The following is a 113,894-nucleotide window of genomic DNA, read 5'->3' on the forward strand; positions in this document are numbered from 1 at the left end:
GCCGTCCTATCAACCCTTTGACATCGTTTAGAGTTGCGTTTCGCATTCCATCAACGACCGTTTCGTCAGCAAAAACTGAAACCGTAAACACTGCAAAACAGACGACGCCGACAAAGCTTTTTTTCAAACTGTTGAGCATTAAGCGCTCCTGTAACAAATAGTTTTGCCCTGCTCTGGGCGGAAAGCTGTATTCATTTAGGCTAAAGTTTATAATGATAGTCTGGCAAGGAAATTCGTTGCCTTATTCTTCACGGAAATGAAATCATTGTGATTTCTATTGGCAGAAGGAGGGACCACAGGGTCCTCTTTTGATGATCTCATTGAACTGGTGAGTGTTTCACAGCTTGGTCACGACGCAAATTCTGCGCCCAATGCTTAAGCGTTTGTGCTTTTTTCCGCACTCATTGCAGTCAGTCTCTCGGATCGAAGCATCAGAAATAGTATGCTCAGTACCGTCCAACAGCGCATGAGAGACGGATATCTGCTTTGAAATGGCGAACAGTGGAGCCGTCCGCTGATGTCGCTCAGATGTCTATTATCTATGCGCTCAGCGAAGCTCAGGACATCTTCGAGTTCTAGGCGCATGGACGCATCCGGGCCGATAGATCGGTTGCTTCTACTTTGTTTAGACTGGCCAATCCGGTAAGCAGGCGTTGGCGCATCCGCAGCGAAATCGCCCTTTGTCCGCGTCTCGTGAATTGCTAAAGAAATTCTTGCTGCGCTGTTCACGAACGGCTGGTTTTCCCGCCGAGCGGCAGCGTCACTCAGGGCGTAATAGCAGCAAACTATGTGCTGCGAGCGCACGCAGCGAGAAAAGACAACTGCTGGACCGGGCTCTTTGCCGACATCCGACGGTTTCGGTCAGTTGACCGCTCCCAGCCCATACCAGACATTGGATCTGATCGGCTGGGTGACCGGGCCGCAGGCAATGCGGACTTGTGAACAGACAGTTATTGCTGACGCAGCATTCAGTTGCTCTTGCGGCGCGACCATCGCTGCGTTGTAGCCCACGTTGCCAGATCGGTCATTGAAGACTGGCCGAGTTCTAGGGGGAAGGACACAGGGTCAGCCGCAACTAAGAGGTACATTTATTTGTCTGCGACTAAGTAGCCCGGATCCAATCAAGTGGAAGAGCATTACACCGTACCATGGCGGAAGTTTCTATACTTCCATGGTTTTAGTTGATCCTCTATGACCTGCTCCCCTGAAAAGTCCGGTGTTCTGAGTTAGCCTGTTCTCCAACAAGGAGACAGACGATGAAGAGAAGCCGTTTCAGCGAAGAACAGATTATTGGGATATTGAAGGAGCATCAGGCAGGCGCGACGGCGGCTGATCTGTGTCGCAAGCATGGTGTCAGCGATGCGACCTTTTACAAATGGCGATCCAAATATGGCGGCATGGAAGTGTCTGATGCAAAGAAGCTGAAGGCGCTTGAGGCCGAGAATACCAAACTCAAGAAACTGCTGGCCGAGCAGATGATGGACGTGTCGACGCTCAAGCAAATGCTGGGAAAAACTTTTGAGGCCTGGGTCACGCAGAAGAGCGGTGAGCTGGGCCATGAAAGAGAAGCGATACACTCAGAAGCGGGCCTGTGCTTTGGCAGGTATTGATCCGCGTGTTTATCGGCGCGTGTCGAAGCGGCCTGCTGATACCGATCTGCGGGGTCGGCTGAAAGAGCTGTCATCAGAACGTCGCCGGTTTGGCTATCGTAGATTGCACATCCTGCTGAAACGCGAAGGCTGGCACGTGAACTGGAAGAAGCTTTACCGGATCTACCGCGAAGAAGGTTTAACCGTTCGTAGACGGGGCGGACGCAAGCGTGCCGTGGGCACCAGAGCCCCCATGGCGATCCCGCAAGGTCCGAACCAGCGGTGGTCGCTGGACTTCGTGTCTGACAGCCTGTCCTGCGGTCGCCGGTTCCGCATTCTGAATGTGATCGACGACTTCAGCCGTGAATGTCTGGCCGCTGTGGTTGATACGTCTTTGTCTGGTGATCGCGTTGCGCGTGAATTGGATCGGATCGCTGAAATGCGTGGATACCCCTGCATGGTGGTCAGCGACAATGGGACCGAACTGACTTCCAATGCGATCCTGAAATGGCAGGAAGATCGCAAAGTTGGCTGGCATTACATCGCGCCCGGCAAGCCAATGCAGAACGGTCTGGTGGAAAGCTTCAACGGGCGTATGCGTGAGGAATGCCTGAACGAACACCTGTTCGACAACCTCCGCCATGCCCGCCATTTGATCGCGGCATGGCGCGACGACTACAACCACCACAGCCTGCACTCGAGCCTCGACGGGCTCACCCCGCAGGAGTATCACAAACGGTCGAGAGAGGACCAAAACCTGAACAGCGCTAACTTATAAACGCGGACACAAAGGGGAGCAGGTCACTGTCGCTGCTAGCCTGATGCCAATCACAAACCATGAGGGGTCTGGAGGCGAGATTGGCTTGCCTTTAAAATAAGAGCTCCTTGGTAAGGAAATTACTTTTCTCACTGAGATTACCGCCAAACGTAGGTAAGAAATGATTCGAGAAGCCTAGCTGGCGAATGCTCCAAGTGTAGTGGCTTGGACGTTGGATAAGTTTCCAAACCGACATCAGACCATCGCTCTCAATTTCTCTGATCGTGGGCAAACGGCCCAATCGCGAGACAATAGTTGCTTCAATGTCGCGCAAGCTGGAATAACCAGTTCCTAGGCATCTCGGGCGAGCTTCACCCGGAAGCGTCCCAAGTCTTCTGTCGGGGAAAATTTTTCCGAGTATATCCTTCAAATCTCCGACCGAACCATCAAAGTTCGCCGGTTGGCTGTGGCTCCTGTAATTGCTCTTGCCCAATCTGAGCGAACGAACAAGTTTGGTCTCGTAACGGGAAAGACTACTGATGTCAGACAATGCATCGACGATGTGATCATATTCGAAAGTGTAGTCTCCCCTGTCAGCAAGTTCGCAAACCCCGAAGTTTCTAACACTTACATAAGCAAGGTCAGCGGCAAGAAGGTTTGCTTTCAGCGGCTGATCGTCCGCGAAGCGCTCGATTGGGAGCGCCAGAGAAACGCTGTTTTGGGCTTCTGGTTTGTATGTTCGTTTTGGTCGATACCTGTGAAGGCGTTGGGTTAACCAGCCCCCTGTGTCAGAAACCATTTGCCCTTCAAGTTTAAGGTGCTGAACGAAAAGGCTACCAGCTTGATAAATGGCATCGAAGCGTTTCGGTGAATAAGTGGACACAGACCAGCCGAGACACTGCCAAGAGGTTGCTAAATCTATACGGCGAGCAGGGTCGCTGGCAACAATCAATACGTCCTTGTCGCTCAATTCGTCCACTGTCGCACGCGCAACCGAACCGAAGATACAGATGCTCTCGACTATCGCACTGTTCATGGAGCAACTCTCCTAAACAACATAGAGGCCAATAACGCAAAGAGTGAGAAGCCCACGATACTTTGGAAAGACGCAATCCACCTACCAAGCTCTGTCGTAGGAGTAATGTCCCCATATCCCAATGTTGTTAACGATACCGTTGTGAAATAGGCAGCTTCAGGCCAACTCGAGATAATTTCTTCGTCAACCATGAGGCCAAGCTCATGCCTGAATTGAAAGTTTAAGATAGAAGCCACGATGATCGTTGAGAAGACCGTGGCAATATAATAGCGGAGTCGAATTCCGCACCCGAAGAGCTTTTCCCAGAAATATCTCTGAAGAACACCCAGGCCCTTATTGGATGCGGCAAAGTAGTCCCAACGTGATTCTGCCTTTGTCCAAGCTCTTTTAAACTCATACCCGTCCTGATAGCGCTTCCAACGCAAAAATAGGAACTGAGCATCGCGTTCAAACTCGATCTGCTCGGCGTCTCGGCTGTTGTTCATGAGCGCCTGATATAGATGCACTCCAATATTTTGGTGCTTTCGGCGATCAAGGCACTTCTTGAAAGAGAGCGGATTCAAGTATGTATTCGACAGAGAGATTTTGTGTGTATTTGTCCTGATAAATCGACAGTCGTGAAACTCGCAGTCACTCAGCTGAGTTGCAATAAGCTGGCAATCAATGAAGTCGCAATTCCTAAAGATAACTTCAGAAATAGAGGTCTTGGAGAAACTGACCCTCTCGAAGCTCATGTCTTCTATGCGTTGGGTTCGTGCGGCGACCTGCTTCGTGAGATCGTCGGGTTCATAGATTACATTCTTTAGATGATTTGACTTCGCTAAGTGGTCGTAGAACTGTTCTTGAGACTTCAAGACACTAGGGCTCTGAAGCTTCCAAAAGTTGTCCCACTCAGCCATATACTTCGTTCCAGTCCGCACTTCGCCGAAGGGCGTTTCGTTTTCTGATGTATCTCTGCACCTTAGCATTCGATCGAGGCGCGTGCACACTTTACCTTTAGAGATTTCTTCAATTTGCACGTGGTGGCGAGACTTGCGATCAAGAAAATGCCGAAGCGTTCGCCACGAAACAGTTTATGGTGCTCAAGCGACTACTTTGGGATGCCGCCACGACATAAAAAAATACCAGACACCGGCCGATACCGCCTTTGGAAAAGAAGGCGAAGGTCTGCAAAGCGGGCTGCAAGCGCAGCATACGGAAACCGCGCTGAGGGTTCTGTGTGGATGGCTCCTGCATTGCAAGAGATTTCTGTGATTGCGACGGTCCGTCAGTACAGTCGTGTGTCCGGCCTATTCGCGCGGCGATTGCCACTGGCCATGATGAGTTCCGCGAGCAAGGTTCCTATCGGCTAAACGACCTCGAAGGCCGCGACCTTCGTCGGAGTGTCCTTACTCTTGGTTGACTTCGTTTCGCATCATCACATCAAACGTCTTGCATCTCTGGGCAGGATCAAACGATCGGCTGCCGGTATTCCTCTGTTTTCGTGAGAAGCGCCCAGATGATCCGGGCGGATTTGTTGGCCATGGCGACCGTCGCTAGCCGGAAGGGCTTTTCGTCTAGAAGCTTCGCAGTCCATGTGTCGGCTTTCTCGGGTTTGTTTCTCGCCATGAGCGCGCGCGATGTCATCCCAACGATCAGCAGCTTTCGGATGTAACGGTCACCCTTCTTTGTAATGCGCCCGAGACGCTCTCGACCACCACTGGATTTGTTGAGCTGTGTGAGGCCCAGCCAGGCCGCCAGATCGCGCCCCGTCTCGAATTGTTTTGCGTCGCCTATGGTGGCAACAACCGCCGAGGCAGTGATTGGGCCGATCCCTGGCATGCGCATCAGACACCGCGCATCTGCGTCGAGCCAGGCGTGCTGCTCGATCAGTTTGGTCAGCCCGTCGACCCGAGCATTGAGCCCATTCAGTTGATGGCACATGACGCCGAGGATACCGTCCGCGATCTCGGGCATGTCCAACTGCTCTTCGGTGCCATGTTCTCTGGCAAACTTGGTTACGGCCTCAATACCTGTTGGCAGTATGTGCCCGAACTCATGCAGTATGCTTCGGATCATGTTCACGACCTGGGTGCGTTGTCGAACGACCAGATCCCGCGCACGATGAATGGCAAGTACTGCCTGCTGGTCCTCGGACTTGATCTCAACGAAACGCATGGTTGGTCGGCGCACCGCTTCGCAGATCGCCTCCGCATCGGCCGCGTCGGTCTTGCCGCGCTTCACATAGGGTTTGACATAGGCGGCCGGCATCAGGCGAACATCGTGGCCAAGTTCGCGTAACTTGCGCGCCCAATGATGCGATGAACGGCATGCCTCCATCCCAACCAAACAGTGCGGCAAAGTCTCAAAGAACGCGATCAGCTTCGCACGTTTGATCTTCTTGTTGATGATTTTGCGTCCCGTGGCCGAAACGCAGTGCACCTGAAAAACGTCCTTGGCCAAATCTAGACCTACAGTCTTTACTGTCATTGGGTGGCTCCTTTCCTAGCAGTCGATAACAACTGCACTGTGGCACGTTCGATGCCGGTGGAGCAGGAGCCATCCACCTCATCCGGTAAGGGCCGTCCTTATTTTTGCGAAACGACCCCGTTTGCTTGATGCTGCGCTGGTTCCGATGGCGGCTGTGAACCCATAGTGCATGATGCTGCGACCTGCACGAATGTCCGATCCTCACCAGATAACAAAGAAGTGCCAAAATCAATCGCGAGCTTAGGGATGACATGTGGTGTCAGACTTTCGGGTGGTTTTGGATATCGTCGGCACTTGTGCGGAAGCGCTAGATTCGGGAACTCCTGCGTTCTGTTGATCCAGTGCAGAACCTTGAGATCTATCGCGACGATTGAATGCTTTCCGCCTTGTGAATCCGCTAGATTTCCTCAGCTCAAGCGTTCAGTAGAGGAGATTTTGCAAGCGTGAGTTCGAATCCGGTTGAACACACACTTGTCTTCGACGATCGTTCGAGAGTCTTAAGCTGGAGCCTCCACCATGACTCACGAAAATCTAATTAGTTCGTTCACTGCCGCAGTTGTTGACGTAAGAGGCGGAACCTATCGAGGTGCGGACATCCCTGTTCCGGGATCAGCGAATGCACATGAAATTGCAAAGAAATTACTGGACGAAGAGAGCGGTGCGATCATTGCCGCAAACCCAATCTATGGGATCGCTGATCTCATCGCTCTTATCGTGGCAGAGAGCCAAGATCAACTCAAGGCTACATTGCGCGAGAGTGTACGGAATTTAACTATGAATGAGCGGCATAACTTCATTGCAGGAACAGCAACATACATTGCAACGGAAGCTTATTCAAAGAAACCGCTTACCCGGGAGGGGTTTTCCAAACTCAAGCCTCATTCCGCCTGGATTAAGGTTCAGACGGTTTTGCATGACCCCAACCAAGGCGTCGTACAAGCGCTGATGGATATGGAGCTCGTCACAGCTGCAATCCCGGTGCTTGGCGTTGCAACAGACTTGTTTCTGTTGGTGGAAGCAGACAACCAAAACCAGTTCAATTGGTACATGGATGAAACCCTACGTGCATACCGGTACATAACGGAGACACAAACGGGGATAATCAGTGTTCCTGCGCACATGGAGTAGGCCGCTGCACTCAGTACTTAGACGAGATGAATGCGACTTTCTTTGGACTAAAGTTAATGATAGCGACCAAATATGAGTGTATTGATAAAATCATCTTATGAGTTCTGGACTTCCGGCATTGACCGCTCGACTGTATTCGAACGGCTTGGAGATGTTGAACGAACTCTCTTTTCAACAAATAGATTGCGTTCGAAGCTAACCGAAATGTCGATCTTGAACTTAGAGACTGCGGCAGGATCAGTTGGATTTTCATGGGTCTTGGGGACCTCAACTTCAGATTCTGGTCAGTCAAGAACCTTGCTAGAAGTCGATACGATTGCGACTTGCTTGATGATTAGTCTGGGTAGGTTTTTGCCCGGTCCAGGCCAACATTCAGCCATCTTAGGCAGAATTTCGGAACGAGCTAAGGTTCTGCGAAAGGAGGTGGCGGAAAAAAGAGAAAAATCAGTGTCTTTGTCCTGGAAAGCATCGATTTTGCATATTGCAGCATTCTCTATCTCGGGAAGCTCCAAAGAAGCACAAAAAGCACGCAGCGAAACCCTCATTTTAATTGACGAAATTGCCAACTACCTTCTGCAGCAGACAGAAATAGGGACAGTTGGGATTTACCGACGCGACCTCACGGGTGCCATTCAAAGCGACGCGTATTCCTCTTACTGGTTTTGCCGCGCCCTCAAGGAAACACTGAGGTTAAAGGATATTTATGAGCCCGATCATGCACTAGGAAATCGAAGTAGGATCTCCACAGCTCAAGAATTGCTGTCACAGATTTCTGCGGTTGCGCCTGCGCAATTTTTTGAAAGCGTTTCAGGATACGACCCCTCATCAAGTGAGGGAATAGACTTTGTACAAGCCGCTCATTGGGCCTCGGTAATTGTTGAGCAAATTCCATATTACCCCTATCTGTCGCACATAAAGAGACTTCTTGACGCGTATGTAGAAGATGAAAAACGATCAGAGCCATGGAAACTAGTATCTGAGAGACTTGAGCTTTCTTTGAGTCCGCCGCTCGATGCGGTTTGCACAAAGGCAGAGCTACTTGGCCGAATTCTTAAGTTGTGCCGAACTACATTGGGGAATTTGTCCATCAATCCTGGCGTTTTTGAACTAATTAGCAGCTACACGAGCTGGCTCTCTTATGAAGCTGAGCACGGACGTACACCTACACCTTTGAAAATTCTTGGTCAGACTGGCACTGCATCATGGCTCGCAGGAGCTACTTTTTGTTCTTCTGAGAGTTCAGCGCTCCTTGAAGACCTGTTGGACGAAGGCGCACGCGACGCCCTTGGAATAAACTCTGTTCGGAAAGCCCCAGGAACTCCGGCACTTCCATACCCAGAAAGGCTGAAAGAGGTCGTTCAAGACTGTATTGTGTCACCTGTCCTGGAAGACCGCAGGCATAATGCATACTATTCGATACTACTCTATGGGCCGCCGGGATCGGCCAAAACAACTTTCGCAAAGAATTTGTCGGAAGAATTAGGTTGGCCACTGTTGGTCATTGCACAAAGCGATTTTCTAATCGAGGGTGTTGACCGTATTGAGCTTGTGGCGAATCGGGTCTTTCGTCTACTTAAATGGTGCAAAGACGTTGTGGTCCTGTTTGACGAGCTCGAAGAAATGATTCTTTCGAGGGCTGAAGGTGCAGAGAAAGATAGTCGTCTACTCACTTCGTCGATGCTTCCGAGAATTGCAGATCTTCGGGAGTTGGAGAAAGTGGTCTTCATTTTTGCCACCAATTCGCTTCCCGTTGATCTTGATCCAGCTGCAATTAGACCGGGTCGCTTTGACATAGTCCGGCTTGTTGATTTGCCAAGTGCCGAAAATCTACAGAAGTTTCTTCTTGGCAGAAGCGCAGCGTTACTTCCGTCAGCGCCAGCAGCGGCTGAAATTTTGAAAGAGTTTGCAGGCTCACATGAGTTTGCTGCGCTCACAACTGGTATGTCCTTTGCAGACCTAAACTTTTATGTCCGCTGGCTAATAAATGCAGAAATTGCTGGAAAAGTCAGTTTTCCAATCTTTGTCGACACGCTCCGCAAGCGTTTCCAAGACCCTGCTTTGGATGAGAAGCTATCCCAGTATGGCATACAAGCAAAGCGTTATGATAGGCCGTAACGCAGGATCAACTCTCTTTCCGAAAACAAGGAATGATGTAACCGAAGGTTGATGTTGCCGTATCTAGAGCGGCCATTGGCGCGCCTGCAGCGAACGTTCGCTTTTTCCGCTGAACCAACACACAAGCGCTCAAGACCAACGTCCGCTTCGGGCTTATTTTGTTGAAAAACTCTTCCTTGATTGGCGCATGAACTGCTGATTCAATTCCCCCAACAAACCGGAGGATCAGCGATGATGGGACCGAGGCGGGAAGCACAGGCGGCGCTGTTTTACGAGTTCTCGTTGGAGGATCACATCCCTCAAGATCACCTACTGAGGTCGATTGATCGGTTTGTCGATCTGAGCTGCATCCGCGCCCATCTTGCAGATTTCTACAGCCATACAGGCCGCCCATCGATCGATCCGGAATTGCTGATCCGGATGCTGCTGGTTGGCTATTGCTTTGGTATCCGCTCTGAACGACGGCTGTGCGAAGAGGCCCATTTGAACCTCGCATATCGCTGGTTTTGTCGTCTCGATCTGAATGATCGGATCCCGGACCACTCCACATTCTCAAAGAACAGGCACGGTCGTTTCCGGGACAGCGAACTACTCCGCCATCTGTTCGAGACAACCGTGGCGCGCTGCATCGCGGAAGGTCTCGTAAGTGGTCAACGCATGGCCGTTGATGCCAGCTTGATCGAGGCGGATGCGAACAGGCAGTTCTCAGCCTCCAAAGAAGAATGGGACATCAATCGCATTGATGTCGCTGCCGCGCCACGTGCTGTGCGCGAGTATCTCGACACATTGGATGAGGCAGCGTTTGGTGCCGACAGTGAGGTGCAACCAAAGTTCACCTCGTTCTCGAATCCCGCCAGCCAGTGGACCGCTACGCGCAAAGGCCCTGCGTTCTTTAGCTATTCTGACAACTACCTGATCGACACGGATCACGGTGTCGTCGTCGACGTGGAAGCGACGCGGTCAATCCGGCAGGCTGAGGTGGGATCAACCAAGACCATGTTGAATCGGGTTAAAGATAAGTTCGATCTAGATCCAGAACGTCTGATCGCGGACACCGCCTATGGCTCTGGCCCGATGCTGGACTGGCTGGTGAAGCGCAAGATAGCGCCGCACATCCCAGTGATCGACAAAGCAGGCCGCACCGATGGCACATGGTCCCGTGCCGACTTCGAATGGGACGCCGACAACAACCAGTACATCTGCCCCGAAGGCGAAGCACTCAAGCAGTTCCGTCGGAACTACTCCGATCCCAATCGTGGACCAACCGGCAAAGGCGTCGCCAAGTACCAGGCCCTCAAGCACACCTGTCAGGCATGTCCATCAAAGATGAAGTGCAGCCCGAATGCCGATGCCCGCAAGATCACCCGCGAAGAACATGAAGATGCCAGAGATGTCGCCCGCGCCATCCGCAAAACGAAGCAGTACAAGGTCTCGTCAAAGCTGCGATTGAAGGTGGAAATGCTCTTCGCGCACCTCAAGCGCATCCTCGGGCTCGGGAGGTTACGACTACGTGGCCCATGCGGCGCAAATGACGAATTCCTCCCCGCCGCCACCGCCCAGAACATCCGCAAATTGGCGAAGATCTTTCCTGCACCGCAGCAACCGCGCAAAGCCTGATCAGAAGGGCGCCCGCGCACCGTTCAGTTACCCACTTTCTGCGCTCGCAACACGTTGTTTTTCAACAGAATCGGCTGGCACCAGTCGACCGACGAAAACCGTCAGTTGACGGCTCGGAGCCCATACCTACCAAGCCTGTTGTTTAACGTACCGATTGTGCATCGGGGGTGTCGTCAACGCGGAATCCAACTGAGCTCAAGCTTTGCATAATTCCAACCCACACATTTTGCTGTCACATCACACACTTCTGGCCACTCAATGTCCATACGCGGAGGAAAAGATGTTCGCCTTTGGTCAAATGTCAACATCACAGGTGCCCCTTTCGAGTTGGTGAAACTTCCAGTGCGAAATGCAGGATCGACATATTTAGAGTCATCGGAAAAATCTATTTTTACACCGTCCGGCGCGGTTAACTCATTCAGTGCAGCAATGAGCATTTCTGGGTTGGCCAAGAGGGCGCTAACTGAGCAAAATTCATTTGCTGACGCCTCGCTCACTCGTGGGCCAATACCTGATGTAATCGCGAATCCTGCATAGGCGGACAAGTCTTTGTTTCGATGTGAAAAACGCCTGAAGTTCCCATGATCTGAGCTGCGGCGAGGTTCCAGATCAAAACCTACTCGCTTCAAGCTGGCAGTAACGTTGTCCAAATCTGAAAAATGAGCTACACATGTCTGCGAAAAAATAGAAACAAATTGTTTGGCGGTTACAGTCCCAAACGGCGGCAGTTCAACAGCTGGTGGCTTGTCATAGGGCAAAGGTTCACAAGCTGATGCAATTGCGGCGGCAAAAAACCAGAAGATGCGGCGATCTATCACTACACACCTACCGTTGAGGAACACGAAAGCAGAGCAGCGGGGCTCCCAAATCCGTATACTCTTTTATCCCGCAGGGCTTTGCAAACATCGTTTTCTTCGGATCGTCGTCATTGACCTTTTCGAGCGCCACGCTGCGGCTAAAGGCAACGTATGCGCGGCTGACTTCGAAGAGTGGTCACACGAATCTTTTGGAAACTGTCCGCTGAAACGGGGCAAGACGAGGCACCAGTCAACCGACAGAAACCGTCAGATGACGGCTCGGAGCCTAAAGCGCCCAATGCTGCTGTTTGTTCGAACGGCGGCGAAACGCTGAAAGCTAACAACGAACACCGAAAGCTGGCTCAGAGTAGCCTTGATCGGCGAGAACCGTAGCGCATGCACGAAAGTACGCCACAAACTCTGCTTCGCTTGCTTCAAATCTTAAAAGACGAGGACTAGTTAATTCAATTGGCCCGTTTCAATCGATGAGAGCCAAAATGGCGTTCAAGCCTTGGAATGCTGTAGCGAGGCCGACGATAGTGGCGTAGCTAACAAGTGTTCGAACGCCATAAATCGTGGCAATTTTACGCGGGTGAAGGTCGTTACGAATGATCGTTGCTGTGTCGAATGCAAGCACTCCTACTGCCATCAAAAATAGTCCAATCCACACGATTTGTACGAAAAGGCTCCTGAGCCCAACCACCGTTACGACAGGCCCGCCCGATGTCCAAAGCAGTACGATAGATACCGGCACGACCAATGTTGCCGCCATGACGATGGCCTTCGAAAACCCGTCATCTCCTCTGATCCGGTGGAACAAGGCACCAAAAACGAACCCGAGCAAAGGCCAGAATAAAAAGGACCTGAGGATCAGCTGGAACTGTGCGATGACAGCCGTCTGCGGCGAAATCGGCTCTGTTCCCGTTGGCGCATTGTTGTTCAGAAACAATGCCCACCAACGACTCTGGATGCTTAGCAGGGTCTCGGGATCAAGAGACCGGGTGATGTCGAAAACGAGCGTAAACCCCATGCCCATCGCAAGCCCAAGCATCGCATTCTTGAAAGGGCTGCTGCGCGGACCATTGTTCAGCAGACGAAACTTGGCCGCGGCAACGTCTTGACCAAGCTCAGCTTGAAGCATGCTGCGGACTCTGGCCAGCTCGGCCTTGCGTTGGCAAAGATCATCCCAAGTGATCTCGCCTTCTGAGTAGGTCGCCTCTTCTTTCGCCGCCCGTTTCGCGATCAACGTATCCTGCTCGATCGCCCGAACGAGGTTCTTGCCTGAAACGTGCGCTGCGCTTCGCAGCGGACGATCGTTGCGCTGGGGGCGAAGAGCCAGCCGCATGAAAAGGGTGAACGAAAGCAGGACAACGAGCAGACCGATCAAAAAGGACGGCGAACTGCCCGGTACGAGCGCGACGTAACTTGCGAGAGCCGCCGCCAGCATGGGTTCGACCGAGTCGTCAGGTTCGAATGCGCGTTCCGGTCCGCGCAGGTTGTTTTCCCAGTAAAGCAGCATCAACGGCACCAACAGTGCGGCCAACACGGCAAAATCATGGAACAAGCCTAACACTTGGAAAATGATCGTCGTGAGATCCGGGTTGCCATATTGCAGCGGGTTGAAAGACAAAACTGCAAGAAAGAGCGCAGCAAGGCCAGCATAGAATGCGACCCGGTAAGATCGCATGCGTACCTTTGCGCGAAAGTGGTCATTTGGGGCCTCTGCGATTTGATTGCCCATGGTGAGCGGCAGGGCGATGCGCGAAATCACCTCACCGAAGCTTTGGAGTATGAGCCCCACGACGGAAATGAACGCTGCAAATCTCAGAATGACAGCGATGTTGTCCCACATGGGATTGATCGAAAGGCCATACTCAGCCGTTTGCCCGAAAACCTGGTGCGGAGTTCCGGAGAGAAGAGATATGAGGTCTGCGGCGCCAGAGAACGCAGAGACAACCGGCAAAAGTACGATACTGGCCGCACCGAGCGCGGCGATCCGCCATGCCGCCCGTGGGGCGATCGTATCCTCCAAAAACCTGCGCAGCAGCAGGAACATCATGCCAAGGCTGAAGATAGTCCAGAAAGTAACCGTGAGTGCCAAGGGTCGTGCAACTGTGTCTGCCTGGGTCAGAACGGACAGCGTGGAAGCCCACTGCGGTTGTGCCAGCATCGACAAGGCCAAAGCCGCTATCACCATCAGCGCGGCCGCATACGCAAATACGAGTAGGCGTTGAAACAAGCTGCGCTCGCGACCTTTGCCTTGGTTGATACTATGACGTGCGACAGGCGTCATCAGAGCGACAGACAAAACGGCAAGCGGAACATATTCGTTGGCGGTCGCGGAAAACGTGGCTTCAAAACTGAAGCGCAACGAACGAAAAACGCTCAAAGCCAATTGTGCCATTTCAAGCATGAGCGGCTGAACGGCCATCGCAACGACGAAGGACGCAAGGGCCACGACGGGAGGCACAAGCAGACGCAGCCTGCCGCTCAGACAAAAAAATGCGGCAAATGCAACGGCGAGAACTGGCAATCCGGCTGCGAGCGCCTCCGAGAGGGCACGCAAGGAAGCGGGCATGAGAGCTGAAATATCGTTAGTAAATGATATGAGCGTCACACTTTGTGGGGCGTCTGCTTCAGTCTCTTGCGTTGCATCTGCGGGTGGCGCGTCCCAGTCGGGGATCGACAAGGCATCGTGGTCGCCAAGACTTCCTTCCCAAATCCACGCACCGGTGCTGTCTCGCAGTGTGACCAAGCGCCCAACCGGCTCGAAAAGCGGACCGACGCCACTGACCGTGACTCTGTCACCGTTCATCGAAAGGAAATTGCCCGCATCGAAGGATAGAGGCAAAAGTGGCAGCGTGACGCGACCCGTATAGATTTCACAGGTTTGTTTGGCGTCGGAAAGTCTCGCCCTTTGGCGTTCGAATTCCTCGATCCCGAAAGCCGATGCTTCACGCAACTGCAAACCGAAGGTGCGGCGAAGAAACTCTGCCGCAGCAAGCGTCCGATCGTTGGCTTGGAACGTTCGCTGCAATGGCAGATCCTTCAAAAGACATGCCTCGAAACTCAACTCGAGTCCATCGCTTTTCACGGAAATTGTCAGGTGCCGATACACCTCGCTGACAAAGTCTACAGGTGCCTGAACGTCAACCTCTGTAATGCCATAACCTGTCGCATTCACATTGATTGCGTTCGCAGTCTCAAAGCATGCGACGCGTGCCTGAACCGCTATGTGTTGACCGCAGTCGGACGCCACCCAAATAGCATACTCTTCGTTGTCTGGCGTCGTTCCCCTACCTAGAACCATCGGGTCTGAAGGGTCCGCAGCGTGCGAAATCCACATTTCGAAGACACGTCCCGGCCGCGTTTGGGCCGACGCCTGTACAAGTCCCTGAGGCTTGTCAGAGGGCAAGACATAGCGTGGCGCCGAGTTCAATGATGCAAAAGGCAAGAAGGCGCGCTCGTGTTCCGCCAAAACCGCCAAGCGGTTTACTCCGTGACGCAGACGAACAGCAGAAGAGTTCAACAAACCTTCACTGTGACTTCCCGCATCGACGAGGTTTTCATTCAAAAACAACGCGCTTCTGCCGCCGCTAGGTACCGTGTACCAAACTCTCGCTTCGTCTGAACGATCGCAGTCATTGTGGAAAACCGGCAAATCTGTAGCAGGTGTACGAAATGCGGCTGGCGGCAGAAATGTCCCGCATTCATTCTCAACGAGAACGATCTGAGGCGCATCGTGGCGCAGTCCAAAGAGCGACAAGGCGGTTCTTAGAATTGTCGTATGCAAAATCACAAAAACAAGCAAAACGAGTGCAAGCAGGACGAATTGTGTCACAAAAATATTCTTGGTTCGCCTGTCTTTCATTTTGGCACATGCCTTCCCGCTGGAAAAGTCTTCAATTGCAAATAAAAGTATGGTACTTACTCATGGTTGTCTTTGCGACATTTTTTATTGTGCCGGTGTCTCTTTGAGAGGTTTTTCGTGCCCATATTTCGATTGATTTTTGTTGTACTTGCATTGTCTTTGACCGCCCCGGCAGTTTTTGCGCGGACTGATCCCTGTACCGTCTTGTTCATGAAAGAACTGGACGATCGGAAAAGACCACTCTTCTTGGCAGTACGCGAACATTTGGGCAGCGACGCACCCGATCCGGATTTGGTGCGGAAATCGTCCCTGGAGAGCGAAGCGCCCTATTGGGTGACGGTCACCACCGGTGCGGCCCAATGGGTGGACTGCACGGTCGGCACGAAGGTTAAGTCCGTATTCTTCCCGATTGGTCTTGTCTTGCGTCCGATTTCAGAACTGGTCGTTGACGGATCGGTGGTGACACTGTTCCAAACGGAATACGGGTTGCGTGTAATTATTCCGCGTGAAGCGATCGCTCCCGTCACGGAAAACGACGCATACTTCTTTGCCTCCGGAAACAGCGTCTACAGAGTTTGCAAGCCCGGCGACACCGAGTGTGAGGCAAGTTACCCACTGGCTTGGGATCAGACGCGCCCGGAGAATTGGCCGTTTGTTAATGGCCAGTTCTCATACCTGTATTCCGAGGATGCAGCCTCGGCAGAGGCAGCGCACACGGCTTGGCTGGAGTTCCGCTCAAAGCAAGGCGAGACCGACCCGATCAGTAACCCCTTTGAACGTTACCCGGAAACCTTCGATGAGGTCGTGGCCTGCTCGGAACAAAGGGCACTTCTTTTCTCGTTGAAGAAATCCCATGATCGTGAAGACGAAGCGGGAACGCCCGAATACCCGCGACCGGTGCGTTTCCGCCTATGCTTTCGCGACCCGAATGACGTCATTCGAACAAGCCCAATAAAGATTGTGACGAAGTCTATTGCGGACAGCATGTATGCCAACCTGTGGTCCGCGACCGCGCCCACCGACTTGCATGGCGAGATCGAAGACGTGATCCGTGCCGCTTATGATTATTCCGGTGATTTTCTCACCCGGATCGGCTGTGGCGACACGCCTCAGGTCAACAACCGGATCACGTACGGCGCACTCGTCGTAGGTGCGCAATTCAGCGACCAACCCACGAACCTGAGTGAGGTGTTGCTGGAAGACCAGACAGCCCGAGCCCGCGAGTATCACTTCAAGCCTTTCCAGACCCATATGGGCTTATCGCGAAAAGACGTCGTGTATGACGCTCCGGTTTTCAATGACATTGAACTTGTGATCGATTGCCGCGGGCGGACACCGTCGGAACCGGTGGAACTCAAAATTCACTACCAGCCGCTTTTTAATGATAATCCGCTTAGACTGGACTTAATAAAGTTGAACGAGATGTATGACACAGAGCTTGATGGCTACGGCGAAGCGGCAGACAGAGTTAGAAAACAGCGTCTGAGCGACGGCAGATTGTTTCGCATTTGTGACTTCAATGAATACACGATTTGGCGTGCTGTCTTGCACGAGGCGTTGGTTGATGCGGACAGAACACGCAAAGCGGCAAACTCGCTTGGCGTATCGGTACAGACCATGGCCGAGCACTTCACGCATCTCATTATGGCAAGTGTATTCGAGACCGACGCCAAGTTGCGCAGCCGCAGTAATCTGAGCAGCACTTGTGAATCCTAGGAGTAAAGACATGAGACAAGTAAGAAAACGCAGGACGCTTTTCGCGGCCAGCGTCTTGAGTTTCCTGCTTGTGGGCGGTGTCGCACCTGTTTGCACGGTCACGCCCGCATCTGCGAGCGACGGCCAAAAATGGTGCTGTTGCGGAGGATGCTGCGGGTGGTCGAGGAATTGTAGCGTTGTTCCGGGATGTAGCTCGTGCTGAGACTCATCTTACTCGCTGCAGTGACTATGTCCGCACTTTTTCTGCCTGCCGTCGCGTCGGCGGACCTAGGTCTGTGCTACCGTGAAGACGCGGCACCCTTTTCATATTTGAGCGATGCGGGAGAACCGACCGGTTACAGCGTTGATCTGTGCATGCGCGTGGCTGAGGAGTTGAATGTCGCAGAGCCACGCATGGTGAAAGTGACGTCTAAGAACCGGTTTGACTATCTTGGCAAGGAGTGCGCGATCCTCTGTGAGGCGACCACGATGACGCTTGAGCGACGTCGTGACATGGAGTTTAGTCTGATCGTTTTCTTGACCGGAACAGCACTGCTCTACCCGAAAGAGTTGCCGGAGGCCAACTACGAAAACACGCAAACGATGACGGTCGGCTTGCTTAGCGATACCACCACGCATCACAGGTATCTTTCCGGCAATCTGATCGGCGGACGCACCTGGCAATTCGATTTTCGTACGGTCGACAGTCATGAGATCGCTGCAGAGGGGCTTAGGTCCGGTGAGTTGCAAGCCTATATTGCGGACCGCGAAATTCTTGAGTTCTTCCTCGAAGAAAATACACAGATGAAAGAAGACTTTCAGATCGGTTTGCGCAGCCTGAGCTATGAACCCTACGCGCTGGCCGTAGCGACAGGCGATGACGAGATACGAAATGCCATCGATACTACACTTGTGCACTTGTTCAGAAGTGGGGAAATCCGGGATATCCTTGGCGAGCATGTTCCCAACAGACGATTTGACCCGCTTCTTATGGACCTTTTCCGGATCCAGATGTTACCCGATTGAGTTCGTAGATTTGAGTTGTCGCTTTTCACAAAAGGCGCATTGGAGCCTATCTCTCATGAGCGCAAGAATCGAGCAGTTCTGCTTTGGCCTTACTAGTCAGTTTGTGCGGATTAGGGCCACCTTCAGAGCAACTCACAACTAGATTTATGATCGTAAACGCAAACCCGGACCTTTCGCATGGACGCTATCAATTGTCGGGAGAAATTCCAGCTGAAACTCCGCCATTGTAGGTTGTCAGTTAAGTATTGCGATTGCGGCGTATGCCGGCTCTACGCGCATTCTACTTTTCAAGTCAGTCGCGAAGAGAGCAAAGCTGCCATTCGAACCAAATGCACTAACGGCGGAAATGTCCCGCACTTTATCAGTTCGCTGATGGCTTGATTTCGCAATCGCAGCGAATGACCGGTCTGGTGAAGCTGCACCGCCGCATTACGGCCCATGGCCAAAGTTCGCAAAGAGCCGATTGTGTTGAAAAACTCTATTTTTGGCTCTGACCTACGAAATTTCTCGCCGTACAGGCCGACGAGCTTTTGATTGCGTGGGGTTCGGCCAAATTGGCCTTTCGCCGCTCATGTGCCAGCTCTCTTCGCCTCACGAACGATCTCATCCGACTTCTTGGTATGATTGGCTTTTGCCGGAAGATCACGATGCCAGAATTTTGGAGTTTTCAACACAATTGGCCAAGCTGCAGTGTTGTTATTCCATATTGGCGGCACGCGCCAACATAAACCGACACCAATGCACAAGGGAGACCATCATTCAGGGGCCAGATGCGAAGCTTACGTTCAAAGAAAGCCTTTAGCCTCCGCCATAATTTCAGGGATGTGCGTGTATGTCACTGCGTGTCCTGCTCCCTCGATCACTCGACTAACCACTTGCTGATTCCACTTGTCGAAACGCAATTTCGCATACGGATGTGGGATGGTCTTGTCTTGATCAGCAAAAATCGCCTTCACCTTGACATTTGATTGAGAAATTAGTTGGTGTTGTCCTCTTTTGGAAGACGCCAACGCGCCCTTCAATGACGACAAGAGCGCTTCAATGTAGTCTTTGTTCTGCAGTTCAGCCAACTGATTAGCTAGGACCTGCTGAACCCCAACGTCATTTGGATAGTCTTTCGCAGCATCTTTAAACTGACTTTCGAGTGCTTTGGGTAAACCAGCCCGAAGAATCGGATCGAAAACAATCGGAACGTTTCGCGCGACAAACCTGAGCACGGGGAACCTGACAACCATTCCTGCGGGCGCGATGAGTAAGAGCCGCTCCACATCATCTACTCTGCTGGCAACAAAGCTTGCCGCTATTGCACCACCCATCGAATAGCCGACGATGTTTAAGCGTTGACTGTATAGGTTCAAAGCGCCCAGCAGCTGGCTAAGCTGGTCAACAAAAAGATCAGTGGTATGCTCGACGTCAGGTCTCGACGACTTTCCGCGCCCATATAAATCAAATGTAAGCACGCGATAACCTTTCTCGCGCAGCTTTGGTCGCAAGCCCTTCCATACGTAGCTCGCTGTTGACCAGCCATGAATACAGACAAGCATCGGCTTACCTTCTTCGGGATCAAGCTCGCAATAGGTTCGGCCATGTTTGAGGTCTAGATAAAACTTCTGTGGATCGTCCATAGGTTTGCCTCAAATCCGCTGACAAGATACAAATGATTGGAAAACAACGCGTTTGGCGATCATCCCTCGAAAGACGAAACAAACTCCGGTCCGCCCAAAAAATGTCAGTCCATCCAGTCGGCGATTAGCCCAGCTGTTCTGGGATTTGCCAAGTAACCGTAAAATTTGTGCGGATTCGCCTCTCCATTAAATGCCCAGCAATTGTAAATCCGTTGGTCCTCAATCTCTTCAACAAAGTTGAACTTTAGCATTGCTCGGAAATCGTCTTTCAAAGATGGATCATGGCTGATGAAGTCATCGTAAGCAGCGATATTTTGCCAACTTTTGATGATACCCTTGGGGAATTTGTCAGTTCCGCCACTATGGTTGCGCTCATCGGCATCATAGAGATTAGCCTTAACGCCGGCTTCACCCAGCGGAGAGCCCAATGTCAAAAAGAGTGAAACCGGATTCTTCTGCATTCTGAACGTCCTTGTACTCACTCATTCTGGAGAATTTCCACAGAACGTCGTAGGAGACCATGGTACCCATCGAATGGGAGACCAGGCAAACATCCTCACCGTTGATAAGCGCGTTCTTGAGCGGGGTGTGAAGCCTCTCGCGGACACGCGAGCCAACTGTCCTTTGCATCAAATAGGCGGCCAAATCCGCAGTAGCAAATTTGATGACTTTTTCGTTCAGCAACGTTGCCGTTGTCAGCGCACTGACGGTTGAAGCCAGCCTGGCCAAGTTGTCGCGCCAAATCTTACTATCATTTTCCTTGACTACCGTTTTGTAGGCGCGCTTGTTAAAGTCGCTGAAGCGTTCCAGGCTATCAATTGCGTCCGAATAACCTTCACTGGGAAGGCAAGGTGCATTTGGTGAACTTTCGGAGTCTGGGTCTTTAGCAGTTAGTTCGTCACGGACTTTCTTAGACTTCTTAGCTAAAATACTATTATTAACGTCGCCATAGTAGACGTAGTCGATTGGGACAGTTCCAGCAGCAACTTTCTCGGCTTTCTCCGGGTCAACCCGTTTCAAACCTTGCAATAACGCACGTTCAAGTAGCTTGGCGTGTTCTTTTTTGACGGTTTGGTGCTGCGTCCATGAATCAAAATAATGCGTTGAGTCAAATCGATCTCCCGTCTTCATCTAAAATTTTTCATCCCAAACAAGTGACAGCGTCAGTTTTTTTTCACTAGAAATCAAGTTCCCCGACAAAAAATGTTTCAAGCTCAACGTCCGAATTCGCCTAATCTGCCGCTTTAGCCTTCAGGCTGAAAGCGCACACCACATAATTTGAGACCTATGGATGGCACTTTCAGCTATTCGTTGGCTGATTGCGAATGTCGGCAACGCGGAATGCAAGTGCAGCATCTTACTGCGTCAACGGATGGCGGCTCTGGGCCGATTCCACAAACTAAGCGTCGCAGGCTGACCGGCTTCAGCATCATCGCCCCAAAATTTATCCAAACTGATGTAACCCCTGGAAACGTCCTCGTCTCTGGTTAGCGTTTCCCACTAGAGTTTCCTTGCCTGAAGTATCACGATATCGTGTAGCTAGATAGGGTGGCTGCTAGGAGGCGAACCAAGGTTCGATACAGTTGGTGGATGACCCAATTTGATCCTCTTGAAAAACGTATGCCTGAAGAAGCATTCGATGCCTACCTACTGCTCTGCGAAGAAGTTTTTTTGGAAATGCAAAGGAACGGAATCTGGCTATGGCCAGACTCGCAGAATTCTGAAGATTTGATAGAGTCTGAGGATACTTAATCTATGTCCAACAAGCAGTGTTTTGCATACACCAGAGTGTCAACCGTTAAGCAAGGTGACGGCGTTTCCCTAGAAGCGCAGCATGAAGCCAATGCAGCTTTTGCACAGCGAAACGCGCTCACCATTACTAAATGTTTCGAAGAAAAAGAGACAGCCGCCAAAAGTGGACGTCCCGTTTTTGATACTGTGGTGCGATCTCTTCACGCAGGTGCTGCCGCTGGTTTAGTAGTGCACAAAATCGACCGGTCTGCTCGCAACTTTGCGGATTGGGCACGCATCGGCGACCTAGTGGATAGTGGCATCGACGTGCACTTCGCGCATGACAGTTTGGACCTGCGATCACGTGGTGGACGCCTGACCGCTGACATCCAGGCCGTTATTGCCACCGACTATGTTCGAAACCTGCGGGAGGAAAGCATCAAGGGAATGGAAGGTCGCCTCAAGCAGGGATTGTTCCCATGGGCTGCACCGATTGGATACCTTGATCAGGGTGGAGGAAAGCCAAAAGTACCTGACCCGATGCGGGCGCCACTGGTATTGCAAGCATTCGAATGGTACGCGACAGGTCAATACTCGTTCAAGACACTCCTCACCGAAATGCGTAAACGTGGTCTCACCAATCGGTATAACAAGCCAATCACCAAGGGATGCTTGGAAAACATGATGAGCAATCCATTTTATAGAGGAGTGGTGCTTCTAAAGCGAACCGGACGTAGGTACGCTGGCCAACACAAACCTATTGTGCCCCACGCGCTCTTTGATCGCGTCCAAGCGCTGAAGTCTGACAAGCAGATCAAAAAATCTACATTGCACAATCACGCCTACCGGCAACTCATCCGCTGCGCCGCTTGTGGTCGATCTTTGATTGGTGAACTGCAAAAGGCGCACGTGTACTATCGCTGCCATACTAAAGGGTGCAGCAAGACCAGCATTCGGGAAGACGTATTTGAACAGGCAATTTCGCTAGAGTTACTCGGACTTAGATTGAGCCCGGCTGATCAACATTGCTTAGAAATCAAGATGCAGCACTGGCTTCAAAAAGGACAGTGGTAGCAGACAAGAACGCGATTGAGCTGCAATTGGCAAATGCAGTGACCTGCTCCCCTTTGTGTCCGCGTTTATAAGTTAGCGCTGTTCAGGTTTTGGTCCTCTCTCGACCGTTTGTGATACTCCTGCGGGGTGAGCCCGTCGAGGCTCGAGTGCAGGCTGTGGTGGTTGTAGTCGTCGCGCCATGCCGCGATCAAATGGCGGGCATGGCGGAGGTTGTCGAACAGGTGTTCGTTCAGGCATTCCTCACGCATACGCCCGTTGAAGCTTTCCACCAGACCGTTCTGCATTGGCTTGCCGGGCGCGATGTAATGCCAGCCAACTTTGCGATCTTCCTGCCATTTCAGGATCGCATTGGAAGTCAGTTCGGTCCCATTGTCGCTGACCACCATGCAGGGGTATCCACGCATTTCAGCGATCCGATCCAATTCACGCGCAACGCGATCACCAGACAAAGACGTATCAACCACAGCGGCCAGACATTCACGGCTGAAGTCGTCGATCACATTCAGAATGCGGAACCGGCGACCGCAGGACAGGCTGTCAGACACGAAGTCCAGCGACCACCGCTGGTTCGGACCTTGCGGGATCGCCATGGGGGCTCTGGTGCCCACGGCACGCTTGCGTCCGCCCCGTCTACGAACGGTTAAACCTTCTTCGCGGTAGATCCGGTAAAGCTTCTTCCAGTTCACGTGCCAGCCTTCGCGTTTCAGCAGGATGTGCAATCTACGATAGCCAAACCGGCGACGTTCTGATGACAGCTCTTTCAGCCGACCCCGCAGATCGGTATCAGCAGGCCGCTTCGACACGCGCCGATAAACACGCGGATCAATACCTGCCAAAGCACAGGCCCGCTTCTGAGTGTATCGCTTCTCTTTCATGGCCCAGCTCACCGCTCTTCTGCGTGACCCAGGCCTCAAAGTTTTTTCCCAGCATTTGCTTGAGCGTCGACACGTCCATCATCTGCTCGGCCAGCAGTTTCTTGAGTTTGGTATTCTCGGCCTCAAGCGCCTTCAGCTTCTTTGCATCAGACACTTCCATGCCGCCATATTTGGATCGCCATTTGTAAAAGGTCGCATCGCTGACACCATGCTTGCGACACAGATCAGCCGCCGTCGCGCCTGCCTGATGCTCCTTCAATATCCCAATAATCTGTTCTTCGCTGAAACGGCTTCTCTTCATCGTCTGTCTCCTTGTTGGAGAACAGGCTAACTCAGAACACCGGACTTTTCAGGGGAGCAGGTCACAAGACACGTCGACCCGAGCAAGACCGTTGCAATCCAGTCATTTGATCTGCTGAAGCAATAGGATGACTTCTAGCCAAGTGAGAAAATTTGTTGTGCACCAGACCGGGACAGAACTCGAACTATGAAATCGATCCGCGAAGCCATTGATCAGTTGAATGATCTTCAAATTGGTTAAGACCGCTAGAACTCCACAGTGTTGGAAGAGTGTCCCTGACTGTGGGCTTATCCGAGTCACTGTTCGACAAGACATGAAGCACTAATTTGTCATGATGCCTAGCCGAGCTGCTTTTTTCGTGGTGCAGACCAGACCGTGCCGCATACAGAACTATCGAGCAAGTACTCGAGCTGCTCGACGATAATTGGACTTCGCCCCAGCAATGCATGTTCAGTTTCTGATAACCCCTTGATGGTGACTCAATCCTCACACAGGTTGCCCTTTCAATTGAAAACCACCTTAATCCTGCTCGAACTTGAAAAAAGAAACTCTATGTTAGAATGGCTATATGGCGTTTTGGCGACCGACACTATCTGTAACCGCAATATTTGCTCTTTTGTCTGTCGCCTCGTTAAGCCATAGCAACGATTGGCCAGGGCATCCAAATACAACGTCCGAAACAGCTAAGAACCTGTATCTTAGCGCATGGCCACTTCCTCTGATACTTGAGGGTCAAGAAATGGACCTTAGACGGGAACTAATCTGGAATAATTTCAACTTTGGCTCTGTGCGACTGAGCTTCACACACCCAGTCTTTTACATGATACAGCTTGCATTATCGGTCTTTTTCCTGATCGCCGTCCGCCGAATAGCAGCGCACCTGCTCCTAAGAACAAGAAGCTGATAGAGGCCGACAGTGGTACTGGAGCAACTGTTGCATAACCGCCAGATTCAGTCGAACGATAAACGTTTCCAGCTTTGACAGAGATTGATGCAAATTGGCTTGACTTTCCATTAGAAGTGTCGAAAACACCCAACGTTCCGGATAAGATATCTTCTGTTGATATTCCAATAATACTCTCGTTTATTTGATTTCCAATCGTGAACTCAAAACTTGGGTGAAATCGGCTTCTACCAAAAACAAAAAATGGAGAGAAATCGTTCATTGCAAACCTAAAAATGCCATCCACGAAGAACTCGTCAATACGATGAAGATGTGGGTCGCCGTCCAAGCTTGCGCCGAGCAAGAGATCTACCGCGAAGAAGTTATAATCACCCAGAATAGTTGACTGCCCTAAACCTACGATGGAATCAAGTGCATTTTGTATATTGATGGAAGCGGTTTGATAGTCAAAAATTCCCGGAAGGTCGTAACTTCCAGGCGTCAGTCCCTCGGCTTCTAGGTCATTCCTCGATTCACCAAGTACGTGCGCCCTTAAATGATATTGTGGATTTACAAATCCCGCCAACGCTCTGACCGGATCGTCAATTGCGGAGTCGCAACTCGAACCTAGACAAGTCACCAAGCTTCTAACGCCCGAAAAACGTTCTAAATCGCCATCAAATACGTAGTCCATTACTTCGGGTACGCTAGGATCATCAATGTGCGGAAGACCAAATCCGTGTCCAACTTCGTGAGCAATAGTAGTTGCAAGGTCAGCGATTGATAGGTCCATCTCATCTTTGAATATCGTAACTTCGCCGTCGCGACGTCTGTCAAACCGGTCTATTCCCCATGTTACGAAATACTCGACGCTCTCACCAAAACTCTCGCTTTCATTGGTGATGTCGTGCGCTTCACCAAATTGTTTCACGGAACTATCTGGCGCAAACGTCACCTCTAAAACGCTCTGATAGCTGTGAGGAACATCGTCAGGATCTCCTATCACGACGTCGACATTGACGCCTGATCTCTCATAAAATATTTCTCTGACTTCAGTGCGTAAATCCTCGATATTTGGAAGATAAATTTCAAAAGTCTCATTTGAAACGTCAGATATGCACGTGTTGGACGTTACTAGTCCGGGGCAGTTTCTAGACACAAACGCAGAGGCGGCATCGATTGTGGGGTTGATAAAGACTGCTGCTTTCGCCGATTTTTCGACGGGCTCCACTACCTCCCCAAAAGAAATCGACGCTTCATCAATTGAATACGAAATTGATAGGAAATCCGTCGTGTTTTCACCAACACCGGCGGTTGCACCGATAAAGCCACCGCCAAAATTCTTTGTATCGATTGCGTAGGAGAAATCGACATCGCCTTGCTTCGAAGGTAGATCTTCGCTTGATACAATCGGAGTAGGAGAATTCGGTTGGGGATCAAAAAATAATACTTCCGAAGACCTGACCTTCCATTCTTCAATCTGTGGACCTTCGTCAATTACGTCGCCAAAGCCTAAGGCGCTGCGTCTTTCCCCAGGCGCATACTCAAACTCGTGAGTGACATCAGCGTACTCGAGCGCACCGCTCACATCCCAACCACCGACATTCAATTCGAAGCGATTTATGATTGAGCTTGGGAACCTGTACTCGGTTGTGTCTCCAAGTTCTTGAATGGCGACGTTACCTGTATCATATGTGATCCTCCCACTCACCACCTGTCCCACTTGTAGCTCAGTGGGAATTTCTGTTGTCACACCCAGACTGAACGCCGAAGAGCTGTCAACTTTTCCTGAAAAAGTCAGGGTCACTGTTGCGGCTGAAGCAATGGTCGCCGAGAACAAGGCCACTGCTGCAGCCATGAATATCTTTTGCGTATAGCCGATCAAATTCCCCCAAACCTATTGGTTGAGATTCTCAGGAAGGTGGCGACGAGTCAATAATCGTGTCTTGGCCTTCTGCGTCGTGTCCGCTTCCTGCAACGCCCTTCGTTACGAGAACTGGCTGCAAGCTAGATCCAGGGCATTTGGCATTGATTGGACACACAGCGCTAAGCATCTTGGTACCTATGCAGAATAGGACTTAGTTCACCTTGCAAAAAAGGATATCCCATGCAGCCTCGATGCTTTTTCGCCAATACCAGTGGACTGACCGCTTCTACATAGGCTCGTTGTCTTGAGCCTATACCGAGCCTAATAAACCACCGCCTCCGCTAAGTCTTTGATAAAATGGTGCCCGGGGGCGGAATCGAACCACCGACACGAGGATTTTCAATCCACTGCTCTACCCCTGAGCTACCCGGGCACGGGATGAAGGCGCGGGCCTTCTGGGTGGACGCGTGATAGGACGAAGACCAAACGCTGTCCATAGCCAAACACACAAATTTACACGCGCTGTCGCAAATCACGCATGTCAGTGTGTTGTCGGCTCCTCACTCTCCGCAATGTCATTGTCTTCCTCGCGTTCGGACGGGATCGCGTATCCACCGTTGACCCATCGCGCCAGATCGACATCCGCGCACCGGCGCGAGCAAAACGGGCGATAGGCGACAACCGTGTTACGCTGGCAGATGGGGCAACTCATGACAGCAACCGTGACAGAGGCAGCCGCGCCCGTTTGCGTTGCAACTCGAAATGACCAAGGGGGGTCCATCCGGCCAGCACAGTGTCCACGTCATCGCCACGCAAGGCAGTGCGCAAGGCAGATTCAAACGTCCGCCGTTCTTTCTTTGGCATCGGGGCGAGATCGATGGTGATCTGTCCGCCAAGCCCTCGCACCCGCAGGGCGGCGGGCAATGCACGGGCGCAGGCCATATTGGCCTTGAGCCCGGCGGCAAATGATCCGTCGGCACCTGTGTTGACGTCTACAGCCACAAGGGCGCGCGTCTCTTCCACGAACATCGACGCACTTGCGCCAAGTGGCACACGGACGCCCTGCGCCGCGTCAATGGCGTCCAGAACACCGTGACTTTCGAAACATCCCGGCTGCGTTACAACCTCCGCCGGGCCAACCCAATCGCGCCAGGCAAGCACGTGCGGACCATCGCCCTGCGCAAGCGTCTCGGGGTCTGTGCCTTTGTCAGATGTGACCTGTTCTGCGAGATCGCGCATCGCCTCGATATCTTCTGCGATATCTTCTGCATCGGCCTCCGCCGCAGCCGAGCGCAGGATGAGGCCCATTGTGCTGCCCTCCATCCCGTCATGGGCGAGAGCGAGCAGTTCGTCGCGCAGATCGTCGTCGCGAATGCTGCGCGACAGGTTCAAACCCGGCGCATCAGGTGTGACGATGGCAAAGCGGCTTTTGAACAGCAGTTTGTGGGTGACCGGAATGGCTTTGCCGGGTTCGGCATATCCTGTGACCTGCACCTGAACGACTTCACCAGCGCCAATGCCCTTCACACCGCGCAGATAGGCCTGACCGTCCGGCGTTCGCAGAAAAATACCACCCTGCCCGGCCACGGGTCGATCCGTCACCGCGCGGTAGACGGTGCCGGGACGGGGGGCATCGCTGTCGATCAACAGATCGCTGAGGCGGCCGTCCACCATCAGCGCAGCTGCTTCGCGCTCGCCAATATGGTCCAGCAAAATTTGAGTGCCCTTCATGCCCACACCTTCATGCCTGCGGCCTGCAAGAGGCCCGCTGTTTCGGCCAAGGGCAGCCCGACAATGCCCGTGAAAGACCCCGAAATCCATGGAATTAACGCCCCGGCAGGACCTTGGATGCCATAGCCGCCTGCCTTGCCGCGCCAGTCGTCAGTGGCGATATATGCGGCGATCTCGGGGGCGGACAGAGCTTTCATCCGCACAATGCTGACGACATCCTTTTCCCAGATGCGGTCGCCCTTGCGCACCGCAACAGCAGTGATCACGCGATGACGCCGGCCTGACATGGCCTTGAGGAACGTACGTGCCTCGTCTGCATCTGCCGGCTTGCCGAGGATACGACGGCCCAGGGCGACCGTGGTGTCGGCGCAGAGCACGATGTCATCCGGCTCGGCAGCGACCGCAGCCACCTTTTCCCGCGCCATGCGGGCGCAGTAGGGGCGCGGCAGCTCAGCCTTCAGCGGGTCTTCGTCGATGTCGGGTGCGCGCACGGCATCTGGCACAATGCCCAATTGCCCGAGCAGCTCAAGCCGTCTCGGGCTGCCTGATCCCAGCACAAATGCCATGGATCAGAGTTACTTGAACCGATAGTTGATGCGGCCCTTGGTCAGGTCATAGGGGGTCATTTCCACCTGTACCTTGTCGCCTGCCAGAACGCGGATGCGGTTCTTGCGCATTTTTCCTGCCGTGTGTGCGATGATCTCATGGCCATTTTCAAGCTCGACCCGAAACGTCGCATTGGGCAGGAGTTCCTTTACGACACCGGGAAATTCGAGCGTATCTTCCTTGGCCATGGTCTCTCCTTTATTACCTCAGGCCCGCGTGAGACGCGGACGCGCCACTAAATGCGCCTGCGCGGGCCATAATTCAAGGGGTAATCAAGCCAGTGATGTGACTGTGACAGGATCGGCACGACCCTGTTGCAGGTCCCAATGGCGGCGGTTCAGCACCACGCCATCCCGGCGGACCTCGGCGATGGCAGCCACATCGACATCTCCGTAAACCCAGCCCGGTACGTTCAGTTCGCCCAGCGCGATGATGCCGGTGTCGGGAAAGCCGCGATCTGGCGGGCCAAAGATGCCACCTGCCCCCGTGCTTGTGTCGACGGCGGGCGACCATGGGGCTTCGCCCACAATCGATGACATCACCGTCACGCATTGGTTTTCGAGGGCGCGGGCCTGTGCCCCGATGCGCACGCGCGAATAGCCTGTCATCGCTTCGGTGACCGAGGGCACCAGAATGATGTCGGCATCCGCCAGGGCACGGCCCAGAAGCGGGAATTCGCTGTCATAACAGATCAGTATGCCGATCTTTCCAAGGGCCGTATCAAACAGCTGCAATGGCCCGCCGGGCGCCACATCCCAGACTTCCGCCTCGAACCGCGTCATAATCTGCTTGTCCTGAACAGCCCGCGCGCCCGTCGGTGTGAACAGTCGGGCGCGATTGACGGGCCGCGTGACACCGTCCGGCAATGCATCTGTTGCGGGGCCTGACGCGGCAAGAATGTGAACGCCGTAGGTCGCTGCCAGATGCGCGTGTAGGGCATCTGCATCGCCAAGCCGTTCAGCGACAGCATGCAGCGACGCTTCAAGATCACCTGCGACGTCCAGACCAGCCAGAGTGGCCAGCTCCATCGCACCGTATTCCGGAAACACCAGCAGGTCCGCACCATGGTCTGCGGCCTCATCAACCCAGGCCGACAACTTGTCTTCATAGGCGGCCCAATCGGGCAGAACATCCAGCGGGTAGGCGGCAGTGGCGACTTTCATAAGGCCATGATGCCCAGCACAGCACAGACTGGCAAGAGGCGACTACCATCACAAAATCCGAATATGGAACCCACGATTTCCATTTTCTTATTGACGCAACCCAAGCACAGTTTCAATAAACGCAAAACTGCACGAAGGGTCCTTAAATGTTGAGCAAAGGTGTCACGCTGCGCGGCCTCGAAGTGTTCGAGGCACTGGCGGCAACCGGATCTGTCGCGCAGGCCGCCGCGTCCACCGGCCTCAGCCAGCCAGCGGTCAGCCAGCAATTGCGTAACCTTGAAACGGCGCTTGCCACCGACCTAATTGACCATGGCAAGCGTCCCATGCGGCTGACCCCTGCGGGTCACAGCTTTCTCGCGCGGGCCGAGGCGGCGCTTAGCCAATTACGTCTTGCCCAATCCGAACTGACTGTGATGGATCTGGCGCACTTGTCGGCCCTGTCCATCGGCGTGATTGACGATTTCGAAAATGACCTGACGCCCCGACTTGTCACCATCCTTGCCGACAGTTTGACCCGGTGCAAGTTCACCCTCGCCACCGCCCCCAGCCATGAAATCCTGCAGGCCATCACCGATAAGCGCCTGCACATGGCGATTTCGGCCAGCGACGGGACGATGCGCGACGCCGTGCTGGAATACCCGCTGGCGCGCGATCCGTTCATTCTCGTCACTCCGAAAGGGCGCGCCAAGAGTGATGAATTGCTTGCCAGCCTCAAGTCACTGCCGTTCCTGCGCTATGAACGCGAGCAATTGATCTCGCGCCAGATCGAGGCGCATCTGGCACGTCAAAAACTGGACCTTGCCGACCGCTTTGAAATCGGCAGCCATTTGGCCCTTATGGCGATGGTGGCGCGCGGCATTGGCTGGGCGGTCACCACCCCGCTGGGCTTTATGCGGGCCGGGCGGTTCCACGACGAGGTCGACGCCTACCCCCTGCCCTTCAGCCCGTTTTCACGCACGATTTCGCTTTATGCCAGTGCGGACTGGGCCGGGAATGTGCCCACGGACGTGGCCACCACAATGCGCCGCCTGATCCAGACCCATATGATCGACCCCGCCCTTGGCCACCTGCCGTGGCTGGCCGGAGAGTTGCGCCTGCTCGACGGTTGAGCCCCTTGCCAGCGCACCGCGCGCTTGATCAGATGGTGTGCAGAACAAAAGGCGGCACCCATGGCACACCCTTCAATCGTCATCCTCACCGGCGCAGGCATCTCTGCCGAAAGCGGCCTTGGCACCTTTCGCGACGAGGGCGGGCTGTGGGCCCAGCACCGGATCGAAGACGTGGCCACGCCCGAAGCGTTCGCGCGCAACCCGCAGCTTGTCGTAGACTTCTACAACACGCGGCGCGCACAGGCCCATGACGCCACACCCAATGCGGGTCACACAGCCCTTGCCCGCCTTCAGGCCGAATACGACGGCGACGTGCTGCTGGTCACCCAGAACGTAGACAGCCTGCATGAAAAAGCAGGCAGCCGGGATGTGGTGCATATGCACGGGCAACTGGACTCGGCCCTGTGCGGGGCATGCAGCCATCGCTGGTCCGCCCCGTTGAAGATGACGGTGGGCGAAGCTTGCCCGCGCTGCAGTGAACCCACCGCACGACCCGACATCGTCTGGTTCGGCGAAATGCCCTATCACATGGACCGGATCGAGGACGCTTTGTCCAAAGCGGACATCTTTGCCGCCATCGGCACCTCGGGCAACGTGTATCCGGCAGCGGGGTTCGTGCAGATGGCTTCTTATGTCGGGGCACGGACGGTCGAAATGAACCTCGACCCGTCCGAAACCGTGGCACTTTTCGAAGAGACACGCCCCGGCAAAGCGTCGGTCACTGTTCCGGCATGGGTCGAGGACATCCTCGGCCAGTAAGGCCGGAGGATGCCGCGCATTTAATTCGAGACGTCTGAATGGCCTCCATGCGCCCCGGCTTGCGGCGCGCGTTCATTGTCGACGGGAATGGTGACAACGACGTCTCCCGCCTCTTCGAAGACCAGCGTCAACTCGATGTCGGCACCCTGTTCCAGCGGGCCGGTCAGGCCCATCAGCATGACATGTTCACCGCCACGCTTCAGGGTGATCGTTTCACCTGCGGCAACGGCAAAGCCTTCCTCGACTTCGCGCATCTGCATGATGCCGTCACCGGTTTCGACATGGGTGTGCAGCTCGACCCGCTTGGCGGCGTCGGTCCGTGCAGAAATCAGGCGGTCATCCGTTCCGCTCATATTATGCAAGGTCATGAAGGCCGCCCCTGACTTCGCCGCTGGGCTTGCGGCACGGGCATATGGATCGTTCACCATGATGCTGTCAGCAACAGCGGGCAGGGCAAAGAAGGTGGCGGCCGCAAGGGCCATCAATGGTTTGGACAAGGACATGCGTGTCCCCTTTTCTTGATCTGAGTGTGTATTGAGGTCTGCTGGGCTCAGATCAGGCGCGGCGGTGCGCGGGCCATGGCGTGACCCGGCACGCTCAGGCACACAGCGTGGTCAGGTGCCATCCCGGTGAACTGCGCAAAAACAGGGGCCGGTCCAAGATCAGCCGCGCCCATCGCGATCACATCAAACCCGTGCAGGGCACAATCAGGGCAATGATGCGGGGCCTGCGTTGGCATGCCATCCGAGTCGATATAGACAACGCTTGTCTGAGTGCCGGCGCAGATCACCATCTGATCGACGGCCCGCTCACTGCCACGCGCCATCCCTGTGCCGTGGCTTGTCACCACCAGCATCAGGCACAGCGCAAAGGACAACAGGTGTCGGATCATGGCGCAAGCCTATGCGATTGGCCTGCCACGCTCAACTGCGACACTTGGGCCCGCAGGCAGCGCGAACGATACCAAATGGGCCAAAGCGGTCCGCACATACGAAAAAACCCCGCCTGACCGAACAGACGGGGCTTTGATCATCAGTCAGAAAGTGCTCAGGCGCTGGCGGCCTGCGCCTTCATGATCTCTTTCTTCACCTTCAGCACGCTGGCGGACAGTTCGGCGTCCTTGGCTTTGGCCAAGAACTTGTCCAGACCGCCACGGTGGTCCACTGTGCGCAGGGCTGCGGCAGAAATCCGCATCTTCACGCCGCGGCCCAGTGTTTCGGATTGCAGCGTCACATCGTTCAGGTTCGGCAGAAAGCGCCGACGTGTCTTGTTGTTGGCGTGGCTGACATTGTTGCCAGTCATCGGGCCTTTACCGGTCAATTCGCATACACGCGACATGGCTTGTCCTCGTCATCTGATGCGAAAGCAGACCTTTCGCAAATATAAAAAGGGCACCGCGAGGCAGTACCCGGGAATCTGGTCTGCGCGTGATTAGGCCCAAGGTCCGTCCGCGTCAACCCCAGACAATCGCTGGACGGGCTTCAAACCGCGTCCTTGCGGCGCAAGTGGGTTTGGACCAGTTCGCGTGCCGCCACGACCGGAGTCAGCGCGCCCTCTGCCACCTGCGCGGCAAGGGCGTCCATGGCATCGCGTACATCTGCGTCACGCAATTGGGCCAAAAGGGCCTCGCGCACTTCTTCCTCGAACCAGTACCGCGCCTGCGCAGCACGGGTCGCATCAAAAAAACCTTCTGCACGGCGCCAGTCCACAAGGCCCTGCATGTCAGCCCATGCAGCCTCCAGCCCCTCTTCGGCCAAGGCCGAGACCATCATCGCACGCGGGAATCCTTCGGGATCCTGCGGACGCTTGCGCAACAGGCGCAACGCACCCGCATAATCGGCACAGGTGCGGGTCGCAGCCGCCTTCAGATCGCCATCGGCCTTGTTGATCAGGATCATGTCCGCCATCTCCATGATCCCCCGCTTGACCCCCTGCAATTCGTCTCCGCCCGCCGGTGCAAGCAGCAAAAGGAACACATCCGCCATCTGCGCCACCACCGTCTCGGATTGCCCCACGCCCACGGTTTCGATCAGCACAACGTCAAAGTCGGCGCCCTCACACAAGGCCACCGCCTCGCGCGTGCGCCGCGCCACACCGCCCAGATGCGTGCGAGAGGGCGAAGGACGGATAAAGGCGGCCGGTTCCCGGCTGAGGCGATCCATCCGCGTTTTGTCCCCCAGAATGGACCCACCCGACCGGGTCGAGCTGGGATCAACGGCCAACACTGCAACGCGCAAGCCCTGTGTGATCAGCATCATCCCGAAGGCTTCGATAAAGGTCGACTTGCCCACACCCGGCGTGCCCGAAAGGCCGATGCGCAGGGCCTGGCGTTCACGGGGCAGGGCTGCGATCACCTCCGCCCCCTGCGCCTGATGATCGGCGCGCGCACTTTCGACCAAGGTGATCCCACGGGCCAATGCCCGGCGTTCGCCGCGCGCAATCCGCGCTGCCAGATCGGTGGTGTCCATCGCCTGCTCCCCTCGTCGCTTTGGTTGTGGGAAAGGCGCGCGCAAATGTCCAGTGTTGGCGCAGCCGACCACTTCGGCCATAAGCGCGCTCATGACGGCCACACTCCCCATAGATGTGATCCTGCCTGACCTGATCGACACGTTGCGCGACAAAGGGCGCGCCGTGCTGCAAGCGCCTCCCGGGGCGGGTAAAACCACGCGCGTGCCCCTTGCGATGCTGAATGCCGGGCTGACACGCGGCAAAATCCTGATGCTGGAACCCCGTCGCCTCGCCGCCCGCGCCGCCGCTGACCGGATGGCCGCCACCTTGAGCGAAAAAATCGGGCAAACCGTCGGCTATCGCATCCGTGGTGACGCCGCCGTCGGCAAAGACACCCGGATTGAGGTCGTCACCGAAGGCATCCTGACCCGGATGTTGCAGGACGCACCCGACTTGCCCGGCATCGGGGCGGTGATCTTTGACGAATTCCACGAACGCTCGCTCAACGCGGATCTCGGCCTCGCCCTTTGCCTCGAAGTCGCCGAAGCGCTGCGCGACGACCTGATCATGCTGGCCATGTCCGCCACATTGGACGCCGAACCTGTCGCCGACGTCATGCAGGCACCGATCCTGACCAGCGCAGGCAAAAGTTTTGAGGTGACGCCGCACTGGCTGCCGAAACCGCTGCCCAAAGAGACACGGTTCGAGGTCGCTATGTCAGACCTGATCCTGCAAGCGCTGCACACCGCCGACGGTTCCCTGCTCGCTTTCCTCCCCGGTGAGGGGGAAATCCGTCGTACCCTTGCCCTGATCGAGCCCCGCCTACCTGATGGCACAACCGCGCATCCGCTTTTCGGGGCAATGGATTTCAAGGCACAGCGCGCCGCAATCACCCCGTCGGACAAACGCAAGGTTGTGTTGGCCACGTCCATCGCCGAAACCTCGCTGACGATTCCCGACATCCGCATCGTGGTCGATGGTGGGCGCTCACGCCGCGCGCAGTTCGATGCATCCTCTGGCATGTCGCGGCTGGTCACCGAACGGGTCACCCGCGCAGAGGCCACACAGCGGATGGGCCGTGCAGGCCGGGTCGCGCCCGGTGTCGCCTACAAGCTCTGGACCAAGGGCGAAGACGGGGCGATGGCCGCTTTCCCACCACCCGAGATCAGCAGCGGAGACCTCGCAGGTTTCGCGCTGGAACTGGCGCTGTGGGGCGGCACAGACACGCTGCGCTTTGTCACGCCGCCACATGCAGGGCGACTGGCCGAAGCGCGCAGCCTATTACAGATGCTGGGCGCGCTCGACGCGGAGTTACGCATCACAGATCACGGACGGGCACTCGCACGCCGCCCCCTGCACCCGCGTCTTGCGCATATGCTGGTGAGCGCCGGTGGGCAGGCCGCAACTCTGGCCGCCTTGCTGGCCGAACGCGACCCATTGCGCAATCGCGGCACAGACCTTGCCCTGCGCCTGCGGGCCATCGACAATCCAAACGGCTTTCCGGATGCGCATCGCGGGGCCATCGCGCGGATCAGGGACGAAGCCAAGCGGCTGAAACGCGGCACGAAAGACGAACCGCACCTGACACTGGGCGAGATGGCGGCCCTCGCCTATCCCGACCGGATCGGCCTGCGCCGGACGGGCGATGCCCCGCGCTATGTGCTGTCAGGGGGCAAGGGCGCGATCCTGCCGCAGGGCGATGCGCTGTCCGGCCACCGTCTGATCGTGGCCACGGACCTTGACGGCGACCCGCGCGAAGCGCGGATCAGGCAGGCCGCAGCCTTTGATGACACTTCACTCGGCGCCCTGTTCGGCGATCAGATCGCGTGGAAAGACCTGTGCGTCTGGTCCAAACGAGACCGGGCCGTGCTGGCGCGCAGGCAACGGACTTTCGGTGCTCTGGTTCTGGAGGATCAACACTGGCCCGATGCACCGGATGAGGACATCGCACAGGCCATGCTCGATGGCATTCGCGAGTTGGGGCTGAAACCGTCACGCGGGGCGCGTCGGCTGATGGCGCGAGCGGCGCTGATGGGCGCTGATTTTCCTGACCTGGACGAAGCCACGCTTATCGACACGCTCGACCACTGGCTCCTGCCCCATCTTACTGGCGTGCGAAACGCAGCCGATTGGAAAGCCTTCGACATCCTGCCCGCGCTGCAAGCCCATCTGGGCTGGGACAACATGCAACGGCTCGACCGCGCTGTCCCGGCGCATTTCACAACGCCTCTGGGGCGCAGGATCGCCATCGACTATGACGAGGCAACACCGGGTATCAATGTGCGCCTGCAAGAGATGTTCGGGGTCACAACGCATCCAATGGTCGGGCAGTCGCCATTACAGGTTACGTTGCTGTCCCCCGCCCAGCGCCCGATCCAGATCACGTCGGACCTGCCGAGGTTCTGGGCAACGTCCTACCAGGATGTGCGCAAGGACATGCGCGGACAATACCCCAAACACCCCTGGCCCGAAGACCCGACCGAGGCGGACCCGACCTTGCGCGCCAAACCGCGAAAGTAACACCCGCAGGGCTCCCTTCTTCTCTCATTCAAAAATCTTGGGGAGGTCCGAAGGACCCGGGCAAAGCCCCTTATAAAATGGCGTCGCCGTCAGGCGGCAATTGGATCACCGCATGCACCTCTGACCAGACCTCACGCAGGCCACCCGGTGTAGAGCGAGCGTACCGCCTGTTTGGCCAATTCACCCACATAAAATCCGCGACCTCAGGCCCACGACCCGTGGTGGCTCCCCTCGCGATCCACACGTTCAAATCCGTGATTCCCGAAAAAGTCGCGCAACCCCTGGATCATGTCCGCAGTACCGCGTCCCTGCGCCATGCTGTCATGCCATGACAGGGCCGCCGACAGCGCAGGCACCGGCTGGCCCGCAAGGGCCGCAGCAGCGACCACGCGGCGCAAGGACGGCACAGATGCGCGCATCCGCTCCACCATCGCGGGGGCAAGGATCATGTGGCCGTGTGGCAATTCGGTGCGAAACGCATCCGCAAACTCATCCAGAAGGGCCGAGCGGATGATGCACCCCGCCCGCCAGATCTCGGCGATGCGGGCCATGTCCAGCGACCATTCGAACTGTTCCGAGGCCGCTGCCAAAACGCGAAACCCCTGCGCGTGGGCCAGTATGCGGCCCGCCAGCAATGCACCGGCCAGTTCATCTTCGGTTGGCAGCATCTCGGCCGGGGTACCGTGGCCCAGCAGTTCCTGGGCATCGACCCGTGTCGCTTTTTGCGACGACCATCCGCGCGCGCCGACGGCCGCCTCAATGGCCGAGGCCGACTGCCCCAGCTTCAGCGCTTCAACCACGGTCCAGCGGCCCGTACCCTTCTGCCCCGCGGCATCAAGGATCACATCGATCATCGGCTTGCCGGTTTCGCCATCCACCGCCTCAAGCACGCTCTGGGAAATCTCAACCAGATAAGAGGCCAGCGGACCGTCCGTCCATCGGCCAAACATCGCACCAATCTCTGACGGAGGCATCCCTGCCATATCGCGCTGCACGCCATAAACCTCTGCAATCATTTGCATATCGGCATATTCGATCCCGTTGTGCACGGTCTTGACGAAATGCCCCGCACCGTCAGGCCCGACATGGGCCACGCACGGATCGCCTTCGAATTTCGCAGCAATGGCTTCGGCCATCGGGCGGAACTGATCCCACGCGTGATCAGAGCCGCCGACCATCATCGAGGGGCCGTTGCGTGCACCTTCCGCACCACCCGAAACGCCCATCCCGACGAAGTGGATCCCGGTGTCATCAAGGGCCTCGTTGCGCGCGCGTGTGTCGTTGAAATCCGCGTTGCCGCCGTCGATGATCGTATCGCCCTCGCCCAGCAGCACGCGCACCTCTTTAATCATCGCATCCATCGGAGCACCGGACGGGATCATGAACAGGATCGTGCGGGGGGTTTTGATCGCGTCGACGAATTCCGCCAACGTCTCGTGGCCGGACACCGACCCTTCCAGCCCCTCAGCCTCCTTCAGAAACGGTCCGATCCAGTCCGTTTCACGGTTTGACACAGCGACGTCAAACCCCTGTTCGGCAAAGTTCAGCGCCAGCGCGCTGCCCATGGTCCCCAATCCGTAAACGCCGATATCCGCTGCCATTGCCCCGCCCCTTTTTCCAGTTGTTGCCGTGACCATAGATGGCGGGCAACCGGGTGCAAGCCTATGACCGAATTTCGCGGGGGCTGAGGCCGGGTGGTCCATCGCCAGCCTCTTCGGCTGCGCGGATCAAGGTGCGCATTCGTGCATTCAGCGGCGCCCGCCGCCCAAAGCGATCCGCGAGTTGCAGGATCGCGCCCTGAAGTGCCTCGATTTCGGTTTTGCGGCCTTGTTTCAGATCATCCCACATGGATGAACGGGCCTGTGCATCGATGGTCAGCATACTGGCCGCCACCACCCGGAACAGCGGTGTCGGCAGGCGCAGAATAAGCGGAATAAGGTGCGGCGGTGCGGCAGCGGTCTTGGCCGGCGTAATCCCCGCCGCTTTCAGCACCCGCAGCGCCTCTGCCATCTGATCTGCCATCAGGCGGCGCCACGCGCGGTCCTGCAATTGGTCAAGCAACGGCATATCGGCCAGCGCATTCACTGCATTTCCAAGGTTGATCAGCAGCTTGCCCCATTGCACGGCCTCGATATTGTCGACCGAAATCCACCGCTGATGCGGATGCGACAGATCGGGCAGCGGCCCGGCCTCGACCAGAATGTCGCCCGAAGTGGCGCGGTGATAGTGGCCGGGTGATTGCGCAACGACGTTGAATGGCACAGTGGCCGCGCGCACGTCAGCCCCGGTCAGAACAGCGCGCAGAATGCCTGCGTTTGCCACGCCGTTTTGCAGGCTGATCACCTGCGCTGCGGGCGCGTGGGCGGCAAGCACCTTGGCCATCGCCTCGGTATCACCGGATTTGACACAGACCAGAACCACGTCGGCCCCAGTCAGCGCAGCAGCGGCATCGTCTGTCGCCACGATGTCCGTCAGATGCAGATCAAGCCCACCATAGTCCGTGAGGTGCAGACCATGCTGCGCCAGCGCATCGATCACCCGCGGGCGCGCCAGAAAGCGCACGTCAAAGCCGCCGTCCAGCAACACGCCACCCACAAAGCAGCCGATGCTGCCCGCGCCCGCAATGGTGACCCTGGGCTGGCTCATGCGGTCACAGACCCAGACACCAGCGCATGATTGCCTTTTGCGCATGCAAACGGTTCTCGGCCTCGTCAAAGATCACCGAATGCGGGCCGTCCATCACTTCGGACGTCGCCTCGTCATCGCGGTGGGCAGGCAGACAGTGCATGAAAAGACTGTCGGACTTGGCCTTGCCCATCAGATCGGCATTGACCTGATAACCACGCAACTGGTTGTGCCGACGCTCGCGCGCGGATTGCGGATCGTGCATTGACACCCACGTGTCGGTGACCACCAGATCGGCACCCGCCACAGCCTCGTCCGGATTGCGCACAGTGGTGTATAGCCCGTCCAGACTGCGCTCGGGGTCCAGCGGTTCAGGGCCAGTAAATACCAGATCGAATTCGAACTGCTTGGCCGCATGGGCAAAGCTCGCAAATACGTTGTTGCCATCACCGGACCAGACGACCTTCTTGCCTTTGATCGGGCCGCGATGTTCTTCGAACGTCATCACGTCCGCCATGATCTGGCAGGGATGCGTGCGGTTCGTCAGCCCGTTGATCACCGGCACCGTGGCGTGTTCGGCCATCTCAAGCAGCGTGGCCTCCTCAAAAGTCCGGATCATGATCAGATCGACATAGCGCGACAGAACGCGGGCCGTGTCAGCGATGGTTTCGCCATGTCCCAGCTGCATGTCGCTGCCTGACAGCACCATCGTCTGTCCGCCCATCTGGCGGACGCCCACATCAAAGGACACGCGGGTCCGGGTCGATGGTTTTTCAAAGATCAGGGCCACCATGTGCCCGGCCAATGGCTGATCATCGTCAGGCATGCCTTTGGGCCGCCCGGCACGGGCCTGTTTGATGGATTGTGCGGTGTCGATGATCGCCCGCAGATCGGCGGGGTCTGTTGTATGGATGTCGAGGAAATGCGTCATATCGTGTCTCTTGAAAGGGGGGCGCCGGGGGCCGTCTGGCCCAGGCCTCCACAGGATTGCCTGAAGGAAAGAAGGATCACGCGGCGAGGCTTGCGGCGGCTTTGTCGAGGCGGTCAACAGCCTCGCCGATCTCTTCATCCGTGATGGTCAGCGGGGGCAACAGACGGATCGTGTTGTCCGCGGCCGGAACCGTCAGCACGTGCTGATCATAACCCGCCTGCACCACGTCCGTATTAGTCGCCTTGCATTTCAGCCCGATCATCAGACCCTGGCCGCGCACGCTGTCAAAGATGTCGGGATGCGAGGCGATCAGCCCTTCGAGCTTTTGGCGCAGGCTGCCCGCCTTGCGGTTCACATCCGACAGGAATTCGGGCGTGTTCACCACGTCCATCACCGCATTGCCAACGGCACAGCCCAACGGGTTGCCGCCGTAGGTCGAACCGTGCGTGCCTGCGCTCATGCCGCTGGCGGCCTCTTCGGTCGCCAGCACACAGCCCAGGGGAAAACCGCCGCCGATGCCCTTGGCGACCATCATGATGTCAGGTTCGATCCCGGCCCACTCATGCGCAAACAGCTTGCCCGTGCGGCCCACACCGCATTGCACTTCGTCGAGGATCAGCAGGATACCGTTTTCGTCGCACATATCGCGCAAGCCCTTCAGGCACTGATCGGGCACCGGGATAATGCCGCCTTCGCCCTGGATCGGTTCGATCAGGATCGCCGCCGTGTGATGCGTGATCGACGGCGCAATCGCCTCGTGATCCCCAAAGGGCACATGCACGAAACCGGGCAGCAACGGGCCAAAACCCCTTGTCATCTTTTCTGAGCCCGCCGCCGCGATACCTGCGGAAGACCGGCCATGGAAACTGCCCGAAAAGGTGATGATCTCGGTCCGGGCCGGATCGCCTTTTTCATGCCAGTACTTGCGGGCCATCTTGACGGCCAACTCGCAGGACTCAGTGCCAGAATTGGTGAAAAAGACGGTGTCGGCAAAGGTCGCATCCACAAGCTTGTCCGCCAGCGCCTGCTGCTGCGGGATCTGGTACAGGTTCGATGTGTGCCACAGCCTGCCCGCCTGCTCTGTCAGCGCGGCCGTCAGCACCGGGTTGGCATGGCCCAGCGCGTTCACCGCGATTCCGGCGCCCAAATCCAGAAAGCGTCGCCCATCCGCCTCGATCAGCCAGGCCCCTTCGCCTTTGACAAAGCTGAACGGGGCACGGTTATAGGTCGGCAGAACGGAATCGATCATCGGGATCATCCTTTTGAAAGGCCTTGTGGCACCTTGCGTTGGTGCATGAGCCACGGGGCAGGGTCAACAAAATTGAGGAAGGGTGGTGCGTGCAGGCACGCGGGATCAGTCGCAGGATTAGCTGCGTCGGGCGTGTCGTCGAAGGGCGCCGTTTTTGATCATGGCGACGTCCTAGCGCAGGGCCGCTGCCAGCGCCACCCCTTTTCGCTTGCGCCCCAAGTCATTCAGGCGCACGAGCAGGCCATGTACTCTGCCAAGACTCACAACCCTGCCTTGGCCGCGGCGCTGATCGCGGTGGCCTGCGCGTTTATTGCCGCGACGACCCTTATCGCAAAGACCCTTGCGACGCCGCAATTTGGCGCGCCTATGCACCCGTTCCAGATCGTATTTGGCCGGTTTCTCTTTGCCTTTCTGACGTTTGCAATCGCCACCGCGATCCTGCGCCCAGGCCTGCAACGCCCTCACCTGCCGCTGCACGTGCTGCGCACCTTGGGCGGCTGGGCCGGGCTGACGCTGATGTTTGCGAGCGTCGCGCACATTCCGCTGGCGGATGCTACGGCCATCTCGTTCCTCAACCCGGTGTTCGGCATGATCTTTGCCATTCCGCTGCTGGGCGAAAAAGTGGGCAAATGGCGCTGGAGCGCGGCGGGGATCGCCCTTGTCGGTGCGCTGATCCTGCTGCGCCCCACGCCCGACAGCTTTCAGCCCGCAGCCCTGCTTGCGCTGGGGGCCGCCGTCATTCTGGGGTTCGAGCTGACCATCATCAAACAACTGACCCGGCGCGAGAACCCGTTTTCGATCCTGCTGGTCAACAATGCGATCGGAGTCGGGATCGCAAGCGTGGCGGTGATGTGGGTCTGGATCTGGCCAACGCCGGCGCAATGGGCGCTGATGGCAACGCTGGGATGTGCCATGGCCGTCGCCCAAACCTGCTTTGTGAACGCGATGGCGCGGGCGGATGCCAGTTTCGTGGCCCCCTTCACCTACGGCACGCTGATTTTCGCAGCCCTTTACGATGTGTTGTTCTACAGCGTGGTACCGGACAGCGTGACAATTCTGGGTGCCAGCATCATTATCGCAGGGGCCCTGTTGCTGGCATGGCGCGAGGGACGCCGCGTTCATCCCAAACCTGACCATGCTCCCTTGTAACTTTGGCGCGCGCCATTAGAATAAGGCGCTGACACGAAATTTCGGGCGGCCCCTCTGACAGGGCCGCCTTTTAGCTAAGAAAGCCTGCCGATGTCCTGGACTGACGAGCGCGTTGAACTTCTCAAAAAGATGTGGGGCGAGGGCCAGTCGGCCAGCCAGATCGCAAAGGAGTTGGGCGGCGTGACCCGCAATGCCGTGATCGGCAAGGTGCACCGGCTTGGACTGTCCAACCGCGCAGGCAGTGGGGCAAGCCCCGCCAAGGCCGAAGCCAAGGCCAAGCCCGCCGCCCCCAAGGCCGAGGCCAAGCCCAAGCAACCCCAACTGAAAACCGAGCCTGCGATCAAGCCCGTGCCACCCGGTCAGGCCAAACCCAATCTGCCCGCCCGCAAGCAGATCATCCCGGCAGGCCAGCCTTTGCCCCCGCAACCTTCGGCAAATGAAATCAGCCCCGAGGCGCTGGCCAAGGTAAACGAGGTCGAAAAGAAGTCGAAAAAGATCGGCCTGATGGAATTGACCGAACGGACCTGCAAATGGCCCGTGGGCGATCCGGCGACCGAGAATTTCTGGTTCTGCGGGTTGCCTGTGCAGCAAGGCAAACCCTATTGCGAGGCCCATGTGGGCGTGGCCTTCCAGCCCATGTCCTCGCGCCGGGACCGTCGCCGCTGATCCGATTGCGGCTGCGCCACGACAAGTTTCAGGGGGCGTTGCCCCCATGGTATTTTCAGTCAGAAGACGTGCCTGACAGGGTGTTCAGAATAGGACAGTCGGGCCTGTCATTGCCGTGACAGGTCTTGACCAGATGGCTGAGCGTGTCGCGCATGGCCGTCAGATCGGCAATCTTGGTCTCGATCTCGCTCAGGTGCGCCGCCGCGATCCGTCTCACATCAGCGCTTGCGCGGCTGCGATCCTCCCACAGCGTCAGCAGCGACCGGCAGTCGTCAATGGAAAAGCCAAGCGCCCGGGCGCGCGCCAGAAAGTTGAGCTGGTGCAGCGCGGTTTGCGAAAACGTGCGATAGCCATTGGCGCTGCGGTTCGGTTGGATCAGCCCGATCTCTTCGTAATAGCGGATGGTTTTGGCTGGCAGACCCGTGGCCTGTGCAGCTTGCGAGATGTTCATGTCCGCCCTTTCCCGCGCAGGCGCAGCGCGTTTGTCACGACGAAAACGGATGACAGTGCCATCGCGAGGGCGGCCAGGGGCGGTGACAATTGCGGCCCGCCAAATGGCACCAACACTCCGGCTGCCACCGGGATCAGCAAAGCGTTGTAGCCGAATGCCCAGACGAGGTTCTGGCGGATGTTGCGCAAAGTGTCTGCGCTGATGCTCAGCGCGCGCAGAACGGCGCCCGGTTCGGGCGACATCATCACCACATCTGCCGCCTCGATGGCCGCATCATTGGCCCCGTTGACCGCCAGACCCACATCCGCCGCCGCAAGTGCCGGTGCATCATTGATCCCGTCGCCCACAAATGCGACCGGCCCATGCGCGGCCCGCAGCGCCTCAAGGGCAGCCACTTTGCCATCCGGGCGCACCCCTGCAACCACGTGGTCGATCCCAAGGCTTTGCGCCACATGTTCAGCCGTGATTTGCGCATCCCCCGAAATCATCGCGACTGCGCGGCCCGTTGCCTTGATCTGCGCGACGGTGTCGGCCGCACCCGTACGGATTTGATCACTGATCGCAATGGCGCCGACATGGGTGGTGTCCACGGCCACATGGATCGCCGTTGCGCCGGTCATGGACCATGCATCGGCCCGGGCAATCCAGTCTGGCGACGGCACGACACCGGACTGTTCCAACATGGCCACGTTCCCGATGATCACGTCCTTCCCCTCCACAACTGCCCGCGCACCCAGCCCCAGCACAGCCTCAAACCCGGTGACGTCGCTCGGCACATCCCCGGCAGCTGCAGTGATCGCGCGCGCGATGGGGTGTTCGGAGTGCTGTTCGACCCCTGCCGCGAGGCGCAGCATCAAATCCGTGTCCTTCCCAGCCATGTCGGCAACAGCAGGCGCGCCAAGGGTCAAGGTGCCCGTCTTGTCAAAGGCGATCACGGCGGCGTCCTGCAATCGCTGAAGTGCAGCCCCTTTGTGAAACAGCACGCCCAGTTCCGCCGCGCGACCCGTCCCGACCATGATCGACATCGGCGTGGCGAGGCCCATCGCGCACGGGCAGGCGATGATCAGGACGGACACACCTGCAACCACCGCCGGGCCAAGGCCCACCAGTGCCCACCATGTCACAAACGCAAGTGTTGCGATGACCAGAACGGTAGGCACAAACCAAGCCGTGATGCGGTTCACCAGTGCTTCGACCGGCAGGCGGGCCGCTTGGGCGGCTTCGGTCAGGGCGGTGATGCGGGCCAGCACGGTGTCACGCCCCACATGGGTGGCGCGATATGTCAGCGTGCCAGTGGTCGTAAGCGTGCCGGCACTGACGGCGTCGCCGCTGCGCTTTAGGACCGGGATCGGCTCGCCCGTCAGCATCGCCTCATCGACATAGGTTTCCCCGCCCGTCACCTCACCGTCCACCGCGATGCGCCCGCCCGGACGCGCGCGCAGAATGTCGCCGACGCCCACATCGGCCTGCGCCACGGTTTCAAAGTGGCCGTTGCGCTCGACTTCGGCTGTGTCCGGGCGCAGGCCCAGCAGGCGGCGCACCGCATCCCCGGTATGGCCCTTGGCGCGCGCCTCAAGCCAGCGGCCCATCAGGATCAGTGTGACGATCACCGCTGCGGCTTCAAAATAGACACCGGCAGGCGGCAGAACACCCGGCGCAAGCACGGCAAGCGCCGAAAACAGGAACGCAGCCCCCGCTCCCAGTGCCACGAGCGCATCCATATCCGGGCGGGCCTTGAGCAGACCCGGCACCCCGCGCTGGAAAAATCCTGCACCCGGTCCGGCCAGAACCAGCGCAGTCAGACCAAGCTGGATCGCATGACTGTTGGACATCCCGATGGTGGCAGCAATCCAGTGATGCATTCCGGGGATCATGTGGCTGCCCATTTCCAGCACAAACACAGGCAGGGTCAGCGCAGCGGCGATCAGGAACCGGTTGAGCAGCGGTTGAGCGGGGTCCGTGGCGGGTGCATCCTGCACGGTTTGGCGCGGTGGATACCCAGCCGCCGCCAGTGCTGCGCGCAGTCCGTCCGGATCACCCAAGACGTCTGCGAACACCTCGTGGGTCGGCAGGCGCGCCTCGGCCTTCAACACGGCCGGTTGGGCGAGGGCTGCAGCCTCGATCCGGGCCACGCAGGACGCGCAGGACATGTTAGGTATCTCCCAACGCACCTGGGTGACCTTTGCGGGATAGCCCGCTGCATCCAGTGCCCGCAGGGCGGCGTCGGGGCTGACGCCCGCGATCCGGGCGGTGTGATCGGCCAAATTGACGCGCACATCCCGCGCGCCCGGCACGGCCTGCAAGGCCGCCTCGGCCCGCCCGACACAGGACGCGCAATTCAAGCCCGAAACGCCAAAAGAGAGTGATGTTGCTGTCATGCGCCCTACATAGGGGTTCCCGTCACTGGAAGGTCAAGGGCGCAAGACTGCCGATTGAAACAATGTTCAACGCAGGTGTGAGTTGTACGTGTGGCAGGTGCATGACAGGAAGGCGCGCACATACGATGCGATTGGAAAGACCCTTGATGTCCGAAATGCCCCCTTCCCCGCCACGCGCCGCTGATGTGCTGGCCGCGCGCCTTTTTGATGCGGGGTGCCGATACGCTTTCGGGATGCCGGGGGGTGAGGTGCTGACGCTGGTCGACGCGCTTGAGCGGGCAGGCATCCGGTTCATCCTGTGCAAGCACGAAAACGCTGCCGCCTTCATGGCCGAAGGCGCGTGGCACCGCACCGGAGCGCCAGGCATTCTGGTGGCGACGGTCGGGCCGGGCGCGCTTAACGGTGTGAACGCGGTCGCCAACGCGCAGCAGGATCGCGTCCCGCTGATCGTCCTTGCAGGCTGTGTCGATGCAGACGAGGCGCAGACATATACCCATCAGGTGCTGGACCAGACGCAAGTATTCCGCCCCATCACCAAGGCGACCTTCACCCTCAACACAGGCGCCGCACATGTGATCGCGGACAAGGCCGTGGCCATCGCAACCGAAGGGCGCCCCGGCCCAGTCCATATCGATGTGCCGATCACCGTCGCCGTCACGCCCGTGACACCCGAGATTCCCGCGCACCGGGCTGTGGCTGCGCCCGTCGTGCCCGCACCTGCGCAACTTGACGAAATGCGCGCGCATCTGGCCCGCGCCGAACGTCCGATCCTGATCGTTGGAGTGGATGCGCTCACGCAAGGGTTCGATCCACGCCGCGCCGATATTGCTGCAGCTTTGCGCCAGTTTGCCGAGATGTTCAACGTGCCGGTCATCACGACCTACAAGGCCAAGGGGCTGCTGGCCGAGGATCATCCGCTCGCTCTTGGCGGTGCGGGCCTGTCGCCAAAGGCCGACGCTGTATTGCTGCCTCTTGTGCAGCGCGCCGATCTGATCATCGGCCTTGGTTATGACCCGATCGAGATGCGCACCGGCTGGCGGGATTTCTTCTTTCCCGGCATCCAGACCATGATCGACATCACGGCGGAACCGAACCATCACTACATGCATCAGGCGACGATGAACGTGGTGGCGGACTGCGGCGCGACACTGGTGGCGATGAGTGCGGGCGTGACGCCACGCGCTACATGGGCGGACGGTGAAATCGAGACGGCCAGGGCCGAACTGGCTGTGGCCTTCCCTGCGGACGAAGACTGGGGGCCTGCCGCGATCATCGACACGTGCCGCGCCGAACTGCCCCGTGACACGCTTGCCACCGCCGACAGCGGCGCACACCGCATCCTGCTCAGCCAGATGTGGGAATGTTACGAGCCGCGCGGGCTCATGCAATCCTCGGCGCTCTGCACCATGGGGTGCGCCATTCCGCTGGCCATGGGCGCGCAGGTGGTCGAACCCGAACGCACTGTGGTCAGTTTTTCCGGCGATGCGGGTTTCCTGATGGTCGCGGGAGAGCTTTCAACAGCCGCCGAATTGGGCCTGAAGACCATTTTTGTCGTCTTTGTCGATGCCTCGCTCGCCCTGATCGAACTGAAACAACGCCAAAGACAACTCAGCAATGCCGGGGTTGATTTCGCACGGCACGACTTTGCCGCGATGGGCCGTGCCTTTGGCGGTGCGGGGCATTCTGTCACGTCGCGGTCCGAATTGCAGGAGGCGCTGGCGGCGGCCCAATCCAGCGATACATTCAGCGTAATCGCCTGTGTGATTGACCGGGGGGCCTATGACGGACGCATCTAAACCGGGGGCGCTGGACGGTGTCTTTGTCCTTGATCTCTCACGCATTCTGGCCGGTCCGACGGCCACGCAATTGCTGGGCGATCTGGGCGCGACAGTCATCAAGGTCGAAAACCCCAAGACCGGCGGCGATGACACGCGCGGCTGGGGGCCGAACTATGCGCGCGAGGCGGATGGATCGGCAACCGATCTGTCGGCATATTTCATGGCCGCCAACCGCAACAAGCAATCCATTGCCGTCGATATCTCGACCCCCGAGGGGCAGGATATCGTGCGTCAACTGGCAGCGCGGGCCGACGTGGTGATTGAAAACTACAAACCCGGTGGGCTTGAAAAATACGGGCTGGATCATGCCACGCTGCTCAAGGCGCATCCGGGCCTCGTCTACTGCTCGATCTCAGGCTTTGGGCAGACGGGGCCGAACCGCAACCAGCCCGGATATGACCTGATGGCCCAAGGGTATGGCGGGATCATGTCGCTGACGGGTGAGCCGGACGGTGCGCCGATGAAAGTCGGTGTCGGCATCGCGGATGTGATGTGCGGGATGTATGCGACCATCGGCATTCTGGCCGCCCTGCGCCACCGTGATCAGACAGGCGAGGGGCAGCACATCGATCTGTCTCTGGTCGATGCGCAAATGGCGTGGCTGATCAACGAAGGGTGCAATTACCTGACCTCCGGCGACGTACCCGAACGGCGCGGCAATGCGCATCCGAACATTGTGCCCTACGATGCCTTTGAGACGTCCGACGGCCATATGCTGATTGCCGTGGGCAACGACGCACAGTTTGCGCGCTTTTGCGATGCCATCGGCGCGCCGGAACTGGGCAGGGACGCGCGATACTTCACAAACCTTGGGCGTATCCAGAACCGCGACACACTGATCCCCGCGCTGCGCCCGATTTTGGCAAAGTTCAGCAAGGCCGAGCTGCTGAGCAGGTTGCAGGATGTCAAAGTGCCCTGCGGGCCGATCCACAACGTCGCCGAGGCGCTGGGATCGGATCAGGCACAGGCGCGCGGCACCGTCGTGCGTGTCCCGCGCGAGGATGTCGCGGACGGGCACGTCCGGCTGTTGGCGAATCCGCTTAAATTTTCAGCGACCCCCGTGCGCTATGACCGCCCCCCGCCCCGGTTCGGGCAAGACACCCAAGACGTTCTGGACATGCTGAAATCTCAAAAATCGCAAGACCCGGAGGCGTGATCCAAGCGCTTTGGCTGAAATCCGCCATTTCTGGCCCCAACTGCTGAAATCTTGCTCACAGAATCCCTATTCGCCCTTCACGTGTGCGTGTGACCCTCGCGCAATGGCTCCCAATGTGGACCAGATGCTTTAGACCGAGACACAGTAATTCCGATAAAAGGTTCGCCCTTCATGATGCACGACATTTGCCAATCTCCCGTCAGCCTGGAGGACCCAGCACTTCTTGAGGAATGGAACGGGATGATCCGGGCCTTTCTGGCCCACGGTACGGCGACACCGACACACCTTGGCGCGGTCCTGACTGGCGCACCCCAGTTTGCCATGGGCCACGCGGCCAAGGGGCTGTTTTCCCTGATGATGGGACGCAAGGAACTGAACGCCGTTGCACGCGAGGCCGGCCAGACGGCAGTGTCCGCCCTCGCCGCATCCGGTGGCAGCGCCCGCGAGCGGCTTTGGGTCCGTGCCCTCGGCGAATGGCTCGACGGGCGACCCTCGGGTGCGATTGCGGCGATGGAGCGTATTCTGGTCGACCATCCCACCGACACCCTGTCAGCAAAAGTGAGCCATGCGATCCGCTTTATCCTTGGGGATGGCGTGGGCATGCGATCCTCCATCGAAAACGTGCTCGACGCCCACAAGGGCCACGATCTGGAAGGGTACGTGCATGGCTGCCACGCCTTCACCCTCGAAGAGACGGGCGAGTATGACGCCGCCGAAGCCGCTGGCCTCAAAGGTCTGCAACTGGCAGGCGACGACGCATGGGGTCTGCACGCCGTCGCCCACGTCTATGACATGACGGCCCGGCCCGATCATGGCATTGCGCTGATCGAAAACAACTGTTCGGCCTGGGATCACTGCAACAACTTTCGCTACCACGTGTGGTGGCACAAGGCGCTGCTGCATCTGGACCGGGGCGAGAATGACATCGTTCTGGCCATCTACGACGAACAGGTGCGCGCGGATAAAACCGACGATTACCGCGATATGGCCAATGCAACCTCCCTTTTGATGCGGCTGGAGCTTGAAGGCGTGAATGTCGGCCGCCGCTGGGATGAACTGGCAGATTTCGCAGAGAACCGCACCGACGATGGCTGCCTTGTCTTTGCCGACCTGCATTACATGCTGGCGCTTGGGGCTGCGGGCCGCTCGGATGCCAAGGACGCGATGACCCTGCGCTTTGCCCAGGACGCGATGCGCAATGGCGAGATGCCAGCCCGCGTTGCCAATCCGGGCAAGGCCGCCCTTGCAGGCCTCAACGCGTTTTCCGAAGGCCGCTATGATCTGGCGTTCCAAAATCTGGCCGCCGCGCGCCCCACCATGCAGACCATCGGGGGCAGCCACGCCCAGCGCGACGTGTTTGAGCGCATGACCATCGATGCAGGCCTGCGTGCGGGCATGGTCGATGCGACCGAGGCCCTGATCGAAGAGCGTATCGCGCGCCGCGCCGGGGCCATGGACCGCTTTTCCACCACCCGCCTTGCCAGCATCGGCGACGCGCGGCGGATTCCAGCGCAATAACCATTAACGCACCAGGCTCGACCTTCTGCGAGGCGAGACTCTTTTGACAAAGAAGACTAAAGACCGGCCATGACGTTTGCCGACCCGACACAGTCCACCGCAGCCCCCGCTGCCGCAGCCTCCGCATCCCCCGTGCGGGTGCGCGATATCCGTCTGGATTTTTTCCGCGGGATCGCGATGTTCATCATCCTGATCGCGCACACACCCGGCAACTTTCTGACGTCGTGGATTCCCGCCCGCTGGGGTTTTTCGGACGCGACAGAGATTTTCGTGTTCTGCTCGGGCATGGCCTCTGCCATCGCCTTTGGCCGCGCCTTCGAAACCGCCGGATGGCGCATGGGCACGGCCCGCGTCACCTTCCGGGTCTGGCAGGTCTATTGGGCGCATGTGGGCCTGTTCTTTGCCACGCTGGCGCTGGTGTCCTATCTGACCACGCTTGATTGGGAGGGGACGCGCAATTATCTGGGCCAGTTGAACCTGTGGCGCTTTTACGTCGAGACCGACACGGGCACGGTCACCGATCTGATCCTGCGGTTCATGACGCTGCGCTATGTACCGAACTATTTCGACATTCTGCCGATGTATATGGTGGTGCTGGTGATGATGCCGGTCATCATGGCGCTGGCGCGGGTGCATCTGGGCCTCGTCTTTGCGTTCATGGGCGTCACATGGCTGTTCGGGCAGACCGCGCTGGTGCAGGCACTGGGCCTGCCACATCTGGAACTGCCTGCCGATCCGTCCTCGGACCGGACATGGTTTTTCAACCCCTTCGGCTGGCAATTGATCTTCTTCACCGGCTTTGCCTTCATGCGGGGCTGGATACCGAAACCGCCTGTGAACGCGGCCCTGATCGGGATTGCGCTGTTCGTGGTGCTGGCCAATATCCCGCTGTCCAACATCGGCGTGCGCGAACTGGGGTTCGACTGGGCGCGGGACTGGCGCAGCGCCAATCAGGCGTGGATCACCAAATCCGACTTCGGCATCCTGCGCTACGTGCATTTCCTGGCGCTGGCCTACCTCATGTGGGTGCTGGCAGGCGACAAGGGAAACCGCATCCGCGCAGGCGACGGGATGCTTGGCCGCGTCTGGGGGCGCATTCTGCAGATCATTCTCAGGGTGGGGCAGCAATCGCTCGCCGTCTTTGTGATGTCGATGTTCACCGCCCGTGTCATGGGCTTTGCCATGGACGTGCTGGGGCGTGAAACCGGCACGGTTTTGCTGGTCAATTTCGCGGGGGCTTGCGTGCTTGTCATCACCGCCTATGTGGCGGGTTGGTTCAAATCCAACCCCTGGAAAAAGGTCACATCCTGATGCTGCGCCGTGAATTCATTGCAAGCCTTGCCGCATTGGCCGCAGCCCCGCGCACGTCCTGGGCGCAGGACGCAAGCGCCGAGCCGGGTCTGCAACTGGGTGACGCCAAGACATTTGCCCCCTCGGACGTGGCAGAGATGGCGCGCGACATGGCAACACGCGACTACCAACCACGCCCGCTGATCCCCGCGCCGTGGCGCAATCTGACCTACGATCAGTACCGCAAGATCTGGTTCGACAGCCGCAACGCACTTTGGGAAGGCAGCGATGCACCACAGCGCGTGGACGTGTTCCCGCCCGGCCTCTATTTCCCGCAGGCCATCCGCACATATGTGGTCGAGGGCGACCAGGCCCGCCCGATGATGTTTGACATGGGCGTCTTTGACAGCACCGACAAATTTCCCGACGTGCCCATCGACGACACGCTGGGTTATTCCGGCCTGCGCCTGCGCGCCGAGTTGCGCCAGCCCGGCATCTACGAGGAATACGCCGTCTTTCAGGGCGCCAGCTATTTCCGCGGGATCGGGACGGGCGACATCTACGGCCTGTCCGCACGCGGCCTTGCCCTCAAGACCGGCGATCCGATGGGCGAGGAGTTTCCGGACTTTACCCATTTCTGGCTTGAACGCCCCGCGCCCGGTGCCGCCCAGATCATCCTGCACGCCCTGCTCGACAGCCCGTCCTGCACTGGCGCTTACCGGTTCGAGATCATGCCCGGTCAGCCGCTTTCCATGCAGGTGGAAGCCGAGATTTTCGCGCGCACCACCCTCACGCATGTGGGGATTGCGCCGCTCACGTCGATGTTCCTGTTTGACGACACCGACCGCCAGCGGTTCGACGATTTCCGCCCCGCCGTGCACGACAATGACGGGCTGATGATCCACAACGGGGGCGGAGAGGTGATCTGGCGTCCGCTGGCCAACCCGACCACGTTGCAGATTTCGGCCTTTGGCGACAACAACCCGCGCGGCTTCGGCCTGATGCAGCGCGCCCGCCACTTCGAGGATTTTAACGACCTTGAAGCGCTCTATCACCGTCGCCCCGGCCTATGGGTCACTCCGGGCGAAGGCTGGGGGCGCGGCAATGTCCAACTGGTTGAAATCCCCGCCGATCTTGAGATCTACGACAACATCGTCGCCTACTGGCGTCCATCCGATGACATCGAACCGGGCACATCCCACAAGGTCACCTACCGCCTTGACTGGGGCAGCGACCCGGCGCCCAAGGCCGCCATGCCGCTGCGCGTTCTCAACACGGCCGCGGGTGGACGGCCCGAGGGTGGACGCATCTTTGCCATCGACTTTGAAAACGCGGACCACGTGCCAAGCGACCTCAGCCAGATCGAGCGGTTGCTGCGCGTCTCCTCCGGCGAAGTCACCGAAGGCATCATTCAACGCAACCCGGCCACCGGTGGCCCGCGCCTTGCCTTCACATTCACACCGGGAGAGGCCACATGGGCCGAATTCCGCGCCCAGTTGCGCCTTGACGGCGCCCCGCTGAGCGAAGTGTGGCTGTACCGTTGGACCCAGTCTTGACGCAGCACCATCATCATATGCCGCCGCCCGCGCCGCTGGCCATGCCCGAACAGGATTTTTCGGCCTCGCCCGACATCGCGGTGTCACCACCGGTCAGCCGCGATCCGATCTGGCGCATTGCGGTCTTTGCCCCCGCGCTGCTGACAACGGGGCTGCTGATCTGGGGCCTACATGGCCTTCTTGCATCATCGGGCATGAGCGCGCTGGAATACCTCCTTCTCACCCTGATCGGGCTGACCTTTGTCTGGGTCTCTCTGGCCGTGTCGACCGTCACGGTGGGATTGATCGGGCGGCTTGACCCGGCGACCAAGACGCCGCGCACCGATCCAATGGATGTGGCGTTGCTGGTGCCCGTTTATAACGAAACGCCATGGGATGTGTTCGGCAACGCCGCCGCCATGCTTGACGATCTTGAACGGCAATCCGGTGGGCACCAATATACGCTCTTTGTCCTGTCCGACACGCAGGACGCGGCAATCGCAGCGCAAGAATGGCAGGCGTTTCAGGCGCTTAGCGCAACTGCCCCCTTCCCCGTTCACTACCGCCGCCGCGCCGACAACACGGATCGCAAGGTAGGCAACCTTCTGGACTGGATCACCGGCTGGGGCGCGGCTTACGAGGCGATGCTGGTGCTCGATGCCGACAGCCTGATGACCGGGCGCGCCATCGACAGGCTGGCCTGCGAACTGGCCGCCGATCCGACAAGCGGTCTGATCCAAAGCTGCCCGCAACTGATCGGTGCCGACACGCTCTTTGCCCGGATGCAGCAGTTTTCCAACGTCGCCTATGGCTGGTTGCTGGCCGAAGGGCTGGCGCACTGGGCGCGCACCGAAGGCAACTACTGGGGCCACAACGCCATCATCCGCACCCGCGCCTTTGCCTCGTCAGCAGGCATTCCGCATCTGCGCAGCCTCACCGGGCGCTCCGATCTGATCCTGAGCCACGATTTTGTCGAGGCATCGCTGCTGCGTCGGTCCGGATGGCGGGTGCGGTTTCTGCCGCGCATCTCGGGCAGTTTCGAGGAAACACCGGGCACGCTGATCGACTATGTCAAACGTGACAACCGCTGGTGCCGTGGCAACCTGCAACACCTGCGCCTGCTGACGACACGTGGCCTGCATCCGGTCAGCCGATTTCATCTGTTCCAGGGGGCGGCGGCGTATCTCATGTCGCCTGCATGGTTTGTGCTGCTGGTGTTCTGGGCCCTGCTGGGGCGCGATGCAGACACCAATGTGATCAGCTATTTCAACGAGGCCAATCCGCTGTTTCCCAATTGGCCGCCTGCGATGACGCATATCGACAGCGCCGTGTTTCTGGTGGTGATGTACGGCATGCTGCTGGCCCCGAAACTGGCCTGTGCGACGATCATCACAGCCCATGCCAAGGCGGCGAAACTGTTTGGCGGGCGGTGGGCGTTTGCCCGCGCGGTACTGGTCGAACTTGCCCTGTCGGTCGCCTATGCCCCTGTCCTGATGATCCAGCAGACCCGCGCGGTGCTGCGATCCATTCTGGGGCATGGCACCGGCTGGAACCCACAGCGGCGCGATGCCCGCGCCTATCCGCTGGCGACACTGTTCAAATTCCACTGGGTTGAAACCGTGATCGGGGCGTTGCTGCTGGCCGGTCTTGCGGCGGGCCTCGTGTCGTGGTGGCTGATCCCGATCATGGTCAGCCTCGTTCTGGCTGTGCCCTTGTCCGCGCTCAGCGCGACAAGTTCGGCGATGCTGCGGCTCGACAATCCGCTGACCTTGCGCGAACCGACAATCGTGGCCCGCGCCCGCGATGCACGGGCCGACATACGTGCGCAGATCGAAACACCCAACGTGGCGGCCGAATAACAGCACGGTCGCGGATATCGCCTCAAATTTTCAGGATTGTGTTGGTGGCCTCAGCGCCAGACCAATAATGTCGTGCGCCTGACAAGGCGCGCCTTTTGGCAACGCTTACGCGGGCGTCCACGCAACCACGGGCAATCCACGTTTCAACCATCCCGGACCGGCACCCGATCCCAACATGCCTTCGGGCACGTCGATGATGTTGGTGAACCCCGCAGATGTCAGCCGCCTTGTCAGCCCGCGCGAACGCACGCCGCGCGCGCAGATCAACGCGATGGCTGCGTCCGTGCGACCCTCTGTCTGCGCCAGCAGCGCTTCGGTGAAATCATCGCGGCGCATGTCCAGCGCAATCGCACCTTCGCCAACGCCCGTGCGCTGCCATTCGTCGGGGCGACGGATGTCGATCAAAAGAGCGGTGCCGGACACTGCCGCCTTGTGCGCATCCGGCACGCTCAACGTGCCATCCACCCCCGCCTCGGCAGAGATATTGAACCAGCGGGACGCAAAAACGGCCCCGCCGACAATCAATGCCCCAGCCCCAAGCCCAGAAGCCCGGCGCGACATGCGCGCCGGTTTCTGGTTCGTGGATTGGGGGCCGTGGACTTTGGTCATGTCATCCTTGCGGTGCTGCGCTTGAGAATTTGGGGATCGTGTTTTCAGAAGCGGGCTTTGCGTCCAGAGACACCCAGTTGCCCTCGGACAGTTCCAGATTGCCCGGAATGTCTTCTTCCCAGAACCCGACCACGGCTGTGTTGATGTTCAAAAACAGCTTGCCGTCCACGATGCGCCACAGGTTCGGATTGCCCGGAACCTTGCCGCCCTTGGCCACACCATAGGCGCAGTGGCCGTCATATTGGGGTGCGTATTTGGCAGGATCAGCGACAAAGGCCGCGCGGTTTTCCTCGGTGGCAAAGGCGAATGTCGCGCCGTTGTATTCGGCGGTGATGGACGACTTGCCCGGAATGCCCGCAGGTTGTGATTGACCCACGGGGGCCTGTTCCAGCCCGAAATAGGCCACCACGTCATAGCCCGAAACCGCATAGCCGGTCTCGTCAAGGTATTGCGGCCCGGCAAAGGCGGCCGATCCAAGGGTCAGCGCGCTCGCGGCGGCAGCAAGGGTCAGGGTGAAACGGTTCATCATCGCGGGGGTATCCTTATGTCAGAATGGGATCTGGTCAATGGGCAGGCGACAGGCTCCACCTTTGGGCCTGCCCGTGGATGAACTATAAGAGGTCGCGCCTTGCCATATCAGCCCGTCTCGCGTGGAAGTGACCATGTGCAAGTCACGCGTGATCGCGCACCCCTCTAGCGCAGTCTGGGCGGGCGATCGGGGTCAGAGCCGGGGGCCTGTGGTTCCGGCGCGCGGACCGGTGCCGGTTGCGGCAGATCAAAGCGCAACCCAACCCGGGCAAGCCGCGCCGTCACCGTATCGCTTGCATCGAAAAAGGCGACATCCATCGCCCCCGCCTCGATCCCTGAAAAGGTCAGTGCTTCGGATGCGGCCCGTGCCAATGCGGATCCCGCACCCGGAGCCGCGCCCACAAAGGCGAGCAGATGGCCGCGCGCACCGTCCGTGTCCGTGGTGCCCACAAGATAGGCGAGTTGCGCAAGGCCCGTAGCCGTGGCCAGTTTCGTATCCAGCGCCGTGATCAGAACATCGGGCAACCCTGTCGGAGCCGACACCTCTGACAATCGCGCCTCCACCTCGTCCGGGCCGTGCCCCAAGGTTTGCGCCAACCAGCGCACCCCGTCCGCATCCAGTAGAAACGACGACGGCGCCACATCTAGGTTCAGCCCCAGCCCCAACCCCTGTTCGGCCAGCAGCCCTGCAATCACCCGGCCGGACAATGCCGCATAAGGGGCTTCGGCCCCGACAAAGGCGGCAAGCCGTTCTTCGCGATCAAACACCAGAACGATTGCCCCTGTCCCGGGATCAAAGACTTGCGGCGTGACAGCGTCCCCTTCCGCCTCTCCCTCCAGCAGCAGGACCAGTTCCGCATCCCCCAGCCGTTCAAAAAAGCGCAGGCGCGCTGCGTCGTCATCGGGGGCAGCGGACATTGCGTCATGCGCTGCGTCCAGTGGGGTTTGGGTCATGCCAATACGTCCTGCACACGGGCTCTCAGGCTGGGCAGAACCTCCGCCTCGAACCACGGGTTTTCCTTCAGCCACCCGGTATTGCGCCAAGAGGGATGAGGCAAGGGGTAGGCGCGGGGCGCATGGTCACGCCATGCCGTCACCGTGTCCGTGACATTGGTGCGCGTGCCCAGATGCCATGACTGCGCATAACCCCCGATCAGCAGCACAAGGGGGACGTCGCCCACATGCGCCATCACATCCGCGCGCCACGTCTTGGCACAGATCTTGGGCGGCGGCAGGTCCGATCCCTTGGCATTGTAGCCCGGAAAACAGAACGCCATGGGGACAATGGCGATCCTGGAACGGTCATAAAATGTCGCCTCATCCACGCCCATCCACGCCCGCAGCCTGTCGCCCGATGGATCGGTGAAGGGCCGCCCGCTTTCGTGCACACGCGCGCCCGGTGCCTGCCCCGCGATCAAAATGCGCGCACCGGGGCGAAACCACACAACGGGTCGCGGACGGTGTGCGGTATGTGTTGCGGCAAACCTGTCGGAGCAGATCGCGCACGCGCTGAGATCGTTGAGCAAATCCATATCAAAGACCTATACGCAGCAGGGGCTTGGACAATCAATTCGATAATTATCGAAATAATGCTTGGCACGAAGACGTCATTTCTATAATTCTAGAAATATGAAAATGGAATCGCCCCACCCGCTCGACCTCACCCGTGCTGCCAGCGCCTTTGCAGCCCTCGGGTCAGAACAACGTCTTTCCGTACTGCGCACCCTTGTGCGTGCGGGCCCGGACGGCCTGAGTATCGGCACGTTGGGAGAGCGCACCGGGGTCACCGGATCGACCCTCACCCATCATATGAAAATCCTGTCGACAGCGGGCCTTGTGACCCAATCCCGGCAGGGCCGGTCGATCATCTGCGCCGCCGTGGCATTTGACGAAGTCCAAAGCCTGTCGACCTTCCTGCTCACCGAATGCTGCGCCGACAGCGCAGAGCCACACAAGGATACGCCCCATGGCTGATACAACAACCCCTGCCCCGCGCACCAGTTGGCTGGCCCGCATCGACCGCGTTTGGGTGGCCACAGGCATCATCGTCCTGATGGTGGCCCTGTTTGACACGGCACGGGTGGATGACGTCATCGTCTTTGCGGCCAAGGCGCTTGCCGGTACGCTGTCCTTCATCACATTCGCGGTTCTGGCCATCGCCTACCTCAAGGCGACGGGCGCGGAAAACCTGCTGGCCCGTGCGTTCGAGGGGAACCCGGCGCGCATGATCGTGATGGCCGCCCTGCTGGGCGGGTTGTCCCCATTCTGCTCGTGCGAGGTCATTCCATTCATCGCCGCCCTATTGGCCGTGGGCGCACCGCTTGGCGCGGTTATGGCGTTCTGGCTGGCCTCACCGCTGATGGATCCGGCCATGTTCGCGATCACCACGGGGGCCATCAGCTTTGAGTTTGCATTGGCCAAGACGGCGGCCGCCATCGCGCTTGGCATGTTCGGCGGGTTTGGCACGCTCTTGCTGTCTGGCACGCCCGTCTTCACCAATCCCTTGCGGGAAAACCCGCTGTGGGGGGCTGTTGCGGCGTGAAGGCACCGTTTTCGGCCACACCTGTGTGGAAGTTCTGGGGCGACAGCGACCGCATCGCCGTGTTTCGCAATGCGGGTCTGGAAAACGCTGCCTTCCTGCTCAAATGGCTGACGCTGGCCTATGTGATCGAAGGGCTGATGGTCTACTACATGCCCGCCGATCTGATCGCGAATGTGCTGGGTGGGACCGGACTTGGGACCGTCATTCTGGGCGCGCTGGTGGGGATGCCTGCATATCTCAACGGCTATGCCGCAGCCCCTCTTATCGGTGATCTTCTGGATCAGGGCATGGCAAACGGTGCCGCCATGTCGTTCATGATTGCAGGCGGCGTCAGCTCGATCCCGGCGGCCATCGCGGTCTGGGCACTGGTCAAACCGCGGGTCTTTGCCGCCTATCTCGGCTTTGCGCTGACGGGGTCGATCCTGGCTGGCCTTGCCTGGCAATTGGCCGCCTGATCCGCACCTGTCAGATGGGGCAGCAGCAAACCGCCGCATTTGCAAAAAACGGATTGTTCCACACGGCGCAACAGTGCCGTGTGGAACCTGTACATTTAACATGAACTTGGACATAATACTGTCAGAGTTGAGGATTAAGGCGTTAACACACCTCTGTTAAGGAGGGTCGGCGTTACCCACATGAAAACGGGGACGACAGCAGCACACCGCGGAGCAACGGGATGCTAGAGTTTGAAAATGTATCCAAGTCCTTCTGGACGGGCACACAGCGCAAGGTGATACTTGACCGTGTGTCTTTTCGGGTGGAATTGGGTCATTCCTTTGGGGTGCTGGCCCCGAACGGCACCGGCAAGACGACGCTGATCAACATGATGGCCGGTCTTGAAAAGCCTGACGAGGGCGAGATACGGCGGATGTGCAACATCTCCTTTCCGCTTGGCTTCATGGGCGGCGTCATCTCGAAAATCTCTGCGCACGAAAATTGTCGTTACATCGCGCGGCTTTACGGGCTTGACCCCGACTATGTCGAAAGCTTTTGCCGCTGGTTATGCAATCTTGGTGAATACTTTGATCAACCCATCGGGACTTATTCCTCCGGTATGCGGGCACGGTTCTCGTTCTCGCTCATGCTGGCGCTGGATTTCGACATCTACCTGATCGACGAAGGCATGCCATCCTCGACGGATGTCGAGTTCAACCGCAAGGCGGGCGAGGTACTGCAGGAACGGCTGCGCACCACAACCATTGTCATCGTGTCACATCAGGCGCAAACACTTGAAAAATTCGCGCGTTCGGCCGCTGTCCTGCTGGATGGCAAGCTGCACATGTTCGACACGCTGGAAGAGGCGAAACGGCTTTATGACTACGAAACCCAAAGCTAGAAAATTCCGCATAAGGCGGGCGGCCCCCATGACCGGGGCCAGCGCTGCGCCAGGCGATGCCGACAACGGCGGTGAAACCGCGCCCGATCCACGCGCTCAGGCACCCGATCCCCAACCGGCACCTTCGGGCGCTGCCCGGCAAGCGGCGGCAACCGGCGATGTGTCGTCCGCCAGTCAGGTGCAGGGCGACAACACGATTGACGCCATCCGGCAGGAAGGTCTGACAGGGCGTCAGCTGCGCATGGCACGGCGCGTCGCCCAAAAACACAATCTGCCCGCGACATCGGATTTCGACGCTGTACGGCTTTTGCGTGCGAAGGGGATTGATCCGTTCCAACGCTCGAACATGCTGGAACTGGTGGTTCCGCAGGCCGGGGCCGAACAGCACGAAGGCGGGGCACCCGATGCCTTTGCCAGCCTGCCCGGAGCGGCAGGTGGGGCCGGCGCGGGCGCGGCGGAAAACCGTGTGCAACTGCCCCAGACAGTGCCCGTCAAGAAACAGCAACTGCCATCGACCGAAGTCAGCCCCGCAGACCGTCGCGCGCAGGAAATGTTCAATATCCAGCGCGACATCGCACGCCGTCGTCGCAGAAAGACCGGCATATTGCTGGTGCGTCTGGCCTTCTTTGTGATGCTGCCGACATTTCTGGCCGGATACTATTTTTACGCCATCGCCACGCCGATGTATGCGACCAAATCCGAATTTCTGATCATCCAGAACGAAGGATCGGGCGGTGCAGGCCCACTGGGCGGTCTGTTGCCAACGCAGTTTGCGACCAATTCAGACAGCATCGCGGTGCAGGGATTCCTGCAATCCAAGGACGCGATGTTGCGCCTTGATCGCGACGTCGGGTTCAAATCCCACTTTACCCAGGACTGGATCGACCCGATCCAGCGGCTTGGCGAAAATCCGACAAATGAAGAGGCCTACAAGGTCTTCAAGAAGAACGTGAAAATCGGGTACGACCCGACCGAGGGCATGATCCGCATGGAAGTGGCGGCGGCAGACCCCGAAGTGTCCGCTCAGTTTGCAAGACAGTTGATCAACTACGCCGAAGAGCGTGTGAACAACCTGTCTCAACAAAAGCGCGAAGACCAGATGCGCGATGCCCGCGAGGGGTTTGATCGGGCCGAGTCCGAACGGCGTGAGGCCCAGGAGGCTCTGGTCCGTCTTCAGATCGAAGGGTCGACCCTGGATCCAGAGGGCGTCATTGCCTCCCTGCGCACCCAGATTTCGACGCTCGAAACCCAGATCATCGAAAAAGAGATTGAGCTGGCAAGCCTGCTCAACAACGCCCGCCCGAACCAAAGCCGCGTGGACGGCGCACGTGGGACGCTGGACATCCTCAAGGTGCAGTTGGGGCTGCTCAACAACAAGATGACCGATGTGTCGCGCGGAGAGAATTCCCTTGCCGAACTGGCCGCGCGCATCCAGATCGCGCAGGCCGACCTCGCCGCGCGCGACATGATGATGCAATCGGCATTGCAACAGATGGAACAGTCACGCGTCGAGGCATCACGCCAGGTCCGCTACCTCACCGTGGCCGTCGATCCCATCGCGAGCCAAGAGCCGTCCTACCCCCGCGCCTTCGAAAACACGATCTTGGCTTTTCTGGTCTTTGCAGGCATCTATCTGATGATCTCGCTTACCGCGTCGATCCTCAGAGAACAGGTAACCAGCTAGCATGAAACACGTATCAGTCGCCGACCTGACCATCGGCAATGACCGCCCGCTGACGGTGATCGCAGGTCCCTGTGCCCTCGAAAGCGAAGGTCTGGGACAGGACATCGCGGGCCGAATGAAAGAGATATGCGACGCAGCCGGCGCGCAATACGTGTTCAAGGCCAGCTACGACAAGGCAAACCGCACATCGCTTTCGGGGGGCGTGGGTTGGGTATTGATGCTGGCCTTCAGGCGCTGCAATCCATCGGAAAGACGAACGGCGTCCCGGTTCTAACGGATGTCCACAACGAGGCCCAATGCGCCATCGCCGCAGAAGTCGCAGACATCATCCAGATCCCCGCATTCCTGTGCCGCCAGACCGACATGCTGCTGGCCGCGGGCAACTCGGGCGCCGTGGTCAATATCAAAAAGGGGCAGTTCCTTGCGCCCTGGGAAATGCCCAACATCATCACCAAGGTCGAAAGCACCGGCAACACCCGCATCCTGCTGACCGAGCGTGGCACATCCTTTGGCTACAACACCCTTGTGGCCGACATGCGCAGCCTGCCGCAGATGGCCCAGACCGGCTATCCGGTGGTCATGGACGCGACCCATTCCGTGCAGCAGCCCGGTGGCAAAGGGGGCTCAAGCGGCGGACAACGCGAATTTGCACCCGTGATGGCGCGCGCCGCCGTGGCCCTTGGCGTGGCGGCCGTGTTCATCGAAACCCATCCCGATCCTGACAGCGCGCCCTCTGACGGGCCGAACATGATCTACCTCGATCAGATGCCGCAACTGATCGATACGCTCATGCAGTTTGACGCCTTGGCCAAGGCCAACCCCGTTTCGATCTAAATCCTTTCAGACCCGAGTATTCCCATGAAAAAACCTGCCGCCACAGTCACGCCCAACACATGGGAATTCCTGCGCGACCCGATGATCGCCCCGACCGGGTTTCGCGAATATGACGCGCGCTGGAAATATCCGGATGAAATCAACCTGCCGGGCATCACCGCCCTTGGCCTTGGCCTTGGCACACAGATGCACCGGCGCGGGATCAAGCCCGAGATTGCCGTGGCGAACGATTACCGAGATTATTCCCTGTCGATCAAGAACGCGCTGATGCTGGGGCTGATGCAGGCGGGCATTCAGGTCAAGGACATTGGCCCGGCCCTGTCGCCGATGGCCTATTTCAGCCAGTTTCATCTCAACGTGCCTGCGGTCGCCATGGTCACGGCCAGCCACAATCCCAACGGCTGGACCGGGGTAAAGATGGGCTTTGAACGCCCGCTGACCCATGGCCCCAACGAGATGAGCGAACTGCGCGAGATCGTGCTGAACGGCAAGGGCGAGGCACGCCCGCGCGGCGGTTATGAATTCGTGGACGGCGTGCAGGAAGCGTACCTGCAGGACCTTGTCGGCGACTTCAAAATGTCCCGCCCGCTCAAGGTCGTCTGCGCCACCGGCAACGGCACAGCAGCCGCCTTTGCGCCCGAACTCTTCCGTCGCCTCGGCGTCGAAGTGGTCGAAAGCCACAACACGCTCGACTACACTTTCCCCCACTACAACCCCAACCCCGAAGCGATGGAAATGCTGCACGACATGGCCGCCAGCGTGAAGGCGTCCGGCGCAGATTTTGCCCTGGGCTTTGACGGCGATGGCGACCGCTGCGGCGTCGTGGATGACGAGGGCGAGGAAATCTTCGCCGACAAGGTGGGCGTCATCATGGCCCGCGATCTGGCCAAGATTTACCCCAATGCGACCTTTGTGGCGGATGTGAAATCGACGGGCCTTTTCGCGTCTGACCCCGAATTGCAGAAACACGGCGTCACGGCGGATTACTGGAAAACCGGACACAGCCACATGAAACGGCGGGTCAAGGAACTGGGCGCGCTGGCGGGTTTTGAGAAATCGGGCCACTACTTTCTCGCCGAACCCATCGGGCGCGGCTATGACTGCGGCATGCGCGTGGCGGTCGAAATCTGCAAACTGATGGACCGCAACCCGGACATGAAGATGTCCGACCTGCGCCGCGCCCTGCCCAAGACCTACGCGATGCCAACCCTGTCGCCCTATGCCGCCGACACCGAAAAATACGACATCCTCGAACGGATCGTGGCCAAGCTGGTGGAGCGTCGCGAAAGCGGCGGCACCTTGGGCGGACGGGCGATCAAAGAGGTCGTGACCGTGAACGGTGCCCGCGTGATCCTCGACAACGGCGGCTGGGGTCTGGTGCGCGCCTCGTCCAACACACCGAACCTCGTGGTGGTTTGCGAAAGCCCGGAATCCGAGGCCGAGCTGCGCGCCATCTTCAACGAACTGGACGCGGTCATCCGCACCGAACCGGGCGTGGGCGATTACGACCAGACGTTCTGAGGCGGAGGCCGGGCGCCTCTGAACACGCGTGCGCATTGGCAAATTCCTGCTCAAACGGATAGGCAGCACAACCAAGAGTTACGCTGGCCCGAACCTGTTGCGCTATGGTACCTTTTGTCCGCCAGATGCCGACGCCTGCGCGTTGGCACGGCGGACAGTATTGAAGAAAACACCTAATTTTTGCAGATCATAAACAGGTTCCAAATGCGGTTTTTCACCGACAAATCAGGCAATTTCAATTGGGCCGCCGTGGGTGGCATATGTGCCGCCATCGGATCGACACTGGCCCTTGTGGCGTTTTTTAGTGCCAGCCCGGCGGCCAGGACCGAGACACGATTGGTTGACACCGTGTTGGGCGACTATGTTGCGGGCGACAAGATCCAAGGCATCACGCTGGAACAATACCAAGCCGGCCTTATGGAGCGCGAACAACAGGTTGTCGCCAGATTGAAGGAAAGCGGCGTCAGCCCGTTGGATGCCAAAGCGTTGCGGGAGACCCTGCAAAGGATCGATGCCCGTCAGGCCAACATACAGGCGTCCTATCGTGATGTTGAAAGGCTGACAGCCGAGATACGGACCTATCACGAGAATGTCGCGGACAAGCAATTGGTGGAACAGGCTGTTCTGGACATTTTCGATGGGAACAACGCAAACGCTGCGGGAAAGGCGCTTGAGGCGGGGATTCCCATCGAGACCGTCCCAACCATCGAAGCCACCCAAAGCATTTTTCAGGAAATCAGGACAAAAGCGGATTTCCTGAAATTCGTGACGGAACGCGACCTTATTTTGAGCGACAACACCAATTACAAACGTCTGTATGGAAGGAACGGCTCAATCGAAGGGTTCAGTGTCAATCTTCGTTCCGGTACCGGCAGTTGGGCGTGGGTCAACGGCGAATATTGTGAGGAATTCAAACACAGAGATGACCATTACCCCCAGTATTGCCCTGATGTTTTTGTTTCGAATTCCGGCGTCAAGTTCGAGTACGAGAGTGGCGACACGGCGATCTACTCAAAAGAGTAGCTGCCGCTGACTGCAATAACGCATCAAGCACGCTGTGTTTGTGCGAAAGTTCTGAACGAATGGTAAATACGCCTCTGTAAGCCATTGAAAAGTCTAGGGCGGCACACTGTCCCAGCGTGGGACACGTCTCGAGGCCTCATCCTGCCCGCGTCTGCGAGACCCTCAGTCAAAAAGCTTGAGGATGCCCCGTTTCACCTCGTCCTCCAGCTTTTGCTTGGCCGCGTCCTCAAGGTCCTGACCCTCATCCGTGACGTTCAATTCTTCGGCCACCTTGGCACGGACGGCATCGCGGGCCTGCTGTTTGACCCGCTCCTTTTCCTCGGAAAAATTCAGATCAATCGCCGCCTCAAGGTCGGGCCGGATGCTCACATCTGACCACGGACCAACCATGCGCACCGGGATCGCAATCCCGTTGCCCGCGTTGGCTCGCAGCGCGACAGGGGTGAAGGTATAGTCGATGGTCTGCATCCCCAGACCCACCTGCCCCGCACCGCGCGCCTCATAGTTCGACAGTTTGAGAAGCAGGTCATTGTTGCGCATCACACCACCATCAATGGTCCACGTGGCCCCAAGGCTGTCAAAGACGGTGGTGCCACCACCAACCGAGCCCGAGCGCATCAGCCGGTCCAGATCGATGCCCAGTATGGTGCCTTGTCCGAAACTGATCGCACCCTGACCCGACAGCGATTTCATGATCGCATCGACCGATTGACCGGAGCCAAGGAATGACATCTCTGCATCCGCCGCGCCTGTCAGGCGTTCAATCTGAGCCGCATCGCGCAGCACCGCCTGCATGTCGATCCCGTTGGCAAACAGCTTGCCGCCCACCGACAGGCCCGAGCGGTTGTTCATCACGAATTCACCCGTGACGGTGCCATTATACGCCGCCACTTCGCGCAGTTCGAACACCATCCGACTGCGTTCGTTGCGCAGCAATGTGCGGGTCTGACCCAATTTGAACTGGCCAAGGTCAATCGATCTGGCCGTCAGGGCGATCTGTCCGTCAAATCCCGCGAGGCCGCTGGCATCGATGCGACCTGTGGGCCAACCGCTCCCGGCAGGGGTGCCACCACCACCACCGCCTGATCCCGCTTCACTGCTTCCCGCACCGCTCAGATCCAGCGCACCTGCATTCAGTTGCGCGTTGATCTGGGGTTTTCCGTTCAGCGAAATGTCGGCGGCCCCGGCCAGCGCATTCCCCCCCAGATCGACCTGCAAGTCGCGCAAAGACAGGCGGCGGTCTGCCGTCAGCGTAAGGTCAGCACTCAGATCAACCGATTGGCCGAGCCCTTGCGGCAGGCCCGGTGCTGGAAGGTCGAGGGCAGCCAGAAAGTCGTCCGTGCTGGGCATGTCCAGCGTCAGCCGCCCCGCGACATCCCCCGCCGTACTGCCCCGCCCGTTCAGCGCGAGTGTTCCGCGCCCGGCGCTGACAGTCGCATCGATTGTTTGCACCTGCCCCGTGATGAAGCCTGCAAATCCACCGATGGTGGCACGCACATTCACCTCTGACCCTGCGGGGTTCAGGCTCGCTGCCACTTCTGCCGCGCCCAGCCTTTCGGGCCACTCAAGGGTCAGATCGACATCGGAGTAGGACACAAGGTCCGCCCCTTCGGCGTCATAGATCAATGTGGCGTCCGTCACGGACAGATTTTCGATCCAGACAGCCTGCGGCGTGCGGGTGGCGGGCGCGACTTCGGTTTCGATCTGGGCCTCGCCACTGGCATCGGTAAAGACCCAGCTGGCCCGCCCGTCGCGGCGGCTTTCAAGGCGGATGGTGGGGCGCGTTGCCTCGATATTCGTGATCCTGATTTCGCGGCGCAGCAACGCCATGACATCAACCCCGATGGCCGCGTTTTCGGCGGTCAGCATCGGCCCCTGTTCGGACCAGTCCGCATTGCCGACTTCGAGCCCGCCGACGCTGACACCCAGAACCGGCCACAGCGTCATCGACACATCGCCGGTGATGCTGACATCGCGCCCCGTCGCGGTGCGGATTTGATCCGCCGCCAGCTTTGCAATCCGGTCAGCGGGTAGAAAAAACAGGGAAATGCCAGCCACGAGAAAGAGGATCAGGAAGAACCCGATTATGCGGATAATCCATTTCATAGGGCCTGCTCCGTTCTGATGACGCGTTGAAATCAGCCTAACGCAGGGTGTGGGCGCACCCCAACCCTTTTCGCCGCAGATGTGATCGCATAAGAGGCAGGTCATGAGCACAAATCCGCCAGACCTTCGCCCTGACCTCGCGCCGCGCGCGCGCGTTGATGCCAACCGCCGCCCCGGCCAGCCGACGGTCGGCATGGTGTCCCTTGGCTGTCCCAAGGCGCTGGTCGACAGCGAGCGGATTCTGACGCGCCTGCGCGCCGAAGGCTACGGCATTTCGCCCGACTATTCCGGGGCGGACGCGGTCATCGTGAACACGTGCGGTTTTCTTGACAGTGCCAAGGCCGAAAGTCTTGAGGCGATTGGCGAGGCGCTGGCCGAAAACGGGCGTGTGATCGTGACGGGCTGTCTTGGGGCAGAACCCGAATACATCACCGGCGCGCATCCCAAGGTGCTGGCGGTGACAGGGCCACATCAATACGAACAGGTGTTGGACGCTGTGCACAGCGCCGTGCCGCCCGACCCCGATCCGTTCATCGATCTGCTGCCTGCGCGCGGCGTCAGCCTCACGCCCCGCCATTTCAGTTACCTCAAGATTTCGGAAGGGTGTAACCACAAGTGCAAGTTCTGCATCATCCCCGATATGCGCGGCCGTCTTGCGTCGCGTCCGGCCCATGCCGTGCTGCGCGAGGCAGAGAAACTGGTCGAGGCAGGCGTGCGCGAGTTGCTGGTCATCAGCCAGGACACCTCGGCCTACGGCGTTGATATCAAACATGCCGAGGCCAACGGGCACCGCGCACACATCACCGATCTGGCCCGCGATCTGGGCGCTTTGGGCGCGTGGGTGCGTCTGCACTATGTCTACCCCTACCCCCATGTGCGGCAGTTGATACCGCTGATGGCGGAGGGTCTGGTGCTGCCCTATCTCGACATTCCGTTCCAACACGCCCACCCGGATGTGCTGCGCCGCATGGCCCGCCCTGCGGCGGCGGCCAAGACGCTGGACGAAATCGCGGCGTGGCGGGATGTGTGCCCTGACCTGACTTTGCGCTCGACCTTTATCGTTGGCTATCCGGGCGAGACCGAGGCCGAATTCCAGACCCTGCTGGACTGGATGGACGAGGCGCAACTGGATCGCGTGGGCTGCTTTCAATACGAGAATGTCGAGGGTGCGCGCTCAAACGCCTTGCCGGATCATGTCGCACCGGAGGTCAAGCAAGAGCGTTGGGACCGCTTCATGGAAAAGGCGCAGGCCATTTCCGAGGCAAAGCTGGCCGCGAAAGTCGGGCAGACGTTGCAGGTCATCGTGGACGAAGTAGATGACGAGGCCGCAACATGCCGCACCAAGGCAGACGCTCCGGAGATCGACGGCAATCTGTTCATCGACGAAGGGTTCGAGGCGCTCAAACCCGGTGACATCGTGACGGTCGAGGTGGACGAGGCCGGCGAATATGACCTGTGGGGGCGCCTGATTCAGTAGAATTTCCCGGTATTGCGCGACTTAAAACCCATTTCCCTCGCAAATTGCGTCGTCTTGGATAGTCTGACCTTGGCAACCGAGGATACATCATGACCACGCCCAAAATCGCCCAGACCGCACCCTACCCCGTCGAAGTTGAAGCGGGCAAAACGTACTTCTGGTGCGCTTGTGGACATTCCGCCACCCAGCCGTTCTGTGACGGATCACACAAAGACACCGGGATCACGCCGGAAAAGTTTACGGCCACGGACAGCAAGAAGGTGTTCTTTTGCGGCTGCAAGGCGACGTCCAAGGCACCCTTGTGTGACGGGTCGCACGCCAAGCTGTGATGGTTTGAACGCTGTCCAAGTACACCATTCTTGCAATTTGAGCCAAATGTTCTATATCTGTTCTAACCGCAAAGAACGGAGAACATGGATGTCGTATCACGCACGCCAGCCTGGCCTTTTTGACCCCGCGCAAGGCGCATTGCCGATCGAAACCCTCGAACCGGCAACTGAAAAACAGATCGCTTTTGCACGCACGCTGGCCGCGCGAACAGGTACGGTGCTGCCCACTGCATTGCTGCGGAACAAGGCAGGTCTGTCGCAGTGGATCGACCGGGCCAAGCTGTGCGCCGCAAGGCAGGTTCTCAAGCTACCCCAGCGCCCGGCAGGTGCAATTCGCCGAACGTATTGCGCGGTTGAAACGACGCGAGATTCCGGCGGAGTGTTTCAAGGACAAGGTAATGATGTCGCGCTGGATCGACGGCAACAAACCGCGCTAGCGGACCTGCGGCGCATTGCCTCTTTTGCGGTCTGCCACCAGCGCTAAATGTCGATCATGACAAATGAAACGCGTGTTCTTTACAATGGCGACTGCCCGGTGTGCAGTTTCGAGATCAATCATTATGCGGACTATTCCCAGCGCTCGCATCTGCCCATTCGGTTTGAGGATTTGAACCAGGACGCGCTCGACGACTGGGGCTTGACCCGCGATGCCGCGGCGCGGCGACTTTACGTTCTCAAGGACGGTCAAATGTATTCGGGAATCCCGGCGTTCATCGTGCTGTGGCAGGACATGCCGCGCTATCGCTGGCTGGCGCGCTTTGTATCGCTGCCCGGCGTGAACAGGCTGGCGTGCCTCACCTACGACCACATTCTGGCCCCGGCGATTTATCGCTGGCATCTGCGGCGGCTTGGCGCAACGTCAACACAATCGTGACGATTGCGGGCCTAGACTGAGGGGCCCACCCTTGTCAGTCTGGTTCCATGCCATATCCATATTCTCTGCGCGAAACGCTTGCCGATGCTTCGATCCATGTGCTGGGTCTGTTGATGGCCCTCACGGCTGGCATCATTCTGTTGGTCCATGTCACACAGACCCAAGACCCGACACAAATTGCCGCCACCAGCGTCTATGCGGGATTTTTGCTGTTTTCCTTCATCGCCTCCGCGCTTTACCACCTGCTCCCTTGGGAGCGGACGAGGCCGATCTTTCTACGCATTGATCATGCGGCGATTTACCTCAAGATTGCAGGGACTTACACACCATTGGTCGTGCTGATCGGATCGGCGTTCGCCTATGTGGTTCTTGCGGGCGTGTGGCTGGTGGCACTGTTCGGTGTAATCGCCAAGCTCAGCTTTTGGGCGGCGGATGCACGCGGGTCGCTGCCCGTCTACCTTGGGATGGGCTGGGCCAGCCTGCTGTTGATCTGGCCCATGACGCAGTCGCTGCCGCCCGTGGCCGTGGGTCTGATCATCGGGGGCGGCGTTCTCTATACGCTTGGCACGCTGGTCTACCGCTATCCCGAAATGCGGTATCAAAATGCGGTATGGCACGGATCTCGTACTGGCTGCCTCAACCTGCTTTTTCGCGGCCGTTTCGGTGGGCGTGTCAGCCTGAGCGGGCTGCCAGTTCGTCAAAATCATGCGCGTTGCGACAATAGTGCGGCGCGGCGGACACCGTCCCGATCTGTTCAGACAGCCATTTCTCGCAAGCCTCTGTCTGCGTGCACCCCGTGCACCGCAGCACCAAATCAGAAATATCAGAGGGCGTCAGATCACCGCGCAGCGCGATTTCCTGCAGATCAAGACCACGCGCATTTGCCATGTCATCCACCAGATTTGCATGACGCTTGATATGAGTTGGGGACATGAGATGCATTTCCTTCCGACTGTATCAGGTTGGATCAACGATGCGTCGCGCACCCCAGACCGTCCTTGATCCAGATCAAATGTCATCCAGATAGGCGCGCACACAGGTCTGGACATGGCGAAACCGGTCGCCGCCCAGATGCTTGCCGCCGTACCAGCGTGTCACCACAACCAGATGATCGCGCAGCCCCTCACGCTCCAGCATCCGCAGGATCACCATGCCCGCTCCGACCTCGCCGCCATCGCCCTTTATCGGGCCAACGCTTCTAGATGCGCGCCCCAACTGTTATGGGTCGCCTTGGCGTAGGAACGGTCGCGCTTGAGGGTCTTCAGCGCCGCATCAATGGCCGCGCGGTCGATCACAGCGCAACCCGACACCGCCTATTTCGAGCCCTCGTCGGTGAGAATATGGCCGAGCTTTTTCATGTGCTGTACGCAGTCCCTGGCGGACGCCCGCAACAACCAATCATCCGCATGTGCGTCGAAAAACGAAGGATCAGAGCCCCGCCGCCGTGCGCCGCACTGTTTCAATCCGCTGTGCATTAGGCGGGTGCGTGCCAAGGAACCGATCACCTGGATCGGGAATACGGTTGAAGAATTCAGCGCCTTTGACAGGATCAAAGCCGGATCGCGCAGCTATTATGGTACCAAGCGCATCGGCTTCCAGTTCATGTATTTTGGGGTAGGCGAATGCGCCAACTTGCGCTCCACGTAGGAGGGCGTACTCAACGTCTTTTGCGTTGCCGCCCCGCCTCGCTTCCGCCTCTGCAAAAACCCTTGCACCTTCGGCAACGTTGCGTTTTTGGCGTGAGATGTGGCCCTCAATGTGGTGCGCAACTTCATGCGCCATCACAAATGCGATTTCGTCCGCATTGCGCGCATCAAATAAGAGCGTCGATGTAAAAACGAGGATGGGGCGTCCTTCGTCATCCAACGTCTGAAAGGCGTTCGCAGGCAGTTTATTGCGGGTATCGACAAAGATGCCAAAATCACATCGAACACCACTGGTGCGGGCAATGCATTCCCGCTCGGCCACCGGTTCAACCCGCTGCACGACTGTGACAAAGGCGCGCTCGGTCTGGCTGCGGCTGCGCAACTGGTCCGGCACATCACTTGATGTCGGAAGCGGGCCGGTGGATGTCGGCGCAGATGTGACCACCACGTCATCACATGCCGCCACAAATGTCAGGATCGCCAGGACAGCCATCAAACGGATCATCATACTCATTCCTCTTTCAACGACGCCATCCGATCACGTGCGGCGACATTTATCGACCAAAGTCTGAATACCACGCAAATATGCGGGTTACAGCCCCGATCAAGTCTGAAGCCGCATGCCGCACACTCTTTGCAAAGGTGCGCGCATGTCATAGCGTCCGCATATGTTTACGATTGAACACGAATTTGACGCGACAGTCATCACCTTGGTGGACGAGGGGTCAGCCCCACTTCAAGAGGATGTGATCGTCAACAGCTTTGCTGAATGCATCACGGTCGAACAGTTCGATGCGCGCACGGAAACCGTGGTCCGCATCACCCTGTCCCCCGAACAGGTCCGCGATCTGGCAGCCGCGCTTGATCTGCCCGAGGGTGTTTATCAACTCCGGCAGGTGGACTGAGACCCCAGTCCGCCGTCCCCGCACTACGGAAAGGTCCGCCCATGACGATCGGCACGCATATCCGCACATTTTACAAGGGCACCTGGCACGACGAAGACGTCGCGATCATGCGTGCGGCGGATCATGGCAGTTGGGTTGGCACAACCGTGTTTGACGGTGCGCGATATTTCGATGGCCGCGCGCCCGACCTCGAGGCCCACTGTGCCCGCGTGAACCGGTCTGCCGAGGCATTGATGATCACACCGACGATGGAAACCGCTGAAATCGTCGATGCCGTCCGCGAAGGGTTGAAAGCCTATGGCCCGGACGAAGCCGTGTATATCCGCCCTATGTATTGGGCGCTTGATGGCGATGCTTCCGGGATCGTGCCGCAGGCGAATTCGACAGGCTTTGCCATTTGTCTCGAAGCGGTGCCGATGGCGGATCAAAACGCATCGACCACGCTAGGGCGCACCAAATTCCGCCGACCCGTTCTGGAAGACAACGTGGTCAACGCCAAGGCCGGCTGCCTTTATCCCAACAACGCGCGCATGCTGGCCGAAGTCCGAACACGCGGCTTCGGCAACGCGCTGGTGGCTGACGCAATGGGCAACGTCGCAGAAACTGCGACGGCGAACGTGTTCATGGTCAAGGACGGGGCCGTTTTCACCCCGATCCCCAACGGCACCTTTCTGGCCGGGATCACCCGCGCGCGCCATATGCGCAACATGATCGAGGATGGCATGGAAGTGCATGAAACCGTCCTCAGCTTTGCCGATTTTGCGGAAGCAGACGAAGTTTTCATGTCGGGCAACATGATGAAAGTAACGCCTGTGACGGCCTTTGAGGACGCGCAATATCAGGTGGGTCCGGTCACCCGTCGCGTGCGCGAAATGTACTGGGATTGGGCCGCGACCACCTGAGCGCCAGCAACTTTCCATTGCCACTGGCCGGTTGGGCCGTCATGTTGGCCCTCGCAGATCAAAAGGGGCCTGTCATGCGCAAATTTCTCGTGGTGCTGGACGATAGCCGCGAATGTCTGAACGCAATGCGCTTTGCTGCGATGCGGGCTGCAAACACGGGCGGTGGTGTTGCGATTCTGTCGGTCATTCCACCGGATGAGTTCAATCACTGGATCGGAGTTGGCGCCGTTATGCGCGAGGAAGCGCGCGAAAGGATTCACGCCCATTTCGAAGTGTTCGCCAAGTGGATGCGTGACAAACAGGGCGTGGACCCGGAGTTGATGATCCGCGAAGGTCAGCCGGTCGACGAGATCATGGCGCAAGTGCGCGAGGATTCGGAAATCGGCGTGCTGGTTCTGGGTGCGGGTACCGACAAGAAGGGACCCGGGCCGCTGGTCACACAACTGACGCGCAATGCGGGCAACTTGCCCATTCCGATCACCATCGTGCCCGGTGACCTCAGCAAGGAAAAGCTGGAAGCGATCACCTGATCTGAGGGTGAGGCTCCGGCGCGGGTTTTTTGAGCTGGTGCAACGTGTCGGGCCGTTCATCTCAACGGACATTGACTTGGTACCAATCGGCGGCTCAAGTTGTCGCGTTGGCGGGTCGCACAGATCGTTGTCCGCAAACGGTTTGGCTGCCCGTTTTCAACGTTCGCCACGCAGAGCAAGGTCCCGTTTTCCGCGTCGCGCGCAGAAGTCCGGTCACCTCACCAACCTGACTGATGGCCGACAGCGCCTACCAACCCACACTTTAGAACCATTCCAAACCTTGACTCGTGCGCCTCGCGAGCGCATATCCGACATTAACCCTCAGGAGATGCAGCCCATGTTCATTCAGACCGAGTCCACACCCAATCCGGCGACGCTGAAATTCCTGCCTGGCCAGACCATTCTTGAGGTCGGCACAGCCGACTTTCCAACTGCCGAGGCATCGGCCAAATCGCCGTTGGCACAGCGCATCTTTGGCGTCGAGGGCGTAACAGGCGTGTTCTTTGGTACCGATTTTGTCACCGTCACCAAGGCCGACAGTGTCGACTGGGACCATATCAAACCGGCCCTGCTTGGCGCGATCATGGAGCATTTCCAGTCTGGCCAGCCCGTCATGGACGACGGTCATGCACCTGCATCGGGCCATGCCGAACATGACGGTGAAGACGGTGTCGTGGTTGGTCAGATCAAGGAACTGCTCGACAGCCGCGTGCGCCCCGCCGTGGCACAGGATGGCGGCGACATCACATTCCACGGCTTTGATCGCGGCGTGGTGTACCTGCACATGCAGGGTGCGTGCGCCGGATGCCCTTCGTCCACGCTGACGCTAAAAATGGGCATCGAAAACCTGCTGCGCCACTACATCCCCGAAGTGACCGAAGTGCGCCCCGTTGCCGTCTGAGACATTCACGGCCCGCTGTTATTGCGGCGCAACCAGACTGTCGATCCAAGGGCCACCGGAAACGGTGGCCTATTGTCATTGCACCGACTGCCGTCGATGGACGGGTGGGCCAGTCTCCGCTTTTGCAGCGTTTGCCGAAACGGCGATGGCCGGTCAACTGCCGGACACCTGTCTGCAAACGGGTGGCGTGCGCCGCTGGACCTGCCCCGCATGCGGATCGCCCCTTGGCGCTGCATTCGATTATCTTGAGGGTCAGATATATGTCCCCCTTGGGATTATGGATCAGGCAGAGACGTTGGCCCCGACCTTGCACAGCCATCATGGATCGCGTCTGCCATGGCTGCACATCGCGGACGACCTGCCGCGATCAGAAGGAACGGCGCGCGACGACCTGCTGGGATCGACGTCGTGACCCAACCGCTGATCCTTGGTTTTGATACATCCGGACCCCATTGCGCGGCTGCGTTGCTCCATGGGGAAACCATTTTGCATGCAACAGGCGAGACGATGGCGCGTGGTCAGGCCGAACGCCTGATGGACCTGCTGCAAGAGGTATTGGAGACCAATGGCAAGACATGGGCCGATCTGGATGCCATCGGCGTTGGCACGGGGCCCGGAAACTTCACCGGCATCCGCATCGGCGTTTCTGCCGCACGCGGTCTCGCACTTGGCCTGGGTATCAATGCCTATGGCGTGACAGGGTTTGAGACCCGCACAATTCTGGCACCGGACGGCGCGATCGTGGCGATTCCGACACCGCGCGACATGGTTTATGTGAGCGATGAAACCGGCGCGCGCCTGATCCCTGCAACCGACGTCGCGAACCCCGCACCAAACCCGGAGCCTTCCGATCTGGCAAAAGCAGTGGCACTACATGCCAGCAGCATATGGCCCGCATCCGCGCCACCCCCGGCACCCTTCTATGTCCGCCCACCGGATGCCGCCCCGGCACGGGATGCACCACCGCGCGTGCTGACGTGACGCCCGAAGCGCTCGCTGCGCTGCACCGCGCGGCCTTTGCCACCGAAAGAGCATGGTCCGCCGACGAATTCCGCAGCCTGATCGATAGCCCGCATTGCCATCTGACGAGCGACACGCACGGATTTGCACTGTGGCGCGCCGTGGCGGACGAGGCCGAACTGCTCACCATCGCGACCCACCCCGATCACCAGCGGCAAGGGGTCGCGAGATCACTGATGCAGCAATGGATGCGTGCGGCTGCACGCACGGCCAGCACCGCCTTTTTGGAAGTGGCGGCGGACAATGCAGCGGCCATCGCGCTTTATGGCCAATTCGGCTTTGACGTGATGGCGCGCAGGGTAGGCTATTACAAACGGGCAGATCATGCAGCGGATGCCCTGATCATGCGCGCCTCCCTGCCCCCGACCTGAACCAAAGACCGGTGCGCGCAGCCGACCGCGAACGGAACAAAGACAGCCCCGCCCAAGCGTTCAGCATATCGCAAGGTCAGCCCATCTGACCTGCTGCATGCACCAAAAAGCGGTTGACCCCGCCTTGCCCCTGCGGCCTAATCCCGCCTGATCACTGCGATCCCGGGCGCGCCTTGCTGCTGGCACCGCCCCAAACATAAAACTCGGGAGACCTGACCACATGACACTCATGCAGAAATTCCTCGGCGCAACCGCCTCACTTGCCCTGTCGGCCGGTGCCGCGTTGGCCGACCCTGCCCTGATCTTCGATCTTGGCGGCAAATTCGACAAATCCTTTAACGAGGCCGCATTTAACGGTGCCAAGCGTTGGGCCGACACCACGGGTGGCACATTCCGCGAAATCGAACTGCAATCCGAAGCGCAGCGCGAACAGGCCCTGCGCCGTTTTGCCGAAGCAGGCGCGAACCCCATCGTCATGGCCGGTTTTGCCTTTGCTGACGCTCTGGGTCAGGTTGCCGCTGACTATCCGGACACCAAATTCACGATCATCGACATGGTCGTGGATGCGCCCAACGTCCGCTCGGTCGTGTTCAACGAACACGAGGGGTCCTACCTTGTGGGCATGATGGCCGCGATGGCGTCCGAGTCCGACACGGTCGGCTTTATCGGCGGCATGGACATCCCGCTGATCCGCAAATTCGCCTGCGGATATGCCCAGGGCGTGAAAGCGGTGAATGCTGATGCAACCGTCGTCGCCAACATGACCGGAACGACACCTGCGGCCTGGAACGACCCCGTCAAAGGGTCCGAACTGACCAAAGCCCAAATCAGCCAGGGCGCTGACGTCGTTTATGCCGCCGCTGGCGGCACCGGCGTGGGCGTTCTGCAAACGGCAGCCGATGAAGGCATCCTGTCCATCGGCGTGGACAGCAACCAGAACTACCTGCACTCTGGCAAGGTTCTGACATCCATGATGAAACGCGTCGACAACGCCGTGTTCGAAGCGTTCTCGGACGGTGCGGACATGGAAACCGGGTTCCAGGTGATGGGTCTGGCCAATGGCGGCGTCGGCTACGCGCTTGACGAACACAACGCTGACCTGGTGTCGGATTCCATGCGCAACGCGGTGGACGAAGCCTCGGACAAGATCGCAAACGGCGAGCTGGTTGTGCACGACTACATGTCGGACGACAGCTGCCCTGTGCTGAACTTCTGATCGCGACGCAGTAACACTCGGGCCGCGCCGCACATGATGTGGCGCGGCCCTTTTGCCAAGCCGGGAATCGAACTGATATGACCGCCCCCGCCATCGAACTCAAAGGCATTTCCAAAGCCTTCGGCCCGGTACAAGCCAACAAAGACATCTCGATCCGCGTCATGCCGGGCACGATCCACGGCATCATCGGGGAAAACGGGGCTGGCAAGTCGACCCTGATGTCGATCCTGTACGGCTTTTACAAAGCGGATGCGGGCGAGATTTTCATCTCGGGCCAAAAGACCGAAATTCCCGACAGTCAGGCCGCCATCGCCGCTGGCATCGGCATGGTTTTCCAGCATTTCAAGCTGGTTGAAAACTTCTCTGTCCTCGAAAACATCATCCTTGGTGCCGAAGACGGCGGGCTGTTGCGCCCCTCACTGGCCAAGGCCCGCAAGACATTGCTGGAACTGGAACAGGAATACGACCTCAAGGTCGATCCGGACGCCATCATCGAAGAGATTGGCGTCGGCATGCAGCAGCGTGTTGAAATCCTCAAGGCCTTGTACCGTCAGGCAAATATCCTGATCCTTGATGAACCCACCGGCGTGCTGACCCCGGCAGAGGCCGACCAGTTGTTCCGCATCCTCGGGCGTCTCAAGGAAGAGGGCAAAACGATCATCCTGATCACCCACAAGCTGCGCGAGATCATGGATATCACCGACACAGTGAGCGTCATGCGCCGCGGCGAGATGACAGCGACCGTGAAAACCTCCGAGACCTCGCCCGAGCATTTGGCCGAGCTGATGGTGGGGCGCAAGGTGCTGTTGCGTGTCGACAAGACGCCCGCCAGTCCGGGAGACGTGGTGCTGGACGTCAAGAACCTGCGCGTGGTCGACGATCAGGGGGTCGAGCGGTTGCGCGGTATCGATCTGCAGGTGCGGGCCGGTGAAATTCTGGGCATTGCGGGGGTGGCGGGCAATGGCCAGTCCGAACTGCTCGAAGTGCTCGGCGGATATGCGGACGGCACCGGCACCATCACCCTCAACGGGCAGTCGATTGATTTGTCCGGCAAAAATTCGGACGGGCGGTCGCGCCGTGCGCGCGGCATCGCCCACGTGCCCGAAGACCGGCAGCGCGAAGGGCTGATCATGGACTTTGCCGCATGGGAAAACACCGCTTTCGGCTATCACCGCGACGCGGCCTATCAGTCGGGTGTCCTCAGCAACAACGCTGCCATCAAGGCCGAAACCCAAGCCAAAATGGACCGCTTTGACGTGCGCCCGCCGCACCCGCATCTGGCGGCCAAGAATTTCTCGGGCGGGAACCAGCAAAAGATCGTGCTCGCCCGCGAGATCGAGCGCAACCCGGACTTGTTGCTGGTGGGTCAGCCCACACGTGGTGTGGACATCGGGGCCATCGAATTCATCCACCAGCAAATCGTGGCGCTGCGTGATCAGGGCAAGGCGATCCTGCTGGTCTCGGTCGAGCTTGAGGAAATCCTGAGCCTTGCCGACCGCGTCGCCGTTATGTTTGACGGGCGGATCATGGGCGAACGGCTGCCGCAGCAAACGGACGAAAAAGAACTGGGCCTGCTCATGGCCGGAGTAAGCGGGGACGCAGCATGAGACAGCTTTTGATCATGATCGCAGGCGCGGTGATGTGTGCGGCCACGGCGGCAGTTGCTCAAGACGCCGTTGACCGGTTCGACATCGCCATCAATGCCGAGGACGAAGCCGCACAGCCCAACCTGATGTCGCTCGCCCGCACATTCGCCCTTGTGGCACCACGCACGTCCGGGGTGCGCAAAGCCTCCCGCCTTGAATTCCGCTCTGGCGCCGGGCTGATCGACAATTCCGCAACCACGGCCAAGTTGCGCACTGCCTTGCCGCCAGCGTTGGCCAATTCGGTCGCGCAGCTTCAATCGGTTGGCGGTCCTTGCGACATCTCTCGCCATCGCTTTGATGACACGGACGTTCTGTTGGTCTTGCATAACAGCGACGAGGCACAGCCTCAGGACATCTATCGCTGCTTTATCGCGGGCCTGTGGATTTACCACGCGGGCAGCACGGAAAGCGTTTCGGTGAACGACTGGCGCACGCCATATGCGCGCATTCTTGGCTCGCTTGCCTCCGGGCGACCTGCGTTCTCAGGCTTTGACACCGAGGAAAACTGACATGGATGTGATGCCCAAATGGGCCGAAGTGACCCTCGTCCCACTTATCTCGCTGCTCCTTGCGGCGATCCTTTCGGCCCTCGTTATTCTCGCGATCGGCGAGGACCCGGTGGCCGCCGTGCAACTGATGGTGTCCGGCGCGCTCGGCTCCACCTATGGCTGGGGCTACACGCTCTATTATGCGACGAACTTCATGTTCACGGGTCTGGCCGTGGCCATCGCCTTTCACGCCGGCCTGTTCAACATCGGTGGCGAAGGGCAGGCCATGCTGGGCGGCCTCGGCGTTGCGCTTGTGCTGCTGTTCATACCATGGCCGCACTGGACCATCGCGCTGCTCGCAGCCATTGTCGGGTCGGCCCTGTTCGGCGCACTTTGGGCCGCGATCCCAGCCTATCTGCAGGCCAAACGCGGCAGCCACATCGTGATCACGACGATCATGTTCAACTTTATCGCCGCCGCTGTGCTGAACTACATGCTGGTCAACATTCTGCGCCCCGCAGGCAGCATGGATCCAGCGACAGAACGCTTTCGCGAGGCCGTGCATCTGCCGTCGCTGCATGAATTGTTGGCCCCGTTCGGGATCGAGTTTTCAAAGGCCGCGCCCGCGAACGTGTCATTGGTGATCGCGATCATCGCCTGCGTGCTGGTGTGGCTGCTGATCTGGCGCACGCCGCTAGGTCTTGAAATCCGGTCTTATGGCAAATCCCAGCGCGCTGCGCGCTATGCCGGGATCGGGGCGGTGCGCATCACAATGATCGCCATGCTGATTTCCGGCGGACTTGCGGGCATGATGGCAATCAACAACGTCATGGGCGAGGCCGAGCGTCTGGTGCTGAACGCTGTCGAGGGTGCCGGGTTCATCGGCATTGCCGTGGCGCTGATGGGCCGCAGCCACCCCTTGGGCGTGTTTCTGGCCGCAATCCTGTTCGGGTTTCTTTATCAGGGTGGGGCAGAACTGGCGCTGTGGACGTCGATCCCGCGTGAGCTGATCGTGGTCATCCAGGCGCTTGTGATCCTGTTCACGGGGGCCCTCGACAACATGGTGAGGATGCCCCTGGAACGGATGTTCCTTGCACTGCGCACCGCGCGCGCACCAAAACCCGAACGCAAACCAACCGAGCCTGCGGAGTAGAGCCATGGATTTCTTCGCCCTCTTCGATCTTTCGGTTCTCGACACCACCGTGCGGTTGGCCACGCCGCTGCTGTTGGCCTGCCTTGCCGGGCTGTTTTCAGAACGTGGCGGCATCTTTGACATCGGGCTAGAGGGCAAGATGCTGGCGGCCGCGTTCTTTTCGGCCGCACTGGCCGCAATGACCGGTTCGGTCTGGGTCGGGTTGCTGGCCGGAATCGGTGCGTCACTGGTGTTGTCGCTTGTGCATGGCCTTGCCTCGATCACTTTTCGTGGAAACCAACTGATTTCCGGGGTCGCGATCAATTTTCTGGCCGCAGGTCTGACGGTTCTGATTGCCCAAAGCTGGTTCCAGCAAGGCGGACGCACGCCATCCCTGATCGGTGGCGGACGGTTCGAGGGGATCACCCTGCCCTTTGCCGAGGCGTTCAGCACAGTGCCGTTTCTTGGGCCGATCTATTCCGAGCTGATCTCTGGGCATTCGATCCTTGTCTATGTCGCCCTGCTGTGCGTTCCGGGGACGTGGTACATTCTGTTCCGCACCCGCTTTGGATTGCGCCTGCGCGCAGTGGGCGAAAACCCGGCGGCTGTGGATACGGCAGGCGTCTCGGTCGTGGGGCTGCGCTTTGCCGCTGTGGGCATCTGCGGTATCCTATGCGGGATTGCGGGAGCATACCTCGCCACAGGTCTTCAGGCCGGGTTCGTCAAGGACATGACGGCAGGGCGCGGGTTCATCGCGCTTGCCGCCCTCATCTTTGCCAAGTGGCGGCCTTGGCATGCGCTGTGGGCGACGCTGCTGTTCGGCTACCTGCAGGCCATCGCCCTGCGGCCCGACATCATCGAAGGCGCGCTTGGGTTCAAGGTGCAGGTCCAGTTGCTTGATGCGCTGCCCTACATCCTGACGGTTGTCATTCTGGCCGGGTTCGTGGGCAAGGCGATCCCGCCGCGCGCGGGCGGCGAGCCATATGTGAAAGAACGCTGACACACGCCCCGCCGCTGCCTTTAGGTCCAGTTTTCCAACTGTTACCGCACCAGATTGCTGCGCAGCGGCGTGATCCCTTGATTTAAGGCTGTCAGAGGGCCTAAGAGGGACTATGCAAATTTACCTGCCTATCGCCGAGGTATCGGTCAACGCCTACCTGTTGCTGGGCTTGGGCGGGCTGGTGGGCATCCTTTCGGGCATGTTCGGGGTTGGCGGCGGATTTCTGATGACGCCGCTTTTGTTCTTTATCGGCATCCCGCCCGCCGTGGCCGTGGCCACTGAAGCCAACCAGATCGTGGCCTCCTCCTTTTCCGGCGTGCTGGCGCATTTGAAACGAAAGACGGTGGACCTCAGGATGGGCTGCGTCCTGCTGGTGGGGGGCCTGATCGGGGCCGCCCTTGGCGTCGTGGTGTTCAACTATCTCAAGGCGCTGGGTCAGGTCGATCTGCTGGTCAAGCTCTGTTACGTGCTGTTTCTCGGCATCATTGGCGGGCTGATGTTCATCGAGTCGCTCAACGCGATCCGCAACACCAAGAAGGGCAAGGCGCCCGTCCGCAAGAAACACAACTGGATCCACAAGCTGCCGTTCAAGATGCGGTTCCGGGTGTCGGGGCTTTATATTTCCGTCATCCCTCCGGTGCTGGTGGGTCTGTGCGTGGGCGTTCTGGCCGCAATCATGGGCGTCGGTGGCGGCTTCATCATGGTGCCTGCGATGATCTATCTGCTGGGCATGCCAACCAAGGTCGTGGTGGGGACATCGCTGTTCCAGATCATTTTTGTCACCGCCTTTACCACCATGCTGCACGCCACAACGAACTTTACCGTCGACGTGGTTCTGGCCGTATTGCTGCTGGTCGGCGGCGTGGTCGGCGCACAGATCGGCACCCGCATCGGGGTCAAGATGAAGGCCGAACAATTGCGCATCCTGCTCGCCATCATGGTGCTGGCCGTGTGTGGCAAACTGGCGTTCGATCTGCTTGTCATGCCATCCGAGCTTTATTCGGTTGGCGCGGTGGGGGGGCACTGATGCGCTTTGTGCTGCCCTTCCTGTTCCTTCTGTCCCTGCCTGCTTGGGCCGAAAGCGTGGTTCTTGGCCTCAGCCAGAATGAAATTGCGATCACGACCAGCTTTGACGGTTCTGAAATCCTGGTCTTTGGTGCGGTGAAACGCGATGTGCCAGTGCCAGAAGGCCCGGAACTTGAGGTCATCATTACTGTTGCGGGTCCGTCCGTGCCGGTGATGGTGCGGCGCAAGGAAAAGCGGCTGGGCATCTGGGTGAACACGGATGCAGTCGAGGTGGACCGCGCGCCCAGCTTTTACGCCGTCGCCACCAGCGGGCTGCTGCGCGATGTGCTGCGCGACATCGAGGACTTGCGCTATCAAATCTCTGTTCCGCGTGCGATCCGATCCGTGGGTGCCCCGATGACGATCACCGATGCGACCGAGTTCACAGAGGCGCTGATCCGCATCCGCTCAAACGCACAGCTCTATCAATTGCAGGAAAACCATGTGGTCGTGGACGAACAAACCCTCTTCCGCGCGCGTATCGAATTGCCCGCGGCCCTCACCGAAGGCGCATATGCCACTCGCATTTTCCTGACGCGTGGTGGCGAGGTCGTCTCGAACTACGAAACCAGCATCGATGTGCGCAAGGTCGGGATGGAGCGGTGGCTGTTCGGGCTTAGCCGCGAACAGCCCATCATCTACGGCCTGATGTCACTGGCAATCGCGATCTTTGCCGGGTGGAGCGCATCCGCCGCCTTTTCCCTGCTGCGCAACTAGCACGGCGTCACTTGCAGGAGCGGGTGGCCAGCCCCCAGCGCTCCCCGTTGTGTTTTTGGTCAGAAGAACCCGTATTCAGAAGTCCGGGTCCGGCGCATCAAGCGTAAGCGGGGCGGCCGGTGTGCTGCGCAGATCATCGACCGTCAGCGGCCCCGTGGGTTTGGCCAAGCGGTTGCGCACCACCCAGATCAGTCGATCCTGCGCACGGGTGATGGCCACGTAAGCCAGACGTTTCCACAAGGGTTGCCCCGCCTCGCTGCGCCCCATGCGCGCCGCGGCGTAGAGGTCGGGGGCAAAGACCTGCACCGTGTCCCATTGCGACCCTTGCGCCTTGTGGATGGTCACTGCCGCTCCGTGCAGGAACGTGGCACCCATGCGGGCGGCAAAGGGGATAAACGGTTCTTCCTCGTCCGGTTTTTCGATCTTCACGATGGAGGCGGCAGAGACTTGCGGGTCTTCAGCCCCCATCACATGCAGACGCGAAAAGCCGGGCTTGCGCCCCTCGCCCAGATAAATCACCTGCGCGCCTTTGATCAGGCCCCGCGCCTCAAGATCGAGCCGTTTCTTGCGGTGCTTGAGTGGTAATTCCAGCCCATCACAGATCAGCGGTTCGCCTTCCAGCAGCGCATCTTCGGGCGCGCCGTGGACGCTCCGAAACGCATTGATCAGGCGGATACGCGTGGCGTTGCGCCAAACCAGCACCGGGCTGCGCGCCATCAGATCAACCTCGACCCGCTGGCCCCAGACGACGCGTTCGTCGCGGGCAGCGGCGTCTTCCACCATCTTTTCGAACCGGTAGAAATCGACGTCCGGATCAGACAGCGCGTGGGCCAGATCAAGGATCGGGTTGCCCTCGGCCTGCCGGTGGATACGGTTGAGATGCAGCACGCGTGGCGCGGGCAGTTTTTCGAACACCATCGTGCCCGACTGATTGACCGGGGCAAGCTGTGCCGGATCCCCGAACAAAAGCAGGGTCGGAAAGATTTCCTTGAGATCCTCGAATTGCTTGTCATCCAGCATCGAGGATTCATCGATAAAGCCAATGTCGAGCGGTTCTTCGCGCCGTTTCCAACCGGTGATGAAGTCAGAACCGCGCAGGCCCGCGGCTGCCAGGGCACCGGGGATCGACTTGTTGTTCTGATAGAACGCCCAGGCCCGGTCGAGCGCCAGTTCAGTCAGCCCGTCGATCTCGGGGCGCTCACCATTGCCTGCAAGCCATTCGGCGATGCGTTCGTATTCGGGATCGTAGACAGGCGTGTAAAGGATGCGGTGGATCGTCGTTGCTGGCACGCCGCGAAAGCGCAGCACGCTGGCCGCCTTGTTGGTGGGTGCGAGGATGGCGAGGGTGCGTTTGTCGCGTTTCTTGCGGGATTCGTAATCGCCGGAAACAACGTCGACGCCTGTGGCTTCCAGCGCTTTGTAAAACTCAGCCAGCAACAGCGTCTTGCCCGAACCCGCCTTGCCCGTGATTGCCATAACGGACGTGGCAGACGATTTTGGAGGTGTCAGAAGGGCGTCGTCCAGATCGATGCCAGCGCTGCGCAGCATGTCGGTGACGGCGTCATAGGCACCGGCCTGATCATCGGAAAGGGCGAGGGTCGTGGTCATGGCGCGACCCTACAGAGGGGCCGCACCGTGAACCAGAGCGATCAGGCGCTGCGCGCGAACTTGATGGCGGTTTCCGACCCGAAAGCGCGGTCAAACCACTGGCGCGAACGCTCCAGCGGCACGCCAGCCCGTTCAGCTACCTTTTCGGCAGCGTCAGGGTCGAAATGCCACAGACCCACGCTGATCTGATCGCGCCCCGACCCGGCGCTGCCCAGCACCTCGGGCGACGATCCGATCATGCGATAGATGCGCACCATGCGGGCATCAAAAACGCCGACAAAATGTTCCACACCAAAGTTCTGCATGATCTCGCCGCCGCCCAACATCAGAGCCGCTGCCACATGTCCTCCTGCACCGCGGGTCAGGCAAAACCGCGTGCACTCCCAAATCGCCGGGCTTGTTATGGCGCCCGAAATAAGATCGCCAAAGTGTTCGTTCACCATTGTGCGACCCGTGGTCGGCAAGAACCGCATGGAGCCGCCATGGCTGCCATCGGGTTCTTCCCAGATCACGTAGAGGGGGTTCAGATCGTCGTATTCGTCACGCTCGTACCCGTTCTCGTCGACATTCACATCCCAGCCAAGCCGGGTTTTGAACTGGTCCGCACGGTCGCGAAACATGGTGCGGGCAAGTTTGGGAAAATCGTTCAGATCAGAGGCGTAGACGTAACGCAGCATTGAAGTACTCCTTGTCAGACCGGGGAAGGCATGACCGAAGTATTACCCAAGCGTGCGTTAACGTCTGTTCATCCAAGCGCCCGACAAGGCCTTGTGAGGCGCAACGGGCGATTTCACACCACGATCAACCCGCGACTCATGGCGCGGGCGACGGCGTGGGTGGTGTTCATCGCACCCAGTTTGAAGCGGGCACTTTCGATATAGACGCGCAAGGTGTGTTCCGAAATCGACAAGGTGTCGGCCACTTGCGCGCGGCTGTATCCCATCGCCAACAGCGTCATCGCATCGATCTCGCGCGGGCTGAGGGCCTGTGACTGTTCGGGAGTGCGTTCGGGTTCGAATTCCAATGCTTTTTCGTTGAAGTAATGGGCAATGAGTATCAGGTCCCGCCGGTGAAGTTCCGTCCATTCCGACCAGTGCGCATCATCGCAGGAGTGGTTGACCGTAAAGAGTGCAAATTGCCCGTTTGGCCCCCGTATGGGTACCGAGAACCCCTGATTGCCGACGCCGTGGTCGATGGCATCTGCCTGAAAGGCACGGGCTGCCTTGCTGGACCAGTCCAGACGTTTCCAGTCCACAGGGTGAAAGCGCTGAAAACATCCGATGATAACCGGATCCACCCGGAGATAGTTGAGTTCAAGATAGCGATAGCGCCATGTGTCCGAATACGTTCCGCAGCCATACTGATCCCCTGCTGAGTCAACCCAATGGTAGATGACATGATCGATCTTGTAGTATTCACGTAAGGCCTCGGTCGCAGATTGGAGACCGGCAAGACCATCAGCTTGTTCCAGCTCCTCCAAGATGAGTTCCAACGGCTGTGTCGCCGTCGTGGCGCTGAGCATTTTTAACATCCTTCATCGCGGCGATCTCGGCCATTGCGACGATTGCTGAGTCATCCAACTGTTCCGCCAGGATCGGCATATTGTTGGCACGGGCAAAAGTCTTTAGGTCCGTCAGAACGTCCAGTATCCAGTCACTTCTCATCTACAGACTCACTTCCCAGTGGTTAACGAAAGATTAACACAACTATAGCATGTGTTAATTGCGTAGGAAAATTCGCCTATTTCCACTCCCCAGAAATAGTGAGGAGCGATTTTCTAACCCTTTGATGCTCAACGGAACCGCTGAAAACGAAAAACGTCCGCGAAACCCAGGGGTGATTCGCGGACGCCTGAACTCTCGTTTAACGTGTATCGCTTTTAGCGGCGCGCCTCAAGTGCGTCTTCCAATGTGCGCAAACCCGTTTTCGGGGCCTGCACCAGCACGCTCATGTTGCCGGGTTTGTGCTCGTTGCGCAGCATCTTCATGTGCGCCAACGGCAGGTCTTCCCAGGTGAACACTTCGGACATGCACGGATCGAGGCGGCGCTCGACCATCAGTTGATTGGCAGCCGAGGCTTGTTGCAGGTGCGCAAAGTGGCTGCCTTGCAGACGCTTTTGGTGCATCCACATATAGCGGACGTCAAACGTGCAGTTGAAGCCTGTGGTGCCCGCGCAGATCACGACCATGCCACCCTTCTTGCACACGAAGGTCGAGACAGGGAACGTCGCCTCGCCGGGGTGTTCAAAAACCATGTCGACATTCACACCTTTGCCGGTGATATCCCAGATCGCCTTGCCGAACTTGCGCGCTTCCTTGAACCAGTCTGCGTATTCGGGCGTGTTCACTGTGGGCATCTGCCCCCAGCAATTGAAATCTTTGCGGTTGAGCACGCCCTTGGCGCCAAGCTCCATCACAAAGTCACGTTTGCTTTCGTCACTGATCACACCAATCGCGTTCGCCCCGGCCGTATTGATCAACTGGATCGCATAAGACCCCAGTCCACCCGACGCACCCCAGACCAGCACGTTCTGACCGGGCTTGAGGTCATGCGGTTCGTGCCCGAACAGCATCCGATAGGCGGTGGCAAGCGTCAGCGTGTAGCATGCGCTTTCTTCCCATGTGAGGTGCTTGGGGCGCGGCATCAACTGTTGGCTTTGCACGCGGGTGAATTGGCCGAACGATCCGTCCGGCGTCTCGTAGCCCCAGATGCGCTGCGTTGGCGAATACATCGGATCGCCGCCATTGCAGTGTTCGTCATCGCCATCGTCCTGATTGCAATGCACCACAACTTCGTCGCCGACTTTCCAGCGTTTGACCCGATCACCGACCGCCCAGACGATGCCCGCCGCATCCGATCCGGCGATATGATAGGGCTGCTTGTGACCGTCAAAGGGGCTGATCGGCTGACCAAGCGCCGCCCAGACCCCGTTGTAGTTCACGCCTGCCGCCATCACCAGAACAAGCACATCGTTGCTGTCCAGTGTCGGGACATCTACAACTTCCTGCAGCATGGCAGTGTCCGGGTCGCCGTGGCGTTCGCGGCGGATCGCCCACGCATACATCTGCTTGGGGACATATCCCATCGGAGGAAGCTCCCCCATCTCATACAGGTCTTTTTCAGGTGCCTCGTAGGGCGCGATGCCCGTTTCGGGCGCAAGGTCGAGTGCCATGTCAGCCTCCGGATCAGAAATGTGTGCCGCAGTGCAGAATCGCGGCGTCTGGAGGCTGAATATGGCTCAATGCGCAACAATGCAACAACACTAACGCGTTTTTTGTAATTTTATGACTTTGCAGGTGCAGAAAGTTTTTCGGCGACTGCAGCATCCGCGGGCAACAAATGCGCAATGGAACGGGCATAAAAGATCAGGATGCTTTCCTGCTCCGGTTCGACAACCCAATGGCCGTGATCGACCCTCAGGATTCCGCGGCGGCGCAGGCCAATCAGCCCGCGCTGTATTTCACCGGCAAGCTCGTCTGGCGCGATATCGCAGTTCCGGGCCGGTGCCTGCGCCATCAGCGCGCGCACCTTTTCAACCATATCGCTGACCTCAACGCGCCCGTCGCGCAACAACACATGGGACATCAATGGCACCGCAAGTACGGGCATGACTTCCCCGATCCGCTCCATGAGCGTTTCTGACAGCGCATCAACGTCCGTAAGGCCGCTTTCGGCCAGAGATACGGGTGTGCCAAATGCAACCGCCGCACTGCCGAACCGCGTGTCCTTGCCACGCACCCGCTGCCAGAACTTGCGAAAGAAGGCCCAGACCACGACGCTGATACGCGCACCGAACCGTCGGTCGCCGCGCTTGCCCGCCGCGATCAATACCCGGTCTTCCAGCACCCGGTCGTAGTTGATGGCCACAGGCACAAAGGCGATGTCGCGGCTGGGATCGGCTGCGTAGGCTTCGAGCACATATGACAAAAGGCCCATCTTGGGCGGTTGAAGTGCGCCGGTGACGGTCAAACCGCCCTCGGGAAAGATCGCCTGAGTTACCCCGCCCTGCGTGGCCATCTGCACATAGCGCGCCAGCACCTTGCGATAGAGCGCCCCGCGCGACCGCCGCCGAATGAAATACGCGCCCCACAGCTTGATCATCAACGATAGTGGCCAGACGCGCGCCCATTCACCGACTGCGTAGGACATCGTCGTGTTGCGCGAGGCAAGATAAGTGACCAGCACGTAATCCATGTTGGAGCGATGGTTCATAATGAACACCACCGTTACATCCGCCGGAATATCGGCAAACACGTGATCATTCTTGTCCGTCGTTCTGATCCGATAGACCGCGTTGGCCAGCAGCCGCGCCACCCGCATGGCAAAGCTGAAATAGGCAAACGCCGAAAACCCAGGCACGATTTCACGCGCATATTCCCGCGCCTTCTGAAAGGCCACAGCCTCGGGCACGTCATTCTCCTCGGCGTAGTTCACGATCTCGCGGGTGACCTCGGGGTCGTAGATCAGCCGCTGGATCATGTCATGGCGCTGCGCCAGCTTGAACGGTTCGATGGGGCGTGTGAGCCGAGTGTTGAGTTTTGCGACGGCCCGTTCAAAGCGGCGGCGGAAAAACCAGCGCACGGACGGGAACAGAAAATGCGAAGCGAACGTCACTGCCGCAAACAGTACCATCAGCACGAATAGCCAAAGCGGAAGTTCTACAGTCGTTGTCATTGCCGCGAACCCTCGCAAACGCAAGCGGCGGGGTAAACGACAAAATGGGGCTGGCCTTGCGCGATAGCCTGCGGTTCTGTCGCATTATGTATGAGGGCGACTCGTTTTTCACGCTGACACTTTGGGGACGTATGGGCTTGCTGGCCCTATCGGTCCTCTTTGCACTCGTGGCTTTGGCTGTGACCCGACTGATGACGTATTATCGCCCGTTGGTGATCCGTATCCCGATCTGGGCCGTTCTGTTCATCACGTTTGTATGGGCCTCACCCCAAGGCTACTACACCTATTACCGCCTGATCTTTGATGGATTGCCTGCACAATCCGTCCTCGGAGCTCTGCCCCGGCCCGAAGAGATGATCGCCCTTCTGACCTTTCGTCACAGTGCGACCCTGTCGGCCCACAGTTTGGGTGTGCTGGGCTGGGCCATGCTGGCCATTGCAATCTGGCCAAGACGCCGGAAATGCCGCGACGCAGCGAATTGACATCGCCAGATTATTACCTATACCTCACCTCAAACGCAATTTTATTGCTTGCTGCGATTCACGAGGCCGCCATGACAGAAAAAGACCGCCCCTGGCTGATCCGCACCTATGCCGGGCATTCAACAGCTGCGGCGTCCAATGCGCTGTACCGCGCCAACCTTGCCAAGGGCCAGACCGGGCTGTCCGTCGCTTTCGATCTGCCGACACAGACGGGATATGACAGCGATCATGTCCTTGCGCGCGGCGAAGTCGGCAAAGTCGGTGTGCCGGTGTCCCATCTGGGGGACATGCGCACGCTGTTTGACGATATCCCGCTTGAGAAAATGAACACGTCGATGACGATCAACGCCACGGCCCCATGGCTGCTGGCGCTTTACATCGCGGTGGCCGAGGATCAGGGCGCGGATGTCTCAGCCCTGCAAGGCACGGTTCAAAACGATCTGATCAAGGAATATCTGAGCAGGGGCACCTATATCTGCCCACCTGCGCCCAGCCTCAAGATGATCGCGGACGTGGCCGAGTATTGCTATACCAATGTGCCGAAATGGAACCCGATGAACGTGTGTTCCTACCATCTGCAAGAGGCAGGTGCGACGCCGGAACAGGAACTGGCCTTTGCGTTGGCGACTGCGACAGCGGTTCTGGACGCCCTGAAACCGCGCATCGCACCCGAAGACTTCCCGGCCGTGGTGGGACGCATTTCATTCTTCGTGAATGCCGGCATCCGTTTCGTGACGGAGATGTGCAAAATGCGCGCCTTTGTCGATCTGTGGGATGAAATTTGCGAGAAACGCTATGGCGTCACCGATCCCAAATACCGCCGTTTCCGCTACGGCGTGCAGGTCAATTCCCTTGGGCTGACCGAACAGCAACCCGAAAACAACGTCTATCGCATTCTCATCGAAATGCTGGCCGTAACGCTTTCGAAAAAGGCGCGCGCGCGGGCCGTGCAATTACCCGCATGGAACGAGGCATTGGGGCTGCCCCGCCCGTGGGATCAGCAATGGTCCATGCGGATGCAGCAGATCATGGCCTATGAAACAGACCTGCTGGAATTCGACGATCTGTTTGATGGCAACCCGGCGGTTGACGCAAAAGTCGAGGCATTGAAAGACGGCGCCCGGCAGGAATTGAACCAACTGGACGCCATGGGCGGCGCAATTGCAGCCATCGATTACATGAAAGCGCAATTGGTCACCTCGAATGCAGAACGTCTGGGTCGGATCGAACGGGGCGAAACCGTGGTGGTCGGCGTCAACAAATATCAAGCCGGTGAACCATCGCCACTGATGACCGGTGATGGCGGGATCATGGTTGTCGACCCGGCAGTGGAACAGGAACAGATTGACCGGCTTGAGGCATGGCGCGATGGGCGCGATGCCGACGCGGTGACAACGGCCCTCGCCGACCTGCGCCGTGCGGCGGCAGATGGGCAGAACGTCATGCCAGCCTCCATTGCCTGTGCAAAGGCAGGTGTGACAACCGGCGAATGGGCCGCGCAGATGCGCGCCGTGCATGGTGAATACCGTGGCCCGACGGGTGTGTCTGCCTCGCAATCCAACATGACCGAAGGGCTGGACGAATTGCGCGATGCCGTTGACATGGTCAGTGACCGGCTGGGGCGTCGCCTCAGGTTTCTGGTGGGAAAGCCCGGTCTGGACGGACACTCCAACGGGGCTGAACAGATTGCCGTTCGGGCCCGCGACTGCGGCATGGACATCGCCTACGAAGGCATCCGTCTGACACCGGAAGAGATCGTCGCCGCTGCGCGCGAAGACGGCGCGCATGTGGTCGGTCTGTCGATCCTGTCGGGCAGCCATATCCCCCTGGTCGAGGATCTGATGCACCGTATGCAAGCCGCGGGTCTGGGCCACATTCCTGTCATCGTGGGCGGCATCATCCCGGATGACGACGCCGAACGCTTGCGTACACTGGGGGTTGCACGGGTCTACACCCCCAAGGATTTCGAATTGAATACGATCATGACGGACATCATCACGCTGGCCGATCCACAATCGGTCGCCGCCGAATAGGCCAAAAACACGAAACACTGGATTTGAAATGAGCCGGGCAACACACGCAATGCCTGTGCCATTTCCACTGACGGACGAACTTATCTCGCCACACGAGCAAACAACCGCCGTTGACACAAATTCAATCACCAAAGCCATTGATATTCCCTGAAAAATCGAAAATACGCTAGATTACTTGAATATTTTCGGAGACCAGAAATGGCGATCAAACTCGATAAAATGGGTCGTAAAGAACTCGAAAAACTGCGTGCCGATGTCGACAAGGCCATTGTCGCCTTGCGCAAGAAAGAGAAAAAGGATGCTTTGGTAGCCGCGCAGAAAGCTGCGGCTGAATTCGGTTATTCGCTGGAAGAACTGACATCCAAACGTTCCGGTCGCGCTGCCGCCAAAGGCACAAAAGCCGAGGCCAAATACATGGACCCGGAAAACCCGACAAATACATGGACCGGCAAAGGCCGTCAGCCCAATTGGTTCAAGACAGCACTGGCAAATGGCAAAAGCGCCGACGATCTGCTGATCTGAATTGCGACGATACGTGCGGTGTCACATCACCCTCGTATCGGTCCCGCTTTTTGCAGTAACGTGGCGCGACTCGAACAACTTTCGGAGCAGCCATGACCGTTCATATCGGTGCCAAACCCGGACAAATCGCACAGACCGTTTTGATGCCGGGCGATCCCTATCGCGCGCGGTGGGCGGCCGAGACGTTTCTTGATGGGGCCGAACTGGTCAATGAAGTGCGCGGGATGCTTGGCTTTACCGGCACATGGCGCGGCAACCCGGTGACCATTCAGGGGTCGGGTATGGGCATGCCGTCCCTGTCGATCTACGCAAACGAGTTGATGCGCGACTATGATGCGCAAACGCTGATCCGCATCGGGTCCTGCGGCGGTATGCAGTCTCATGTCGGCATCCGGGATGTGATTATCGCGATGACGGCGAGCACCATCACGTCTCCGTCCTCGGGCATCTTTCGCGAGATCAATTATGCCCCGTGCGCTGACTACGGCCTGTTGTCTGCCGCAGTTACTGCGGCGAAGGCCAGGGGCACCAAGACACATGTCGGCGGTATCTATTCGTCGGATGTGTTTTATGCCGAGCGCCCTGATCTGGATGAACAGATGGTTCGCCACGGCATTCTCGGGGTCGAGATGGAAGCGGCAGAGCTGTACACTCTTGCCGCCCGTCACGGGCGTCGCGCCCTCGCCGTTTTGACTGTCAGTGATCACCTACAAACCGGCGAGGCATTGCCAAGCGAGGATCGCGAAAAGACGTTCGGCGACATGGTCGAGATCGCGCTGGAAGCGGCATTTCCAAACTGAATCTGGCCTGAATCGTTCAGCGACCGTGCGTTCCGTCATATCCGTTGGGCGGCGGGCTGCTCCACCCCTCCAGCGCGCCGGGTGCCGGGGCAAAGATTTCGATCTTGAGCGGGAAACAGGCGGCAGTGTCGGAAGAATGCTCCGAACTGCAATCGCCACCCGGACATGCGCTCAGCGCGCCCAGCAGATCAATCTCGGCGAAAAAGTCGATGTGATCGCCCGGACGGACCGGGCTGGCCTTCATGAAATATTGCCCGGTATCGCGCGTGAACCCAGTGCACATGAAGACATTGAGCACATCGTGCACATGCGGTTCCGCCTCGGCCAAAGACAGCCCGGCATGATCGGCCAGCGCCCGCGTGAGGTTCGAATGGCAGCAATGATGGTAATGACCGCCCTGCAACAGATTGCCGGTATAGGGATCACACCGCGTGCCGATCACGTCGTGGACTGACCCGCCATATTGATCGATCCCGTACCAGCCCAGCGTATCGTGGATCACCGTCGCCATGGGGCGCATATGCGGAAAGCTGGACCACATACGCTCACCGGTTGTGATGTGGGTGCCGTGCAGCGCGCGTGTTTTGCCGGAATAAAAACGCTCGCTCAGATCGTTGGCATTCCACAGGTTCAGATCACCGACCTGCGGCCCGTCGACAGACGAGATGCGAAAAATGTGGCCTGCGGGAACCTCGAAACAGGCGGCCTCGCGGAGTGGGGCAAGCGCCTCGTCGACCTTTACCATCCCGTCGCGGGCCGCAGCATAACGCTCCATATCCGGGCGCGGCAGCGTATCGGGTGGATAGCAGATCACGGGCGCAATCGCGCGGCGCGCGTCGGCATCGGGTGGGATCGTCAATGGCGCACCTTTCGATCAAAGATGCGCCATAGAAACCGGGAACGACCAGAACGGCAAGTGGTCAGATGACAACCACATCCAAGGGCGGGAAGCCGTTGAAGCCGATGGAGGCATATGTCGTCGTGTAGGCCCCACAGTTGCGGATGACGACGCGATCGCCACAGGTCAGATCAAGCGGCAAGTCCACCATGCGTTTTTCATAAAGCACATCGGCGCTGTCACAGGACGGTCCCGCCAGAATGCAGGGGCCGGTGGTCTGACCGTCGCGGTTTGTCTGGAACTGATAGCGGATGGCTTCGTCCATTGTTTCGGCAAGACCCGAGAATTTGCCGATGTCCAGAAACACCCAGCGGTGCAGGTCACGTTTGGATTTGCGCGACACCAGCAGCACTTCGGCGGAGATTGCACCTGCTTCGGCGACCAGACCACGGCCCGGTTCGGCCATCACGTGTGGTACGTCGCCAAAACGCGCGTGGATCTGCTCCATCACGGCGGCGGCATAGGCCGTGGGGGCCTCAATCGCGTCACCATAGAATGCGGGGAAACCGCCGCCGATGTTCAACAGATCAAGGTCGAACCCTGCATCGCGCGCCTCGGTCCAGACCTGTGCGATCTGATCAAGGGTTGGCCCCCACATCTGCGCAAACCGGGTCTGGCTGCCCACATGAAAGCTGAAGCCGCGTGGTTTCAGGCCAAGCGCGACTGCGAGACCCAAGAGCGCCAGCGCCTTGTCACGGGCGCAACCGAACTTGCGGCTGAGCGGCCAATCGGCCTGTGACGCATCCACGATCAGACGAATATAGACGTCCGCACCGGGCGCATGCTCAGCAATCTTTTCAAGCTCTTCCTCGGCGTCGGCAGCAAACAGGGTTACACCGGCTGTATGCGCGAATGCAATGTCCGAAGGTCGTTTGATCGTGTTGCCAAAGGAAATATTGGCAGGGTCCGCACCCTGGCTCAGGCACAGTTCAATTTCGGCGCGCGAAGCGGCGTCGAAATGCGAACCCAGCGCCACCAGACGTTCGATGATTTCACGCTGCGGGTTGGCCTTGACCGCATAGTGGATGCTGGCACGTCCAAGGCCTGCGGACAGCGCATGATACTGGGTTTCGACGGCATCGACATCCAGCACCAGCGTCGGCCGGTCAAACTGATGCATCGCGATATAGGTGTCGACACGGTTTTTGCGCACAGGTGCAGCAACCGAGAATTCGGTGACGTAGGCGTTCATGGTCATCTCCAATAGACCCGGCCAAATATGACCGCTCACTTCCAAAAGGAGACGTTACCGTCGCTACGTATACCGGACCCGGCCAGAGGCGCGTGCGTTGGCGTCTATGACCGCCATATCGGGCCATTTGCGAGTCGTGGCAATATGGATTTTTTGCATGGCTGTACCGGCAAAAACGCCGTGGCTTGCGCACGAAAAAGGCCCCGCCAAAGCAGCGGAGCCTTTGCAATCATCAGCCTCTGATATCAGACCGTGCGTTCGACCATCATTTTCTTGATATTCGCGATTGCCTCGGCCGGGTTCAGGCCCTTGGGGCATGTCTTGGCACAATTCATAATCGTGTGGCAGCGATAAAGCTTGAAGGGGTCCTCAAGGTCATCAAGCCGCTCGCCCGTTGATTCATCGCGGCTGTCGATGATCCACCGATAGGCGTGCAGCAGGGCTGCTGGCCCAAGGTAGCGATCCCCGTTCCACCAATAACTGGGGCAAGAGGTTGAGCAGCACGCGCACATCACGCATTCGTAAAGCCCGTCCAGCTTTTCCCGGTCGTCAATGGACTGGCGCCATTCCTTGGCCGGGGCGTTTGTCTTGGTTTCCAGCCACGGCATGATCGAGGCGTGTTGGGCATAAAAATGCGTCAGATCCGGGATCAGATCCTTGACCACGGGCATATGCGGCAGCGGGTAGATTTTGACGTCCCCCTTCACTTCGTCCATGCCGTAGATACAGGCCAGCGTGTTGATCCCGTCGATGTTCATCGCGCAGGAGCCGCAAATCCCTTCCCGGCAGGACCGGCGGAAGGTCAGCGTCGGATCAATCTCGTTCTTGATCTTGATCAGCGCGTCCAGGATCATCGGCCCGCAGGTGTCCATATCGACAAAGTAGTTGTCCACTTGCGGATTTTTGCCGTCATCCGGGTTCCAGCGGTAGATACTGAACTTGCGCACGTTGGTGGCGCCCTCGGGCTTTGGCCACGTCTTGCCCGTCTGGATGCGGGAGTTCTTGGGAAGCGTCAGTTGAACCATGGTGTGATCCTTTCGATAGACGACGTCAGCATGCGTGTGTCCGGCAATGCGTGGATACCCCGACCGTTGTCATGGGCACAATCGGTCATGGTGACACACAAAGGGAGGTGCCCCGGCTCATCACGCCATTCTTGCGGCTGCATCCGACATAGATCGCAGCGCTCGGATCAACCGGGGGGCAGAGACGGCGGCGACGCATGCGCGGTGGCGGCGGTTGACACCGCGCACCCCGGTGATGGTACCAGCCGTCCCGCCAATGACCGAGGCAGTATAGGGTTCGCCAAGGGCTGCAATGATCCCGACGGTGGCGATGACGCCGGTGGTGATGTTCTGTCTGCGGATCGCGTCACATTCCGCGATCGATCCCGCTGCAGCTCTGGGCGTAGCGGCCGTTGCAACCACTTGGCTACGCTTGGCCCCGTATTGCACCGCGTAAACGTCTTTCAGACAATCGTTGATCCGTGCAGCACCGCCCGTTGTCCCGCCCTGCCCCGGCAGCACATGCGGCACGCCCGGCGCATTTGATATGTTGTAATTGCCCGGCGCGTGCGTTTTCACGGCACATTGCTGTGCGGCCATCCGGGCGGCATCCGCCAGTGCAAAGGTGGTCGAAAAGGCGAGCACGGCAAAAGCCGTCGAAAGAATCCGCAAATGCATTGAGTTGTTATGTCCTTTGGTCGGTGGTGTCGGTGTGAATCGGTGCATCATGACATAGCCTCAAGCAGTGCCCAATGCGTTTACGCCCGCCCGCACAACGCATTGCTGCGTTTCAGGGCGCTCCAGCACGGTGCGCACAAGGGTGGCAGTGTTTTCGGACACGCCGATCACCGCATCCCGCGCAAACGCGCCGATTTCTGATGCCGATGCGTTGTCGATCACGCAGTCGGTAAACGGCGTTACCAGTTCTTTCGGAACAGCCGGAAAACGTGTCAGCACCGTTTCGGACACGGCCAGCTTTGCGCTGCGGCGGGCTGCATCATCGACAGCGCGTGTCGTTTCCTCGCAGGCCGTAAGCGCGACAAGCGCGCTGAAAGCAATCGTTCGGATCATCATGGCAACTTCACCTCGGCCTTCGCAGTATTAAGCAGTCCGGACAGTCGTTGTGCATCTTCGGGAAACACCTCTGCCAGTCGCACCATGAAATCGAGATCGCGGGCCGCTGTCCACAGCACAAGTTGATATTCGAGGTCCTGCGCCATCTGCGCTGCGCGTTCGGCGGTGGCAAGGTCTGTGGCAGTGGTCTTTTTGCCCTGAAAGGATGATCCGCCGCCATAGCGTTGCACGGCCCCGAGGCTGAGGTCACGCCCAGGCAGGTCCAGCCGGTCCAGTGCTGTGCGGCGATATCCTTCGTCCTCTTTCCAGTGATCGTAGCAGACGGGAACCACATCCGTGTCCTGCACCCGACCCAGCATTTCGCCGTAGGTGCGCATCGCCTGCATCATCACCCGCATCCGTTCAAGCGGCCCGTAGCCCTTGTTGCCTTGGATTTTGCGCAGCAGTGACGCCGCCCAGTGCAGAAAGCTGCGATAGATGATCACGCAGGTTTCGGGCGAATCAAAAAGCGGCGAGCGCTTGGCCGCTGGCATCGTGTCTTCATAGCTGACAAGCGTAAAGGGCGTCTGGCCTGCCGCGCGCAGCTTGTCCGCCTCGGTGTCCAGATCCAGCTCGCGCCCGTCCTGATATGTCGCCACCCCGCGCGCCGTCTTGAACGGATCACGGTTTGGCTTGCAATTGTTCATGAACAATCCGGCCCCGCCCGGCGCGTTGCGCATCATCCAGTCGATCACCGCATGATTTCCCGACCGGCGCATCCCATAGACCCGCAGCACCTGTGTGGGCACAAATGCTGACGTGTCTTGGATGGCCAGGTTTTGGGACATAAGGGCCTTAGTATACCCGTGCCTTGGGCGCGATTTTCTTGAGGTCGATCCCACCGTCATTGTGGCTGGTCAGCGGGTTCAGATGCACACCACGGAAACCAAGCGAGGCTTCGTTGCCCTTGAACCAGACAAGGCTGTGCTTGCGCCAGTTCTCGTCATCGCGGTCCGGATAGTCCTCATGCGCATGCGCCCCACGGCTTTCCTTGCGCGCGGCAGCGGCGGTGATGGTGGCCACCGCGTTGGGCATCAGGTTCGTCAGTTCCAGCGTCTCCATAAGGTCCGAATTCCAGACCAGCGAAGTGTCGGTGACCTTGAGGTCGGACTGTTTGGAGGCCACGTCCTTCATCTTCTCTTCGCCCTCGGCCAGCGTCTTGTCGGTGCGGAACACGGCAGCATCCTGTTGCATCGTTTTCTGCATCTCAAGGCGCAGTTCCGCTGTCGGTACATGGCCCTTGGCATAACGCAGCCCGTCAAAGCGGCTGAACGCAGCCTCGACCGAGCGCTGGTTCGGTGTGGGCACAGGCGCCTCGGGGTCAACAACATCCTTGGCGCGGATGGCGGCGGCCCGACCGAACACCACGAGGTCGATCAGAGAGTTCGACCCCAGACGGTTTGCCCCGTGAACCGAAGCACACCCGGCCTCGCCAACGGCCATCAGACCGGGCGACACATTGTCGGGTTTGTCCTTGGTTGGGGCGAGCACTTCACCCCAATAGTTCGTTGGAATGCCGCCCATGTTGTAATGCACGGTCGGCAATACCGGGATCGGTTCCTTGGTGAGGTCCACGCCGGCAAAGATGCGCGCGGACTCCGAAATGCCGGGCAAGCGCAGGTCGAGCGTTTCCTTGGGCAGGTGGTTGAGGTGCAGGTGGATGTGGTCGTTGTTGTCGCCCACCCCGCGCCCCTCGCGGATTTCCATGGTCATGCAGCGGCTGACGACGTCGCGGCTGGCCAGATCCTTGTAGGTCGGCGCATAGCGTTCCATGAACCGCTCACCTTCGGAGTTGGTGAGGTAACCGCCCTCGCCCCGCGCGCCTTCGGTGATGAGGCAGCCCGCACCGTAAATGCCAGTGGGGTGGAATTGCACAAACTCCATATCCTGCAGCGGCAGGCCCGCCCGCGCTGTCATACCGCCGCCGTCGCCGGTGCAGGTGTGCGCGGACGTGGCCGAGAAATAGGCGCGGCCATAGCCGCCCGTTGCCAGCACAACCATCTTGGCACTGAACAGGTGCATGGTGCCGTCATCGAGCTTCCAACACAGCACGCCCTGACACACGCCGTCTTCGGACATGATCAGATCAATGGCGAAATATTCGATGTAGAATTCCGCGTTGTTCTTGAGGCTTTGGCCGTAAAGCGTATGCAGGATCGCGTGGCCCGTTCGGTCAGCAGCGGCGCAGGTGCGCTGCACCGGGGGGCCTTCGCCGAATTCGGTGGTGTGCCCGCCAAAGGGGCGCTGGTAAATCTTGCCCTCTTCGGTGCGCGAGAACGGCACGCCGTAATGCTCAAGCTCGTAGACGGCCTTGGGGGCCTCGCGGGCGAGGTATTCCATCGCGTCCGTGTCACCCAGCCAGTCGGACCCTTTGACGGTGTCATACATGTGCCACTGCCAGTTGTCGGGGCCCATGTTGGACAGAGAAGCGGCAATACCGCCCTGTGCCGCCACAGTGTGCGAGCGCGTTGGGAACACTTTGGTCACACACGCGGTGCGCAGCCCCTGTTCGGCCATGCCCAGCGTCGCGCGCAGACCCGCGCCACCGGCACCAACCACCACCACGTCATATTCGTGCGTCTCGTAATCGTAAGCTGCCATCTGTCAGGCCTCCTGTTTCAAAGCGCCAGGCGCGCGATGGCAAAAATGCCCGTCGCGGCGGCGGCATAGCTGAGGCAGATCATCGCAAGAATGAGCACCTTTTGCATTGTTCCGTGAACGTAGTCTTCGATCAGCACCTGAACACCGTCCTTGAAGTGCATGAACGTCACCACGATGGTTAGCGCCGCCACAATTGCCGGGAACGGGCGGGCGAAATAGGCGGTGACCTCGGCATAGGGTTCACCCAGCATCGGGCCGAAGGTGAAGACAAACAGCGGGATCAGGAACAGCAACGCAAAGCTGCTGACTTTCATCGCCCAGAAATGTGCCGTGCCGGTCTTGGCCGACCCCATGCCCATTGCGCGTTTGCGATCTGTGAGAAATTGCATGGTCAGCCCCCTTAAATCGCGATGAGCGTGATGACGGTCAGCACGACCGAGCCACCAAGAACCGCCCATCCCATCTTTTCCGCCGTTTCGATGTCGAGGCCGATGGCGTTGTCCCAGATCAGGTGCCGCACACCGGCAAGCGTATGATACCACAGACCCAGCAAAGACAGCGACATCACAAGATCACCGAAAAAGCTGGTCAAAACCCCATCAGCCCGCGCGAACGCCTCGGGCGAGGTCGAGGCCGCAAGAAACCACCACACCACCAGCAGTGCCGAGATCAGCAGCGCATTGCCAGTGATCCGCGTCAGAATCGAGGTCATGGATGTCAGCTGCGGACGATAAATCGACAGATGGGGCGAAAGGGGGCGATTGCCCCGGTTGACGTCGGCCATGGTGCGTCCTTTTTGTTCCGTTGCTACTTGATAACGTATTCTGCCCCGGAGTCACCCACCCAAGGATCACTTCTGGCGCGGTTATTTGGCGCATTGTCCGGGTTTGCCCGACTTGTGATCACGCGCGAAATGGCCGTGATCACGAAATACCCTTCAATCCACGATGCTCGTAACCTGTCGCGAGGTTTCGCGCTGCAACTTGCGCCTGATCTGTTCGGGATAGTCCGCGAATCCGTTGGCCGTCACAACGAAAGCGCCGGGACCAGTGATCAGGTTTTCGTAGAAATACGCTGTCAGATCCCCGTCGTCGGTTTCAATGGCAATTGCGTTCACTGTGATGTCGCTGGCCCGCAAGGCTGATCGCTGTGTGGCGGGTTCAACCCCTTCATTGGATTCGCCATCGCCCGAGACGTCGATCACCTTGCGCATGCAGTGTGCCACTGGCTCAAAGGAATCGCGCGCAACCTCAAGCGCCTCGCCAATAGCCGTCGAGTAGTTGCGCCAAATGCGCGGGTCTGCCTCGATCCTGTCCGCCAGCGCCAGCACGTCGCCATAAGAGCGCATGGCCGTCCACGGGATTGTCTGGCGCTGGCGTGACGATCCTGTCCATTGGATCAGCGCCACTTGCGCCTGCTGATCGACCAGCGCATCCGCGACGATGCCGTCACGCAGCGCGGCGGCCAGACCGTCCATCTGAATCCTGTATTCCTGTGGATCGACCGAGCCTGACACATCCACGGCCAGCATCAAGGCAAGGTCACAGGCAAAGGCCTTGGCCGGGGCAATGAGTGCCAAGATTGTGGTGCATGAGCGGAACATGGAGTGACCCTAGCAGAGGCGTCGGCGCGCGCATCTGAAATTAGGGTGAGCTTGGGGTGAGTGCGAACCCTCTTGTCGGCAAGCGGGGTTCACAAACCTGCAAGCCCAGGTCAATCGGTTGGAAAACTCTATACGCAGGCCGCACGTCGACCTCGACAATCAGGCGATATCCCGATCCGGGGTCGCGCCGACTTCCAGCTCTTTGCGTAGCAGCGCAAAGTTGCGGTTGTTCGCTTTGAAGACAAGGTCAAAGACGTCGCCAAGGACGGGCACTGCGCCCACAACAAAGTCCAGCCCTGTATTTGCCGACATGCGTATGATCGTGCGCTTGCGCGCACCAAGCCGGTAGCCCTTGTATACCAGATAGGCCGATGGCCCGAGCGACGCGAGGTCGCCGACGCCGGGTATGAGACCAAGAATGGAATCCAACCCAAACCGAATGGGCGTGCCGGGTATCCGAAAACGGCTGTCCAGCAGCGAAGAAAGTCGATCAAGTTTTTCGATCTCGGCGCGGGACATCGTCTTTACTTGCGCGCGACAATATAGACCGCGTGCACAAGTCCGGGGATGTATCCCAGCAAGGTCAGCAGGATGTTCAGCCAGAAATGCTTTCCAAAACCGACCTGCAGGAACACGCCGAGCGGGGGAATAATGACAGACAGGATGATGCGGATGAGATCCATGAGCGCTCTTTTCTAAAGAAAAATTGGGGCGTGGTGCAGCGTATCGCAGGTTGGCTCGATTTAAGCGAGGCCGTACGACTTAATTTGTGTTAACTTTTGGTATGTCAGAAGAATATCAGAGCTGTCTCGTCAGTCGCCTGTCCCGGTTCGTCGCTCTTACCGATCACGAATGCGCCTTTATTGCGGACATGGAAAAGGACGAGCATCCACGCAGAAAAGGGCGCCCCGTTGTCAGTGTGGGGGATCGCACCGAAGGTATCATGGTTCTCAAAACCGGATGGGCCGTGGTCAAGGCGGACAGCTCGGATGGCCGCAGTCAAATCCTGCGCGTGTATCTGCCGGGGGAAGTCATGGGGCTGGCCGAAATCGGGTCATCCTACGCCAATCACCGCATCATGATGCAGACGGACGGCGTCATCTGCCCGTTCCCGCGCGAAAGACTGGCGCCACTTTATTCCGAATATCCACGCCTTGGCGCATTGTTAACGGCCGTCGGCAGTCTGGATCAGATCGCGTTGCGCTATCACGCCAGCAGTCTTGGGTCGATGGATGCGTCCGGCAAGCTGAAATTCTGGCTGCTGCAGCTTCGATCCCGCTTGGAAGTCGCCAATGTCGGCCTCGGCAACCGGTTTCAGGTGCCCTTCAGTCAGGTCGAGATCGGGCAGGCCGTTGGCCTCACATCGATCTACGTGAACAAACTGCTCCGCCGGTTTGTCGAGAGCGGAGACATCGAGATTGATCGCCCTTATGTTCGTCTGCTCAAGCGGGAAGACTGGGAAAAGGATTGCGAATTTGTGAACCCGTTTGTCGACATGGACACGTCGTGGTTCCCACCTCCGAGCGGGGTGGAAACCACGGGCACGGCAGATCTTGCCAGATCGGTCTGACGATCAGGCCACAGCACTTTTGTTGATTCCACCTGTCGCCAGCGCCGTCATGGTGCGGTCGCCGTCGTAAGACGCATCAAGGCAGGTTTTCAGCGCAGACAGATCATTGTCCAATTCCAGCCGGTCCGCAAATGCGGCAAGACAGCCATATCCCGCAATCGCATAATGCGTGAGCCGCTGATATTGCGTGATGATCATCGCGTCCTTGGTGGCTTCCTCGCCAAAGGTCTCTTCGATGGCATGGGCGCGGGCTTCTTTCACAAGGCCTTCCATGCCTTTGCAGTGCTCACCATTCGGGCTTTCGTCGTGGCCTTCTGATATCTTTTCGATGGCCGTGATGCCGTCCTGAATGCCGTCTGCGCCTGCGCGAAGGGCGTCGGACAGGTCAGTATCGCTTGCAGCCTTCGCCATCTCTTTGGTGACGTCCAATGCCTGCTTGTTGGCGCTGTAGATGTCCTTGAGTTGCTCGATATAGAGGTCTTCCAGCGTGTCGATGCTCATGTTCGATCCTTTCGAGGTGAGCCTCCACGCTAGCTGCAATTGGCTTTCACAACAGGGACGATGTGCCGGGAACAGCCCCCGATTTGGCAAAAGCTAAACCAGATTAGCGTCTGCGACCCACGAGGATTTCAACAACCGCCTAAGCTGCTCTGAGCGGGGCTGACCACAGTCACGCCCCAAAAGGAGGAGCCCCTTATGCATAACGTTTTTTACCTTATCGGACTGATCGTCGTCGTTTTGGCCGTCATCAGTTTCGTGCTCTGAAATCTGAATTGGAGAGAAACATGTCGACCCACAATAATCCCGACCCAACGTCCAGCCCATCCGCCGCCTCGCAAGCCAAGCAAAAGGCAAGCGAATTAACCGAGGACGCAAAGACCGCCGCCCGTGATGTTGCGCAGAATGCAGCGTCCGCGGCAAAGGAACAGGCAGGTACCGCCAAATCGTCTGTCGCAGACGAGATGTCCGGCGTGGCATCCGCCTTGCGCACGGCAGCCGAGGAAATGCGCAGCGGCTCACCGCAGGAACGCACGTTCGGTCAGATCGCCGAAGGACTGGCAGACGCATCCGAGGCCATGCGCAACAAGGATCTGAGCGAGATGGTGCAGGACGTCAGCGCCTTTGCCCGCAAGAACCCGCTCGTCTTCCTTGGTGGCGCAGCCCTGATCGGCTTTGCGGCCACGCGGTTCGCCAAAGCGTCCGGTCCGCAAGACCCGCACACCACCACGTTCGACACAATCGGAACCACACAGCATGGAGATGTCTCATGAGCGATGACACCACGAACAAAAGTGCTGGCAATCTGTTGAGTGATGCCCTGAGCAATGTCAGCGGACTGGTGCGCAACGAGGTCGATCTGGCCCGTGCCGAGATCAGCGAAAACGTCACGAAGGCCGGTGTGGCCATCGGTTTGATCGCGGGCGCTGCGATCATCGCACTGGTGGCTTTGAATGTTCTCGCCGCTGCCCTTGTCGCTGCGTTGACCGAAGCCGGACTGCATGCCGTTTGGTCGGCGTTGATCGTGGGTGCCGCCCTGGGTGTGACCGCCTATGTGCTGATCAACAAGGGCGTCGATGACCTCAAACTCTCAAGCCTTGCGCCGACGCGGACCGTCAAGAACGTCCAGCGCGATGCTGCAGCCGTGAAGGAAGCCTACGATGACAAATGAGACCCGCAGCCCGAAAGAAATCGAACGCGAAATCGAAGAACAGCGGTCCGACCTGACCTCCAATTTGGAGGGTTTGCAGGACAAGTTCTCGATCGACACTATCGTGCGTCAGATCGGCGATCAGTTCCGCGAGCATGGTGGCGATATGGGCCGCTCGATCTCCAATCAGGTCAAGGCCAACCCTGTCCCCCTTGCGCTGACCGGTATCGGTCTGGCGTGGCTGATGTTCGGAAACGCGCAGCAACCGCAGCTGCGTCAGCGTGTATCTGATGACTTTGACGATGATCGCTACAGCTCGACAGAACGCGAATATCGCCAAGGCCGGGACGCGCGCGGCCTGCCCTACACGCCGCCTGCGGCGCGCACTGCCAACCGGGCAGTCTCAGAACCCTCGTGGGCCCGTGACACTGATGACAACACCAGCCCATCATTCGGTGATCGTGTGTCGAGCGGCGCTGAATCCGTGAAGGACACAGCCGCAAGTGGCGCGCAATCGGTGAAGGACAGTCTTGCAAGCGCAGGGTCTGCCGTTGGCGATGCCGCGTCGTCGGCGAAATCGTCGATGGGGAATGCAGCGCAATCAGCAAAGCAGGGTCTGGCCAGCGCCGGAATCCGCATCGCAGAAGGCACCGAGACCTTGACCGAAGAAGGTCGCAAGCGTGTGATCGCCGCACGGCAAAAGGCAGTCGAAATGCGCCGCTCCGCCGCGCGGTCGATGAACCAGGGCACGGATGCGGCTGCTGATTTCTATGATCAGCAGCCGTTGGTTGTGGGCGCCTTGGCGCTCGCAGTTGGTGCAGCTTTAGGCGGTGCACTGCCCCGCACCAAGACCGAAGATGATCTGATGGGCGCGCAAAGCGACACCCTGTTTGATCAGGCCGAACGCATTTTCGAGGAAGAAAAAGCGAAAGCGCTTTCCGTGGCCGACTCGGTCAAGGAAGAGGTCAAGGACATCGCAGCCGAGACCAAGGCCGATTTGGACAGTGGCGCGCCGGGTGACAAATCCGCCATCGCCGCAGTAGGTGACAAGGCCAAGAGCACAGCAGAGCGGGTGGCCGACACGGCCAAGTCCGAAGCGCAGGACAAAAACCTTGGCAAGCCGAAGACCTGACCATATTGGGAGAGGGCCACGCGGCCCTTTCCCGCACTCCCATCTCCCAAATCTGAGGTTCTGACATGTCACGCGGACGCTCCGCCGAGACCCCGACCGACATTCCGGCCCTTGGCCGGAAGGACATCGCATTCCGTGTGAAGGACGAGATTGCAGCCGACCGGGTTGGCCTCATCGCGGCGGGCGTCGCCTTTTACGGACTTCTGGCGCTTTTTCCCGCGATCACGGCCCTAATCGCGATCAGCGGGCTGCTGGTCGAGCCAAGCCAGATCGTCGATCAAATTGAAAGCCTGTCCGGCCTCATGCCCGAAGACGTCATTGCAATTGTCACGACGCAAGCCACAGCCGTGGCCGGGTCGCGTGAAGGCGGCCTTGGCCTTGCTGCCATTGCCGGGATCCTGATCGCGCTTTATTCGGCGTCAAAGGGCATGGCGAGCCTGATCGAAGGGATCAACGTCGCCTATGACGAGGAGGAGGAGCGCGGCTTTGTCCGGCTTAAGCTGGTAACCTTTGCTCTGACGCTGTTTCTCATGGTCGGTTTACTGATTGCGCTCATGGCCACTCTCGGATTGCCTGCGGTGCTGGCCGTTCTGGATTTCGGTGCGGCGTTCGAATTTCTGATGACGGCGGGTCTCTGGATCGGGCTGTTCTGTCTGACCGTGTTCGGCCTTTCGGTCCTTTACCGCTATGCGCCGTCGCGTGATGCGCCGGAATGGAAGTGGGCCTCGCCCGGCGCAGTTGTCGCCTGTCTCATCTGGGTTGCCGCCTCGGCGGGATTTGCGTTCTACGTTGGCAACTTCGGCTCTTACAATGAAAGCTTTGGAACGCTGGCCGGGGTGATCGTTCTATTGATGTGGTTCTGGATTTCCGCCTTTATCATCCTGCTTGGTGCCGAACTGAACGCCGAGATGGAGGCACAGACATGCGCCGATACAACAAAAGGCCCGGATGAACCCATGGGATCACGCGACGCAGTCAAGGCCGACACTTTTGGTGAGGCTAAAAAATCATGACACTCAACGCCGCCACATGCTGAACTGGGTCTTCTGGAGCGCAGCGATTGTTGCCGTCGTCACGACGCTCTTGCCGTTGACCAACAGCGTCGTGTGGTGGATCCGCATGTGGGATTTTCCGCTGGTTCACATCACCTGTTTTGCGCTGCTGACCCTGCTGGCATGCCTGCCCTTTGCCATTTCACAAAAGCCTTTGCTGGCGACGGTTCTGGTTGCGGTGATTGTCTACCAGGGTGTCCAGATTTTCCCGTACACGCCACTGGCACAAACGGAAATCGATATTGCGCAAGCACCATCCCCTGCCGTGGAAGTGTCATTGCTGTCGGTGAATGTGCTGATGGAAAACACGCGCCACGACGAACTGATCGCTATTCTTGAGCGCGAAGACCCGGATGTTCTGCTCCTCATGGAAACGGATGAAAGGTGGGATTCCGCATTGTCAGGGCATCTGGGCCGCTATCCGACTGTCAAATCACACATCGCCGATGATCACTACGGGCTGATCTTTGCCACGCGGCTACCGACGTCACGGGTCGAGTTGCTGTGGCCTGTCGCTGATGACACCCCTGCGGTCCGTGCCTTGCTGACGTCACCGAACGGCACTGATTTCAACTTCATCGGTCTGCATCCGCGCCCGCCCGTGCCGGGCAACACGACCGCAGTGCGCGACAAGCAGATCAAGGACGCCGCCCTGATGACCCAATCATCCGAGCGTCCGACCATCGTGATGGGGGACTTTAACGACGTCGCCTGGTCCTGGACCACGGAGCGGTTCAAAGACTACGGCAATCTCCTCGAACCCCGGGTGGGACGGGGCATGATTTCCAGTTTTCATGCGGATTATCCGCTGCTGCGGTTCCCGATTGACCAGATGTTCATGACCCAAGACGTGGGGCTGGTGTCGTTTCGCCGGCTGGAGCGTTTTGGCTCTGATCATTTTCCAATGGCGGCGACCGTTTTCCTTCCGCAACAGGAACAGGCTGACAATGGCGACTAAACCCGAGCCCCCCGAACGCGCGACGGACACGCAATCGAAGCGTTTCGAATTCGCGATTGTCGGCATCTTTTGTCTGTTGCTGTTGCAGGCGCTGGTCTGGGCCAGCGATTTCCTAATCCCGGTCACCGCCGCCTGTCTGGGTTACTTCGTGCTCAACAGGCCGCGCAGGCTGTTGGCCAAGATCGGGATTCCGCCGGTGGCTTCTGCCGCCTTGTTCACCGCCATTCTGACCGCCCTTATCGTTCTCTTGCTTGTTCAGCTCAGCGCACCGGCGGCGCAGTTCATCGAAGACCTGCCGTCGCTGATAGAGGAGATCAAGCAAAAGCTCACGGCCGCGGGTGGGACTTTGGAAGCCATCAACGACGCGACTGTGGCCGCCGAGGAAATCATCGAAGATCAGAATGCGGAAACCGTGGAAGTGGAAGTTGTCTCAGACACCGGAATTGCCGCGACCTTGTTCAGCATGGCTCCGGGATTCCTGAGCCGGATCCTGTTTGCCCTGATCCTGCTTTTCTTCCTGATTGCCTCTGGCGACATGTTTCTGACCAAGGCTGTGCAAAGCTTTGAGCGGTTTGCCGACAAGCGGCGCGCCGTCGAGGTGGTACATTCAATCGAGGATCGTCTTGGCTACTATCTGGGCGGCATTGCAATCATCAACGCAGGTTTGGGTGTCGCCGTGGCCGTTGCAATGTATCTGTGGGGTCTGCCAAGCGCGGTCATCTTCGGGTTCATGGCCTTTGGCCTCAACTTCGTGCCGTTTCTGGGAGGTCTCATGGGTGCGACCATTGCGGCTGCGGTCGCCTTCGTCAGCCTTGATGGGACGTGGGCGGCGGCTGGGGTTTTTGCCACCTACATCGTGTTGACCTCCATCGAGGGGCAGCTGGTTACGCCCATGGTGATTTCCCATCGGATGCGGCTGAACACGACGGTCGTTTTCCTGTTCGTGGCTTTCTTTGCGTGGATCTGGTCCGTCATCGGCATGATCGTCGCACTGCCCATCCTGATTGTGCTCAAGATCGCCTGTGATGAAACGAAATCCCTGCAGACCCTTGCGCGGTTCCTTGGCGATGCGGATGACGCTGCGCCTGCGCCCACGCGCGTCGCACCGGCTGGCGACGACTAGCGCCACCAGCCATGGCCTTTACGACCTGCCGCGGATCAGTCTGGTGACGTAGATCAGCAGACATGCGCCCGCCGCAGCGACGATCAATTGACCGATCCACCCGCCAAGCGTTGTGCCGAGGATCGCGATCAGCAGCCAATTCAGGACCAGCGCGCCGACGATACCCAGCACGATATTCATGATCAGGCTTTGATCTGTTTTCATGATCTTCTCTGCGATCCAGCCCGCGAGTGCGCCGATGATCAGTGATCCGATCCATCCAATTCCGGTCATTATTTCGTTCCTTTTTCATATTTGAGGGACAGGGTTACGCAAGTGACGTGGCCGCGCGCATCATCCCTGCCCAAAGCTCTAAAGCAAAACAACTGCCGCCGGGGGACACCAGCGGCAGCACACTCGTTAACACAATCAGAGAGATGCGGGACGTTGCCCGCACCACACTGATACTCAGTCGAGACCGAGTTGCTCGGCCAGACGCAAGCCCGGGTCAAGGACACGCACTTCGCTCTCGTTGTATTCGGGCATATTCTCAAGCTGGGTCTGAGTGAACTCAGGCAGGATCAGCTCGTCTTCGCGCAGGATCAATTTTTCAACCGGCACAGCGACTTCGTTTTCACCCATGCCAAGGAAGCCACCAACGCCAACAATGGCGACGAGTGTCTGACCGCGCATACCGATGAAATCAACTTCACCCACATCTTCACCTGTCTCAGTGGCAACACTGCGCCCGATCAGGTCTTCGGCCTTGCGGTCGAAAATCGGCAGAACCTTCACCGCCTCCTGATAGCGTGCGCGGTCTTCGTCGGCCATGTTGCCCGCTTCGTCCGCGTTGAAGTCTTCCATCACGACGCGGGCCTGCATTTGCTCGATCTCGACATTGGCTTCGCCGCCGTCAACGACGTTGACCTCAGGCTCTTCGCTGGTGACGGACACATTGGCGCTGTCGGCCTGTTCCACGTTCACTTGCGCTTCTTCTTGAGTGACATCGACCTGCGCATCCTGCGCGTCGGAAATGTTCACCTGCGCTTCACCCTGCTGGAATTCGACGCGGGGCTGCGCCTCCTGAATCGTGATCTTCGGCTCGGGACGAATAAAGCGCACGACGGGTTCCGGTTGATCAAGATCGATGATCGGCTCGCCGGTTTCAACGTCAACCTCCGGCTTGGGTACCATGACGGTTACAACCGGCTCAGGGATCACGACAGTGATCTGCGGCTGGGCCTGCTCAACGGTGATGATGGGCGCCTGCTGGCGGACGTTCACTGTCGGTTCGGGCACGACAACCGTGATTTCGGGTTGGGGTTGCTCGACCGTGACCACGGGCTGGCCTTGGGTCACTTCGACATTGGGATCGGGCACGGTCACGTTGACGGTTGCATCTTCCTGTTCAACGACGACTTGGCCACCTTCTGTCGGAACGACGGTCTGGTCGGCGTCCGTGCTGGATTGGGCAAGTGCGCCGGTGGCGACAAACGCGCCAACTGCAACTGTGCCAAGGAGAGTTTTTAGTGTCGGAGTCATATAGTTTCCTTCTCATAGCCAAGTCCCGGCACCGCCCGAAGGCGTGTGCGCAAGATGTGTCATCTTGGCCAAAAGTTGATTTGCAGAGGACTTGGACGGCGCTGCCTTGGGGGCTTTGCCGTCGCATCCTCCAAACGCTTGAACGGGCAGAGCTGCCAGTCCTTGAAGCTGCTTTCATGCTAGCAGGGCTAGAACGGATCGGTTGCGCGCAGACACTAATCCCGGACAAGTTTTTCAATGTTTGCAAGCGCTAGTGGCGCTCGCTACCGGGTGCCGAGATCGACACCGCTCAAAAGCTTTTCATCGACCTGCGCGCCGTGAAGGACCGAAACGTCCCCGGTCGCCTCCAGGATCACGGCCCGAACAGACGATATTTCGAGCGCATTGGCCTCACGCAGTTTCGCGATCAGGTCTGCCTCGGTCACCCGTGTGCGCCGCAGCGCTGCATGCAGGATCTCACCATCCCGCATCAAAAGGACCGGCGCGTTCTGCAACCTTGCATCCAACGCATCTGAACGCTGGCGCGCATACGCGATGCCAAACTGTACAGCAAAAAGCGCGGCCATCGCCGTCATAGTCTGAACGAGATCAACCCACGTGCCGGTTTGTGCGGCCCCTGCCAGAAGAGACCCCATCGCGACGGTCATCACAAAATCAAAGTTCGTCATCTTCGAGAACGACCGCAAACCCACGATACGCACGAGCAAAATGATCCAAGCTAGGCCAAGGACACTCAGCAGCAGGCCCTTGGCGATGGCATCTGCCACTGCGTGTTCCAGGATCACTGCGGCACCCTCATGATTTGTCTTCGGATTGGTTGGTGTCTTTGGCGACCGCGAACAGCATCCAGCCAAACGAGGTGACCCAGACCATGGCGATCACGCCCAATCCCCGCTCAAATGCGCCATCATACCCGGTCGGCATGAAGAAGAAGGCAGGCGCGCCGACGATCCAGAGTGCGCCGCAACAGGAGCTGATCACGCCATATCTTCTGGAGATGCTGGACAGCCCCCGCGCCATCGCCAGAAACAGGGCAGCGAACAGTATTCCCAGCACATATACGACATAGATGTGGACAACGATGCCTTCGTTATCGTTGTCGCCGTATTCATTGCGCGCGCCAATCACGACAACGCACATCGCCAGAAGCGCAAGGCAAGCAATGCCGATGTTCCAGCGCGTACCATCCAGATGCAGATGCGCGGCTGCGATGGCACAGGCGATCAACGAGCCTGCAAAGCCATAAAGGGCGACGTCCTGTATGATTTCGTATCGGCCAGCAGCCAGATCACTTACAGTGTCTGCCACCCAGTCATGATCCGGGACGACGATACTCCCGATGATATTCCCCAACAGCAGCGCGACTGTTCCTGCGATCGCCACCCAGGCAGATGCGACAAGCAGCATTGAATTCGGGGCGACAGGTGTGCGGTTCATTCAGGGGCCTTTCGCGCGGGTGAGCATGTTGGACGGCGTGAACCAGAACCCTACTGAGGATCACCGATCTCAGCAATTTCAGGCATTTGTTGAACTGTAGCAAGTTGCGCTCATGTCCACAGTGGCAAGACCCTAATCTCTGACAGGATTGCGCGGGAAAGTGTCGTCGTCTGCCTATGGATTGTTGGCAGTGCAGCCGATGTGCCGACACCATCTGAACCGGTTTTTCACGATCCTACCAATCTGGCTGGCACACCCTAAACCGGCATCAGCGCCCAGTAATCCAGATCAAGCAATACCTCGGGCCGGTATTTGCCATCATCACCGCGCAGACTGAAATCTGCCTCTCCTTTGGTCGCAACCAGTCGAAGCCGGATTGCACCGACGCCGGGAGCGCTGGTGTCGGCCTTGTCCAGCACCTCGCTCCAGGCCCGGATGGTGTCGCCTGCGAGACACGGATTGGCATGGGCCCCGGCATTCAGCCCCACGACCATTTGCGCGTTCGCGAGCCCATTGAACGACAGTGCGCGCGCCATCGAGATCACGTGACCCCCATAGATCAGGCGCGTACCGTCCGGCCGGGCCGAGGTGTCAAAATGCACTTTGGCGGTGTTTTGCCACAGGCGGGTGGCCATCATGTGCTCGGCCTCTTCCACCGTCACGCCATCTACGTGATTGATCTGTTCACCGATGTCGTAGTCCCTCAGGCGATGCGCCTCTCCGGCCAGCGCAAAGTCGTAATTGGCAAAGGTCAGACCCTGAGGCACAACGAGGTTTTCGGCGGAAACGACCTTGGTCAGATCGGGAACACTTGTGTCCGGTGCAGGCGCATCAAGGTTGCCCTTCCTCACCATCACCCACCGGACATATTCGAGCACAGCATCGCCGTTCTGATTGCGCCCTGTCGTGCGGACCCAGACCACACCTGTCTTGCCGTTGGAGTTCTGCTTGACCCCGATCACTTCGGATTGCGCAGTCAGCGTGTCGCCCGGCCAGACCGGTGCCAGCCAGCGCCCCTCGGCATATCCAAGGTTGGCAACAGCGTTCAGCGACACGTCCGGCACGGTTTTGCCAAACACGGTGT

109 protein-coding genes, 1 tRNA gene and 4 pseudogenes (2 of these 114 running past the window's edge) are annotated in these 113,894 nt (G+C 58.7%); 55 read left to right on the forward strand and 59 right to left on the reverse strand.

Translation table 11 applies throughout. From position 1 onward, the window contains the following. On the reverse strand, window positions 1-139 hold the 5' portion of the coding sequence (locus ACERZ8_RS00910) for a hypothetical protein (RefSeq protein WP_407590249.1). Its footprint begins 1,097 nt before the window's first position; only the first 139 of its 1,236 coding nucleotides appear in the window; the start codon lies at window positions 137-139; the stop codon falls past the left edge of the window. A gap of 1,117 nt (window positions 140-1,256) precedes the next feature. Between ACERZ8_RS00910 and ACERZ8_RS00915 the strand changes: the two genes are divergently transcribed. Then, window positions 1,257-2,367, forward strand: a protein-coding gene (locus ACERZ8_RS00915) for an IS3 family transposase (RefSeq protein ID WP_407590250.1) whose coding sequence is annotated in 2 segments (ribosomal slippage) — window positions 1,257-1,513 and window positions 1,512-2,367 — 1,113 coding nt in all. Because the reading frame shifts where the segments join, the coding sequence is not laid out codon by codon here. A gap of 91 nt (window positions 2,368-2,458) precedes the next feature. Here ACERZ8_RS00915 and ACERZ8_RS00920 read toward each other — a convergent pair. The 3 genes from ACERZ8_RS00920 to ACERZ8_RS00930 form a co-directional block, all read right to left on the reverse strand. Then, window positions 2,459-3,382, reverse strand: a complete 924-nt coding sequence (locus ACERZ8_RS00920; RefSeq protein WP_407590251.1) for a nucleotidyltransferase domain-containing protein — start codon at window positions 3,380-3,382, stop codon at window positions 2,459-2,461. Beyond that, on the reverse strand, window positions 3,379-4,401 hold the full coding sequence (locus ACERZ8_RS00925; RefSeq protein WP_407590252.1) for an ion channel: 1,023 nt from the start codon (window positions 4,399-4,401) through the stop codon (window positions 3,379-3,381). Before ACERZ8_RS00925 ends, ACERZ8_RS00920 begins: the two co-directional genes overlap by 4 nt. Before the next feature lie 430 nt (window positions 4,402-4,831). Then, complete coding sequence (locus ACERZ8_RS00930) at window positions 4,832-5,851, reverse strand: IS110 family RNA-guided transposase (RefSeq protein ID WP_407590253.1); 1,020 nt, start codon at window positions 5,849-5,851, stop codon at window positions 4,832-4,834. A 516-nt stretch (window positions 5,852-6,367) separates the two neighbouring features. Here ACERZ8_RS00930 and ACERZ8_RS00935 point away from each other — a divergent pair. The 3 genes from ACERZ8_RS00935 (at window position 6,368) to ACERZ8_RS00945 (ending at window position 10,711) form a co-directional block, all read left to right on the forward strand. Continuing rightward, entirely contained in the window at window positions 6,368-6,979 is a 612-nt protein-coding gene (locus tag ACERZ8_RS00935; protein ID WP_407590254.1) for a hypothetical protein, read from the forward strand. Between the two features lie 72 nt (window positions 6,980-7,051). Then, window positions 7,052-9,094, forward strand: coding sequence for an ATP-binding protein (locus ACERZ8_RS00940; RefSeq protein WP_407590255.1), 2,043 nt, complete (start codon window positions 7,052-7,054; stop codon window positions 9,092-9,094). A 231-nt stretch (window positions 9,095-9,325) separates the two neighbouring features. After that, window positions 9,326-10,711, forward strand: a complete 1,386-nt coding sequence (locus ACERZ8_RS00945; protein ID WP_407594118.1) for an IS1182 family transposase — start codon at window positions 9,326-9,328, stop codon at window positions 10,709-10,711. Window positions 10,712-10,884: 173 nt separating this feature from the next. On the opposite strand, the gene ACERZ8_RS00950 is transcribed toward ACERZ8_RS00945, so the two are convergent. Both ACERZ8_RS00950 and ACERZ8_RS00955 read right to left on the reverse strand, forming a co-directional pair. Next, entirely contained in the window at window positions 10,885-11,529 is a 645-nt protein-coding gene (locus ACERZ8_RS00950) for an NMCC_0638 family (lipo)protein (RefSeq protein ID WP_407590256.1), read from the reverse strand. A gap of 457 nt (window positions 11,530-11,986) precedes the next feature. Continuing rightward, entirely contained in the window at window positions 11,987-15,379 is a 3,393-nt protein-coding gene (locus ACERZ8_RS00955; protein ID WP_407590257.1) for a hypothetical protein, read from the reverse strand. A 210-nt stretch (window positions 15,380-15,589) separates the two neighbouring features. Here ACERZ8_RS00955 and ACERZ8_RS00960 point away from each other — a divergent pair, with 210 nt between their 5' ends. After that, window positions 15,590-17,095 (forward strand): hypothetical protein, encoded by a 1,506-nt coding sequence (locus ACERZ8_RS00960; protein WP_407590258.1) that lies wholly within the window; start codon window positions 15,590-15,592, stop codon window positions 17,093-17,095. Window positions 17,096-17,323: 228 nt separating this feature from the next. After that, entirely contained in the window at window positions 17,324-18,100 is a 777-nt protein-coding gene (locus ACERZ8_RS00965; RefSeq protein WP_407590259.1) for a transporter substrate-binding domain-containing protein, read from the forward strand. A 785-nt stretch (window positions 18,101-18,885) separates the two neighbouring features. On the opposite strand, the gene ACERZ8_RS00970 is transcribed toward ACERZ8_RS00965, so the two are convergent. The 3 genes from ACERZ8_RS00970 to ACERZ8_RS00980 form a co-directional block, all read right to left on the reverse strand. After that, the gene (locus ACERZ8_RS00970) at window positions 18,886-19,725 is read right to left on the reverse strand and encodes an alpha/beta fold hydrolase (protein ID WP_407590260.1); all 840 of its coding nucleotides are present in this window, start codon (window positions 19,723-19,725) and stop codon (window positions 18,886-18,888) included. Window positions 19,726-19,829: 104 nt separating this feature from the next. Further along, window positions 19,830-20,186, reverse strand: a complete 357-nt coding sequence (locus tag ACERZ8_RS00975; RefSeq protein ID WP_407590261.1) for a hypothetical protein — start codon at window positions 20,184-20,186, stop codon at window positions 19,830-19,832. Next, on the reverse strand, window positions 20,134-20,856 hold the full coding sequence (locus ACERZ8_RS00980) for a hypothetical protein (RefSeq protein ID WP_407590262.1): 723 nt from the start codon (window positions 20,854-20,856) through the stop codon (window positions 20,134-20,136). Before ACERZ8_RS00980 ends, ACERZ8_RS00975 begins: the two co-directional genes overlap by 53 nt. A 624-nt stretch (window positions 20,857-21,480) precedes the next feature. On the opposite strand from ACERZ8_RS00980, the gene ACERZ8_RS00985 reads away from it, so the two are divergent. After that, window positions 21,481-22,530 (forward strand): recombinase family protein, encoded by a 1,050-nt coding sequence (locus ACERZ8_RS00985; protein WP_407590263.1) that lies wholly within the window; start codon window positions 21,481-21,483, stop codon window positions 22,528-22,530. 65 nt (window positions 22,531-22,595) lie between these two features. Here ACERZ8_RS00985 and ACERZ8_RS00990 read toward each other — a convergent pair. The 8 genes from ACERZ8_RS00990 to ACERZ8_RS01025 all read right to left on the reverse strand — a co-directional run bounded on the left by ACERZ8_RS00990 (window position 22,596) and on the right by ACERZ8_RS01025 (window position 29,956). After that, window positions 22,596-23,706, reverse strand: a protein-coding gene (locus tag ACERZ8_RS00990) for an IS3 family transposase (protein ID WP_407590264.1) whose coding sequence is annotated in 2 segments (ribosomal slippage) — window positions 22,596-23,445 and window positions 23,444-23,706 — 1,113 coding nt in all. Because the reading frame shifts where the segments join, the coding sequence is not laid out codon by codon here. 800 nt (window positions 23,707-24,506) lie between these two features. Next, entirely contained in the window at window positions 24,507-26,474 is a 1,968-nt protein-coding gene (locus ACERZ8_RS00995) for a hypothetical protein (RefSeq protein WP_407590265.1), read from the reverse strand. A gap of 340 nt (window positions 26,475-26,814) precedes the next feature. After that, a tRNA-Phe gene (locus ACERZ8_RS01000) sits at window positions 26,815-26,889 on the reverse strand. Between the two features lie 108 nt (window positions 26,890-26,997). Beyond that, window positions 26,998-27,168 (reverse strand): DNA gyrase inhibitor YacG, encoded by a 171-nt coding sequence (locus ACERZ8_RS01005; protein ID WP_407590266.1) that lies wholly within the window; start codon window positions 27,166-27,168, stop codon window positions 26,998-27,000. Beyond that, window positions 27,165-28,187: a ribonuclease E/G gene (locus tag ACERZ8_RS01010; RefSeq protein WP_407590267.1), complete on the reverse strand. Its 1,023-nt coding sequence runs from the start codon at window positions 28,185-28,187 to the stop codon at window positions 27,165-27,167. Before ACERZ8_RS01010 ends, ACERZ8_RS01005 begins: the two co-directional genes overlap by 4 nt. Continuing rightward, a complete protein-coding gene (locus ACERZ8_RS01015; protein ID WP_407590268.1) occupies window positions 28,184-28,753 on the reverse strand; it encodes a Maf family protein in 570 nt (189 codons plus the stop codon). The genes ACERZ8_RS01010 and ACERZ8_RS01015 overlap by 4 nt, the downstream gene beginning before the upstream one ends. A 9-nt stretch (window positions 28,754-28,762) precedes the next feature. Beyond that, window positions 28,763-28,981: a translation initiation factor IF-1 gene (infA, locus tag ACERZ8_RS01020; RefSeq protein WP_005978431.1), complete on the reverse strand. Its 219-nt coding sequence runs from the start codon at window positions 28,979-28,981 to the stop codon at window positions 28,763-28,765. A gap of 84 nt (window positions 28,982-29,065) precedes the next feature. Further along, the gene (locus ACERZ8_RS01025) at window positions 29,066-29,956 is read right to left on the reverse strand and encodes a carbon-nitrogen hydrolase family protein (RefSeq protein ID WP_407590269.1); all 891 of its coding nucleotides are present in this window, start codon (window positions 29,954-29,956) and stop codon (window positions 29,066-29,068) included. 146 nt (window positions 29,957-30,102) lie between these two features. Between ACERZ8_RS01025 and ACERZ8_RS01030 the strand changes: the two genes are divergently transcribed. Continuing rightward, complete coding sequence (locus ACERZ8_RS01030; protein WP_407590270.1) at window positions 30,103-31,065, forward strand: LysR family transcriptional regulator; 963 nt, start codon at window positions 30,103-30,105, stop codon at window positions 31,063-31,065. A 60-nt stretch (window positions 31,066-31,125) separates the two neighbouring features. Beyond that, on the forward strand, window positions 31,126-31,824 hold the full coding sequence (locus ACERZ8_RS01035; protein WP_407590271.1) for an NAD-dependent deacylase: 699 nt from the start codon (window positions 31,126-31,128) through the stop codon (window positions 31,822-31,824). A 20-nt stretch (window positions 31,825-31,844) separates the two neighbouring features. Here the strand turns inward: ACERZ8_RS01035 and ACERZ8_RS01040 are convergent, their stop codons facing one another. The 4 genes from ACERZ8_RS01040 to meaB form a co-directional block, all read right to left on the reverse strand. Then, a complete protein-coding gene (locus tag ACERZ8_RS01040; protein ID WP_407590272.1) occupies window positions 31,845-32,327 on the reverse strand; it encodes a copper chaperone PCu(A)C in 483 nt (160 codons plus the stop codon). 47 nt (window positions 32,328-32,374) lie between these two features. Beyond that, on the reverse strand, window positions 32,375-32,716 hold the full coding sequence (locus ACERZ8_RS01045; RefSeq protein ID WP_407590273.1) for a hypothetical protein: 342 nt from the start codon (window positions 32,714-32,716) through the stop codon (window positions 32,375-32,377). Between the two features lie 155 nt (window positions 32,717-32,871). Further along, window positions 32,872-33,162 (reverse strand): 50S ribosomal protein L28, encoded by a 291-nt coding sequence (gene rpmB / locus ACERZ8_RS01050; RefSeq protein ID WP_407590274.1) that lies wholly within the window; start codon window positions 33,160-33,162, stop codon window positions 32,872-32,874. Between the two features lie 143 nt (window positions 33,163-33,305). Continuing rightward, window positions 33,306-34,292, reverse strand: coding sequence for a methylmalonyl Co-A mutase-associated GTPase MeaB (gene meaB / locus ACERZ8_RS01055; protein ID WP_407590275.1), 987 nt, complete (start codon window positions 34,290-34,292; stop codon window positions 33,306-33,308). Window positions 34,293-34,383: 91 nt separating this feature from the next. Here meaB and hrpB point away from each other — a divergent pair, with 91 nt between their 5' ends. Next, complete coding sequence (gene hrpB / locus ACERZ8_RS01060) at window positions 34,384-36,792, forward strand: ATP-dependent helicase HrpB (RefSeq protein ID WP_407590276.1); 2,409 nt, start codon at window positions 34,384-34,386, stop codon at window positions 36,790-36,792. 203 nt (window positions 36,793-36,995) lie between these two features. Here hrpB and gndA read toward each other — a convergent pair whose 3' ends face one another. From gndA to ACERZ8_RS01080, 4 genes are all read right to left on the reverse strand, one after another. Continuing rightward, the gene (gndA, locus tag ACERZ8_RS01065; RefSeq protein ID WP_407590277.1) at window positions 36,996-38,393 is read right to left on the reverse strand and encodes an NADP-dependent phosphogluconate dehydrogenase; all 1,398 of its coding nucleotides are present in this window, start codon (window positions 38,391-38,393) and stop codon (window positions 36,996-36,998) included. A gap of 61 nt (window positions 38,394-38,454) precedes the next feature. Beyond that, window positions 38,455-39,438 (reverse strand): 2-dehydropantoate 2-reductase, encoded by a 984-nt coding sequence (locus ACERZ8_RS01070; protein WP_407590278.1) that lies wholly within the window; start codon window positions 39,436-39,438, stop codon window positions 38,455-38,457. A gap of 4 nt (window positions 39,439-39,442) precedes the next feature. Then, a complete protein-coding gene (gene argF / locus ACERZ8_RS01075; protein ID WP_407590279.1) occupies window positions 39,443-40,348 on the reverse strand; it encodes an ornithine carbamoyltransferase in 906 nt (301 codons plus the stop codon). Between the two features lie 76 nt (window positions 40,349-40,424). Continuing rightward, window positions 40,425-41,597, reverse strand: a complete 1,173-nt coding sequence (locus ACERZ8_RS01080) for an aspartate aminotransferase family protein (protein WP_407590280.1) — start codon at window positions 41,595-41,597, stop codon at window positions 40,425-40,427. A 243-nt stretch (window positions 41,598-41,840) separates the two neighbouring features. On the opposite strand from ACERZ8_RS01080, the gene ACERZ8_RS01085 reads away from it, so the two are divergent. Together ACERZ8_RS01085 and ACERZ8_RS01090 are read left to right on the forward strand one after the other, a co-directional pair. Further along, window positions 41,841-42,746: a DMT family transporter gene (locus tag ACERZ8_RS01085; RefSeq protein WP_407590281.1), complete on the forward strand. Its 906-nt coding sequence runs from the start codon at window positions 41,841-41,843 to the stop codon at window positions 42,744-42,746. Between the two features lie 90 nt (window positions 42,747-42,836). Further along, a complete protein-coding gene (locus ACERZ8_RS01090; protein ID WP_407590282.1) occupies window positions 42,837-43,412 on the forward strand; it encodes a GcrA family cell cycle regulator in 576 nt (191 codons plus the stop codon). Between the two features lie 55 nt (window positions 43,413-43,467). Here the strand turns inward: ACERZ8_RS01090 and cueR are convergent, their stop codons facing one another. Both cueR and ACERZ8_RS01100 read right to left on the reverse strand, forming a co-directional pair. Then, window positions 43,468-43,863, reverse strand: coding sequence for a Cu(I)-responsive transcriptional regulator (gene cueR, locus ACERZ8_RS01095; RefSeq protein ID WP_407590283.1), 396 nt, complete (start codon window positions 43,861-43,863; stop codon window positions 43,468-43,470). After that, window positions 43,860-46,241: a heavy metal translocating P-type ATPase gene (locus tag ACERZ8_RS01100; protein WP_407590284.1), complete on the reverse strand. Its 2,382-nt coding sequence runs from the start codon at window positions 46,239-46,241 to the stop codon at window positions 43,860-43,862. Before ACERZ8_RS01100 ends, cueR begins: the two co-directional genes overlap by 4 nt. Window positions 46,242-46,396: 155 nt before the next feature. Here ACERZ8_RS01100 and ACERZ8_RS01105 point away from each other — a divergent pair, with 155 nt between their 5' ends. The 6 genes from ACERZ8_RS01105 (at window position 46,397) to mdoH (ending at window position 55,437) form a co-directional block, all read left to right on the forward strand. Continuing rightward, the gene (locus ACERZ8_RS01105; RefSeq protein WP_407594119.1) at window positions 46,397-48,037 is read left to right on the forward strand and encodes a thiamine pyrophosphate-binding protein; all 1,641 of its coding nucleotides are present in this window, start codon (window positions 46,397-46,399) and stop codon (window positions 48,035-48,037) included. Then, complete coding sequence (locus ACERZ8_RS01110; protein WP_407590285.1) at window positions 48,021-49,235, forward strand: CaiB/BaiF CoA transferase family protein; 1,215 nt, start codon at window positions 48,021-48,023, stop codon at window positions 49,233-49,235. Before ACERZ8_RS01105 ends, ACERZ8_RS01110 begins: the two co-directional genes overlap by 17 nt. Before the next feature lie 171 nt (window positions 49,236-49,406). After that, window positions 49,407-50,753 (forward strand): tetratricopeptide repeat protein, encoded by a 1,347-nt coding sequence (locus ACERZ8_RS01115; RefSeq protein WP_407590286.1) that lies wholly within the window; start codon window positions 49,407-49,409, stop codon window positions 50,751-50,753. Window positions 50,754-50,822: 69 nt separating this feature from the next. Beyond that, window positions 50,823-52,064: an OpgC family protein gene (locus ACERZ8_RS01120; protein ID WP_407590287.1), complete on the forward strand. Its 1,242-nt coding sequence runs from the start codon at window positions 50,823-50,825 to the stop codon at window positions 52,062-52,064. Then, a complete protein-coding gene (locus ACERZ8_RS01125) occupies window positions 52,064-53,599 on the forward strand; it encodes a glucan biosynthesis protein (RefSeq protein ID WP_407590288.1) in 1,536 nt (511 codons plus the stop codon). The genes ACERZ8_RS01120 and ACERZ8_RS01125 overlap by 1 nt, the downstream gene beginning before the upstream one ends. A 17-nt stretch (window positions 53,600-53,616) precedes the next feature. Beyond that, window positions 53,617-55,437: a glucans biosynthesis glucosyltransferase MdoH gene (gene mdoH / locus ACERZ8_RS01130; RefSeq protein ID WP_407590289.1), complete on the forward strand. Its 1,821-nt coding sequence runs from the start codon at window positions 53,617-53,619 to the stop codon at window positions 55,435-55,437. Window positions 55,438-55,542: 105 nt separating this feature from the next. Here the strand turns inward: mdoH and ACERZ8_RS01135 are convergent, their stop codons facing one another. The 4 genes from ACERZ8_RS01135 to ACERZ8_RS01150 form a co-directional block, all read right to left on the reverse strand. After that, a complete protein-coding gene (locus ACERZ8_RS01135; protein WP_407590290.1) occupies window positions 55,543-56,046 on the reverse strand; it encodes a rhodanese-like domain-containing protein in 504 nt (167 codons plus the stop codon). A gap of 1 nt (window position 56,047) precedes the next feature. Continuing rightward, window positions 56,048-56,572, reverse strand: coding sequence for a YHS domain-containing (seleno)protein (locus ACERZ8_RS01140; RefSeq protein ID WP_407594121.1), 525 nt, complete (start codon window positions 56,570-56,572; stop codon window positions 56,048-56,050). A gap of 167 nt (window positions 56,573-56,739) precedes the next feature. After that, window positions 56,740-57,528 carry an SseB family protein gene (locus tag ACERZ8_RS01145; protein ID WP_407590291.1) on the reverse strand — a complete coding sequence of 263 codons (789 nt, stop codon included), beginning with the start codon at window positions 57,526-57,528 and terminating at the stop codon, window positions 56,740-56,742. Beyond that, entirely contained in the window at window positions 57,525-58,106 is a 582-nt protein-coding gene (locus ACERZ8_RS01150) for a uracil-DNA glycosylase family protein (RefSeq protein WP_407590292.1), read from the reverse strand. Before ACERZ8_RS01150 ends, ACERZ8_RS01145 begins: the two co-directional genes overlap by 4 nt. A gap of 97 nt (window positions 58,107-58,203) precedes the next feature. On the opposite strand from ACERZ8_RS01150, the gene ACERZ8_RS01155 reads away from it, so the two are divergent. The 7 genes and pseudogenes from ACERZ8_RS01155 (at window position 58,204) to ACERZ8_RS01185 (ending at window position 65,514) form a co-directional block, all read left to right on the forward strand. Next, window positions 58,204-58,548 carry an ArsR/SmtB family transcription factor gene (locus tag ACERZ8_RS01155; protein ID WP_407590293.1) on the forward strand — a complete coding sequence of 115 codons (345 nt, stop codon included), beginning with the start codon at window positions 58,204-58,206 and terminating at the stop codon, window positions 58,546-58,548. Then, window positions 58,541-59,571, forward strand: a pseudogene (locus tag ACERZ8_RS01160) (permease). Before ACERZ8_RS01155 ends, ACERZ8_RS01160 begins: the two are co-directional and overlap by 8 nt. Window positions 59,572-59,792: 221 nt before the next feature. After that, window positions 59,793-60,452, forward strand: coding sequence for an ABC transporter ATP-binding protein (locus ACERZ8_RS01165; protein ID WP_407590294.1), 660 nt, complete (start codon window positions 59,793-59,795; stop codon window positions 60,450-60,452). Then, a complete protein-coding gene (locus tag ACERZ8_RS01170) occupies window positions 60,430-62,136 on the forward strand; it encodes a capsule biosynthesis protein (protein ID WP_407590295.1) in 1,707 nt (568 codons plus the stop codon). Before ACERZ8_RS01165 ends, ACERZ8_RS01170 begins: the two co-directional genes overlap by 23 nt. 1 nt (window position 62,137) lies before the next feature. Further along, window positions 62,138-62,970, forward strand: a pseudogene (gene kdsA, locus ACERZ8_RS01175) (3-deoxy-8-phosphooctulonate synthase). A gap of 24 nt (window positions 62,971-62,994) precedes the next feature. After that, window positions 62,995-64,491, forward strand: a complete 1,497-nt coding sequence (locus tag ACERZ8_RS01180; RefSeq protein WP_407590296.1) for a phosphomannomutase/phosphoglucomutase — start codon at window positions 62,995-62,997, stop codon at window positions 64,489-64,491. Window positions 64,492-64,842: 351 nt separating this feature from the next. Then, window positions 64,843-65,514 (forward strand): hypothetical protein, encoded by a 672-nt coding sequence (locus ACERZ8_RS01185; protein ID WP_407590297.1) that lies wholly within the window; start codon window positions 64,843-64,845, stop codon window positions 65,512-65,514. A gap of 162 nt (window positions 65,515-65,676) precedes the next feature. Here ACERZ8_RS01185 and ACERZ8_RS01190 read toward each other — a convergent pair whose 3' ends face one another. Continuing rightward, window positions 65,677-67,620 carry an AsmA family protein gene (locus ACERZ8_RS01190; protein ID WP_407590298.1) on the reverse strand — a complete coding sequence of 648 codons (1,944 nt, stop codon included), beginning with the start codon at window positions 67,618-67,620 and terminating at the stop codon, window positions 65,677-65,679. A 103-nt stretch (window positions 67,621-67,723) separates the two neighbouring features. Here ACERZ8_RS01190 and rimO point away from each other — a divergent pair, with 103 nt between their 5' ends. The 5 genes and pseudogenes from rimO to trhA form a co-directional block, all read left to right on the forward strand. Then, complete coding sequence (gene rimO / locus ACERZ8_RS01195; RefSeq protein ID WP_407590299.1) at window positions 67,724-69,097, forward strand: 30S ribosomal protein S12 methylthiotransferase RimO; 1,374 nt, start codon at window positions 67,724-67,726, stop codon at window positions 69,095-69,097. A gap of 89 nt (window positions 69,098-69,186) precedes the next feature. Next, window positions 69,187-69,426, forward strand: coding sequence for a CDGSH iron-sulfur domain-containing protein (locus ACERZ8_RS01200; RefSeq protein WP_407590300.1), 240 nt, complete (start codon window positions 69,187-69,189; stop codon window positions 69,424-69,426). 46 nt (window positions 69,427-69,472) lie between these two features. Then, the gene (locus ACERZ8_RS01205; RefSeq protein ID WP_407590301.1) at window positions 69,473-69,910 is read left to right on the forward strand and encodes a hypothetical protein; all 438 of its coding nucleotides are present in this window, start codon (window positions 69,473-69,475) and stop codon (window positions 69,908-69,910) included. 9 nt (window positions 69,911-69,919) lie between these two features. Further along, the gene (locus tag ACERZ8_RS01210; protein WP_407590302.1) at window positions 69,920-70,300 is read left to right on the forward strand and encodes a thiol-disulfide oxidoreductase DCC family protein; all 381 of its coding nucleotides are present in this window, start codon (window positions 69,920-69,922) and stop codon (window positions 70,298-70,300) included. A 113-nt stretch (window positions 70,301-70,413) separates the two neighbouring features. Next, window positions 70,414-70,860, forward strand: a pseudogene (gene trhA, locus ACERZ8_RS01215) (PAQR family membrane homeostasis protein TrhA); the annotation flags it as partial. A 112-nt stretch (window positions 70,861-70,972) separates the two neighbouring features. On the opposite strand, the gene ACERZ8_RS01220 reads toward trhA, so the two are convergent. The 3 genes and pseudogenes from ACERZ8_RS01220 to ACERZ8_RS01230 form a co-directional block, all read right to left on the reverse strand. Beyond that, window positions 70,973-71,242: a DUF6455 family protein gene (locus ACERZ8_RS01220; protein ID WP_407594123.1), complete on the reverse strand. Its 270-nt coding sequence runs from the start codon at window positions 71,240-71,242 to the stop codon at window positions 70,973-70,975. Window positions 71,243-71,308: 66 nt separating this feature from the next. After that, window positions 71,309-71,610 (reverse strand): annotated as a pseudogene (locus tag ACERZ8_RS01225) (YigZ family protein). A 118-nt stretch (window positions 71,611-71,728) separates the two neighbouring features. Next, window positions 71,729-72,286 carry a M48 family metallopeptidase gene (locus tag ACERZ8_RS01230; RefSeq protein ID WP_407590303.1) on the reverse strand — a complete coding sequence of 186 codons (558 nt, stop codon included), beginning with the start codon at window positions 72,284-72,286 and terminating at the stop codon, window positions 71,729-71,731. A 328-nt stretch (window positions 72,287-72,614) separates the two neighbouring features. On the opposite strand from ACERZ8_RS01230, the gene ACERZ8_RS01235 reads away from it, so the two are divergent. The 14 genes from ACERZ8_RS01235 to ACERZ8_RS01300 all read left to right on the forward strand — a co-directional run bounded on the left by ACERZ8_RS01235 (window position 72,615) and on the right by ACERZ8_RS01300 (window position 83,839). Further along, window positions 72,615-72,851 carry a hypothetical protein gene (locus ACERZ8_RS01235; protein WP_407590304.1) on the forward strand — a complete coding sequence of 79 codons (237 nt, stop codon included), beginning with the start codon at window positions 72,615-72,617 and terminating at the stop codon, window positions 72,849-72,851. A 41-nt stretch (window positions 72,852-72,892) separates the two neighbouring features. Continuing rightward, window positions 72,893-73,753, forward strand: a complete 861-nt coding sequence (locus ACERZ8_RS01240) for a branched-chain amino acid aminotransferase (protein ID WP_407590305.1) — start codon at window positions 72,893-72,895, stop codon at window positions 73,751-73,753. Window positions 73,754-73,827: 74 nt separating this feature from the next. Beyond that, window positions 73,828-74,283, forward strand: coding sequence for a universal stress protein (locus tag ACERZ8_RS01245; protein ID WP_407590306.1), 456 nt, complete (start codon window positions 73,828-73,830; stop codon window positions 74,281-74,283). A gap of 337 nt (window positions 74,284-74,620) precedes the next feature. Next, window positions 74,621-75,184 carry a NifU family protein gene (locus ACERZ8_RS01250; RefSeq protein ID WP_407590307.1) on the forward strand — a complete coding sequence of 188 codons (564 nt, stop codon included), beginning with the start codon at window positions 74,621-74,623 and terminating at the stop codon, window positions 75,182-75,184. Continuing rightward, window positions 75,174-75,596 carry a GFA family protein gene (locus ACERZ8_RS01255; RefSeq protein WP_455771638.1) on the forward strand — a complete coding sequence of 141 codons (423 nt, stop codon included), beginning with the start codon at window positions 75,174-75,176 and terminating at the stop codon, window positions 75,594-75,596. The genes ACERZ8_RS01250 and ACERZ8_RS01255 overlap by 11 nt, the downstream gene beginning before the upstream one ends. Further along, window positions 75,593-76,165, forward strand: coding sequence for a tRNA (adenosine(37)-N6)-threonylcarbamoyltransferase complex dimerization subunit type 1 TsaB (tsaB, locus tag ACERZ8_RS01260; RefSeq protein WP_407590308.1), 573 nt, complete (start codon window positions 75,593-75,595; stop codon window positions 76,163-76,165). Before ACERZ8_RS01255 ends, tsaB begins: the two co-directional genes overlap by 4 nt. Continuing rightward, window positions 76,162-76,575 carry a GNAT family N-acetyltransferase gene (locus ACERZ8_RS01265; RefSeq protein ID WP_407590309.1) on the forward strand — a complete coding sequence of 138 codons (414 nt, stop codon included), beginning with the start codon at window positions 76,162-76,164 and terminating at the stop codon, window positions 76,573-76,575. The genes tsaB and ACERZ8_RS01265 overlap by 4 nt, the downstream gene beginning before the upstream one ends. Window positions 76,576-76,795: 220 nt before the next feature. Then, window positions 76,796-77,791, forward strand: a complete 996-nt coding sequence (locus tag ACERZ8_RS01270) for a BMP family lipoprotein (protein ID WP_407590310.1) — start codon at window positions 76,796-76,798, stop codon at window positions 77,789-77,791. Between the two features lie 77 nt (window positions 77,792-77,868). Beyond that, window positions 77,869-79,398 carry an ABC transporter ATP-binding protein gene (locus tag ACERZ8_RS01275; protein WP_407590311.1) on the forward strand — a complete coding sequence of 510 codons (1,530 nt, stop codon included), beginning with the start codon at window positions 77,869-77,871 and terminating at the stop codon, window positions 79,396-79,398. After that, window positions 79,395-79,946, forward strand: a complete 552-nt coding sequence (locus ACERZ8_RS01280; protein WP_407590312.1) for a hypothetical protein — start codon at window positions 79,395-79,397, stop codon at window positions 79,944-79,946. The genes ACERZ8_RS01275 and ACERZ8_RS01280 overlap by 4 nt, the downstream gene beginning before the upstream one ends. A gap of 1 nt (window position 79,947) precedes the next feature. Further along, window positions 79,948-81,078, forward strand: a complete 1,131-nt coding sequence (locus ACERZ8_RS01285) for an ABC transporter permease (RefSeq protein ID WP_407590313.1) — start codon at window positions 79,948-79,950, stop codon at window positions 81,076-81,078. 4 nt (window positions 81,079-81,082) lie between these two features. After that, entirely contained in the window at window positions 81,083-82,057 is a 975-nt protein-coding gene (locus tag ACERZ8_RS01290) for an ABC transporter permease (RefSeq protein ID WP_407590314.1), read from the forward strand. Window positions 82,058-82,169: 112 nt separating this feature from the next. Continuing rightward, window positions 82,170-83,084: a sulfite exporter TauE/SafE family protein gene (locus ACERZ8_RS01295; RefSeq protein ID WP_407590315.1), complete on the forward strand. Its 915-nt coding sequence runs from the start codon at window positions 82,170-82,172 to the stop codon at window positions 83,082-83,084. Further along, window positions 83,084-83,839 carry a TIGR02186 family protein gene (locus tag ACERZ8_RS01300; RefSeq protein ID WP_407590316.1) on the forward strand — a complete coding sequence of 252 codons (756 nt, stop codon included), beginning with the start codon at window positions 83,084-83,086 and terminating at the stop codon, window positions 83,837-83,839. Before ACERZ8_RS01295 ends, ACERZ8_RS01300 begins: the two co-directional genes overlap by 1 nt. 75 nt (window positions 83,840-83,914) lie before the next feature. On the opposite strand, the gene ACERZ8_RS01305 is transcribed toward ACERZ8_RS01300, so the two are convergent. The 6 genes from ACERZ8_RS01305 to ACERZ8_RS01330 all read right to left on the reverse strand — a co-directional run bounded on the left by ACERZ8_RS01305 (window position 83,915) and on the right by ACERZ8_RS01330 (window position 90,121). Continuing rightward, window positions 83,915-85,447, reverse strand: a complete 1,533-nt coding sequence (locus ACERZ8_RS01305) for an ATP-dependent DNA helicase (RefSeq protein ID WP_407590317.1) — start codon at window positions 85,445-85,447, stop codon at window positions 83,915-83,917. Between the two features lie 41 nt (window positions 85,448-85,488). Next, window positions 85,489-86,124 carry an acyl-homoserine-lactone synthase gene (locus ACERZ8_RS01310; protein WP_407590318.1) on the reverse strand — a complete coding sequence of 212 codons (636 nt, stop codon included), beginning with the start codon at window positions 86,122-86,124 and terminating at the stop codon, window positions 85,489-85,491. 113 nt (window positions 86,125-86,237) lie between these two features. Next, a complete protein-coding gene (locus ACERZ8_RS01315; protein ID WP_407590319.1) occupies window positions 86,238-86,969 on the reverse strand; it encodes a helix-turn-helix transcriptional regulator in 732 nt (243 codons plus the stop codon). Further along, entirely contained in the window at window positions 86,905-87,111 is a 207-nt protein-coding gene (locus ACERZ8_RS01320) for a hypothetical protein (RefSeq protein ID WP_407590320.1), read from the reverse strand. Before ACERZ8_RS01320 ends, ACERZ8_RS01315 begins: the two co-directional genes overlap by 65 nt. Before the next feature lie 215 nt (window positions 87,112-87,326). Beyond that, window positions 87,327-88,619, reverse strand: a complete 1,293-nt coding sequence (gene ccrA / locus ACERZ8_RS01325) for a crotonyl-CoA carboxylase/reductase (RefSeq protein ID WP_407590321.1) — start codon at window positions 88,617-88,619, stop codon at window positions 87,327-87,329. A gap of 110 nt (window positions 88,620-88,729) precedes the next feature. Next, on the reverse strand, window positions 88,730-90,121 hold the full coding sequence (locus tag ACERZ8_RS01330; protein WP_407590322.1) for a 1-acyl-sn-glycerol-3-phosphate acyltransferase: 1,392 nt from the start codon (window positions 90,119-90,121) through the stop codon (window positions 88,730-88,732). 86 nt (window positions 90,122-90,207) lie between these two features. On the opposite strand from ACERZ8_RS01330, the gene ACERZ8_RS01335 reads away from it, so the two are divergent. From ACERZ8_RS01335 to deoD, 4 genes are all read left to right on the forward strand, one after another. Beyond that, window positions 90,208-90,603 (forward strand): hypothetical protein, encoded by a 396-nt coding sequence (locus ACERZ8_RS01335; protein WP_407590323.1) that lies wholly within the window; start codon window positions 90,208-90,210, stop codon window positions 90,601-90,603. A 71-nt stretch (window positions 90,604-90,674) separates the two neighbouring features. Then, window positions 90,675-92,636, forward strand: coding sequence for a methylmalonyl-CoA mutase family protein (locus ACERZ8_RS01340; RefSeq protein ID WP_407590324.1), 1,962 nt, complete (start codon window positions 90,675-90,677; stop codon window positions 92,634-92,636). Window positions 92,637-92,834: 198 nt separating this feature from the next. Next, on the forward strand, window positions 92,835-93,158 hold the full coding sequence (locus ACERZ8_RS01345; RefSeq protein ID WP_407590325.1) for an H-NS histone family protein: 324 nt from the start codon (window positions 92,835-92,837) through the stop codon (window positions 93,156-93,158). A gap of 92 nt (window positions 93,159-93,250) precedes the next feature. Next, on the forward strand, window positions 93,251-93,958 hold the full coding sequence (gene deoD / locus ACERZ8_RS01350) for a purine-nucleoside phosphorylase (protein ID WP_407590326.1): 708 nt from the start codon (window positions 93,251-93,253) through the stop codon (window positions 93,956-93,958). 16 nt (window positions 93,959-93,974) lie between these two features. Here the strand turns inward: deoD and ACERZ8_RS01355 are convergent, their stop codons facing one another. The 12 genes from ACERZ8_RS01355 to ACERZ8_RS01410 form a co-directional block, all read right to left on the reverse strand. Then, a complete protein-coding gene (locus tag ACERZ8_RS01355) occupies window positions 93,975-94,817 on the reverse strand; it encodes an urea carboxylase-associated family protein (RefSeq protein WP_407590327.1) in 843 nt (280 codons plus the stop codon). A 61-nt stretch (window positions 94,818-94,878) separates the two neighbouring features. Continuing rightward, entirely contained in the window at window positions 94,879-96,048 is a 1,170-nt protein-coding gene (locus tag ACERZ8_RS01360) for a type III PLP-dependent enzyme (protein ID WP_407590328.1), read from the reverse strand. Between the two features lie 245 nt (window positions 96,049-96,293). Beyond that, the gene (locus ACERZ8_RS01365) at window positions 96,294-97,073 is read right to left on the reverse strand and encodes a succinate dehydrogenase iron-sulfur subunit (protein WP_407590329.1); all 780 of its coding nucleotides are present in this window, start codon (window positions 97,071-97,073) and stop codon (window positions 96,294-96,296) included. 120 nt (window positions 97,074-97,193) lie between these two features. Beyond that, the gene (locus tag ACERZ8_RS01370; protein WP_407590330.1) at window positions 97,194-97,730 is read right to left on the reverse strand and encodes a hypothetical protein; all 537 of its coding nucleotides are present in this window, start codon (window positions 97,728-97,730) and stop codon (window positions 97,194-97,196) included. 60 nt (window positions 97,731-97,790) lie between these two features. After that, entirely contained in the window at window positions 97,791-98,126 is a 336-nt protein-coding gene (locus ACERZ8_RS01375) for a hypothetical protein (protein WP_407590331.1), read from the reverse strand. Continuing rightward, on the reverse strand, window positions 98,123-98,953 hold the full coding sequence (locus ACERZ8_RS01380) for a hypothetical protein (protein WP_407590332.1): 831 nt from the start codon (window positions 98,951-98,953) through the stop codon (window positions 98,123-98,125). The genes ACERZ8_RS01375 and ACERZ8_RS01380 overlap by 4 nt, the downstream gene beginning before the upstream one ends. Window positions 98,954-98,960: 7 nt before the next feature. Continuing rightward, window positions 98,961-100,766, reverse strand: coding sequence for a succinate dehydrogenase flavoprotein subunit (sdhA, locus tag ACERZ8_RS01385; protein ID WP_407590333.1), 1,806 nt, complete (start codon window positions 100,764-100,766; stop codon window positions 98,961-98,963). A 17-nt stretch (window positions 100,767-100,783) separates the two neighbouring features. Next, window positions 100,784-101,155, reverse strand: coding sequence for a succinate dehydrogenase, hydrophobic membrane anchor protein (gene sdhD / locus ACERZ8_RS01390; protein ID WP_407590334.1), 372 nt, complete (start codon window positions 101,153-101,155; stop codon window positions 100,784-100,786). Between the two features lie 11 nt (window positions 101,156-101,166). Continuing rightward, window positions 101,167-101,550, reverse strand: a complete 384-nt coding sequence (gene sdhC / locus ACERZ8_RS01395) for a succinate dehydrogenase, cytochrome b556 subunit (protein ID WP_407590335.1) — start codon at window positions 101,548-101,550, stop codon at window positions 101,167-101,169. 153 nt (window positions 101,551-101,703) lie between these two features. Then, entirely contained in the window at window positions 101,704-102,369 is a 666-nt protein-coding gene (locus tag ACERZ8_RS01400) for a DUF1194 domain-containing protein (protein WP_407590336.1), read from the reverse strand. Between the two features lie 159 nt (window positions 102,370-102,528). After that, the gene (locus ACERZ8_RS01405; RefSeq protein WP_407590337.1) at window positions 102,529-102,888 is read right to left on the reverse strand and encodes a DUF4112 domain-containing protein; all 360 of its coding nucleotides are present in this window, start codon (window positions 102,886-102,888) and stop codon (window positions 102,529-102,531) included. Between the two features lie 5 nt (window positions 102,889-102,893). Then, window positions 102,894-103,052 (reverse strand): YqaE/Pmp3 family membrane protein, encoded by a 159-nt coding sequence (locus ACERZ8_RS01410; protein WP_204417449.1) that lies wholly within the window; start codon window positions 103,050-103,052, stop codon window positions 102,894-102,896. 101 nt (window positions 103,053-103,153) lie between these two features. Here ACERZ8_RS01410 and ACERZ8_RS01415 point away from each other — a divergent pair, with 101 nt between their 5' ends. After that, complete coding sequence (locus ACERZ8_RS01415; RefSeq protein WP_407590338.1) at window positions 103,154-103,939, forward strand: Crp/Fnr family transcriptional regulator; 786 nt, start codon at window positions 103,154-103,156, stop codon at window positions 103,937-103,939. 3 nt (window positions 103,940-103,942) lie between these two features. On the opposite strand, the gene ACERZ8_RS01420 is transcribed toward ACERZ8_RS01415, so the two are convergent. Further along, window positions 103,943-104,440 (reverse strand): ferritin-like domain-containing protein, encoded by a 498-nt coding sequence (locus ACERZ8_RS01420; RefSeq protein WP_407590339.1) that lies wholly within the window; start codon window positions 104,438-104,440, stop codon window positions 103,943-103,945. 284 nt (window positions 104,441-104,724) lie between these two features. Here ACERZ8_RS01420 and ACERZ8_RS01425 point away from each other — a divergent pair, with 284 nt between their 5' ends. The 6 genes from ACERZ8_RS01425 to ACERZ8_RS01450 all read left to right on the forward strand — a co-directional run bounded on the left by ACERZ8_RS01425 (window position 104,725) and on the right by ACERZ8_RS01450 (window position 109,852). Continuing rightward, entirely contained in the window at window positions 104,725-105,210 is a 486-nt protein-coding gene (locus tag ACERZ8_RS01425; RefSeq protein ID WP_407590340.1) for a FliH/SctL family protein, read from the forward strand. Further along, on the forward strand, window positions 105,207-105,608 hold the full coding sequence (locus tag ACERZ8_RS01430) for a phage holin family protein (RefSeq protein ID WP_407590341.1): 402 nt from the start codon (window positions 105,207-105,209) through the stop codon (window positions 105,606-105,608). The genes ACERZ8_RS01425 and ACERZ8_RS01430 overlap by 4 nt, the downstream gene beginning before the upstream one ends. After that, window positions 105,598-106,719: a DUF3618 domain-containing protein gene (locus tag ACERZ8_RS01435; protein ID WP_407590342.1), complete on the forward strand. Its 1,122-nt coding sequence runs from the start codon at window positions 105,598-105,600 to the stop codon at window positions 106,717-106,719. Before ACERZ8_RS01430 ends, ACERZ8_RS01435 begins: the two co-directional genes overlap by 11 nt. A gap of 65 nt (window positions 106,720-106,784) precedes the next feature. Next, window positions 106,785-107,732, forward strand: a complete 948-nt coding sequence (locus tag ACERZ8_RS01440) for a YihY/virulence factor BrkB family protein (protein WP_407590343.1) — start codon at window positions 106,785-106,787, stop codon at window positions 107,730-107,732. 16 nt (window positions 107,733-107,748) lie between these two features. Next, window positions 107,749-108,729 (forward strand): endonuclease/exonuclease/phosphatase family protein, encoded by a 981-nt coding sequence (locus ACERZ8_RS01445; RefSeq protein ID WP_407590344.1) that lies wholly within the window; start codon window positions 107,749-107,751, stop codon window positions 108,727-108,729. After that, a complete protein-coding gene (locus tag ACERZ8_RS01450; RefSeq protein ID WP_407590345.1) occupies window positions 108,719-109,852 on the forward strand; it encodes an AI-2E family transporter in 1,134 nt (377 codons plus the stop codon). Before ACERZ8_RS01445 ends, ACERZ8_RS01450 begins: the two co-directional genes overlap by 11 nt. A gap of 18 nt (window positions 109,853-109,870) precedes the next feature. Here the strand turns inward: ACERZ8_RS01450 and ACERZ8_RS01455 are convergent, their stop codons facing one another. The 5 genes from ACERZ8_RS01455 to ACERZ8_RS01475 form a co-directional block, all read right to left on the reverse strand. Beyond that, on the reverse strand, window positions 109,871-110,125 hold the full coding sequence (locus ACERZ8_RS01455; RefSeq protein WP_407590346.1) for a GlsB/YeaQ/YmgE family stress response membrane protein: 255 nt from the start codon (window positions 110,123-110,125) through the stop codon (window positions 109,871-109,873). Window positions 110,126-110,299: 174 nt separating this feature from the next. Then, window positions 110,300-111,373, reverse strand: a complete 1,074-nt coding sequence (locus tag ACERZ8_RS01460; protein ID WP_407590347.1) for a PRC-barrel domain-containing protein — start codon at window positions 111,371-111,373, stop codon at window positions 110,300-110,302. A gap of 263 nt (window positions 111,374-111,636) precedes the next feature. Beyond that, complete coding sequence (locus ACERZ8_RS01465; RefSeq protein WP_407590348.1) at window positions 111,637-112,158, reverse strand: DUF421 domain-containing protein; 522 nt, start codon at window positions 112,156-112,158, stop codon at window positions 111,637-111,639. A gap of 10 nt (window positions 112,159-112,168) precedes the next feature. Then, window positions 112,169-112,810 (reverse strand): DUF998 domain-containing protein, encoded by a 642-nt coding sequence (locus tag ACERZ8_RS01470; RefSeq protein ID WP_407590349.1) that lies wholly within the window; start codon window positions 112,808-112,810, stop codon window positions 112,169-112,171. Between the two features lie 257 nt (window positions 112,811-113,067). Next, window positions 113,068-113,894 carry the 3' portion of a MaoC family dehydratase gene (locus ACERZ8_RS01475; protein ID WP_407590350.1) on the reverse strand. It continues 205 nt past the right edge of the window, so 827 of the gene's 1,032 nt are visible here — the last part of the coding sequence; its start codon lies off the right edge, out of view; its stop codon occupies window positions 113,068-113,070.

Origin of the sequence: Tateyamaria armeniaca (assembly GCF_045797845.1) — a bacterium.
Taxonomy (GTDB): domain Bacteria; phylum Pseudomonadota; class Alphaproteobacteria; order Rhodobacterales; family Rhodobacteraceae; genus Tateyamaria; species Tateyamaria armeniaca.

Bases quoted from the DNA above. Each gene is read 5' to 3' on its own strand.
- ACERZ8_RS00920 (WP_407590251.1), bottom strand. From the start codon at position 3,382: ATGAACAGTGCGATAGTCGAGAGCATCTGTATCTTCGGTTCGGTTGCG.
- ACERZ8_RS00930 (WP_407590253.1), bottom strand. From the start codon at position 5,851: ATGACAGTAAAGACTGTAGGTCTAGATTTGGCCAAGGACGTTTTTCAG.
- ACERZ8_RS00935 (WP_407590254.1), top strand. From the start codon at position 6,368: ATGACTCACGAAAATCTAATTAGTTCGTTCACTGCCGCAGTTGTTGAC.
- ACERZ8_RS00940 (WP_407590255.1), top strand. From the start codon at position 7,052: ATGAGTGTATTGATAAAATCATCTTATGAGTTCTGGACTTCCGGCATT.
- ACERZ8_RS00945 (WP_407594118.1), top strand. From the start codon at position 9,326: ATGATGGGACCGAGGCGGGAAGCACAGGCGGCGCTGTTTTACGAGTTC.
- ACERZ8_RS00955 (WP_407590257.1), bottom strand. From the start codon at position 15,379: ATGAAAGACAGGCGAACCAAGAATATTTTTGTGACACAATTCGTCCTG.
- ACERZ8_RS00960 (WP_407590258.1), top strand. From the start codon at position 15,590: ATGAAAGAACTGGACGATCGGAAAAGACCACTCTTCTTGGCAGTACGC.
- ACERZ8_RS00965 (WP_407590259.1), top strand. From the start codon at position 17,324: ATGTCCGCACTTTTTCTGCCTGCCGTCGCGTCGGCGGACCTAGGTCTG.
- ACERZ8_RS00970 (WP_407590260.1), bottom strand. From the start codon at position 19,725: ATGGACGATCCACAGAAGTTTTATCTAGACCTCAAACATGGCCGAACC.
- ACERZ8_RS00975 (WP_407590261.1), bottom strand. From the start codon at position 20,186: ATGCAGAAGAATCCGGTTTCACTCTTTTTGACATTGGGCTCTCCGCTG.
- ACERZ8_RS00980 (WP_407590262.1), bottom strand. From the start codon at position 20,856: ATGAAGACGGGAGATCGATTTGACTCAACGCATTATTTTGATTCATGG.
- ACERZ8_RS00985 (WP_407590263.1), top strand. From the start codon at position 21,481: ATGTCCAACAAGCAGTGTTTTGCATACACCAGAGTGTCAACCGTTAAG.
- ACERZ8_RS01005 (WP_407590266.1), bottom strand. From the start codon at position 27,168: ATGAGTTGCCCCATCTGCCAGCGTAACACGGTTGTCGCCTATCGCCCG.
- ACERZ8_RS01010 (WP_407590267.1), bottom strand. From the start codon at position 28,187: ATGAAGGGCACTCAAATTTTGCTGGACCATATTGGCGAGCGCGAAGCA.
- ACERZ8_RS01015 (WP_407590268.1), bottom strand. From the start codon at position 28,753: ATGGCATTTGTGCTGGGATCAGGCAGCCCGAGACGGCTTGAGCTGCTC.
- infA (WP_005978431.1), bottom strand. From the start codon at position 28,981: ATGGCCAAGGAAGATACGCTCGAATTTCCCGGTGTCGTAAAGGAACTC.
- ACERZ8_RS01025 (WP_407590269.1), bottom strand. From the start codon at position 29,956: ATGAAAGTCGCCACTGCCGCCTACCCGCTGGATGTTCTGCCCGATTGG.
- ACERZ8_RS01030 (WP_407590270.1), top strand. From the start codon at position 30,103: ATGTTGAGCAAAGGTGTCACGCTGCGCGGCCTCGAAGTGTTCGAGGCA.
- ACERZ8_RS01035 (WP_407590271.1), top strand. From the start codon at position 31,126: ATGGCACACCCTTCAATCGTCATCCTCACCGGCGCAGGCATCTCTGCC.
- ACERZ8_RS01040 (WP_407590272.1), bottom strand. From the start codon at position 32,327: ATGTCCTTGTCCAAACCATTGATGGCCCTTGCGGCCGCCACCTTCTTT.
- ACERZ8_RS01045 (WP_407590273.1), bottom strand. From the start codon at position 32,716: ATGATCCGACACCTGTTGTCCTTTGCGCTGTGCCTGATGCTGGTGGTG.
- rpmB (WP_407590274.1), bottom strand. From the start codon at position 33,162: ATGTCGCGTGTATGCGAATTGACCGGTAAAGGCCCGATGACTGGCAAC.
- meaB (WP_407590275.1), bottom strand. From the start codon at position 34,292: ATGGACACCACCGATCTGGCAGCGCGGATTGCGCGCGGCGAACGCCGG.
- hrpB (WP_407590276.1), top strand. From the start codon at position 34,384: ATGACGGCCACACTCCCCATAGATGTGATCCTGCCTGACCTGATCGAC.
- gndA (WP_407590277.1), bottom strand. From the start codon at position 38,393: ATGGCAGCGGATATCGGCGTTTACGGATTGGGGACCATGGGCAGCGCG.
- ACERZ8_RS01070 (WP_407590278.1), bottom strand. From the start codon at position 39,438: ATGAGCCAGCCCAGGGTCACCATTGCGGGCGCGGGCAGCATCGGCTGC.
- argF (WP_407590279.1), bottom strand. From the start codon at position 40,348: ATGACGCATTTCCTCGACATCCATACAACAGACCCCGCCGATCTGCGG.
- ACERZ8_RS01080 (WP_407590280.1), bottom strand. From the start codon at position 41,597: ATGATCGATTCCGTTCTGCCGACCTATAACCGTGCCCCGTTCAGCTTT.
- ACERZ8_RS01085 (WP_407590281.1), top strand. From the start codon at position 41,841: ATGTACTCTGCCAAGACTCACAACCCTGCCTTGGCCGCGGCGCTGATC.
- ACERZ8_RS01090 (WP_407590282.1), top strand. From the start codon at position 42,837: ATGTCCTGGACTGACGAGCGCGTTGAACTTCTCAAAAAGATGTGGGGC.
- cueR (WP_407590283.1), bottom strand. From the start codon at position 43,863: ATGAACATCTCGCAAGCTGCACAGGCCACGGGTCTGCCAGCCAAAACC.
- ACERZ8_RS01100 (WP_407590284.1), bottom strand. From the start codon at position 46,241: ATGACAGCAACATCACTCTCTTTTGGCGTTTCGGGCTTGAATTGCGCG.
- ACERZ8_RS01105 (WP_407594119.1), top strand. From the start codon at position 46,397: ATGCCCCCTTCCCCGCCACGCGCCGCTGATGTGCTGGCCGCGCGCCTT.
- ACERZ8_RS01110 (WP_407590285.1), top strand. From the start codon at position 48,021: ATGACGGACGCATCTAAACCGGGGGCGCTGGACGGTGTCTTTGTCCTT.
- ACERZ8_RS01115 (WP_407590286.1), top strand. From the start codon at position 49,407: ATGATGCACGACATTTGCCAATCTCCCGTCAGCCTGGAGGACCCAGCA.
- ACERZ8_RS01120 (WP_407590287.1), top strand. From the start codon at position 50,823: ATGACGTTTGCCGACCCGACACAGTCCACCGCAGCCCCCGCTGCCGCA.
- ACERZ8_RS01125 (WP_407590288.1), top strand. From the start codon at position 52,064: ATGCTGCGCCGTGAATTCATTGCAAGCCTTGCCGCATTGGCCGCAGCC.
- mdoH (WP_407590289.1), top strand. From the start codon at position 53,617: ATGCCGCCGCCCGCGCCGCTGGCCATGCCCGAACAGGATTTTTCGGCC.
- ACERZ8_RS01135 (WP_407590290.1), bottom strand. From the start codon at position 56,046: ATGACCAAAGTCCACGGCCCCCAATCCACGAACCAGAAACCGGCGCGC.
- ACERZ8_RS01140 (WP_407594121.1), bottom strand. From the start codon at position 56,572: ATGAACCGTTTCACCCTGACCCTTGCTGCCGCCGCGAGCGCGCTGACC.
- ACERZ8_RS01145 (WP_407590291.1), bottom strand. From the start codon at position 57,528: ATGACCCAAACCCCACTGGACGCAGCGCATGACGCAATGTCCGCTGCC.
- ACERZ8_RS01150 (WP_407590292.1), bottom strand. From the start codon at position 58,106: ATGGATTTGCTCAACGATCTCAGCGCGTGCGCGATCTGCTCCGACAGG.
- ACERZ8_RS01155 (WP_407590293.1), top strand. From the start codon at position 58,204: ATGAAAATGGAATCGCCCCACCCGCTCGACCTCACCCGTGCTGCCAGC.
- ACERZ8_RS01165 (WP_407590294.1), top strand. From the start codon at position 59,793: ATGCTAGAGTTTGAAAATGTATCCAAGTCCTTCTGGACGGGCACACAG.
- ACERZ8_RS01170 (WP_407590295.1), top strand. From the start codon at position 60,430: ATGACTACGAAACCCAAAGCTAGAAAATTCCGCATAAGGCGGGCGGCC.
- ACERZ8_RS01180 (WP_407590296.1), top strand. From the start codon at position 62,995: ATGAAAAAACCTGCCGCCACAGTCACGCCCAACACATGGGAATTCCTG.
- ACERZ8_RS01190 (WP_407590298.1), bottom strand. From the start codon at position 67,620: ATGAAATGGATTATCCGCATAATCGGGTTCTTCCTGATCCTCTTTCTC.
- rimO (WP_407590299.1), top strand. From the start codon at position 67,724: ATGAGCACAAATCCGCCAGACCTTCGCCCTGACCTCGCGCCGCGCGCG.
- ACERZ8_RS01200 (WP_407590300.1), top strand. From the start codon at position 69,187: ATGACCACGCCCAAAATCGCCCAGACCGCACCCTACCCCGTCGAAGTT.
- ACERZ8_RS01205 (WP_407590301.1), top strand. From the start codon at position 69,473: ATGTTCTATATCTGTTCTAACCGCAAAGAACGGAGAACATGGATGTCG.
- ACERZ8_RS01210 (WP_407590302.1), top strand. From the start codon at position 69,920: ATGACAAATGAAACGCGTGTTCTTTACAATGGCGACTGCCCGGTGTGC.
- ACERZ8_RS01220 (WP_407594123.1), bottom strand. From the start codon at position 71,242: ATGCATCTCATGTCCCCAACTCATATCAAGCGTCATGCAAATCTGGTG.
- ACERZ8_RS01235 (WP_407590304.1), top strand. From the start codon at position 72,615: ATGTTTACGATTGAACACGAATTTGACGCGACAGTCATCACCTTGGTG.
- ACERZ8_RS01240 (WP_407590305.1), top strand. From the start codon at position 72,893: ATGACGATCGGCACGCATATCCGCACATTTTACAAGGGCACCTGGCAC.
- ACERZ8_RS01245 (WP_407590306.1), top strand. From the start codon at position 73,828: ATGCGCAAATTTCTCGTGGTGCTGGACGATAGCCGCGAATGTCTGAAC.
- ACERZ8_RS01250 (WP_407590307.1), top strand. From the start codon at position 74,621: ATGTTCATTCAGACCGAGTCCACACCCAATCCGGCGACGCTGAAATTC.
- ACERZ8_RS01270 (WP_407590310.1), top strand. From the start codon at position 76,796: ATGACACTCATGCAGAAATTCCTCGGCGCAACCGCCTCACTTGCCCTG.
- ACERZ8_RS01275 (WP_407590311.1), top strand. From the start codon at position 77,869: ATGACCGCCCCCGCCATCGAACTCAAAGGCATTTCCAAAGCCTTCGGC.
- ACERZ8_RS01280 (WP_407590312.1), top strand. From the start codon at position 79,395: ATGAGACAGCTTTTGATCATGATCGCAGGCGCGGTGATGTGTGCGGCC.
- ACERZ8_RS01285 (WP_407590313.1), top strand. From the start codon at position 79,948: ATGGATGTGATGCCCAAATGGGCCGAAGTGACCCTCGTCCCACTTATC.
- ACERZ8_RS01290 (WP_407590314.1), top strand. From the start codon at position 81,083: ATGGATTTCTTCGCCCTCTTCGATCTTTCGGTTCTCGACACCACCGTG.
- ACERZ8_RS01295 (WP_407590315.1), top strand. From the start codon at position 82,170: ATGCAAATTTACCTGCCTATCGCCGAGGTATCGGTCAACGCCTACCTG.
- ACERZ8_RS01300 (WP_407590316.1), top strand. From the start codon at position 83,084: ATGCGCTTTGTGCTGCCCTTCCTGTTCCTTCTGTCCCTGCCTGCTTGG.
- ACERZ8_RS01305 (WP_407590317.1), bottom strand. From the start codon at position 85,447: ATGACCACGACCCTCGCCCTTTCCGATGATCAGGCCGGTGCCTATGAC.
- ACERZ8_RS01310 (WP_407590318.1), bottom strand. From the start codon at position 86,124: ATGCTGCGTTACGTCTACGCCTCTGATCTGAACGATTTTCCCAAACTT.
- ACERZ8_RS01315 (WP_407590319.1), bottom strand. From the start codon at position 86,969: ATGCTCAGCGCCACGACGGCGACACAGCCGTTGGAACTCATCTTGGAG.
- ACERZ8_RS01320 (WP_407590320.1), bottom strand. From the start codon at position 87,111: ATGAGAAGTGACTGGATACTGGACGTTCTGACGGACCTAAAGACTTTT.
- ccrA (WP_407590321.1), bottom strand. From the start codon at position 88,619: ATGGCACTCGACCTTGCGCCCGAAACGGGCATCGCGCCCTACGAGGCA.
- ACERZ8_RS01330 (WP_407590322.1), bottom strand. From the start codon at position 90,121: ATGACAACGACTGTAGAACTTCCGCTTTGGCTATTCGTGCTGATGGTA.
- ACERZ8_RS01335 (WP_407590323.1), top strand. From the start codon at position 90,208: ATGTATGAGGGCGACTCGTTTTTCACGCTGACACTTTGGGGACGTATG.
- ACERZ8_RS01340 (WP_407590324.1), top strand. From the start codon at position 90,675: ATGACAGAAAAAGACCGCCCCTGGCTGATCCGCACCTATGCCGGGCAT.
- ACERZ8_RS01345 (WP_407590325.1), top strand. From the start codon at position 92,835: ATGGCGATCAAACTCGATAAAATGGGTCGTAAAGAACTCGAAAAACTG.
- deoD (WP_407590326.1), top strand. From the start codon at position 93,251: ATGACCGTTCATATCGGTGCCAAACCCGGACAAATCGCACAGACCGTT.
- ACERZ8_RS01360 (WP_407590328.1), bottom strand. From the start codon at position 96,048: ATGAACGCCTACGTCACCGAATTCTCGGTTGCTGCACCTGTGCGCAAA.
- ACERZ8_RS01365 (WP_407590329.1), bottom strand. From the start codon at position 97,073: ATGGTTCAACTGACGCTTCCCAAGAACTCCCGCATCCAGACGGGCAAG.
- ACERZ8_RS01370 (WP_407590330.1), bottom strand. From the start codon at position 97,730: ATGCATTTGCGGATTCTTTCGACGGCTTTTGCCGTGCTCGCCTTTTCG.
- ACERZ8_RS01375 (WP_407590331.1), bottom strand. From the start codon at position 98,126: ATGATGATCCGAACGATTGCTTTCAGCGCGCTTGTCGCGCTTACGGCC.
- ACERZ8_RS01380 (WP_407590332.1), bottom strand. From the start codon at position 98,953: ATGTCCCAAAACCTGGCCATCCAAGACACGTCAGCATTTGTGCCCACA.
- sdhA (WP_407590333.1), bottom strand. From the start codon at position 100,766: ATGGCAGCTTACGATTACGAGACGCACGAATATGACGTGGTGGTGGTT.
- sdhD (WP_407590334.1), bottom strand. From the start codon at position 101,155: ATGCAATTTCTCACAGATCGCAAACGCGCAATGGGCATGGGGTCGGCC.
- sdhC (WP_407590335.1), bottom strand. From the start codon at position 101,550: ATGGCCGACGTCAACCGGGGCAATCGCCCCCTTTCGCCCCATCTGTCG.
- ACERZ8_RS01400 (WP_407590336.1), bottom strand. From the start codon at position 102,369: ATGTTCCGCTCATGCACCACAATCTTGGCACTCATTGCCCCGGCCAAG.
- ACERZ8_RS01405 (WP_407590337.1), bottom strand. From the start codon at position 102,888: ATGTCCCGCGCCGAGATCGAAAAACTTGATCGACTTTCTTCGCTGCTG.
- ACERZ8_RS01410 (WP_204417449.1), bottom strand. From the start codon at position 103,052: ATGGATCTCATCCGCATCATCCTGTCTGTCATTATTCCCCCGCTCGGC.
- ACERZ8_RS01415 (WP_407590338.1), top strand. From the start codon at position 103,154: ATGTCAGAAGAATATCAGAGCTGTCTCGTCAGTCGCCTGTCCCGGTTC.
- ACERZ8_RS01420 (WP_407590339.1), bottom strand. From the start codon at position 104,440: ATGAGCATCGACACGCTGGAAGACCTCTATATCGAGCAACTCAAGGAC.
- ACERZ8_RS01425 (WP_407590340.1), top strand. From the start codon at position 104,725: ATGTCGACCCACAATAATCCCGACCCAACGTCCAGCCCATCCGCCGCC.
- ACERZ8_RS01430 (WP_407590341.1), top strand. From the start codon at position 105,207: ATGAGCGATGACACCACGAACAAAAGTGCTGGCAATCTGTTGAGTGAT.
- ACERZ8_RS01435 (WP_407590342.1), top strand. From the start codon at position 105,598: ATGACAAATGAGACCCGCAGCCCGAAAGAAATCGAACGCGAAATCGAA.
- ACERZ8_RS01440 (WP_407590343.1), top strand. From the start codon at position 106,785: ATGTCACGCGGACGCTCCGCCGAGACCCCGACCGACATTCCGGCCCTT.
- ACERZ8_RS01445 (WP_407590344.1), top strand. From the start codon at position 107,749: ATGCTGAACTGGGTCTTCTGGAGCGCAGCGATTGTTGCCGTCGTCACG.
- ACERZ8_RS01450 (WP_407590345.1), top strand. From the start codon at position 108,719: ATGGCGACTAAACCCGAGCCCCCCGAACGCGCGACGGACACGCAATCG.
- ACERZ8_RS01455 (WP_407590346.1), bottom strand. From the start codon at position 110,125: ATGACCGGAATTGGATGGATCGGATCACTGATCATCGGCGCACTCGCG.
- ACERZ8_RS01460 (WP_407590347.1), bottom strand. From the start codon at position 111,373: ATGACTCCGACACTAAAAACTCTCCTTGGCACAGTTGCAGTTGGCGCG.
- ACERZ8_RS01470 (WP_407590349.1), bottom strand. From the start codon at position 112,810: ATGAACCGCACACCTGTCGCCCCGAATTCAATGCTGCTTGTCGCATCT.